Origin of the sequence: Calidifontimicrobium sp. SYSU G02091 (assembly GCF_022631395.1) — a bacterium.
GTDB lineage: Bacteria > Pseudomonadota > Gammaproteobacteria > Burkholderiales > Burkholderiaceae_C > Calidifontimicrobium > Calidifontimicrobium sediminis.
On sequence record NZ_JALBGB010000011.1, the window covers coordinates 1 to 101,788 of the forward strand.

General features: G+C 72.2%; 88 protein-coding genes and 1 tRNA gene. 32 read left to right on the forward strand and 57 right to left on the reverse strand.

The annotated features are described in order from the left end of the window. Positions 1-172 precede the first annotated feature (172 nt). On the forward strand, positions 173-646 hold the full coding sequence (locus tag MOJ79_RS08730) for a hypothetical protein (RefSeq protein ID WP_442863103.1): 474 nt from the start codon (positions 173-175) through the stop codon (positions 644-646). An 11-nt stretch (positions 647-657) separates the two neighbouring features. After that, positions 658-2,196, forward strand: coding sequence for a TniQ family protein (locus MOJ79_RS08735; protein ID WP_259374402.1), 1,539 nt, complete (start codon positions 658-660; stop codon positions 2,194-2,196). 645 nt (positions 2,197-2,841) lie between these two features. Here the strand turns inward: MOJ79_RS08735 and MOJ79_RS08740 are convergent. Together MOJ79_RS08740 and MOJ79_RS08745 are read right to left on the reverse strand one after the other, a co-directional pair. Next, complete coding sequence (locus MOJ79_RS08740) at positions 2,842-3,693, reverse strand: Gfo/Idh/MocA family oxidoreductase (protein ID WP_241923809.1); 852 nt, start codon at positions 3,691-3,693, stop codon at positions 2,842-2,844. Between the two features lie 58 nt (positions 3,694-3,751). Next, the gene (locus MOJ79_RS08745) at positions 3,752-5,080 is read right to left on the reverse strand and encodes a nicotinate phosphoribosyltransferase (RefSeq protein WP_241923810.1); all 1,329 of its coding nucleotides are present in this window, start codon (positions 5,078-5,080) and stop codon (positions 3,752-3,754) included. A 144-nt stretch (positions 5,081-5,224) separates the two neighbouring features. Here MOJ79_RS08745 and MOJ79_RS08750 point away from each other — a divergent pair, with 144 nt between their 5' ends. After that, positions 5,225-5,692: a YbhB/YbcL family Raf kinase inhibitor-like protein gene (locus MOJ79_RS08750; protein WP_241923811.1), complete on the forward strand. Its 468-nt coding sequence runs from the start codon at positions 5,225-5,227 to the stop codon at positions 5,690-5,692. Between the two features lie 13 nt (positions 5,693-5,705). Here the strand turns inward: MOJ79_RS08750 and MOJ79_RS08755 are convergent, their stop codons facing one another. From MOJ79_RS08755 to MOJ79_RS08770, 4 genes are all read right to left on the reverse strand, one after another. Then, a complete protein-coding gene (locus tag MOJ79_RS08755) occupies positions 5,706-6,815 on the reverse strand; it encodes a CapA family protein (RefSeq protein ID WP_241923812.1) in 1,110 nt (369 codons plus the stop codon). 9 nt (positions 6,816-6,824) lie between these two features. After that, positions 6,825-7,370: an HPF/RaiA family ribosome-associated protein gene (locus MOJ79_RS08760; protein ID WP_241923813.1), complete on the reverse strand. Its 546-nt coding sequence runs from the start codon at positions 7,368-7,370 to the stop codon at positions 6,825-6,827. Positions 7,371-7,449: 79 nt separating this feature from the next. Further along, positions 7,450-9,240 carry a DNA polymerase/3'-5' exonuclease PolX gene (gene polX, locus MOJ79_RS08765; RefSeq protein ID WP_241923814.1) on the reverse strand — a complete coding sequence of 597 codons (1,791 nt, stop codon included), beginning with the start codon at positions 9,238-9,240 and terminating at the stop codon, positions 7,450-7,452. After that, on the reverse strand, positions 9,237-9,836 hold the full coding sequence (locus MOJ79_RS08770) for an isochorismatase family protein (protein ID WP_241923815.1): 600 nt from the start codon (positions 9,834-9,836) through the stop codon (positions 9,237-9,239). The genes polX and MOJ79_RS08770 overlap by 4 nt, the downstream gene beginning before the upstream one ends. Before the next feature lie 128 nt (positions 9,837-9,964). On the opposite strand from MOJ79_RS08770, the gene MOJ79_RS08775 reads away from it, so the two are divergent. Then, positions 9,965-11,200 carry a class I SAM-dependent methyltransferase gene (locus MOJ79_RS08775; RefSeq protein ID WP_241923816.1) on the forward strand — a complete coding sequence of 412 codons (1,236 nt, stop codon included), beginning with the start codon at positions 9,965-9,967 and terminating at the stop codon, positions 11,198-11,200. Beyond that, the gene (locus MOJ79_RS08780; protein WP_241923817.1) at positions 11,187-12,536 is read left to right on the forward strand and encodes an FAD-binding oxidoreductase; all 1,350 of its coding nucleotides are present in this window, start codon (positions 11,187-11,189) and stop codon (positions 12,534-12,536) included. The genes MOJ79_RS08775 and MOJ79_RS08780 overlap by 14 nt, the downstream gene beginning before the upstream one ends. Positions 12,537-12,551: 15 nt before the next feature. Here the strand turns inward: MOJ79_RS08780 and purL are convergent, their stop codons facing one another. Further along, positions 12,552-16,538 (reverse strand): phosphoribosylformylglycinamidine synthase, encoded by a 3,987-nt coding sequence (gene purL, locus MOJ79_RS08785; RefSeq protein ID WP_241923818.1) that lies wholly within the window; start codon positions 16,536-16,538, stop codon positions 12,552-12,554. 104 nt (positions 16,539-16,642) lie between these two features. On the opposite strand from purL, the gene map reads away from it, so the two are divergent. From map to MOJ79_RS08810, 5 genes are all read left to right on the forward strand, one after another. Continuing rightward, a complete protein-coding gene (map, locus tag MOJ79_RS08790) occupies positions 16,643-17,464 on the forward strand; it encodes a type I methionyl aminopeptidase (RefSeq protein ID WP_241923819.1) in 822 nt (273 codons plus the stop codon). A 5-nt stretch (positions 17,465-17,469) separates the two neighbouring features. Continuing rightward, entirely contained in the window at positions 17,470-20,091 is a 2,622-nt protein-coding gene (locus tag MOJ79_RS08795) for a [protein-PII] uridylyltransferase (protein ID WP_241923874.1), read from the forward strand. 7 nt (positions 20,092-20,098) lie between these two features. Continuing rightward, complete coding sequence (gene mnmH, locus MOJ79_RS08800) at positions 20,099-21,181, forward strand: tRNA 2-selenouridine(34) synthase MnmH (RefSeq protein ID WP_241923820.1); 1,083 nt, start codon at positions 20,099-20,101, stop codon at positions 21,179-21,181. Positions 21,182-21,247: 66 nt separating this feature from the next. Beyond that, positions 21,248-22,033, forward strand: coding sequence for a DUF2189 domain-containing protein (locus MOJ79_RS08805; RefSeq protein WP_241923821.1), 786 nt, complete (start codon positions 21,248-21,250; stop codon positions 22,031-22,033). 6 nt (positions 22,034-22,039) lie between these two features. Beyond that, positions 22,040-22,258, forward strand: a complete 219-nt coding sequence (locus tag MOJ79_RS08810; RefSeq protein WP_119287229.1) for a DUF2788 domain-containing protein — start codon at positions 22,040-22,042, stop codon at positions 22,256-22,258. 114 nt (positions 22,259-22,372) lie between these two features. Here the strand turns inward: MOJ79_RS08810 and phbB are convergent, their stop codons facing one another. The 3 genes from phbB to phaC all read right to left on the reverse strand — a co-directional run bounded on the left by phbB (position 22,373) and on the right by phaC (position 26,116). Further along, on the reverse strand, positions 22,373-23,110 hold the full coding sequence (gene phbB, locus MOJ79_RS08815) for an acetoacetyl-CoA reductase (RefSeq protein ID WP_119355225.1): 738 nt from the start codon (positions 23,108-23,110) through the stop codon (positions 22,373-22,375). A 97-nt stretch (positions 23,111-23,207) separates the two neighbouring features. Next, the gene (locus tag MOJ79_RS08820; RefSeq protein ID WP_241923822.1) at positions 23,208-24,386 is read right to left on the reverse strand and encodes an acetyl-CoA C-acetyltransferase; all 1,179 of its coding nucleotides are present in this window, start codon (positions 24,384-24,386) and stop codon (positions 23,208-23,210) included. Between the two features lie 32 nt (positions 24,387-24,418). Next, positions 24,419-26,116 carry a class I poly(R)-hydroxyalkanoic acid synthase gene (gene phaC, locus MOJ79_RS08825; protein WP_442863104.1) on the reverse strand — a complete coding sequence of 566 codons (1,698 nt, stop codon included), beginning with the start codon at positions 26,114-26,116 and terminating at the stop codon, positions 24,419-24,421. Positions 26,117-26,272: 156 nt separating this feature from the next. Here phaC and MOJ79_RS08830 point away from each other — a divergent pair, with 156 nt between their 5' ends. Then, the gene (locus MOJ79_RS08830; protein ID WP_241923823.1) at positions 26,273-26,542 is read left to right on the forward strand and encodes a hypothetical protein; all 270 of its coding nucleotides are present in this window, start codon (positions 26,273-26,275) and stop codon (positions 26,540-26,542) included. Here MOJ79_RS08830 and pgeF read toward each other — a convergent pair. The 3 genes from pgeF to MOJ79_RS08845 form a co-directional block, all read right to left on the reverse strand. Beyond that, positions 26,468-27,193 carry a peptidoglycan editing factor PgeF gene (pgeF, locus tag MOJ79_RS08835; RefSeq protein ID WP_241923876.1) on the reverse strand — a complete coding sequence of 242 codons (726 nt, stop codon included), beginning with the start codon at positions 27,191-27,193 and terminating at the stop codon, positions 26,468-26,470. The two genes, MOJ79_RS08830 and pgeF, sit on opposite strands and share 75 nt — an antisense overlap. A gap of 221 nt (positions 27,194-27,414) precedes the next feature. Beyond that, the gene (gene maiA / locus MOJ79_RS08840) at positions 27,415-28,053 is read right to left on the reverse strand and encodes a maleylacetoacetate isomerase (protein ID WP_119287460.1); all 639 of its coding nucleotides are present in this window, start codon (positions 28,051-28,053) and stop codon (positions 27,415-27,417) included. 22 nt (positions 28,054-28,075) lie between these two features. Next, positions 28,076-28,780, reverse strand: coding sequence for a fumarylacetoacetate hydrolase family protein (locus MOJ79_RS08845; protein WP_241923824.1), 705 nt, complete (start codon positions 28,778-28,780; stop codon positions 28,076-28,078). A 98-nt stretch (positions 28,781-28,878) separates the two neighbouring features. Between MOJ79_RS08845 and MOJ79_RS08850 the strand changes: the two genes are divergently transcribed. Next, the gene (locus MOJ79_RS08850) at positions 28,879-29,436 is read left to right on the forward strand and encodes an NUDIX hydrolase (protein WP_119287215.1); all 558 of its coding nucleotides are present in this window, start codon (positions 28,879-28,881) and stop codon (positions 29,434-29,436) included. Here MOJ79_RS08850 and MOJ79_RS08855 read toward each other — a convergent pair. The 5 genes from MOJ79_RS08855 to aceE all read right to left on the reverse strand — a co-directional run bounded on the left by MOJ79_RS08855 (position 29,433) and on the right by aceE (position 38,822). Then, on the reverse strand, positions 29,433-31,382 hold the full coding sequence (locus MOJ79_RS08855; RefSeq protein ID WP_241923825.1) for an EAL domain-containing protein: 1,950 nt from the start codon (positions 31,380-31,382) through the stop codon (positions 29,433-29,435). The two genes, MOJ79_RS08850 and MOJ79_RS08855, sit on opposite strands and share 4 nt — an antisense overlap. Positions 31,383-31,558: 176 nt before the next feature. Beyond that, entirely contained in the window at positions 31,559-32,797 is a 1,239-nt protein-coding gene (locus MOJ79_RS08860; RefSeq protein ID WP_442863105.1) for a lytic murein transglycosylase, read from the reverse strand. Between the two features lie 24 nt (positions 32,798-32,821). Beyond that, on the reverse strand, positions 32,822-34,624 hold the full coding sequence (gene lpdA / locus MOJ79_RS08865) for a dihydrolipoyl dehydrogenase (protein WP_241923826.1): 1,803 nt from the start codon (positions 34,622-34,624) through the stop codon (positions 32,822-32,824). Positions 34,625-34,637: 13 nt separating this feature from the next. After that, positions 34,638-36,002 (reverse strand): dihydrolipoyllysine-residue acetyltransferase, encoded by a 1,365-nt coding sequence (gene aceF / locus MOJ79_RS08870; protein WP_241923827.1) that lies wholly within the window; start codon positions 36,000-36,002, stop codon positions 34,638-34,640. 93 nt (positions 36,003-36,095) lie between these two features. Then, positions 36,096-38,822, reverse strand: coding sequence for a pyruvate dehydrogenase (acetyl-transferring), homodimeric type (aceE, locus tag MOJ79_RS08875; RefSeq protein WP_241923828.1), 2,727 nt, complete (start codon positions 38,820-38,822; stop codon positions 36,096-36,098). Positions 38,823-38,998: 176 nt separating this feature from the next. Between aceE and MOJ79_RS08880 the strand changes: the two genes are divergently transcribed. The 5 genes from MOJ79_RS08880 to MOJ79_RS08900 all read left to right on the forward strand — a co-directional run bounded on the left by MOJ79_RS08880 (position 38,999) and on the right by MOJ79_RS08900 (position 45,815). Then, positions 38,999-41,563 carry a PAS domain-containing sensor histidine kinase gene (locus tag MOJ79_RS08880; protein ID WP_241923829.1) on the forward strand — a complete coding sequence of 855 codons (2,565 nt, stop codon included), beginning with the start codon at positions 38,999-39,001 and terminating at the stop codon, positions 41,561-41,563. After that, positions 41,560-42,183 carry a response regulator transcription factor gene (locus MOJ79_RS08885; RefSeq protein WP_119354712.1) on the forward strand — a complete coding sequence of 208 codons (624 nt, stop codon included), beginning with the start codon at positions 41,560-41,562 and terminating at the stop codon, positions 42,181-42,183. Before MOJ79_RS08880 ends, MOJ79_RS08885 begins: the two co-directional genes overlap by 4 nt. Before the next feature lie 73 nt (positions 42,184-42,256). After that, the gene (gene folD, locus MOJ79_RS08890) at positions 42,257-43,126 is read left to right on the forward strand and encodes a bifunctional methylenetetrahydrofolate dehydrogenase/methenyltetrahydrofolate cyclohydrolase FolD (RefSeq protein WP_241923830.1); all 870 of its coding nucleotides are present in this window, start codon (positions 42,257-42,259) and stop codon (positions 43,124-43,126) included. Further along, positions 43,123-45,144, forward strand: coding sequence for a M3 family metallopeptidase (locus tag MOJ79_RS08895; RefSeq protein WP_241923831.1), 2,022 nt, complete (start codon positions 43,123-43,125; stop codon positions 45,142-45,144). The genes folD and MOJ79_RS08895 overlap by 4 nt, the downstream gene beginning before the upstream one ends. Before the next feature lie 32 nt (positions 45,145-45,176). Beyond that, positions 45,177-45,815 carry a glutaredoxin family protein gene (locus MOJ79_RS08900; RefSeq protein ID WP_241923832.1) on the forward strand — a complete coding sequence of 213 codons (639 nt, stop codon included), beginning with the start codon at positions 45,177-45,179 and terminating at the stop codon, positions 45,813-45,815. Positions 45,816-45,832: 17 nt separating this feature from the next. Here MOJ79_RS08900 and MOJ79_RS08905 read toward each other — a convergent pair whose 3' ends face one another. Both MOJ79_RS08905 and MOJ79_RS08910 read right to left on the reverse strand, forming a co-directional pair. Next, positions 45,833-47,038, reverse strand: a complete 1,206-nt coding sequence (locus MOJ79_RS08905; RefSeq protein ID WP_241923833.1) for an MFS transporter — start codon at positions 47,036-47,038, stop codon at positions 45,833-45,835. Then, positions 47,031-48,581 carry a DNA recombination protein RmuC gene (locus MOJ79_RS08910; protein WP_241923878.1) on the reverse strand — a complete coding sequence of 517 codons (1,551 nt, stop codon included), beginning with the start codon at positions 48,579-48,581 and terminating at the stop codon, positions 47,031-47,033. Before MOJ79_RS08910 ends, MOJ79_RS08905 begins: the two co-directional genes overlap by 8 nt. 149 nt (positions 48,582-48,730) lie before the next feature. Here MOJ79_RS08910 and MOJ79_RS08915 point away from each other — a divergent pair, with 149 nt between their 5' ends. From MOJ79_RS08915 to MOJ79_RS08970, 12 genes are all read left to right on the forward strand, one after another. Then, positions 48,731-49,492: a LytTR family transcriptional regulator gene (locus tag MOJ79_RS08915; RefSeq protein WP_241923834.1), complete on the forward strand. Its 762-nt coding sequence runs from the start codon at positions 48,731-48,733 to the stop codon at positions 49,490-49,492. 239 nt (positions 49,493-49,731) lie between these two features. After that, positions 49,732-50,595: an FAD binding domain-containing protein gene (locus tag MOJ79_RS08920; protein ID WP_241923835.1), complete on the forward strand. Its 864-nt coding sequence runs from the start codon at positions 49,732-49,734 to the stop codon at positions 50,593-50,595. Positions 50,596-50,613: 18 nt separating this feature from the next. Beyond that, positions 50,614-51,105: a (2Fe-2S)-binding protein gene (locus MOJ79_RS08925; protein WP_119354706.1), complete on the forward strand. Its 492-nt coding sequence runs from the start codon at positions 50,614-50,616 to the stop codon at positions 51,103-51,105. Between the two features lie 19 nt (positions 51,106-51,124). After that, entirely contained in the window at positions 51,125-53,533 is a 2,409-nt protein-coding gene (locus tag MOJ79_RS08930) for an aerobic carbon-monoxide dehydrogenase large subunit (protein ID WP_241923836.1), read from the forward strand. Further along, positions 53,534-54,199 (forward strand): SRPBCC family protein, encoded by a 666-nt coding sequence (locus tag MOJ79_RS08935; RefSeq protein WP_241923837.1) that lies wholly within the window; start codon positions 53,534-53,536, stop codon positions 54,197-54,199. It abuts the gene before it with no gap. Positions 54,200-54,212: 13 nt separating this feature from the next. Beyond that, positions 54,213-55,109, forward strand: coding sequence for an AAA family ATPase (locus tag MOJ79_RS08940; protein ID WP_241923838.1), 897 nt, complete (start codon positions 54,213-54,215; stop codon positions 55,107-55,109). 16 nt (positions 55,110-55,125) lie between these two features. Continuing rightward, the gene (locus tag MOJ79_RS08945) at positions 55,126-56,298 is read left to right on the forward strand and encodes a VWA domain-containing protein (protein WP_241923839.1); all 1,173 of its coding nucleotides are present in this window, start codon (positions 55,126-55,128) and stop codon (positions 56,296-56,298) included. Positions 56,299-56,314: 16 nt separating this feature from the next. Then, positions 56,315-57,325, forward strand: a complete 1,011-nt coding sequence (locus MOJ79_RS08950) for an XdhC family protein (protein WP_241923840.1) — start codon at positions 56,315-56,317, stop codon at positions 57,323-57,325. A 4-nt stretch (positions 57,326-57,329) separates the two neighbouring features. Continuing rightward, positions 57,330-58,010: a nucleotidyltransferase family protein gene (locus MOJ79_RS08955; protein ID WP_119287171.1), complete on the forward strand. Its 681-nt coding sequence runs from the start codon at positions 57,330-57,332 to the stop codon at positions 58,008-58,010. Between the two features lie 7 nt (positions 58,011-58,017). Further along, positions 58,018-58,731: a putative 2OG-Fe(II) oxygenase gene (locus MOJ79_RS08960; RefSeq protein WP_241923841.1), complete on the forward strand. Its 714-nt coding sequence runs from the start codon at positions 58,018-58,020 to the stop codon at positions 58,729-58,731. Positions 58,732-58,738: 7 nt separating this feature from the next. Beyond that, positions 58,739-59,905, forward strand: coding sequence for a hypothetical protein (locus MOJ79_RS08965; protein WP_241923842.1), 1,167 nt, complete (start codon positions 58,739-58,741; stop codon positions 59,903-59,905). Then, positions 59,902-60,909, forward strand: coding sequence for an XdhC family protein (locus MOJ79_RS08970; protein WP_241923843.1), 1,008 nt, complete (start codon positions 59,902-59,904; stop codon positions 60,907-60,909). The genes MOJ79_RS08965 and MOJ79_RS08970 overlap by 4 nt, the downstream gene beginning before the upstream one ends. Before the next feature lie 67 nt (positions 60,910-60,976). Here the strand turns inward: MOJ79_RS08970 and MOJ79_RS08975 are convergent, their stop codons facing one another. The 18 genes from MOJ79_RS08975 to rpsB form a co-directional block, all read right to left on the reverse strand. Then, positions 60,977-62,392 (reverse strand): FAD-dependent oxidoreductase, encoded by a 1,416-nt coding sequence (locus MOJ79_RS08975; RefSeq protein ID WP_241923844.1) that lies wholly within the window; start codon positions 62,390-62,392, stop codon positions 60,977-60,979. 16 nt (positions 62,393-62,408) lie between these two features. Continuing rightward, positions 62,409-62,792 (reverse strand): c-type cytochrome, encoded by a 384-nt coding sequence (locus MOJ79_RS08980; protein ID WP_241923845.1) that lies wholly within the window; start codon positions 62,790-62,792, stop codon positions 62,409-62,411. 148 nt (positions 62,793-62,940) lie between these two features. Continuing rightward, positions 62,941-63,720, reverse strand: coding sequence for a TrmH family RNA methyltransferase (locus tag MOJ79_RS08985; protein ID WP_241923846.1), 780 nt, complete (start codon positions 63,718-63,720; stop codon positions 62,941-62,943). Beyond that, on the reverse strand, positions 63,717-64,409 hold the full coding sequence (gene rnhB, locus MOJ79_RS08990) for a ribonuclease HII (RefSeq protein WP_241923847.1): 693 nt from the start codon (positions 64,407-64,409) through the stop codon (positions 63,717-63,719). Before rnhB ends, MOJ79_RS08985 begins: the two co-directional genes overlap by 4 nt. Beyond that, entirely contained in the window at positions 64,381-65,493 is a 1,113-nt protein-coding gene (gene lpxB / locus MOJ79_RS08995) for a lipid-A-disaccharide synthase (RefSeq protein WP_241923879.1), read from the reverse strand. Before lpxB ends, rnhB begins: the two co-directional genes overlap by 29 nt. Before the next feature lie 37 nt (positions 65,494-65,530). Further along, positions 65,531-66,319 (reverse strand): acyl-ACP--UDP-N-acetylglucosamine O-acyltransferase, encoded by a 789-nt coding sequence (gene lpxA, locus MOJ79_RS09000; protein WP_241923848.1) that lies wholly within the window; start codon positions 66,317-66,319, stop codon positions 65,531-65,533. A gap of 7 nt (positions 66,320-66,326) precedes the next feature. Beyond that, positions 66,327-66,767 carry a 3-hydroxyacyl-ACP dehydratase FabZ gene (fabZ, locus tag MOJ79_RS09005; protein ID WP_119287152.1) on the reverse strand — a complete coding sequence of 147 codons (441 nt, stop codon included), beginning with the start codon at positions 66,765-66,767 and terminating at the stop codon, positions 66,327-66,329. Positions 66,768-66,800: 33 nt separating this feature from the next. Then, positions 66,801-67,823 carry a UDP-3-O-(3-hydroxymyristoyl)glucosamine N-acyltransferase gene (gene lpxD / locus MOJ79_RS09010; RefSeq protein WP_241923849.1) on the reverse strand — a complete coding sequence of 341 codons (1,023 nt, stop codon included), beginning with the start codon at positions 67,821-67,823 and terminating at the stop codon, positions 66,801-66,803. Continuing rightward, the gene (locus tag MOJ79_RS09015; protein ID WP_119354589.1) at positions 67,820-68,329 is read right to left on the reverse strand and encodes an OmpH family outer membrane protein; all 510 of its coding nucleotides are present in this window, start codon (positions 68,327-68,329) and stop codon (positions 67,820-67,822) included. The genes lpxD and MOJ79_RS09015 overlap by 4 nt, the downstream gene beginning before the upstream one ends. Beyond that, positions 68,329-70,632, reverse strand: coding sequence for an outer membrane protein assembly factor BamA (gene bamA / locus MOJ79_RS09020; protein WP_241923850.1), 2,304 nt, complete (start codon positions 70,630-70,632; stop codon positions 68,329-68,331). Before bamA ends, MOJ79_RS09015 begins: the two co-directional genes overlap by 1 nt. A gap of 15 nt (positions 70,633-70,647) precedes the next feature. Beyond that, positions 70,648-72,015, reverse strand: a complete 1,368-nt coding sequence (rseP, locus tag MOJ79_RS09025) for an RIP metalloprotease RseP (RefSeq protein ID WP_241923851.1) — start codon at positions 72,013-72,015, stop codon at positions 70,648-70,650. Continuing rightward, a complete protein-coding gene (gene ispC, locus MOJ79_RS09030) occupies positions 72,012-73,199 on the reverse strand; it encodes a 1-deoxy-D-xylulose-5-phosphate reductoisomerase (protein ID WP_241923852.1) in 1,188 nt (395 codons plus the stop codon). Before ispC ends, rseP begins: the two co-directional genes overlap by 4 nt. A gap of 37 nt (positions 73,200-73,236) precedes the next feature. Continuing rightward, a complete protein-coding gene (locus MOJ79_RS09035) occupies positions 73,237-74,079 on the reverse strand; it encodes a phosphatidate cytidylyltransferase (RefSeq protein ID WP_241923853.1) in 843 nt (280 codons plus the stop codon). Further along, the gene (uppS, locus tag MOJ79_RS09040) at positions 74,079-74,837 is read right to left on the reverse strand and encodes a polyprenyl diphosphate synthase (protein WP_336606318.1); all 759 of its coding nucleotides are present in this window, start codon (positions 74,835-74,837) and stop codon (positions 74,079-74,081) included. The genes MOJ79_RS09035 and uppS overlap by 1 nt, the downstream gene beginning before the upstream one ends. Before the next feature lie 14 nt (positions 74,838-74,851). Beyond that, entirely contained in the window at positions 74,852-75,415 is a 564-nt protein-coding gene (gene frr, locus MOJ79_RS09045) for a ribosome recycling factor (RefSeq protein ID WP_119287137.1), read from the reverse strand. Positions 75,416-75,428: 13 nt separating this feature from the next. Further along, positions 75,429-76,139 carry a UMP kinase gene (gene pyrH / locus MOJ79_RS09050; protein ID WP_119287135.1) on the reverse strand — a complete coding sequence of 237 codons (711 nt, stop codon included), beginning with the start codon at positions 76,137-76,139 and terminating at the stop codon, positions 75,429-75,431. Between the two features lie 60 nt (positions 76,140-76,199). After that, positions 76,200-77,096 (reverse strand): translation elongation factor Ts, encoded by an 897-nt coding sequence (gene tsf, locus MOJ79_RS09055; protein WP_241923854.1) that lies wholly within the window; start codon positions 77,094-77,096, stop codon positions 76,200-76,202. A 95-nt stretch (positions 77,097-77,191) separates the two neighbouring features. Continuing rightward, positions 77,192-77,935 carry a 30S ribosomal protein S2 gene (gene rpsB / locus MOJ79_RS09060; RefSeq protein WP_119287130.1) on the reverse strand — a complete coding sequence of 248 codons (744 nt, stop codon included), beginning with the start codon at positions 77,933-77,935 and terminating at the stop codon, positions 77,192-77,194. A 281-nt stretch (positions 77,936-78,216) separates the two neighbouring features. On the opposite strand from rpsB, the gene MOJ79_RS09065 reads away from it, so the two are divergent. Together MOJ79_RS09065 and MOJ79_RS09070 are read left to right on the forward strand one after the other, a co-directional pair. Continuing rightward, positions 78,217-79,548, forward strand: a complete 1,332-nt coding sequence (locus MOJ79_RS09065; RefSeq protein WP_241923855.1) for a D-amino acid dehydrogenase — start codon at positions 78,217-78,219, stop codon at positions 79,546-79,548. An 89-nt stretch (positions 79,549-79,637) separates the two neighbouring features. Further along, positions 79,638-81,128: an NAD(P)H-hydrate dehydratase gene (locus MOJ79_RS09070; RefSeq protein ID WP_241923856.1), complete on the forward strand. Its 1,491-nt coding sequence runs from the start codon at positions 79,638-79,640 to the stop codon at positions 81,126-81,128. Positions 81,129-81,163: 35 nt separating this feature from the next. Here MOJ79_RS09070 and rnr read toward each other — a convergent pair whose 3' ends face one another. Next, positions 81,164-83,371 carry a ribonuclease R gene (gene rnr / locus MOJ79_RS09075; protein ID WP_241923857.1) on the reverse strand — a complete coding sequence of 736 codons (2,208 nt, stop codon included), beginning with the start codon at positions 83,369-83,371 and terminating at the stop codon, positions 81,164-81,166. Between the two features lie 102 nt (positions 83,372-83,473). Between rnr and MOJ79_RS09080 the strand changes: the two genes are divergently transcribed. Further along, positions 83,474-83,558: transfer RNA gene (locus tag MOJ79_RS09080), tRNA-Leu, on the forward strand. Between the two features lie 40 nt (positions 83,559-83,598). On the opposite strand, the gene MOJ79_RS09085 is transcribed toward MOJ79_RS09080, so the two are convergent. The 18 genes from MOJ79_RS09085 to MOJ79_RS09170 form a co-directional block, all read right to left on the reverse strand. Continuing rightward, positions 83,599-84,120 (reverse strand): phosphoribosyltransferase, encoded by a 522-nt coding sequence (locus MOJ79_RS09085; RefSeq protein ID WP_241923858.1) that lies wholly within the window; start codon positions 84,118-84,120, stop codon positions 83,599-83,601. 21 nt (positions 84,121-84,141) lie between these two features. Further along, the gene (locus tag MOJ79_RS09090) at positions 84,142-85,485 is read right to left on the reverse strand and encodes an adenylosuccinate synthase (protein WP_119287119.1); all 1,344 of its coding nucleotides are present in this window, start codon (positions 85,483-85,485) and stop codon (positions 84,142-84,144) included. Positions 85,486-85,522: 37 nt separating this feature from the next. Then, the gene (locus MOJ79_RS09095; protein ID WP_241923859.1) at positions 85,523-86,686 is read right to left on the reverse strand and encodes an ATP phosphoribosyltransferase regulatory subunit; all 1,164 of its coding nucleotides are present in this window, start codon (positions 86,684-86,686) and stop codon (positions 85,523-85,525) included. Between the two features lie 82 nt (positions 86,687-86,768). Then, positions 86,769-86,957, reverse strand: a complete 189-nt coding sequence (locus MOJ79_RS09100; protein WP_241923860.1) for a DUF2065 family protein — start codon at positions 86,955-86,957, stop codon at positions 86,769-86,771. Between the two features lie 6 nt (positions 86,958-86,963). Then, positions 86,964-87,842: a protease modulator HflC gene (gene hflC / locus MOJ79_RS09105; RefSeq protein WP_119287112.1), complete on the reverse strand. Its 879-nt coding sequence runs from the start codon at positions 87,840-87,842 to the stop codon at positions 86,964-86,966. A gap of 19 nt (positions 87,843-87,861) precedes the next feature. Next, positions 87,862-89,181: an FtsH protease activity modulator HflK gene (gene hflK / locus MOJ79_RS09110; protein ID WP_241923861.1), complete on the reverse strand. Its 1,320-nt coding sequence runs from the start codon at positions 89,179-89,181 to the stop codon at positions 87,862-87,864. Positions 89,182-89,183: 2 nt separating this feature from the next. Next, complete coding sequence (gene hflX, locus MOJ79_RS09115) at positions 89,184-90,401, reverse strand: GTPase HflX (protein ID WP_241923862.1); 1,218 nt, start codon at positions 90,399-90,401, stop codon at positions 89,184-89,186. 37 nt (positions 90,402-90,438) lie between these two features. Then, positions 90,439-90,681: an RNA chaperone Hfq gene (hfq, locus tag MOJ79_RS09120; RefSeq protein ID WP_119287110.1), complete on the reverse strand. Its 243-nt coding sequence runs from the start codon at positions 90,679-90,681 to the stop codon at positions 90,439-90,441. Between the two features lie 88 nt (positions 90,682-90,769). Beyond that, positions 90,770-92,110: a ribosome biogenesis GTPase Der gene (gene der, locus MOJ79_RS09125; RefSeq protein WP_241923863.1), complete on the reverse strand. Its 1,341-nt coding sequence runs from the start codon at positions 92,108-92,110 to the stop codon at positions 90,770-90,772. Positions 92,111-92,129: 19 nt separating this feature from the next. Beyond that, the gene (bamB, locus tag MOJ79_RS09130) at positions 92,130-93,248 is read right to left on the reverse strand and encodes an outer membrane protein assembly factor BamB (protein ID WP_241923864.1); all 1,119 of its coding nucleotides are present in this window, start codon (positions 93,246-93,248) and stop codon (positions 92,130-92,132) included. Further along, positions 93,245-93,907: a YfgM family protein gene (locus MOJ79_RS09135; protein ID WP_241923865.1), complete on the reverse strand. Its 663-nt coding sequence runs from the start codon at positions 93,905-93,907 to the stop codon at positions 93,245-93,247. The genes bamB and MOJ79_RS09135 overlap by 4 nt, the downstream gene beginning before the upstream one ends. Before the next feature lie 25 nt (positions 93,908-93,932). Beyond that, positions 93,933-95,249 (reverse strand): histidine--tRNA ligase, encoded by a 1,317-nt coding sequence (gene hisS, locus MOJ79_RS09140; RefSeq protein ID WP_241923866.1) that lies wholly within the window; start codon positions 95,247-95,249, stop codon positions 93,933-93,935. Positions 95,250-95,325: 76 nt separating this feature from the next. Continuing rightward, on the reverse strand, positions 95,326-96,621 hold the full coding sequence (gene ispG / locus MOJ79_RS09145; protein ID WP_241923867.1) for a flavodoxin-dependent (E)-4-hydroxy-3-methylbut-2-enyl-diphosphate synthase: 1,296 nt from the start codon (positions 96,619-96,621) through the stop codon (positions 95,326-95,328). A 38-nt stretch (positions 96,622-96,659) separates the two neighbouring features. Then, entirely contained in the window at positions 96,660-97,547 is an 888-nt protein-coding gene (locus MOJ79_RS09150) for a helix-turn-helix domain-containing protein (RefSeq protein WP_241923868.1), read from the reverse strand. Next, the gene (pilW, locus tag MOJ79_RS09155) at positions 97,540-98,379 is read right to left on the reverse strand and encodes a type IV pilus biogenesis/stability protein PilW (protein ID WP_241923869.1); all 840 of its coding nucleotides are present in this window, start codon (positions 98,377-98,379) and stop codon (positions 97,540-97,542) included. The genes MOJ79_RS09150 and pilW overlap by 8 nt, the downstream gene beginning before the upstream one ends. Positions 98,380-98,455: 76 nt before the next feature. Further along, the gene (gene rlmN, locus MOJ79_RS09160) at positions 98,456-99,565 is read right to left on the reverse strand and encodes a 23S rRNA (adenine(2503)-C(2))-methyltransferase RlmN (RefSeq protein WP_241923870.1); all 1,110 of its coding nucleotides are present in this window, start codon (positions 99,563-99,565) and stop codon (positions 98,456-98,458) included. Between the two features lie 82 nt (positions 99,566-99,647). Continuing rightward, positions 99,648-100,073 carry a nucleoside-diphosphate kinase gene (gene ndk, locus MOJ79_RS09165; RefSeq protein WP_119354544.1) on the reverse strand — a complete coding sequence of 142 codons (426 nt, stop codon included), beginning with the start codon at positions 100,071-100,073 and terminating at the stop codon, positions 99,648-99,650. A gap of 84 nt (positions 100,074-100,157) precedes the next feature. Beyond that, the coding region (locus tag MOJ79_RS09170) for a pseudouridine synthase (protein ID WP_241923871.1) at positions 100,158-101,788 on the reverse strand (1,631 nt) is incomplete at its 5' end.

Below are 101,788 nucleotides of genomic sequence, written 5' to 3' on the forward strand. Positions count from 1 at the left end.
GTACCGCGCTCTCGTTGCCTTCGTCACTTCACGTTCTCCTTGCTTGGATTGAATCACTCAGCAAGGGATCCGGTTTTCGAGGGCAAGGTCAGTTTGCGGCTTCGCGTTCGACGAGTTGCACAACGCGTTTGCCGCCAAGAGCGAAGCGGAGCTGGTGCGGATGTCGCTGACCATGAAGACGCTCGTGAACTCCCTGTCCAAGCCGGTCATCGCGATGGGCATCAATGGGCTGGAGGACTCCCTGGACGGTCACCCTGAGCTGCGGCAGCGCTTCGAGCGTCGGGTGTTTCTGGAGGACCCACGGGTGACTTCACGCCAGGACGTGGAAGACATGCGTAAGCTGCTGCTGGCTATGAACCAGGTTCTGCCCTGTGAGCCGTCATGCGACCTTAGCTCACCGGACATGCTCCTGCGCCTGCTGCTGGCCTGCGAATGCCGCTTCGGCAGCGTCGTCAACATGGTCCGCAGTGCGTGCGAGCTGGGGGCAGCAGCTCGCCAAACGACGGTTAGTCTGGACAACTTCCGCGCGGCCTACCGAGAAGTCGCGCCGCGGGACAAGCGTCAGGACACGCACAACCCCTTCCTGATGTCCCGCGAGACTGTCGAGGCGCTGCTGTCGCAGATGCAGGCGCAGCGTGGCCGGTAGAGGGCTTCGTCATGAGGTCCGCTGCGGCCCACGGAGTGCCACGGCTGCTCATCCGTTTTCGCTTGATGCCGGACGAGTCGGTGGTCAGCTTCGTACAACGTCATGCCGAGGCGAATCGGGCTGCGTCCATGCGTCACATGTTGCAGCTCCTGGCGCAGGTGTCTGGAAAGACGCTTAACGATGTCCGAGACCTGGTGCACAGTCGGGCGGCCCTGCGCGCAGTGGAGTGGTTGACCGGCCTTGCGGACGGGGAGCTCGAGTCGCGCTACCTGGAGCGTCAATATCCGGCCTACTTGGTGTCCGAGCATCACGTCTGGGAATCGTCCGCGCGCATTGCACCGCGGCAGGCGGTTTGTCCTGCATGCCTCGAGGAGTCTGGCTATGCAAAGCTGAGCTGGGAGTTCGTCCAGGCGCCCGTCTGTGTCGCGCACGGTACCGCTCTGCTCGAACACTGTCCGTATTGCGCAGAGCCGTTGCGCCACACCCGCACGCGACTGAAGTGCTGCCAGCGTTGCGGCGCGAACCTGAGTAAAGCGCGAGCACATGGGGTGAGCGATGCGGCGCTCCAGGTGGCAAACCTCGTTCAGTCACCGTCCATGGTTCGGATGGGCGACGCCGACGCGACGGCGCCCATCGACCAGCTCGACCTGTCGAAGCTTCTACGGCTGTGCGTGCTTCCGGGACCCGGTTGCACCACATACCATGGGTTGACCGGTCCCCTTCATCACTTGCCTGTGGCCGACCGCATCATGGCCTTGGAAAGACTTGGGAGTGCCATGGTAGGTCCTCGCATCGACAGCTCCCGGCTGCGTTCCATCGTCGTCGAGCGCTGGCCTGGCGCAAACCTCCTGCCCGAAGAAGCGACGCGGGTTCTCATCATGGGCGCCGCCCAGATGGTTGAGATGGACGGCGAGGCCGCCGGTCTGCTGTGTTTCGGCGACTTGCGCAAGTGCCCGAAGAGTGCTGCCGAGCTCTACAACGGGAGGCCACCAAGGCTGGCGAATGTGAATGACGTGGCGCAGTTTCTGGGCGTGGACCTTCACGTGCTCAGCCAACTGAGCGCGCGTCACGGGCTCCATAAGGCCAGTCGGGGACAGGGCCACGACATGGACGAGGTGCTCGCCCTGCAGCGACACGTCGAGTCAGTATGCAAGCCGGAGATGCTCGACGGGGTTCTTGGCTGGCCCGGCCTAACGGCGTCGCTTGTGCACCTGAAACTGCTGACTGGTCTGGTCACCGAGGATGGAACTCTGCTCGGTGTCGAACCGGAGTCCTTCGGCATGCTGGTGTCCCGGATTCGGTCGGCAATGTCGTCTTCGACACCGCGGGACGCCCAGGCCGTACCACTCTCGGAAGGGGCCCGGTTTGGCATGGATGCGGCAGCCGTAGCATGGGCTGTCGCGCAAATTGCGGGTGGGAGCTTGGCGGCGTTCGATTGGCCGCCTCCGTGCCGCCTGTGCGACCTGATGGTAGACGTCGCACGACTCGAGCAGCTCTCCAACGGCGTGTCGAGCCCGACTTCTGCCTCTGCCTCCACCGCTACGGCTTAGCCGGCTGCTCCGAAGAGACGCATCACATGCAGACCTCTGACATGGGTCCCCGGCGACGGGGCCCGCGCAAGGCCTCGCTCAAGCCTGATTGAAAACGCAAACGCGCCGTGACGCCTGGCCCGTCTCGTCAACCGGCCGAGACCATTGACGCACGCTGCCCGGTTCAGGCCGCCAGGCTCAGACGAGCGTTAGGTTCTCGACACGACCCTGCTGCGTGGAACTGCACATTCGTGCCCACACGCAGTTTCGCAGCTTCACGGTTGCTGATAGCCAAGCCGACGACGTAGAGGTAGCTGCGCGCACCGCTCGCGTCAGATACGTAGCCGAATCGACCCTCGGGTCCTAGCAAGACGACCTTGCCAGTCTGCGGCCCGATGGCCGCAGGCTCCGTGTCCTGTTCCTCCACTTCGTCCCCGTCGCCTACCATGAGCCGTAGTCTACCGTCGACGGGTGACTTGTCGGCTGCCCGGCGCCGTCTACGGGTCCAAAAAATCCCCGGCCCAGCAAGCACTTAGAGCCGCTGCTGCAAGTTGCATTTTTTGTCTTGCAAAGCGGCGCCCGGTTGCATCGGTCAGCTTGCAACTCAAAATTTGGACCGCGCCAAGCTCTTGATTTTCCGAGACTCCCGTTGTCAGGGTCCTGAAGTCACCATAGCGCGTATCGGTGTGCGCCGTGCGGCAGGCCCCGTACCTGCCGCGCCGCGTCGAGCATCGCGCGCGCCGCGAAGTCGTGCAGGTCGAACCGCGCTTCGAGCAGCAGGCTCGCGTGGTGGCCGCTGGCGGCGGTGCCGAGCCGCTCGAGGACGACGCCTTGGTGCTCGCGGTCCTCGAGCGCACCGGCGTCGTCGACCGCGAACACCTGCGTCGGTACGCCGACGAACAGCGGATCGGCGGCGAGGCGCTCGCGCACCGCGTCGAGGCGCGCGCCGCGCTCGAGCTCGACGTAGACATAGCGCGTGCCGGCGACCTCGGCTTCGAGCGCCGCCCGCACGCCGTCGATCGCCGCCGCGGCCGCGCTGTGATGCAGCGCGGTGCCCGGGTGGCGCTGCTGCACCGTCTGGCCGCGCGGGATCATTCGCTCGAACGACGCGACGAAAGCCGACCACGCCCCCGGGTTCCAGCCGGCGCCGACGACGGCCGACGTGCGGTGCCGGCGCGCCGCGTCGTCGAGCACTTGGTGATGCCGCATCAGGGCGGCGCCGTCGAGCGCGGCGCACTCGACGACCGGCAGCCGCTGCTGCAACAGCGCGAGGGCGACATCGGTCGCATCGCCGGCGGGTACGCACACCAGCACAACGTCGACCGCCGGCAGTTCGCGCACGTGGCCGACGACGGCGGTGCGCTGCAGCCGCCCGGGCGCGTGCGCCGGGGCGTCGGCGCGGCGGACGATGCCGGCGAGCGCGAGCTCGGGGTCGTCGAGCAGCGCGAGCGCGCACGCGGTGCCGAGCCGGCCGAGGCCGACGACGGCGGCCTGCAGACGTGTCGCGGTTCCGGTCATCGCGTCGTGCGCCTTCATTGCGCGGGGCCCGCCCATCGCCGGAGTGTCACCGCCGGTCTCAGCGCGTGGCGGCGTCGACCGCGGCCGCGAGCGCATGCAAGCCGGCCGAGATCTCGACCGGATACGCGTCGGCCACCGGGTCGAGGCCGCGCAGCGGCTCGGGCAGCGCGCGCAGCTGCTCGGTGCAGCGCCTGCGGGCGTCGGCGAGCGTCGGCGCCGCGCCGACGCGCCGGCCGCCGCGCATCACCGGCTGCAGCAGCGGCTCGCCGTCGAGCGGCTCGCCTTCGAGCTGCACGCGGTCGGCGAGCATGCGGCCATGGGCGTCGAAACGGCGCACGACCTGCTTGACGCCGGGCCACGTCGCCTTGCCGGCCGAGCGCTTGCGCCGCGCGACGCCGGCGTAGACCTGCAGCTTGTAGACGGCGTCGAGCGACGGTGCGTCCGACGACGTGTCGAGCGCGGTGCCGATGCCGAAGCCGTCGATCGGCGCGCCCGCGGCGAGCAGCTCGGCGACGCGCCACTCGTCGAGGTTGCCGCTCGCGAAGATGCGCACGCCTCGCAGCCCCGCGGCGTCGAGCATCGCTCGCCCCGCCCTCGCCTGCGCCGCCATGTCGCCGCTGTCGAGGCGGATGCCGCCGATCTCGATGCCCTCGGCGGCCAGCCGCGGCGCGAGATCGATCACGCGCTGCACGCCCTGCAGCGGGTCGTAGGTGTCGACGAGCAGCGTCGGGCGCTGCGGGCGCGAGCGCGCGAACGCGACGAACGCGTCGGCCTCGCTCGCGTGTGCCTGCACGAACGAGTGCGCCATCGTGCCGAAGGCCGGGAGGCCATACCGGCGCGCCGCCTCGGCGGTCGCGGTGCCGTCGAAGCCGGCCAGGTAGGCCGCGCGCGCGGCGAACAGCGCCGCTTCGGCGCCGTGCGCGCGCCGCATGCCGAAGTCGATCAGCAGCTTGGCGGGCGCGGCCAGCACGACGCGCGCGGCCTTCGACGCGATCAGCGTCTGGAAGTGGACGAGGTTGAGCAGCCGCGACTCGACGAGCTGGGCCAGCGGCAGCGGCGCCGTCACGCGCAGGATCGGCTCGTCGGCAAAGAACACCGTGCCCTCGGGCATCGCGTGCACGTCGCCGGTGAAGCGCAGCGTGCGCAGGTGGTCGAGCAGCGCGGGCCTGAAGCCGCCCTGCCGCTCGACCCACGCGATCTCGTCGTCGGTGAAGGCCAGCGTCTCGAGGAACTGCAGCGCCTGCTCGAGCCCGGCGGCGACGAGGAAGTTGCGCTGCGCAGGCAGCTTGCGCACGAACAGCTCGAACGTTGCCTCTTGCTGCATGCCTTCGTCGAGGTAGGCCTGCAGCATCGTCAGCTGGTACAGGTCGGTCAGCAGGGCCGTCATCGGGCAAGCGGCGGGGCCGTCACACGCGGTCGATGCTATCCCGCTTTGCGCTGACGCAAAGCCGGCGCCGCGCGGCCGGGCATGCTGCGCCCCGGGGCGCCGGGCCACGGCGCCCGCGACGAGGTGCCACCCAGAGGGGCCACCATGCGACTGACCTCCCCCGCTTTCGAGCCGAATGGCCCGATTCCCGTGCGCCACACCGCCGACGGTGCCGACGTCGCGCCGGCGCTCGTGTTCCACGACGTGCCACCGGGCGCGCAGAGCCTGGCGCTGATCGTCGAAGACCCCGACGCGCCCGACCCGGCCGCGCCGGTCAAGCCGTGGGTGCACTGGGTGCTGTACGACCTGCCGCCCGACGCGACCGGCCTGCCCGAAGGCGGCACGCCGCTGCCGGCGGGCTCCCGCGAAGGCCTCAACGACTGGCACCGCCGCGGCTGGGACGGCCCGAGTCCGCCGGTCGGCCGCCACCGCTACGTGTTCCGGCTGCACGCGCTCGACGTGCGGCTGCCCGCGCTCGCCGCGCCGACCGCCGCGGCACTGCGCCACGCGATGCACGGCCACGTGCTCGCGACCGCCGAACTGGTCGGCACCTACGCGCGCCGCGCGCGCTGAACTCGCGCTCTCGTCAGGCCGGTGCGAGTGTCCAGCCGCCGTCGGCGCCGTGGCGCCAGCCGGCGGCGGCGTCGGGCTGCAGCAGCCGGCGCAGCGCGTCGACGGCATCGGCGTCGGCCGGCTGCAGGCGCAGCCGCCGGCGTTGCAGCGGCCACGCGTCGAGCCGCCGCAGCCGCCCCGAAGCCGTGTCGAGCCGCAGCCGCCACAGCAGCGCGACATCGTGGCGCCAGGGACCGCGGTCGCCGATGCCTTCGTAGTCGTTGATCAGGTCGCCGCAGCCGTGCAGGATCGCGTGGCCGGCGTACAGCTCGACCGGCAGCGGGTGGTGCGCCGAGTGGCCGTGCACGACGTCGGCCACCCCGATGTCGACGAGCCGGCGCGCGAAGTCGCGCTGCGCCTGCGGCACGGCCGGCACCCAGTTGCCGCCCCAGTGGATCGAGACGACGACGAGATCGCCCGCACGGCGGTGCCGCTGCACGCATTCGGCGACACGCTGCGCCGACGACGGCGAGAGGTCGGGCAAGCGGGCGACGCCGGCGCGGTGCCCGGCAGCGGCCCAGTCGGCGGGCACGCCGCTGTCGTCGGTCGCGAGGCCGAACACCAGCAGCCGGCGCCCGCTGCCGAGGTCGATCGCGGCCGGGCGCCACGCCGCGTCGGCGTCGGCCCCCGCCCCCACCGTCGCGATGCCGGCGGCGTGCAGCGCAGCGAGCGTCTCGCGCAGCGCGTCGCGGCCCCAGTCGAGCACGTGGTTGTTCGCGACCGTGCAGACGTCGACGTGCGCGGCCGTCAGCACGTCGACGTTGGCCGGGTGCATGCGGTAGTGAATGCCCTTGCGCGGCCACGGCGCGCCGCCGGCGGTGACGGCGGTCTCGAGGTTGACGACGCGCGCGTCGACGTCCGGCGCGAGGAACTGCGCGCGCGCGGCACCCCACGGCTCGTGCGGCGCCAGCGGCGCACCGACCGGGCCGTTCGCCGCCTCGGCGAGCCGCAGGTACTCGCGCGCGTCGTCGACGACCGGCTCGTACAGCTGCGGCGGCGCGTGGTGGCGCAATGCCTGATCGACGCCACGGCCCGTCATCACGTCGCCGGCGAGCAGCAGCGTGACGGTGCCGTCGGGCGTCATCGGCCCGGTTCAGGGGGTGTGGTGGCGCCCGAGGCTCACGCGCTTGGCCTGCAGGCCCTCGCCCGCCGGCTCGGCGACGAACTGCACCGCGGTGCCGACGTCGACGCGGTCGAAATGACCACCGGCGACGTTGTCGCGACTGAAGTAGTACTCCTCGCCGTCGGGCGTGCGGATGAAGCCGAAGCCGCCTTCGGCGTCGAGGCGCACGACTTCGCCGTGCAACTCGCGCGCGTGCTGCTTCTCGTCGCCGCGGCGCTGGTGCACGGCGTCCTGCAGCCGGCGCTTCATCGCGTCGAACGCGTCGCGCAGCGCGACGTAGACGTCCTCGTGCTGCACGCGGTCGACGACGAGCTCGCGCCCGGGCAGCGTCAGGTCGATGCGCACGCCGAACGGGTGGCCCTGGTGCTTGTGCTTCTGCTCGAGATCGATCACGACGCGGCAAGACACGACGTCGCCGCTGAGGTGCTCGAGGTGCGCGATCTTGTCGCGCACCGCCGTCTCGAGCGCGTCGGAGCGCTCGAGGCCGTGGAAGACGATCTGGGGCGGAACTTTCATCGCGGTCTCTCCTGTGCCAGTGCCACCCAGTCTGCCGCGGTGCGGGCGCCCGTGACCTGACATTCGTCAAGACCGGCGCTCAGCGCATCGTGCGCGCGAGCAGCGGCCGCAGCTGCGCGAGCGGCCGCGTGTTGAGCACGTCTGACGCCTCGAGCCAGCCGCGCCGTGCCTGCCCGACGCCGTGGCGCAGCGTGTCGAAGTCGGCCGTCGCGTGCGCGTCGGAGTCGATCGCGACGAGCACGCCCTCGTCCTTCGCGAGCCGGCACGCGGTGTCGTCGAGGTCGAGCCGCTGCGGCTGCGCGTTCAGCTCGACGAAGCAGCCGCGCTGCCTCGCGTGGCGCAGCACGCGCGGCAGGTCCAGCTCGACCGGCCCGCGCTCACCGAGCAGCCGCGCCGTCGGGTGCGCGAGGATCGTGAAGCAGCGCGCATCCATCGCGCGCAGCACGCGGTCGGTCTGCCTGTCGCGCGGCAGGTTCAGCCGCGAGTGCAGCGCGCCGACGACGAGGTCGAGCCGCTGCAGGATCTCGTCGGGCAGGTCGAGCCGCCCGTCGGCGAGGATGTCGACCTCGATCCCCTTGAGCAGCACGAGCCGCGCCTTCTGCGCGCGCAGCCTCTCGTTCAGGCGGTCGATGCGCCCGATCTGCGCCTCGAGCCGCTTCGCGTCGAGCCCGCGCGCCACCGCCAGGCGCGCCGAGTGGTCGGTGATCGCGAGGTACTCGAAGCCGCGCGCCTGCGCCGCGGCGGCCATCGCCTCGAGAGTGTCGCGGCCGTCGCTGTCGGTCGTGTGCACGTGCAGGTCGCCGCGCAGGTCGGCGAGCTCGACGAGCTTCGGCAGCCGAGCGGCCTGCGCCGCTTCGATCTCGCCGCGGTCCTCGCGCAGCTCGGGGGCGATGAACGGCAGGCCGACCGCGGCGTAGACCGAGGCCTCGGTGTCGCCGGCCACGCGCTCTTCGCCGCGGAACACGCCGTACTCGTTGATCTTCAGCCCGCGCGCCTGCGCGAGCCGGCGCAGCGCGATGTTGTGCGCCTTCGAGCCGGTGAAGTAGACGAGCGCAGCGCCAAACTCGGCCGCCGGCACGACGCGCAGGTCCACCTGCAGGCCGCTGGCGAGCACGACGCTCGCGCGCGTGCGGCCCTTCGCGAGCACCTGCCGCACCTGCGGCAGCGTCGTGAAGCGCTCCATCACGCCGCTGCGCCCGCGCACCGTCACGAGCAGGTCGAGGTCGCCGACGGTGTCGCGCCGCCGGCGCAGGCTGCCGGCGGGCACGACGCGCTCGACGCCCGGCACCGCGGCGAGTGCGGCGACGAGCGCGTCGGCGATGGGCTCGGCCAGCGCGATCGACACCCGCCCGGTGTCCGCCCGCGGGGCCGTGGCCGCCGGCGCGGCGAGCGCCTGCACGATCGCCTGCTCCGTCTTCGGCCCGAAGCCGGGGATCGCGCGGATGCGGCCGGCGCGTGCGGCGGCGGCGAGGTCGTCGACGGTGTGCACGCCGAGCTCGTGGTGCAGCGCACGCACGCGCTTCGGCCCGAGCCCGGGCACTTTCAGCAGCGCCGTGATGCCCGGCGGCAGCTCGCCGCGCAGCCGCTCGAGGAGCGCGCAGCGGCCGGTGCCGACGATCTCGGCGATCTTGCCTGCCAAATCGGCGCCGATGCCGGGCAGCGCGTCCAGATCGGCGCCCTGCGCGACCAGTTCGGCCAGCGGCCGGCCCAGGCCGCTGACGGTGCGTGACGCGTTGCGGTACGCGCGGATGCGAAACGGGTTCGCGTCCTCGACCTCGAGCAAGTCGGCGATCTCGTCGAACACCGCGGCGACCTCGGCGTTCGTCACCGCCGGCACGGCCGGCGGCGGGGCCGGCGTGCGGCGGGTCACGGCAGCACGTCGGCCGCGGCGACGACGACGGCGCCGCGCTGCTGCATCGCGGCCAGCGCGCGCTCGCCGTCGCCCGGCTGCACGTCGACCGCCGCGACGCCGTCGCGCAGCACGACGACGGCGTAGCCCAGCGCCAGCGCATCGAGCACGCTCGCCTGCACGCAGTAGTCGGTCGCCAGCCCGCAGACGATGAGGCGCCGCACGCCCAGCGCCTGCAGCCGCGCGTGCAAGTCGGTGCCGTCGAACGCCGAGTACGCGTCGCGCGCGGGCGTCGTCGCCTTCGAGATCACGACCGCGTCGGCAGGCAGCCGCAGCGCGGCGGGAAAGTCGGCGCCCGGCGTGCCGGCCACGCAGTGCGGCGGCCAAGGGCCGCCCTGCGCTTGGAACGAGCAGTGATCGGCCGGGTGCCAGTCGCGCGATGCGAACACCGGCAGCGCGAGCGCGGCGAAGCGCTGCAGCGCACGCCCGATGGCCGGCAGCACGGCATCGCCCGCCGGCACCGCCAGGCTGCCGCCGGGCAGGAAGTCGTTCTGCACGTCGACGACGAGCAGCGCGTCGCCGGCGCCAACAGCGGGTACGGGAGACGGAGACGTCATCGGTGTGCGCTCGCGGGGCGATGCCGCGAGCGTGCGCAAGGCCGGCCGCGCGCGCCTTGATGCAACGCAAGCCGCAAGCGCATCGTCGGTTGCCTACACTGCGTGCACCGCCACCGTCGGGAGAGCCCGTGCCGCTGTCGATCCAGGCCGTCGTCGATGCGCTGGGCGCGCACGCGCCCCATCCCTTCGCGGTCACGCTGCCCGACGGCGCGCGCCACGCGTGCGGCCACGGCGCGCCGGCGTTCACGCTGCACCTGCGCACCGAAGCCGCCGTGCTGGCCACGCTGGCGCGCGGCCACATCGGGCTGCTCGAGGCCTACTTCGACCGTGAGGTCGACGTCGACGGCAGCTTCCACGCCGCGATGGCGGTCGGGCTCGCGAGCGACCTGTCGCGCGGCACCAACCCGCTGCTCGGCGCCGAGAACCGCCTGCACGAGCTGCGCCACTCGAACCGCGACCCGGCGCAGGCCAAGGCCAACGCGCGCTTCCACTACGGCCTCGGCGAGGCGTTCTACCGCCTGTGGCTCGACGACCCGCTGAAGATGTACACCTGCGCCTACTGGCGCGAAGGCACCGCGACGCTCGAGGAGGCGCAGCGCAACAAGATCGACCACGTGATCCGCAAGATCCGCCTCGGCCCTGGCGAGCGCTACGTCGACATCGGCTGCGGCTTCGGCGGCTTCATGTTCCGCGCGTGGGAGACGGTGGGCGCGCTCGGCACCGGCGTCAACACGACGACGGAGCAGGTCGACTGGCTGCGCGCCGAGATCGCGCGCCGCGGTCTCGCCGACCGGCTCGCGGTGCGCGAGGCCGACTTCCGCGACGTCGACGGCCAATACGACAAGGTCGTCTCGATCGGCGTGCTCGAGCACGCCGGGCGCGACCAGCTCGCCGAGGTGATCCGCGCGCACGCCGACTTCCTCAAGCCCGGCGGGCTCGGGATGCTGCACTTCATCGGCCACGTCGGGCGCTACGACACCGAGCTGTTCATCCGCAAGCACGTCTTTCCCGGCGGGTGGATCCCGAGCCTCGCCGACGTGATCGTCGAGATGGAGCGCTGTGGCCTCGAGGTCGTCGACATCGAGAACCTGCGCCGCCACTACGCGCCGACGCTCGACGCGTGGGCCGAGCGCTTCGAGCGCCACTGGCCGCAGATCCAGGCGCTCGACCCGCAGCGTTTCGACGAGCGCTTCCGCCGCATCTGGCGCACCTACCTCGTCGGCTGCGCCGAGATGTTCCGCGCGCCCACCGGCTACACGCACCTGTGGCAGATCGTGTTCAGCAAGGGCAACGTCACGCGCGACAGCTACCCGATGAGCCGCGCGCACCTGTACCGCGACGACGCCGGCGATGGCGGCCGCTGACGACCATGCCGCGCGCCTGGACCGCCTGCGCGCGGTGCTCGCCGCCGCGCAGCCCTCGGCGCCGCTCGGGCTGGCCAAGCGCACGTCGAACCTGTTTCGCGACCGCACCGAGGGACGCAAGCAGCGGCTGGACCTCGGCGAGTTCCACCACGTGCTGCGCATCGACACCACGAGCGGGTGGGTCGACGTCGAGGGCCTGTGTACCTACGAGGCGCTGGCCGACGCGACGCTGGCGGTCGGCCAGATGCCGGCGGTGGTGCCGCAGCTCAAGACGATCACGATCGGCGGTGCCGCGGCCGGCGTCGGCATCGAGGCCACGTCGTTCCGCGAGGGCCTGGTGCACGACACGCTGCTCGAGATCGAGGTGCTGCTGCCCGGCGGCGACATCGTCGTCGCGACCCCCGACAACGAGCACCGCGACCTGTTCTACGGCTTCCCGAACTCGTACGGCACGCTCGGCTACGCGCTGCGGCTGAAGGCGCGCACGCGGCCGGTCAGGCGCTTCGTGCGCGTCGAGCACCGCCCGTTCGCCGACGCCGCGGCGTTCTTCGCCGCGCTCGACGCCGCGTGCGCCGACCCGGCGTCGGACTTCGTCGACGGCGTCGTCTTCGGCCGCGGCGACCACGTGCTCAGCGTCGGTCGCTTCGTCGACGACGCGCCGCACGCGAGCGACTACACGTTCGAGCGCATCTACTGGCGCTCGCTGAAGACGACGCCGGTCGATTACCTCACCGCGCGCGGCTACCTCTGGCGCTGGGACACCGACTGGTTCTGGTGCTCGAAGAACGTCGGCGCGCAGCACCCGCTGGTGCGCCGCCTGCTCGGGCGCGAACGGCTGAACTCGCGCACCTACACCAGGATCATGCGCTTCAACAGCCGCTTCGGCTTCACGCGCGCGTGGGCGCGGCTGCGCGGCGTGCACCCCGAGTCGGTGATCCAGGACGTCGACATTCCGCTGCCGCGCGCGGCCGAGTTCCTCGACTTCCTGCTCGCCGAGATCGGCATCGTCCCGGTGTGGGTCTGCCCGATCCGCCCGGCCGATCCGGCGCACACGTTCACGCTGTACCCGCTGACACCCGGCGTGCGCTACGTCAACTTCGGCTTCTGGGACGTCGTCAACGCGCGCGAGCCGCACCCGCCGGGGCACTTCAACCGCCTCGTCGAGCGCAAGGTGATCGAGCTCGGCGGCATCAAGTCGCTGTATTCCGAGAGCTACTTCCCGCGCGACGAGTTCGACCGCGCCTACGCGATGGAGCGCTACCGCGCGCTGAAGGCGCGCTACGACCCGCAGCACCGCGCGCTCGACCTGTACGACAAGGTCGTCGGCCGGCGCTGATGCGCGGCGCCGGCGTCAGCCCAGCGCCGCGCGCGCGTTGCGGAACATGCGCATCCACGGACTGAAGCCGTCGGCGCCGGCGGCCGACCAGCTCAGCTGGGCCTGGCGGAACACGCGCTCGGGGTGTGGCATCAGCGCGGTGAAGCGCCCGTCGGGCGTCGTCACCCCCGTCAGGCCGTCGGGGCTGCCGTTGGGGTTGTACGGGTAGACCTCGGTCGGCCGGCCGTGGTGGTCGACGAAGCGCAGCGCACGCGCGACGCGCTGCGCGTCGCCGCGCTGCGAGAAGTCGGCGCGGCCCTCGCCATGCGCGACCGCGATCGGCAGCCGGCTGCCGGCCATGCCGGTGAAGAAGACCGACGGGCTCGCGAGCACCTCGACGAGGCTCAGCCGCGCCTCGAACTGCTCGCTGGCGTTGCGCGTGAACTTGGGCCACGCGTCGGCGCCGGGGATGATCGGCGCGAGCGCGGCCATCATCTGGCAGCCGTTGCACACGCCGAGCGCGATCGTGTCGGGGCGCTGGAAGAACGCCGCGAACTGGTCGGCCAGCGCCGGGTTGAACAGGATCGAGCGCGCCCAGCCCTCGCCGGCGCCGAGCGTGTCGCCGTAGCTGAAGCCGCCGCAGGCGACGAAACCCTGAAACTGGTCGAGCCGCGCGCGACCGGCCTGCAGGTCGCTCATGTGCACGTCGAAGGTGTCGAAGCCGGCGGCGTGCATCGCATAGCTCATCTCGACCTGCGAGTTGACGCCCTGCTCGCGCAGGATCGCGATCTTCGGCCGCGCGAGGTGCACGAACGGCGCGGTGACGTCGTCGGCGGGGTCGAAGGTCAGGTGCACGTGCAGGCCGGGGTCGTCGGCGGCGCCGGCCAGCGTGTGTTCGCTGTCGGCGCAGGCGGGGTTGTCGCGCAGCCGCGCGATGCGCCAGCTGACCTCGTCCCACGTCTGATGCAGTTGGGTGAGCGGCGCCGAGAACACGCACTTCGTGTCGCGCCAGACCTCGACGACGCCGCGGTCGTTGGGCACGCCGATCACGTGCGTGAAGCGGCCGAGCCCGTGCGCGCGCAGCGTCGCGATCACGGCGTCGCGCTCGTCGCGGCGCACCTGCAGCACGGCGCCGAGCTCCTCGGCGAACAGCGCCTTGAGCGTCAGCTCGTTGCGCCGCTCGCTCACCTGGCTGGCCCAGTTCTTCGAGTCGCCGTACTCGGCGCGGCTGTCGCCGATGCCGTCGCCCTCGGTGACGAGCAGGTCGACGTTGAGGCTCACGCCGCGGTGCCCGGCGAAGGCCATCTCGCAGACGCACGCCCACAGCCCGCCGTCGCTGCGGTCGTGGTAGGCGAGCAGCTTGCCGCCGGCGCGCAGTTCGTTGACGGCGGCCACCAGCGCCTTCAGGCGCTGCGGGTCGTCGAGGTCGGGCACCTCGTCGCCGAAGCGGCCGAGCGTCTGCGCGAGGATCGAGCCGGCCAGGCGGTTGCGGCCGGCGCCGAGGTCGACGAGCAGCAGCACCGTCTCGCCCGGCTGCAGCTGCGGCGTCAGCGTGCCGCGCACGTCGGGCAGCGTCGCGAAGGCGCTGACGATCAGCGACACCGGCGCGACGACCTGGCACGGGCCGTCGGCGCCGTTCCACTTCGTGCGCATCGACAGGCTGTCCTTGCCGACCGGGATGCCGACGCCGAGCGCCGGGCACAGCTCCAGGCCGACCGCCTTCACGGTGTCGTACAGCGCCGCGTCCTCGCCGGGCTCGCCGCAGGCGGCCATCCAGTTGGCGCTGAGCTTGACGCGCGACAGTTCGATCGGCGCGGCGAGCAGGTTCGTGATCGCTTCGGCCACCGCCATGCGGCCCGACGCCGGTGCGTCGAGCGCCGCCAGCGGCGTGCGCTCGCCCATCGCCATCGCCTCGCCGCGGCAGCCGCTGAAGTCGGCCAGCGTGACGGCGCAGTCCGCCACCGGCACCTGCCACGGCCCCACCATCGGGTCGCGGTGGCTGAGCCCGCCCACCGTACGGTCGCCGATCGTGATCAGGAAACGCTTGCTCGCCACCGTCGGGTGGCGCAGCACGTCGAACGCGGCCTGCTCGAGCGTCACGCCGGTCAGGTCGAGCGCGGCCTCGGTGCGCACGACGCGCTCGACGATGCGGTGCATCTTCGGCGGCTTGCCGAACAGCACCTCCATCGGCATGTCGATCACGCGCTCGCCGCCCGCGCCGTCCTCGACGACGAGGTCACGCGCCTCGGTCGCGACGCCGACCACCGCGAACGGGCAGCGCTCGCGGGCGCACATCTGCTCGAACAGCGGCATCAGCGCCGGGTCGACGGCCAGGACGTAGCGCTCCTGGCTCTCGTTGCACCAGATCTCCTTCGGCGCCAGGCCGCTCTCTTCGAGCGGGACCTTGCGCAGGTCGAAGCGCGCGCCGCGGCCGGCGCCGTCGGCGAGCTCGGGGAACGCGTTGGACAGCCCCCCGGCACCGACGTCGTGGATCGCGAGGATGGGGTTGCGGTCGCCGAGCGCCCAGCAGTGGTTGATGACTTCCTGCGCGCGGCGCTGGATCTCGGGGTTGCCGCGCTGCACGCTGTCGAAGTCGAGCGCCGCGGTGTTGGTGCCGGCGGCCATCGAGCTCGCGGCACCGCCGCCCATGCCGATGCGCATCCCCGGCCCGCCGAGCTGCACGAGCAGCGTGCCGGCGGGAAACGCGACCTTGTGCGTCTGCGTCGCATCGATGCTGCCGACGCCGCCGGCGATCATGATCGGCTTGTGGTAGCCGCGCCGCACGCCGGCCACCGTCTGCTCGTAGACGCGGAAATACCCGGCGAGGTTGGGTCGGCCGAACTCGTTGTTGAACGCGGCGCTGCCCAGAGGCCCGTCGATCATGATCTGCAGCGCGCTGGCGATGTGCTCGGGCTTGCCGACGGGGTCGCGCTCCCACGGCTCGTCGGTGCCGGGCAGGTGCAGGTTCGACACCGAGAAGCCCGTCAGCCCCGCCTTCGGCCGTGCGCCGCGGCCGGTGGCGCCCTCGTCGCGGATCTCGCCGCCGGCGCCGGTGGCCGCGCCCGGGAACGGGCTGATCGCGGTCGGGTGGTTGTGCGTCTCGACCTTCATCAGCACGTGCGCGGTGACCTCGCGCGCGCCGTACCGCGGCGCGTTCGTGAAGCCCTCGGGCTGCCAGCGCACGACGGGGCCGCCCTCCATGATCGCGGCGTTGTCGCTGTAGGCCACGACGGTGCGCTGCGGGCTCGCCCGCTCGGTGTGGCGGATCATCGCGAACAGGCTGTGCGGCTGGCGCTGGCCGTCGATCGTGAAGTCGGCGTTGAAGATCTTGTGCCGGCAGTGCTCGCTGTTGGCCTGCGCGAACATCATCAGCTCGACGTCGCTCGGGTTGCGCCCGAGCCGGGTGAAGGCGTCGACGAGGTAGTCGACCTCGTCGTCGGACAGCGCGAGCCCGAACGCGGCGTTGGCTTCGAGCAGCGCCTCGCGGCCGTACGCGAGCACGTCGACGTGCGCCAGCGGCGGCGCCGGCTGCGGATCGAACAGGTGGCGCGCCGCGTCGCGCTCGAACGCGACGCTCTCCGTCATGCGGTCGTGCAGCAGCGCGGCGACGGCCTCGCGCTCGGTGGCCGACAGCGGCTTCGCACCGCCGGGCAGGCCGCCCTTGAGCGTCAGGTGGAACTCGGTCACGCGCTCGATGCGGTGCACCGGCAGGCCGCAGTTGTGCGCGATGTCGGTGGCCTTGCTCGCCCACGGCGAGACGGTGCCCAGCCGCGGCATCACGACGACGAGCTCGCCGTCGGCCGGGCCGGCATAGGGATCGCCGTAGGTCAGCAGCGCCTGCAGGCGGTCGCGTGTGGCGGCGTCGAGCGGTGCGTCGCTGGCGACCCAGTGCACGTGCCGCGCGGCGATGCCGGCGACGCGCGGCACCACCGCGGCGATGCGATCGAGCAGCGCGCGGGCGCGGAACGCGGACAGCGCTTGGCTGCCCTCGAAGTGCAACAGGTGCGGGGAAGGCGACGGCATCGGAACCCGGGGTCGAGGGCGGGGCGGAAACGGCCTGCCCGCGTGGAGGGTTGGCCGCGGCGAAGACCCGGGATTCTACGGGGGTGATGGGATAATCCCGGCCCATGACGATTCCGATCAAGACCGGCGCCGAAATCGACGCGATGCGCACCGCGTGCCGCCTCGCGTCCGAGGTGCTGGACCTGCTGACGCCGCATGTCAAGCCCGGCGTCACGACGCTCGAACTCGACCGCATCGCGCACGACCACATCGTGCACGTGCAAGGCGGCATCCCCGCGACGCTGGGCTACCAGCCGCCGGGCTATCCGCCGTACCCGGCGTCGCTGTGCACGTCGGTCAACCACCAGGTCTGCCACGGCATCCCGAACGACCGGCCGCTGAAGAACGGCGACATCGTCAACATCGACGTCACCGTCATCAAGGACGGCTGGCACGGCGACAACAGCCGCATGTACATCGTCGGCGAGGGCTCGATCGCCGCGAAGCGGCTGTGCCAGATCACCTACGAGGCGATGTGGAAGGGCATCGTCAAGGTGCGCCCGGGCGCGCGGCTCGGCGACATCGGCCACGCGATCCAGACCTACGCCGAGGCGGCAGGCTACTCCGTCGTGCGCGAGTTCTGCGGCCACGGCGTCGGGCGCAAGTTCCACGAGGAGCCGCAGGTGCTGCACTACGGCCAGCCCGGCACGCTCGAGGAGCTCAAGCCGGGCATGATCTTCACGATCGAGCCGATGATCAATGCCGGCCGGCGCGAGATCCGCGAGCTCGGCGATGGCTGGACGATCGTCACGAAGGACCGCTCGCTGTCGGCGCAGTGGGAGCACACCGTGCTCGTCACCGAGAGCGGCTACGAGGTGCTGACGGTATCGGCCGGCAGCCCGCCGCCGCCCGAGTTCGCGCGCGCGCCGCTGCCGGCCGCGGCGTGAGCGCGATGCCCGCCGCGCCGCTCGGCGCCGCCGCCAGCCTGGGCGAGCTGCGCCAGCGCTTCCGCGACGGCAAGACTGCACTGCTCGAGCAGTTCCGCGCCGCGCGCCCGACGGCGCCTGCCGCCACGCGGCTGCTGCGCGCGCTGGCACGCCACGTCGACGCGACGCTGGCGACGCTGTGGCAGCGCGCCGGCATGCCGCCCGGTGCGGCGCTGGTCGCGGTGGGCGGCTACGGACGCGGCGAGCTGTACCCCTACTCCGACGTCGACGTGCTCGTGCTGCTGCCCGACGCCGACGCGCAGCTGCGCCACGGCGAGGCGATCGAGGGCTTCATCACCGCGTGCTGGGACATCGGCCTGGAGATCGGCTCGTCGGTGCGCACGCTCGACGAGTGCCTCGCCGAGAGCGAGCGCGACGTGACGGTGCGCACCGCGCTGCTCGAGTCGCGCTACCTGTGTGGCGCGCGCCGTGCCTTCGACGCGTTCCGCCGCGCGCACGACGCGAGCATCGACGCGCGTGCGTTCCTGCGCGCGAAGACGCTCGAGATGCAGCAGCGCCACGTCAAGTACGAGGACACGCCGTACGCGCTCGAGCCCAACTGCAAGGAAAGCCCCGGCGGGCTGCGCGACCTGCAGGTCATCGTGTGGGTCGCGCGCGCCGCGGGCCTCGGGCGCAACTGGAGCGAGCTCGCCGCCAACGGGCTCGTCACGCCGTTCGAGGTCAAGCAGCTGCAACGCAACGAGGGGCTGCTCAAGCTGATCCGTGCGCGGCTGCACCTGGTGGCCGGGCGGCGCGAGGACCGCCTCGTGTTCGACCTGCAGACCGCGGTGGCGGCGAGCTTCGGCTTCGCGTCGACGCCGTCGCAGCGCGCCTCCGAGGTGCTGATGCGCCGCTACTACTGGGCCGCCAAGGCGGTGGCGCAGCTCAACCAGATCCTGATGCTCAACATCGAGGAGCGCATCAGCGGCAGCGAAGGCGCGCCGATGCGTCCGCTCGACGACGCGCGCTTCCTCGACCGCGGCGGCATGCTCGAGGTCGCCAGCGACGACCTGTACCGTCGCGACCCGCACGCGATCCTGCAGACCTTCCACGTGTTCCAGCGCACGCCGGGCATCAAGGGGCTGTCGGCGCGCACGCTGCGTGCGCTGTACAACGCGCGCGAGCAGATGGGCGCGTCGTTCCGCCGCGACCCCGTCAACCGCCGCACCTTCATGCAGATCCTGCAGCACCCGCACGGCGGGCAGACGCACGCACTGCGGCTGATGAACCAGACGAGCGTGCTCGGGCGCTACCTGTGGGTGTTCCGCCGCATCGTCGGCCAGATGCAGCACGACCTGTTCCACGTCTACACGGTGGACCAGCACATCCTGATGGTGCTGCGCAACGTGCGCCGCTTCTTCATCCCCGAGCACGCGCACGAGTACCCGTTCTGCTCGCAGCTCGCGCTGCAGTGGGACAAGCCGTGGCTGCTGTACATCGCGGCGCTGTTCCATGACGTCGCCAAGGGGCGCGGCGGCGACCACTCCGACCTCGGCGCGATGGAGGTGCGGCGCTTCTGCCGCCAGCACGGCGTCGGCGGCGACGACGCGAAGCTCGTCGAGTTCCTCGTGCAGCACCACCTGAGCATGTCGCGCATCGCGCAGAAGGAGGACCTGTCGGACCCCGAGGTCATCGCCGCGTTCGCAAGGCTCGTCGGCGACCCGCGGCGGCTCAATGCGCTGTACCTGCTGACGGTGGCCGACATCCGCGGCACGAGCCCGAAGGTGTGGAACGCCTGGAAGGGCAAGCTGCTCGAGGATCTGTACCGCCAGACGCTGCGTGCGCTCGGCGGCGCGAAGCCCAACATGGACGCCGAGATCGAAGCACGCAAGGCCGAGGCGCGCTCGATGCTCGCGCTCGCGTCGATGCTGCCCGACACCGAGCAGCCGCTGTGGCGCACGCTCGAGGTCAGCTACTTCGCGCGCCACGACGCGAGCGACATCGCGTGGCACGCCCGCGTGCTGTGGCGCCACGTCAACACGGCCGAGCCGGTCGTGCGCGCACGGCCGTGGGCGCTCGGCGAGGGGCTGCAGGTGCTGGTCTACGCGCCCGACCGGCCCGACCTGTTCGCGCGCATCTGCGGCTACTTCGACGGCGCCGGCTTCAACATCCAGGACGCCAAGATCCACACGACGCGCGCCGGCTACGCGCTCGACACGTTCCAGGTGATCCATCCGCAGATGGAGCCGCCGAACACGCCGAACTACCGCGACCTGACCGCGCTCGTCGAGACCGACCTCAAACGCGCGCTGCTCAGCGACGCGCCGTTGCCCGAGCCGAGCCGCGGACGCCTGTCACGTCGCGTGCGTTCGTTCCCGGTGACGCCGCGCGTGTCGCTGCGCCCCGACGAGCGCGCGCAGCGCTGGCTGCTGTCGATCAGCACGAGCGACCGCTCGGGGCTGCTGTACAGCATCGCGCGCGTGCTCGCGCGCCACCGCGTGAACCTGCAGCTGGCCAAGGTCACGACGCTGGGTGAGCGCGTCGAGGACACCTTCCTCGTCGACGGCCCCGAGCTGCAGCAGGCCAAGGCGCAGCTGCAGATCGAGAGCGAGCTGCTCGACGCCGTCGCGCCGCAGCCCGCGGGCTGATCGACGCATGGCGATCGCACTCGTCGAAGCGCGCGCCGTCGCCGACGGTGCGGCTGGCGTCGATGCCGTGATCGACGTGCGCTCGCCGGCCGAGTTCGCCGAGGACCACCTGCCGGGCGCGGTCAACTGGCCGGTGCTCGACGACCGCGAGCGGCGCGTCGTCGGCACGCTGTACAAGCAGGTCTCGCCGCACGAGGCTCGCAAGGTCGGCGCGGCGATGGTCGCGCGCCGCATCGCCGACCACCTCGAGCGCTGGGTCGCCGATTGGCCGCGCGACTGGCGACCGCTCGTGTACTGCTGGCGCGGCGGGCAGCGCTCGGGCTCGCTGGCCTGGTTCCTCGACCAGATCGGCTTTCGCACGCAGCAGCTCAGGGGCGGCTACAAGGCGTTCCGCAGCGTCGTGCGCGCCGACCTCGACCGGCTGCCCGTGGCGCTCTCGCTGCACGTGCTGACGGGGCGCACCGGCAGCGGCAAGACACGGCTGCTGCACGCGCTGCGTGCGGCCGGCGCGCAGGTGCTCGACCTCGAGGCGCTGGCGTGCCACCGCGGTTCGGTGCTCGGCGCCGTGCCCGGCGCGCCGCAGCCGAGCCAGAAGCGCTTCGAGACGCGACTGTGGCAGGCGCTGCGCAGCCTCGACCCGGCGCGGCCGGTGTTCGTCGAGAGCGAGAGCCGCAAGATCGGTGCGCTGCACCTGCCCGACGCGCTGATCGCGCGCATGCGCGAGCACGGCCGCTGCATCGAGGTCGAGCTGGCGCTCGATGGCCGCATCGCGCTGCTGCTCGAGGAGTACGCCTTCTTCACGCGCGACCCCGAGCAGTTCTGCCGGCGCCTGGCGGCGCTGGTGCCGCTTGCGGGCCACGCGAAGGTGCACCGCTGGCAGGCGCTGGCACGCGCGGGGCGCTGGGCCGAGACCTTCGCCGACCTGATGGAGCACCACTACGACCCGCTGTACGAGCGCTCGATGGCCCGCCACTTCGCAGGCCGTGCGGCCGCGCCGCGGCTCACGCTGCGCGGACACGACGCGCCGGCGCTCGCCGCGGCGGCGCGCGACGTGCTCGACCTCGTGGCGCGCGGCGACCGAGGCCGCTGAGCACGCCGTGGCGCTTGACATCGCTCAATCGCCGCGACGCGACGTCGTGGCAGGATCGCGGCCACGATGACGCGTGACGCCGCCCCCTCCACGCAGCCGCTGCCGATCCGCCCGATCACGCTGTCGTCGCCGTGGCGCTGGCTGTCGCGCGGGTGGGACGATTTCGCACGCTGTCCCGGCCCCGGCCTGATCCACGGCGCGGCGATAGCGATGTTCGGTGCCGCGCTGTTCGTGCTCGCGTACGACCGCTTCTGGCTGCTCGCCGGTGCCTTCAGCGGGTTCCTGCTGCTGGCACCGGTGCTCGCGACGGGCCTGTACGCGATCAGCCGCGGCCTCGAGCGCGGCGAGCGTGTCGACATGCGCACCGCGCTGCGCACGTGGCGGCCGCGCGACCGGCGCCTCGTCGTTTTCGGCGTGCTGCTGGCGGCGGCCGGCACCGGCTGGGTGCTGACGTCGGCGGCGCTGATCACCGTCTTCGCCGACGCGCCGGTGCGCAACCCGCGCGACTTCCTGCACGTCGTCGTGCTGGCGCCGAAGTCGCTGCTGTTCGAGGCCTGGCTCGTACTCGGTGGCGCGCTCGCGGCGCCGGTGTTCGCATCGAGCGTCGTCGCCATTCCGCTGCTGCTCGACCGGCCGGTGGGCATCTGGCGCGCGGTGCTGACGAGCTGGCGCGCCGTCGTCGAGCACCCGCTGCCGCTGGCGCTGTGGGCGGCGATCCTGATGACGATGACGGCGGTGGCGATCGCCGCCGGGATGGTCGGCCTGCTGGTGGCGGTGCCGTGGCTCGCGCACGCGAGCTGGCACGCCTACCGCGACCTCGTCGACACGACGTCGCTGCCCGAGTCGGCCTGAGGCGCCATGTTCGGATTCGACGAGGAGCAGATCGCCTGGTTCGGCCTGACGTTCGGCGTCACGGCCTTCATGCTGTACATGATCTTCATCGTGCTGCAGCTCGCGCGGGAGTCGAAAGCCGGCAAGTTCGGCACCTTCGTGCTGCTGCTCGTCCTCGGCTTCGGCCTGCTCGGCTTCGCTGCGAAGGGTCTGATCAAGTACTTCCTCGCCGGCATCGGCGAGTGAACGGCGCCCCAGAAGCAGAACGCCGGCGGATGCCGGCGTTCTCGTTTTTGGGCCAGCGCCCCCTCCCGTAGCGGGCAGGGGAGCCGTCGGGACACGCGCAGGCTGCGCCTGCGGTCATCCCATGTGCAGGCCGCCGTTGCAGCTGAAGTCGGCGCCCGTCGTGAAGCCCGAGTCGGGGCCGGCGAGCCAGGCGACGATCGAGCCGATCTCCTCGGGCGTGCCCAGCCGCTTGACCGGGATCTGCGCGATGATCTTCTCGAGGATCTCCGGCTTGATCGCGCGGACCATGTCGGTGCCGATGTAGCCGGGGCTCACGGTGTTGACCGTCACGCCCTTGGCCGCCACCTCCTGCGCCAGCGCCATCGTGAAGCCGTGCATCCCGGCCTTGGCGGCCGAATAGTTGGTCTGGCCGGCCTGGCCCTTCTCGCCGTTGACCGAGCTGATCTGGATGATCCGGCCCCAGCCCTTCTCGATCATGTCGGGCAGCACCTGCTTGGTCACGTTGAACATGCTGTTCAGGTTGGTGTCGATGACGGCCCTCCAGTCCTCGGGCGTCATCTTCAGGAACATGCGGTCGCGCGTGATGCCGGCGTTGTTGACCAGCACGTCGATCGGGCCGTGCTCGGCCTTGGCCTTCGCGAACGCCGCCACCGTCGAGTCCCAGTCGGCGACGTTGCCGACCGACGCGTAGAACGTGTAGCCCAGCGCCTTCTGCTCGTCGAGCCACTTCTGGTAGTCGCGGCTCGGCCCGCAGCCGGCGATCACCTTGAAGCCGTCGCGGGCCAGCCGCTGGCAGATCGCCGTGCCGATGCCGCCCATGCCGCCGGTCACGTAAGCCACTTTCTGTGTCATTGCTCGCTCCTTCGTCGTCGTTCGAACCGATGCCTCGAGGGTCCCGCTGGCCGCGAGCGCGGTCAAGCGGGTTGCCCCGCAGTGTGGCGGCTGCCCGTCAGCGCTCGACGGTCAGCGCCACGCCCATGCCGCCGCCGATGCACAGCGCGGCCAGCCCCCGCTTCGCGTCGCGGCGCTGCATCTCGTGCAGCAGCGTCACGAGGATGCGGCAGCCGCTCGCGCCGATCGGGTGGCCGATCGCGATCGCGCCGCCGTTGACGTTGACCTTGGCCGGATCGACCTCGAGCACCTTGTTGACCGCACAGGCCTGCGCGGCGAACGCCTCGTTGAGTTCGAACAAGTCGACGTCGCCGACGCTCCAGCCCGCGCGCGCGAGCGCCTTCTTCGACGCCGGCACCGGGCCCATGCCCATCGTGGCCGGGTCCAGCCCGCTGGTGGCGTAGCTGGCGATGCGCGCCAGCGGCTTCAGGCCGAGTGTGGCGGCCTTGGCCGCGCTCATCACGACGACCGCCGCAGCCCCGTCGTTGATCCCCGACGCGTTGCCCGCCGTCACGCTGCCGGCCTTGTCGAAGGCCGGACGCAGCCCGGCGAGCGCCTCGGCGCTGGTCTTCGTGTTGATGTACTCGTCGCTGGCGAAGACGATCGGCTCGCCCTTCTTCTGCGGGATCGTGACGCCGACGATCTCGTCGCGGAACTTGCCCGCTGCCTGCGCGGCGGCTGCCTTCTGCTGGCTGGCCAGTGCGAGCGCGTCCTGCATCTCGCGCGTGATGCCGTGCGCCTTCGCGACGTTCTCGGCCGTGATGCCCATGTGGACCTGGTTGTAGACGTCCCACAGGCCGTCGACGATCATCGAGTCGATCATCTTCCAGTCGCCCATGCGCTGGCCGTCGCGGCTGCCGAGCAGCACGTGCGGGCTCGCGGACATGTTCTCCTGGCCGCCGGCGACGACGATCTCGCTGTCGCCAGTGGCCACCGACTGCGCGGCGAGCATCACGGCCTTCAGCCCCGAGCCGCAGACGGCGTTGATCGTCAGCGCCGGCGTTTCCTTCGGCACGCCGGCCTTCATCATCGCCTGGCGCGCCGGGTTCTGGCCGGCGCCGGCGGCGAGCACCTGGCCCATGATCACTTCGCCGACCTGCGCGGGGTCCAGCTTCGCGCGCGCGATCGCCTCGCGCACGACGACCGCGCCGAGTTCGGTGGCCGGGATCTTGGCGAGCGTGCCGCCGAACTTGCCGACCGCGGTGCGCGCGGCCGAAACGATGACGATGTCGGTCATGGTGGGTCTCCGGTGATGGTGGGAACGGTGATTCAGGCCTTCTGCTTCACGTAGCGGCCGGGGGCGGGCTCGATGGCCTTGTAGCCGTGTCCGCCGTAGGTCTTCGGCGCCGGCACCAGCTTGCCGGCGTGCGGCCTGACCCACGCGGCCCAGTCGGGCCACCAGCTGCCGGGCACCTCCTTCGCGCCGGCGAGCCACTCGTGCGCCGACGCCGGCAGCGCATCGTTGACCCAGTGGCTGCGCTTGCCCTTGGCCGGCGGGTTGATGACGCCGGCGATGTGGCCGCTGGCGCCGAGCACGAAGCGCTTCTTGCCCTTGAGCAGCGCGGTGCTCTTGTAGGCCGACTCCCAAGGCACGATGTGGTCCTCGCGCGACGCGTAGATGAACACCGGCGCCTTGATCTTGCCGAGGTCGACCTTCTCGCCGCAGGTGGTCAACCGGCCGGGGATCTTCAGCTCGTCTTGCAGGTAAGTGTGACGCAGGTACCAGCAGTACATCGGGCCGGGCAGGTTGGTGCTGTCGCCGTTCCAGTACAGCAGGTCGAACGGCGGCGGTGACTCCCCCTTGAGGTAGTTGCCCACGACATAGTTCCACACCAGGTCGTTCGGACGCAGGAAGCTGAACGTCGTGGCCAGCTCGCGCCCCTTGAGCAGCTTCGGGCCGCCCGGTGCGTCGGGGCCGATCGTCATCTCGCGCAACTGCACCGACGCCTCGTCGACGAACACGTCGAGGATGCCGGTGTGGCTGAAGTCGAGCAGCGTCGTCAGCAGCGTCAGGCTCGACGCCGGCTGCTCGCCGCGCGCGGCGAGCACCGCCAGAGCCGTCGCGAGGATCGTGCCGCCGACGCAGAAGCCCAGCATGTCGAAGGCCTGCTGCCCGGTGATCGCCTGCACCGCACGGATCGCCGCGATCGGGCCCTCGTCGATGTAGTCGTCCCACGTCTTGTGCGCGAGCGATTCGTCGGGATTGCGCCAGCTGATCACGAAGGTGCGGTGGCCCTGCTCGACGGTGTAGCGGATGAACGAGTTGTCCGGCTGCAGGTCGAGGATGTAGTACTTGTTGATGCAAGGCGGCACGAACAGGAACGGCTTCTCGTGCACCTTGGCCGTCAGCGGCTTGTACTCGATGAGCTGGATCAGGTCGTTCTCGAACACGACCGCGCCCTCGGTCGTGGCCACATTGCGCCCGACCTCGAACACGCTGGTGTCGGTCTGCGACACATGACCCTGCTGCAGGTCCTTCAGCAGCATCTGCATGCCCTGCGCGATGCTCTGGCCCTGCGTCTCGAGCGCCTTGCGCAGCGCCTCGGGGTTGAGCGCGAGGAAGTTGCTCGGGCTCGCGGCGTCGATCCACTGCTGCACCGCGAAGCGCACGCGCTGGCGCGTCTTCTCGTCGCCCTCGAGCGACTCGGCCAGCTGCATCATCGTGCGCGCGTTGAGCAGGTACAGCTGCGCGAGGTAAGCCGCCGCCGGGTTGGCGGCCCAGTCCTCGCCGGCGAAGCGGCGGTCGGGCAGGGGCTGGCTCTTGTCGCCCGGTGCGGCCTGCAGCCGCTCGAGCGCCGAGTTCCAAAGGGTGGTAGCCTCTTTCAGGTAGTCGCCCTGCAGCTGCGCCAGGGCCTTGGGCGGCAGGCTCAGGCCCGAGAACGACTTCCAGGTCTCGGCCACGGCGGAGCCGAAGGCCTGCGCGGCGTCGCCTTGCGGCGTCGGGGTCGAAGGGGGGCGGGTCGGCACGGGGTCTCCTCGTTCGTCGGCGCCTGGCCACCGTCGGATGGCGCGGCGCACTCGCTCTGTCGTCACTTTGTACCCGCAGATGCTTACCGAAGCATGACCCGGGAAATCCCGAAGGGACACGCGCGCCGCCTGGCGCACGACGCGTGAAGGACCGTGATGTACCTGGTGCCGATCGCCTGGATGTACGTGGTGGGGATGGTGGTGCTGGCCGAAGCCCTCTCGGTCAACGGCACCGTGCTCGGCGCGCTGTTCACGCTCGTGTTCTGGGGCCTGCTGCCGCTGGCCGTCGTGATGTACGTGCTCGGCACCCCGGCGCGGCGCCGTGCTCGGCGGGAGGCGGCTGCCTCGCCGTCAGCCGCCGCGTCGCCAGACGGCGGCGGCATGGCGGCCGGTGACGCCGTCGCGGCGGAACGAAAAGAACCTTGAAGGCTCCTCGACGGTGCACGCGCCGGCGCCGTCGATCGACGTGACGCCGGCGGCGGTGAGCCGGTCGCGCGCCAGTGCGGCGAGGTCGGCCAGCCAGCGCGGGCGGCCGTCCGCGGGGCGGACGCCGGGCCGCGGCACGAAGCGCGGATGCGCCTGCGGCGCCAGCGGGTCGGCGCCGAACGCCTGCAGCACGTCGGCGCCGACCTCGAACTGCCGCGGGCCGATGCACGGTCCGAGCCACGCGCACACGTCGCGCGGCGCGCAGCCGGCCAGCGCGCAGACGCGCTCGAGCGTGCGCTCGACGACACCGGCGGCGAGCCCGCGCCAGCCGGCGTGCGCCGCGCCGACCGCGCGGCCGTGCGGCGCCGCGAACAGCACCGGCAGACAGTCGGCCACCTGCACGGCGCAGGCGACGCCGAAGCGGTCGGTCACGGCGCCGTCGGCCTCGGGCGGGTCGCCGACGGCGTCGTCGGCGGTCACGGTGACCACGCCGGCCCCGTGGACCTGACGCAGGTAGACGGGCCGCACGCCGAGCGCGCGTTCGAAGCGCCGCCGGTTCTCGGCGACGGCGGCCGGATCGTCGCCGACCGCGGTGCCGAGGTTCAGCGTGTCCCACGGCGCGCGGCTGACGCCGCCGGCGCGCGTCGTCATCAGCGCGCCGACGCCGTCGACGTCCCAGGCGGGCACGAGCACGTCACCCAGCACAGGGTCGATGTGAAAGGTCGCCACCTCAGGCGTGCGCACCGCCAGGGCGGCCCCGACGGCCGGTGCTGCACGACGCCGCCAGCGGCGGCCGCGGATGGGGTTGCCCCGCTGCGCGGACGCCGTGCCCTCGCGACGGCGCGCCGCGGGCGCTGCCGTGCTCGGGCGCGTCAGCGCGCATCCGGGCACGCCGACGGCTGCGTCTTCGCGAACGCGTCGAGCGTCATGCAGTGCTCGAAGATGCGCATCACGGTCGGCACGTGGTCGAGCCGGCACTCGAAGCGCAGCGCGTTGTGGATCTGCGGCACCAGCGTGATGTCGGCCAGCGTCGGCGTGTCGCCGTGGCAGAAGCGCCCGGTGGCCGGACGGTCGGCCAGTTGCCGCTCGATCGCGGCCAGCCCGGTCTCGACCCAGTGGCGGTACCAGCGGTTCTTGTCGTCCTCGCTGACCTTCAGGTCGTGGACGAGGTAGCGCAGCACGCGCAGGTTGTTCAGCGGGTGGATCTCGCACGCGACGTCGAGCGCGAGCGCGCGCACGCGCGCGCGACCCAGCGGGTCCTGGGGCAGGAGCGGCGGCTCGGGGTGCGTCTCGTCGAGGTATTCGATGATCGCCAGCGACTGCGTCAGCAGCCGGTCGCCGTCCTTGAGCAACGGCACCAGCCGCGACGCCGAGACCGCGGCGTACGACTCGGCCATCTGCTCGTTGGCCGGCAGGTTGACGGCGACGTAGTCGTACTCGAGGCCCTTGAGCGCGAGCGCGATGCGCACGCGGTACGACGCCGACGAACGGAAGTAGTTGTACAGCTGCATCGGCATACCCGCCCTCCCCGCCTCAGCGCACCGCCACGCGCAGCGTGCCGAGGCCCTCGATCGCCGCTTCCATCACGTCGCCGCGCACGACGGCGCCGACGCCCGCCGGCGTGCCGGTGTAGATCAGGTCGCCGGGTGCCAGCGCCCAAGCGCGGCTGATCGCGGCGATCGTCTCGTCGACGTTCCAGATCAGGTCGCCGAGGTCGCCGCGCTGGCGCGGCTGGCCATTGACCGACAGCGTGATCGCACCGTGCGTCAGCGTGCCGGTGACCGCCTTCGGGTGGATCGGCCCGATCGGCGCCGACTGCTCGAACGCCTTGCCGATTTCCCACGGCCGGCCCTGCTTCTTCATCTCGGCCTGCAGGTCGCGCCGCGTCATGTCCAGGCCGATCGCGTAGCCGTAGACGTGCTCGCCGGCCTGCTCGGGCGCGATGTCACGGCCGCCGCGGCCGATCGCGACGACGAGCTCGACCTCGTGGTGCAGGTCCGCCGTCAGCCCGGGGTAGTCGATCGCGCCGGTCTCGCCGGCGGGCACGACGACGATCGCATCGGCCGGCTTCATGAAGAAGAACGGCGGCTCGCGCCCGCTGTGCCCCATCTCCTTCGCGTGCTCGGCGTAGTTGCGGCCGGCGCAGTAGATGCGGTGCACGGGAAACGCGCCGCCGCCGGCCACCGGCACGAGCACGGATGGCACGGCGGGTACGACGAGAGGGGCGGTGGCGGACATCGCGGGCTCCTGGAACAGGCGCCGGATGATGCCATGCAGCGGCGCGTCCGCCGTCCCTGAGGGCCGCTGGGCGCGTGGGTGCACGCTACACTGGTGCGATGCTGCACCGCAGCCAGATCAAGCACTGTCGCGCCTGCGGCACCGCGGTCGAGCACGTCGTGCCGGCCGACGACAACCGACCGCGCGCGGTGTGCCCGGCGTGCGGCACGGTCCACTACGAGAACCCGCTGAACGTCGTCGGCACGGTGCCGGTGTGGGGCGGCGACCAGGTGCTGCTGTGCCGGCGCAACATCGAGCCGCGCAAGGGGCTGTGGACGCTGCCGGCCGGCTTCCTCGAGCTCGGCGAGACGACGGCCGAAGGCGCGCTGCGCGAGACGGTCGAGGAAGCCGGTGCCGAGATCGACCTCGGTCCGCTGTTCACGGTGCTCAACGTGACCCGCGCGGGGCAGGTGCACTTCTTCTACCTGGCGACGCTGCGCCACACGCGCTTCGCGCCCGGCCCCGAGACGATCGAGGCGCAGCTGTTCCGCGAGCACGAGGTGCCGTGGGACGAGATCGCCTTCCGCACCGTGCGCGCGACGCTGCAGCGCTTCTTCGCCGACCGCCGCCGCGGGCGCTTCGGCGAGCACGGCGTGCACTGCGAGGATATCGCTTAGCCGGCCGAAGGCGCCGCGACGGCAGCCGCCGCCGGTGCGGCGGGTGCGTGCGCCCAAGCCCCGCCGACACCGTCGAGCCCGAGGTCGAACAGCACGGCGGCGTCGCGTGCGTCGGCCACGCCCTCGGCGAAGACGCGCAGCGACAGCGGACGCAGCAGCGCCACCGTCGCCCGCACGACGTGGCGCGCGACCTCGCTCGACGCCACGCCCGCGCACAGCGACGCGTCGAGCTTCACGTGGTCGACGCCCAGCTCGTACAGCCGCTCGATGCGCGTGAGCCGCAGGCCCGCGTGCGCGAGGCCGACGCGAACGCCCAGCGGCCGCACCAGCTGTGCGAATCGCTGGAGCAGCTCGAACTGCTCGACCGCCATGCGCTCGGGCACGTCGAGCCACAGACGGCCCGCCGGGGGCGGCCGCTCGCGCAGGCGGTGCTGCACGCGCATCGCGAACCCGCCGTCGGCGAGCGACGCGGCGCCGACGTGCACCGCGCGCGGCCGCGCGTCGCCGGCGATGGCCTCGAGCGCGAGCGTGATCGCACACAGGTCGGCCTCGGGCACGCGCTCGCTGCGCTGCGCCAGCGGCAGCCAGTGGGATGCCGGCTCGAAGGGTCCGCCAGCGCGCAACTGCAGCCGCAGCGGGCACTCGACGTGGACGACGCGGCGCTGCGCGTCGAGCACCGGCTGCGCGCCCAGCTGCACACGGCGCTGCGCGAGCGCCTCGGAGATCGCCTCGAACCAGTGGTGTTCGCCGCCATGCCGCGCGGAGTCGGCGGCGACGACGTGGATGCCGAACGGGCCGTCGGCCTCGGCGCGTGCCAGCGCCAGGTCGGCGGCGGCGAGCAGCTCGCCCAGCGCCCGCGTGTGCGCGAACTCGACCGCGCCGACGTGCACGTGCACGTGCCGGCCGATGCCAGCCAGCGCCGACGCGAGCGCGCCGGCGATCGACTCGGCGGTCTCGGCGGCCATCCCCGGCGCCGGCAGCAGCAGCGCGAAGTCGGCGCCGTTGAGCCGCGCCGCGAGGCAGTCGCCGACGCGCGCCGGATAGGCCTGCACCAGTTCGGCGACGACGCGCACCGCGCGGTCGGCGCTCTCGCGGCCGAGCGTGCGGTTCAGGCCGGCCAGGTCGGCGAGCCGCACGATCACGAGGCTGCCGCTCGCGGGGCCGTCTTCGCGCCCGAGCAGCGCGTGGACCTGCTCGACGAAGGCCGCACGGTGCAGCAGCCCGGTGTCGGCATCGCAGGTGGCCTGACGCCGCAGCGCGTCGATCTGCGCCGCCTGCGCCTCGAACAGCGCGCGCGTGCGCTGCGCGGCCGCGTTGAGCGACTCGGCGACCGCTCGCAGCTCGGGATGCGCCGGCACGTCGACCTGCACGCGCTGTCCGAGCGCGAGCTGTGTGGCCTGCTCGTGCAGCTGCCGCCAGGGTCGGCCGAGCCGCCACACGACGACGCCGGCCAAAGCCAGCGCCGCCAGCGCGACCGCGACCGAGGCCGCCAGCATCGCGCGCGCCGTGTGCCACAGCGCGTCGTGCGCCGCTGCCGTCGCGGCGACTTCCAGCGTGGCCACCGTCACGCCGTCGTGCCGCACCGCGGCGACGCCGGCCGCCGGCTCGATGTCCCAGATGCGCACCCACCAGGCGGGCGCCGACGCTGGCCGGGCCGGCGTGTTGCGCTCGGCCGCCGGTGCGGTGTCCCCGCGCGTCAGTCGCACCCGCAGCGTGCCATCGGCGGGCGCGGCGGCCGCGAGCGCAGCGTCGAGCCGGCGCGTGTCGCCGCCGACCGCCGACAGGGCAGCGGCCAGCACCTCGGCGGCGGCCTGGTGGGTTGCCTGCCGGTCGGACTCGATGCGGTCGCGCACGGCCGCCACGTGGAGCATCCAGGCGGCTGCGACCGCGAGCGCGACGCTGGCGGCACAGACGAAGGCAACGCGCCGCGTCAGCGAGGCGGCCATGGTGTCGACGCCCCGCGTGCGCGGGCGCCGCGCGAGCGCAGGCGGGCGCAGGCGCTGGCGAACGGGCGATGGAGGCAGGAGGTGGCCACGGTGCGCGGAAGACGCACGCCGGACGCGGCGCCGTCGCCACGGTCATCGGCCGCGGACGCGCCGACTTGAGGCGCCCGCCGGCAAGTTCAGGGCCGGCGCAGCGCCTCGAGCAGCCGCTGCCCTGCGCGACCGCTGACCTCGTGGCCGAGGCGCTGCTGCTCGGCGCGGATCGCGGCGCGGCTCTTGTCGCCGAGCATGCCGTCGATCGGGCCGATGTCGTGACCCCGCGCCGCGAGCAGCGCCTGCAGTTCGCGCCGTTCGGCGCGCGACAGACCGGGGTCGTCGGTCGGCCACGGCCGCACGATGGGGCCGCCACCGCGCAGCCGGTCCGCCAGGTGCGCGATCGCGAGCGCGTAGCTCTCGGCCGCGTTGTAGCCGAACAGCGCGTCGAAGTTGCGCAGCACGAGGAACGCCGGGCCGTCGGCGCCGGCCGGCGTCAGCAACCCGGCCGGCGTCGATGCCGGCAGCCCGCCCGCGTCGAGCGCCGTGCCGTCGGCGCGGCGCAGCCCCTGCGCGGCCCAATGCGCGAGCGGCCGCTTGACGCGGCGCCCCTCGCCGCGCAGGTCCAAGCCCGGCGGCAGTCGCACCTCGAAGCCCCACGGCTCGCCGCGGCGCCAGCCGGCGCGCTGCAGGAACTGCGCCGTCGACGCGAGCGCGTCGGGGATGCTCGCGACGAGGTCGCGCCGGCCGTCGCCGTCGAAGTCGACCGCCAGCCGCTCGTAGGTACTGGGCATGAACTGCGTGTGGCCGAACGCGCCGGCCCACGAACCGACGAGCTGCTCGGGCCGCAAGTCGCCGGCCTGCACGATGCGCAGCGTCGCGAACAGCTCGCCGCGGAAGTAGCGCTGCCGTCGCCCCTCGCAGCTCAGCGTCGCCAGCGACTGCACCAGCGGGAAGCTGCCGAAGCTGCGTCCGTAATCGCTCTCGACGCCCCACACCGCGACGACGGTCTGCGCGTCGACGCCGAAGCGGCGCTCGACTGCGGCGAGCGTTTCGGCGTGCGCGGTGAGTGCAAGCCGCCCGTCGGCGATGCGCTCGTCGTCGACGAGCGCGGCGAGGTAGTCCCAGATCGGCAGGCGGAACTCCGGCTGGAAATCCAGTCGCGCGAGCACGCTGCGGTCGGGCTGCAGGCCGGCGGTGTGCCGCTGCCACGTCTCGCGCTCGACGCCGGCGGCCTGCGCGTCGGACTGCAGTGCGGCCAGGCAGCGTGCGAAGTCGGCGTCGGCGCGGGCCGACGCGGTGACGACGGCCAGCGCCAGCACGGCGCACCGCATCGCCAGCCACCGGCGGCGGCGCGGCACCGGCGGCGTCACGGAACGACCCATGCCGTGAGCGTAGACGCCCGCCGCTCAGCGCCGCGGCGGCGGCAAGTCGGTGCACGAGCCGTGCGCCGCCTCGGCGGCCATGCCGATCGACTCGCCGAGCGTCGGGTGCGGGTGGATCGTCTTGCCGATGTCGATTTCGTCGGCGCCCATCTCGATCGCGAGCGCCACCTCGCCGATCATGTCGCCCGCATGCGTGCCGACGATGCCGCCGCCGACGATGCGGTGCGTCTGCGCGTCGAACAGCAGCTTCGTGAAGCCCTCGTCGCGGCCGTTGGCGATCGCGCGGCCCGACGCGGTCCACGGGAACAGGCCCTTCTGGACCGCGATGCCCTTGGCCTTGGCCTCGTCCTCGGTGAGACCCACCCACGCGACCTCGGGGTCCGTGTAGGCCACGCTCGGGATCACGCGCGCGTCGAAGCGTGCCTTCGCGAGCCTGTCGTCGCCGAGCTGGACGCCGGCGGCCACCTCCGCCGCGACGTGCCCCTCGTGCACCGCCTTGTGCGCGAGCATCGGCTGGCCGACGATGTCGCCGATCGCGAAGATGTGCGCAACGTTGGTGCGCATCTGCGCGTCCACCGGGATGAAGCCGCGCTCGCTGACCGCGATGCCGGCCTTGTCGGCGCCGATCTTCCTGCCGTTCGGGCTGCGGCCGACCGCCTGCAGCACGAGGTCGTACAGCTGCGGCTCCTTCGGTGCACCCTCGCCCTCGAACGTCACGCGGATGCCGTCGGCCGTTGCCTCGGCGCCGACCGTCTTCGTCTTCAGCATCACGTGGTCGAAGCGGCGCGCGTTCATCTTCTGCCAGACCTTGACGAGGTCGCGGTCGGCGCCCTGCATCAGGCCGTCGAGCATCTCGACGACGTCGAGCCGCGCGCCGAGCGTCGAGTACACCGTGCCCATCTCGAGGCCGATGATGCCGCCGCCGACGATCAGCATGCGCTTCGGGATCTGGCGCAGCTGCAGCGCGCCGGTGGAGTCGACGATGCGGGGGTCGTCGGGCAGGAACGGCAGCCGCACCGCCTGCGAGCCGGCGGCGACGATGCACTGCCGGAACTTGACGGTGATCGTCTTGCCGGTCTTGTCCTGCCCGTCGCCGGTCGTTTCCTCGACGCGCACGTGGTGCGGGTCGACGAAGGCGCCGTAGCCGCGCACGATCGTCACCTTGCGCATCTTGGCCATCGCCGCGAGCCCGCCGGTGAGCTTGGAGACGACCTTGTTCTTGTGCGCGAGCAGCCTGGCCGCATCGATGGTCGGCGCACCGTACGAGATGCCGAGGTCGGCGAAGTGCGCGACCTCGTCCATCACCGCGGCGACGTGCAGCAGCGCCTTGCTCGGGATGCAGCCGACGTTCAGGCACACGCCGCCGAGCGTCGGGTAGCGCTCGACGAGCACGACCTTCAGGCCGAGGTCGGCGGCGCGGAACGCCGCCGAATAGCCGCCGGGCCCGGCGCCGAGCACGAGCAGATCGCACTCCAGATCAGCGCCGCCGCCGTAGCTGGCGGCCACCGGCGCCGGGGTAGGCGCCGCAGCGGGCGCCGGTGCGGGCGCGGGCGCTGCGGCCGCCGGTAACGGCGCTTCGGCCGCGGCGCCGGCCGCGTCCAGCAGCAGGATCACCGAGCCTTCGCTGACCTTGTCGCCGAGCGCGACCTTCATCTCCTTGACGACGCCGGCTGCCGACGACGGGATCTCCATCGACGCCTTGTCGCTTTCCACCGTGATCAGGCTCTGCTCGGCCTTGACCGTGTCGCCGGGCTTGACGAGCACCTCGATCACCGCGACGTCCTTGAAGTCGCCGATGTCGGGCACTTTCACTTCAATCGTGGCCATCGTGCGCTCCCGCTCACAGCGCGATGCGGCGGAAGTCCGCCAGCAGCGACGCGAAGTACACGTTGAAGCGTGCGGCGGCGGCGCCGTCGATCACGCGGTGGTCCCAGCTCAGCGACAGCGGCAGCATCAGGCGCGGCACGAACTGCTTGCCGTCCCACTTCGGCTCCCAGCTGCTGCGGCACACGCCCATGATCGCGACCTCGGGCGCGTTGATGATCGGCGTGAAGTAGCGCCCGCCGATGCCGCCGAGCGAGCTGATGCTGAAGCAGCCGCCGCTCATCTCGGCCGGCGAGAGCTTGCCGTCGCGCGCCTTCTTCGCCAGCTCGCTCATCTCCAGGCTGATCTGCAGGATGCCCTTCTTGTCGGCGTCCTTGATCACCGGCACGACGAGACCGTTCGGCGTGTCGGCGGCAAAACCGATGTGGTAGTACTTCTTCAGCACCAGCTGGTCACCGTCCAGGCTGGCGTTGAACTCGGGGAACTTCTTCAGTGCCGCGACCGCCGCCTTGATCATGAACGCGAGCATCGTGACCTTGATGCCGTCCTTCTCGTGCTCCTTGTTGAGCTGGACGCGGAACGCCTCGAGGTCGGTGATGTCGGCGTCGTCGTGGTTCGTGACGTGCGGGATCAGCACCCAGTTGCGGTGCAGGTTCGCGCCGCTGATCTTCTTGATGCGCGACAGGTCCTTGCGCTCGACCTCGCCGAACTTCGCGAAGTCGACCTGCGGCCACGGCAGCAGCCCGGGCAGCGCACCCGCGGCGGCCGCCGGCGTCGCGGCCTGCGCCTTCTTCGCGGCTGCCGCGGTCTGCACGTCGCCCGCCATCACGCGCTTGACGAACGCGTGCACGTCGTCGTGCGTGATGCGGCCCTTCGGCCCGGTGGCCGGCACCTCGTCGAGCGGCACACCGAGCTCGCGCGCGAGCTTGCGCACCGACGGCGACGCGTGCGGCAGCCTGCCCGCCGGCGCGGCCGGCTCGGGTGCCGGCGGCGGCACGGTGGCCGGTGCGGCCGCCACGGCGGGTGCGGGGACGGGCGCCGCGGCCGCCGTAGCCGCGGGCACGGGCGCAGGGGCCGGCGCTGGTGCGGCCGCGGCTGCCGCCGCAGGCGCGGGTGCCGGTGCCGCCACCCCCGCCTCGGCCCCCGCCGCGTCGAGCAGCAGGATCACCGAGCCTTCGCTGACCTTGTCGCCGAGCGCGACCTTCATCTCCTTGACGACGCCGGCCGCCGACGACGGGATCTCCATCGACGCCTTGTCGCTTTCCACCGTGATCAGGCTCTGCTCGGCCTTGACCGTGTCGCCGGGCTTGACGAGCACCTCGATCACCGCGACGTCCTTGAAGTCGCCGATGTCGGGTACTTTCACTTCGACCAATGCCATGGGCTTGTCTCCGGGCTTGGGGCGCGCCGGCGGTCGCCGGCCGCATCGCCGTCGCGACGCGGACCGGGCTGCCGGGCGCGCCGTGCGACGCGCTTACGCGTACAGGGGGTTGATCTTGTCGGCGTCGATGCCGTAGGTGCGGATCGCTTCGGCGACCTTGGCCGCCGGCAGCACGCCGTCGTCGGCGAGTGCCTTCAGTGCCGCGACGACGATGTAGTGACGATCGACCTCGAAGTGCGCGCGCAGGCGGTGGCGGAAGTCGCTGCGCCCGAAGCCGTCGGTGCCGAGCACGCGGTAGCTGCGGCCCTTCGGGATGAAGGCGCGGATCTGCTCGGCGTAGTTCTTCATGTAGTCGGTCGACGCGACGACCGGCCCGGCGTGCGGCTCGAGCTGCTGCGTCACGAACGGCACGCGCGGCGTCTCGGTCGGATGCAGCAGGTTCCAGCGCTCGCAGTCCTGGCCGTCGCGCGTCAGTTCGTTGAAGCTCGGGCAGCTCCAGACGTTGGCCGCCACGCCCCAGTCGCGCTCGAGCAGTTCCTTCGCGAAGATCGACTCGCGCAGGATCGCGCCGCTGCCCAGCAGGTTCACGCGCGGTGCATCCTTGCCTTTGGCCTGCCCTTCGGCGAACAGGTACATGCCCTTGATGATCTGCGCCTCGGTGCCCGGCTTCAGACCCGGCATCGCGTAGTTCTCGTTGAGCAGCGTGACGTAGAAGAACACGTTGTCCTGCTTCTCGACCATGCGCTTGAGGCCGTGGTGCAGGATCACGCCGACCTCGTGCGCGAAGGTCGGGTCGTAGCTGACGCAGTTCGGGATCGTGCTGGCGAGGATGTGGCTGTGGCCGTCCTCGTGCTGCAGGCCCTCGCCGTTGAGCGTCGTGCGCCCGGAGGTGCCGCCGAGCAGGAAGCCGCGCGCCTGCATGTCGCCCGCGGCCCACGCGAGGTCGCCGACGCGCTGCAGCCCGAACATCGAGTAGAAGATGTAGAAGGGCACCATGATGCGGTTGTTCGTCGAGTACGACGTCGCCGCGGCGATCCAGCTCGACATGCCGCCCGCCTCGTTGATGCCCTCCTGCAGGATCTGCCCGGCCTTGTCCTCGCGGTAGTACATGACCTGGTCCTTGTCGACCGGCGTGTACTTCTGTCCTTCCGGGTTGTAGATGCCGACCTGGCGGAACAGCCCCTCCATGCCGAACGTGCGCGCCTCGTCGACGAGGATCGGCACGACGCGCGGGCCCAGCGCCTGGTCGCGCAGCAGCTGCGTCAGGAAGCGCACGTAGGCCTGCGTCGTCGAGATCTCGCGGCCCTCGGCGGTGGGCTCGAGCACGGCCTTGAACGTCTCGAGCGAAGGCACCGTGAACTGCTCGTCGCTCCTCGTGCGGCGCTTGGGCAGGTAGCCGCCGAGCGCCTTGCGCCGCTCGTGCAGGTACTTCATCTCCGGCGTGTCGTCGGCCGGCTTGTAGAACGGGATCTTCCGCAGCTCGCTGTCGGGGATCGGGATGTTGAAGCGGTCGCGCATGTAGCGGATGTCGTCGTCCGACAGCTTCTTCGTCTGGTGCGCGGTGTTCTTGCCCTCCCCGGCCTTGCCCATGCCGTAGCCCTTGACCGTCTTGACGAGGATCACGGTCGGCTGGCCGACGTGGCTGTTCGCCTTGTGGAACGCGGCGTAGACCTTGTTCGCGTCGTGGCCGCCGCGGCGCAGGTTCCAGATGTCTTCGTCGCTCATCTTCGCGACGAGCTCGAGCAGGCGCGGGTCGCGGCCGAAGAAGTGCTTGCGCACGAACGCGCCGTCGTTGGCCTTGAACGCCTGGTAGTCGCCGTCGAGCGTCTCCATCATCACGCGGCGCAGCGCGCCCGTCTTGTCGCGCGCGAGCAGCGGATCCCAGTTGCTGCCCCACAGCAGCTTGATGACGTTCCAGCCGGCGCCGCGGAAGTCGCCCTCGAGCTCCTGGATGATCTTGCCGTTGCCGCGCACCGGGCCGTCGAGGCGCTGCAGGTTGCAGTTGATGACGAAGATCAGGTTGTCGAGCTTCTCGCGCGCGGCCAGACCGATCGCGCCCAGGCTCTCGGGCTCGTCCATCTCGCCGTCGCCGCAGAAGACCCAGACCTTGCGCCGGCTCGTGTCGGCGATGCCGCGCGCGTGCAGGTACTTCAGGAAGCGCGCCTGGTAGATCGCCATGATCGGCCCGAGCCCCATCGAGACGGTCGGGAACTGCCAGAACTCGGGCATCAGCTTCGGGTGCGGGTAGCTCGACAGCCCCTTGCCGCCGACTTCCTGACGGAAGTGCAGCAGCTGCTCCTCGGTGAGCCGCCCCTCCATGAAGGCGCGCGCGTAGATGCCGGGTGCCGAATGGCCCTGGATGTAGATCAGGTCGCCGCCGTGCGTGCCGCCGGCGTCGGTGTCGTCGGCGTGCCAGAAGTGGTTGAAGCCGGCGGCGAACATGTGCGCCAGGCTCTGGAACGAACTGATGTGGCCGCCGAGCTCGCTGCCGTCAGGCGACTCGAGGCGGTTGGCCTTGACGACCATCGCCATCGCGTTCCAGCGCATGTAGGCGCGCAGCCGGCCTTCGAGCTCGAGGTTGCCGGGGCTGCGCTCCTCGTCCTCGGGCTCGATCGTGTTGACGTAACCCGTCGTGGCCGAGAACGGACGGTCGATGCCGTGCTGCCGTGCCTCCTCGAGCAGCTGCTCGAGCAGGAAGTGCGCGCGGTCGCGGCCCTCGGCTTCGATCAGCGCGTCGAGCGCGTCGAGCCATTCGCGCGTCTCCTGCGCGTCGGGGTCGTTGGCGGCAAGGGGGAGGATGTTCTGGGGCTGGGCCGACATGCGTGTCTCCTTCGTGGGGCCGTGGGGGCCGGTCGCGGCGCGGTGGATTCTGGCACAAGGTGGCCGATATTCCAAATTGTGCGAGATTATTGCATATTACGAAATTGTGCCGTGGTCCAAGCCCTCGCGGCGGGCTGGCCGAGCGGGGGAGCGACCGCGCCGCCCATAATCGCCGGATGCTGTCGACCGACGCACGCGATCCGACACGCCCACTGTCGCGAACCCGACGCCTGATCGGACGCTGGTGGAAGCGCCAGTCGCCCGTGCGCCAGGACCGCTTCGCGACGCTCGGCCCGCTGGTGTCGGTCCTGCTGTTCCTCGCCGCGATCATCTCCGCGTTCTGGTACCTGCGCCACGAGGAATTCGCGCGCGAGACGCAAGCCGTCAAGCGCGACACCGAGATCGCACAGCAGCAGCTGCGCCTGCGGCTCGTCGAGAACCGGGACCTGCTCGTTCGCTTCGCGCGCGACCTCGTCGCGCGCGAGCCGGGACGCGAGGAGTTCGCCGCGCAGGCGCTCGCGATCGGCAGCGAACGCCCGGAGATCGCGTACCTGCTGTGGCTCGGGCCCGACCGTCAGCGCATTGCCGCCTGGGCGGCGACGCCGTTCCACTACGAGCCCAACCCGCAAGGCGAGGCACCCGGGCTCGACGTCGACGGCACGAGCGGCGACTCGGCGCCGGCACGCGCCTTCGCGGCTGCCCTCGCGCAGCGCCAGCCGGTGTATTCCACGGCGTTCAACGACATCACCGGCGCACCGGTGTTCCAGATCCACGTGCCGCTGATGCAGCGCGGCCGCGTGGTCGGGGTGCTGGTGGCGCAGTACACGATCGACGTGCTGCTGCGGCTGGCGGTGCCCCACGAAATCGTGCATCGCCACGCGATGTCGGTGCTGGATGCGGCCACCGGCCGCGAGCTGGTGGGCACCGTCACCGGCATGCCCGGCGAGCCCCCCCGGCGCGCCGAAATCGTCTACGAGCTGCCGCTGACGCCGGTGTCCGAGTACCTGCGGCTGCGCGGCCAAGGCTCGCGCACCTCGGCCGGGCTCGTCAGCAACACGCTGTTCTGGATGGTCGTGCTGCTGTCGGCGCTGACGGTGTGGATGCTGTTCGGCAGCTGGCGCCACATGCGCCGGCGCACGCAGATCCAGGACGCGCTCGTCGCCGAGACGAATTTCCGTCGCGCGATGGAAAACTCGATGCTCACCGGCATGCGCGCGATGGACCTCGAGGGCCGCATCACCTACGTGAACCCCGCGTTCTGCGCGATGACGGGCTTTTCCGAGACCGAGCTGATCGGCCGCATGCCGCCGTTCCCGTACTGGCCGCCCGACCGCATCGAGGAGAACACGCGCCTGCTGCGCCAGGAGATGGCCGGCCGCAGCCCGGCCGGCGGCATCGAGGTCAAGGTGATGCGCAAGGACGGCACCGTGTTCGACGCGCGCATGTACGTCTCGCCGCTGGTCGACGCGCACGGCGAACAGACCGGCTGGATGACCTCGATCACCAACATCACCGAGGCCAAGCGCATCCGCGACCAGCTCTCGGCGTCGCACGAGCGCTTCACGACGGTGCTCGAGGGGCTCGACGCGGCGGTGTCGGTGCTGTCGGTGCAGCAAAGCGAGCTGCTGTTCGCCAACCGCTCGTATCGCATGTGGTTCGGCGCCGACGCGCGCGGCCACGCGCTGCTGGCCGGCACGCAGTTCCGCCTGCCGGAGCCGCACGGCGACGACGAGGACGGCTTCGCCGGGATCCCGACGCAGGAATTCACCGACAGCGGTTCCGACCCGCGCGAGGTCTTCGTCGAGGCGCTGGGCAAGTGGTTCGACGTGCGCTCGCGCTACCTGCAGTGGACCGACGGCCGTCTGGCGCAGATGCTGATCGCCACCGACATCACGGCCCGCCGCCGCGCCGAGGAGCTCGCGCAGCAGCAGGCGCAGAAGGCCGAGGTCACGAGCCGGCTGGTGACGATGGGCGAGATGGCCTCGTCGGTCGCGCACGAGCTGAACCAGCCGCTGACCGCGATCACAAACTACTGCAACGGCATGGTCTCGCGCGTGAAGGCGGGCACGATCAGCAACGAGGACCTGATCGCCGCGCTCGAGAAGACGGCGCACCAGGCGCGCCGCGCGGGCCAGATCATCCACCGCATCCGGGCCTTCGTGAAGCGCAGCGAGCCGCAGCGCCAGAGCGCGCAGGCGCGCTCGATCGTCGACAACGTCGTCGAGCTCGCGGGCATCGAACTGCGCCGCCGGCGTGTGCAGCTGCAGACCTACGTCGCGCAGCACCTGCCGGCGCTGATGGTCGACCCGATCCTGATCGAACAGGTGCTGCTGAACCTGCTGAAGAACGCCGCCGAGGCGATCGACCTCGCGCAGCTGCCGCCGTCGCGCCGCCACATCGAGCTGCGCGTGGTGCCGCGGCACACGCCCGAGGACGGCGGCGGCGTCGAGTTCAGCGTCACCGACAGCGGCCCAGGGATGAAGCCCGAGGTGCTCGCGCGCATGTACGAGGCGTTCTACTCGACGAAGGCCGACGGGCTGGGCATCGGGCTCGGGCTGTGCCGCTCGATCGTCGAGTCGCACCGCGGCCGGCTGCGGGCGCAGAACCTCTACAATGGCGAGGCGGTCGTCGGCTGCCGCTTCTCGTTCACGCTGCCGGTCGACCTGGGGGCCCGCGCCGATGAGGCGCCGCCCGCGCCCCCCGAGATGCAACGCACCGCGGACTCCGCCACCCTCCCATGAGCCTGATTCCCAAGAAGGGCACCGTCTACGTCGTCGACGACGACGAGGCGGTGCGCGATTCGCTGCAGTGGCTGCTCGAAGGCAAGGACTACCGCGTCAAGTGCTTCGACTCGGCCGAGTCGTTCCTCTCGCGCTTCGACCCGCGCGAGGTCGCGTGCCTGATCGCCGACATCCGCATGGACGGCATGAGCGGGCTGGAGCTGCAGGACCGCCTGATCGAGCGCAAGAGCCCGCTGCCGATCGTCTTCATCACCGGCCACGGCGACGTGCCGATGGCGGTGACGACGATGAAGAAGGGCGCGATGGACTTCATCGAGAAGCCGTTCAAGGAAGACGAGTTGCTCGCCCTCGTCGAGCGCATGCTCGAGCAGGCGCGCACCGCGTTCAGCCAGCACCAGGAGCAGGCCAGCCGCGACGCGCTGCTGTCGCGCCTGACGACGCGCGAGTCGCAGGTGCTCGAGCGCATCGTCGCCGGCCGGCTGAACAAGCAGATCGCCGACGACTTGGGCATCAGCATCAAGACGGTCGAGGCGCACCGCGCCAACATCATGGAAAAGCTCAACGCCAACACCGTCGCCGACCTGCTCAAGATCGCCCTCGGCGCGCACAGCAAGGTCTGAACGCGTCGCCGACCCGCTGCCCCGAGGCCGCTGCCCCCAGCGGCCTCGTTCGTTTCTGACGAGGACCCCACCGATGACCGCCCGCCTGATCGACGGCAACGCCCTGTCCCGCCACCTGCGCGCCGAGGTCGCGCGCCGCGCCGCCGCGCTCACGGCGCGCGGCGTCACGCCGGGGCTCGCCGTGATCCTCGTCGGCGACGACCCGGCCTCGGCCGTTTACGTGCGCAACAAGGTCAAGGCCTGCCACGACACCGGCATCCGCTCGGTGCAGGAGACCTACCCGGCGAGCCTGACGCAGTCCGAGCTGCTCGCTCGCATCGCTGCGCTGAACGCCGATCCGGCGATCCACGGCATCCTCGTGCAGATGCCGCTGCCGCGCCACCTCGACGCGCAGGCCGTCATCGAGGCGATCGACCCGGCGAAGGACGTCGACGGCTTCTCGACCGCCAGCGCCGGCGAGCTGATGACCGGCCTGCCCGGCCTGCGCCCCGCGACGCCGGCCGGCTGCATGAAGCTGATCGAGAGCACCGGCATCGACCTGCGCGGCAAGCACGCCGTCGTCGTCGGGCGCAGCAACACGGTGGGCAAGCCGATGGCGCTGCTGCTGCTGCAGGCGAACGCCACCGTGACGGTGTGCCACAGCGCGACGCCCGACCTCGGCGCCTTCACGCGCCAGGCCGACGTCGTCGTCGTCGCCGTCGGGCGCCGCCACACGCTGCGCGGCGACATGGTCAAGCACGGTGCCGTCGTGATCGACGTCGGCATCAACCGCGACGAGCACGGCAAGCTGTGCGGCGACGTCGACTTCGCCGCGGTGTCGCAGGTCGCCGGCGCGATCACCCCGGTGCCCGGCGGGGTCGGGCCGATGACGATCACAATGCTGCTGGTCAACACCCTCGACGCGGCCGAACGCGCCGCCGGCGCGGCCGCCACGACGCCATGACCAATCCGCTGCTCGACACCGCGGGGCTGCCCCGCTTCGCCGACATCCGCCCCGAGCACGTCACGCCGGCACTCGACGTGCTGCTCGCCGACGCGCGCGCCGCGCTCGAGCGCGCCGTCGGCCCGGAGGTGCCGGCCGACTACGACGCGATGTCGGCCGTGCTCGACGTCGCCACCGAGCGCCTCGGCCGTGCCTGGGGTGCCGTCAACCACCTGAACCACGTCGCCGACACGCCCGAGCTGCGTGCCGCCTACAACGAGAACCTGCCGCGCGTCACCGAGTTCTACACCGCGCTCGGCGCCGACGAGCGGCTCTATGCGAAGTACAAGGCGATCGCCGCGAGCCCGGCCGCGGCCACGCTCAGCCCGGCGCGGCGGCGCGCCCTCGACAACGCGCTGCGCGACTTCGTGCTCTCGGGCGCCGAGCTCAGCGGCGCAGCCAAGGAGCGCTTCCGCCAGATCCAGGAGCGCCTGGCCGAGCTGTCGCAGGCCTACTCCGAACACGTGCTCGACGCGACCGACCGCTACGCGCTGTACGTGCCCGCGTCGCGGCTCGACGGCGTGCCCGACGACGTGCGCGACGCCGCGCGCGAAGCCGCACAGGCCGAGGGCCGCGACGGGTGCAAGCTCACGCTGCGCGCGCCGTGCTACTGGCCGGTGATGCAGTACGGCACCGACCGCGCGCTGCGCGAGACGCTGCACCGCGCCTACGCGACGCGCGCCAGCGAGCTCGGCGACCCCGCGCTCGACAACACCGCCGTGATGCGCGAGCTGCTCGAGCTGCGGCGCGAGGAGGCGCAGCTGCTCGGCCACCCGACGTACGCGCACCTGTCGCTGGTGCCGAAGATGGCCGACAGCCCCGAGCAGGTGCTCGGCTTCCTGCGCGACCTCGCACGGCGCGCGCGGCCGTACGCCGAGCGCGACCTCGCCGAGCTGCGCGAGTTCGCCGCGCGCGAGCTCGGCATCGCCGAGCTGCAGCCGTGGGACCTGGCCTACGCCAGCGAGCGGCTCAAGCAGGCGCGCTACGCGTTCAGCGACCAGGAGGTGCGGCAGTACCTGACCGAGCCGCGCGTGCTCGACGGGCTGTTCCGCATCGTCGAGACCGTGTTCGAGGTCGAGATCCGCCCCGACACCGCGCCGCCGGCGTGGCACCCGAGCGTGCGCTTCTACCGCCTCGAGCGCGGCGGCGAGCTGCTCGCGCAGTTCTACCTCGACCCGTACGCCCGGCCGGGCAAGCGTGCCGGCGCGTGGATGGACGACGCACGCGGGCGCTGGAAGCGTCCCGACACGGGGCTGCAGACGCCGGTGGCGCACCTGGTGTGCAACTTCGCGCCGCCGGTGGGCGACAAGCCCGCGCTGCTGACGCATGACGACGTCACGACGCTGTTCCACGAGTTCGGCCACGGGCTGCACCACATGCTCACGCGCGTCGACGAGCTCGGCGTGGCCGGCATCAGCGGCGTCGAGTGGGACGCGGTCGAGCTGCCCAGCCAGTTCATGGAGAACTTCTGCTGGGAGTGGGACGTGATCAAGCGCCTGAGCGCGCACGTCGACACCGGCGAGGCGCTGCCGCGCGCGCTGTTCGACAAGATGCTGGCGGCGAAGAACTTCCAGAGCGGGCTGCAGATGCTGCGCCAGGTCGAGTTCGCGCTGTTCGACATGCGCATCCACCTCGAGCCCGACGCGGCCCGTCGCATCGCCGCGATCGCCGAGGAGGTGCGCGACGAGGTCTCGGTCGTGCCGCGCGCCGACTACAACCGCTTCGCGCACTCGTTCTCGCACATCTTCGCCGGCGGCTATGCCGCCGGTTACTACAGTTACAAGTGGGCCGAGGTGCTCAGCGCCGATGCCTGGAGTGCGTTCGAGGAGCGCGGCATCTTCGACCGCGACACCGGACGGCGCTACCGGCGCGAGATCCTCGAAGTCGGCGGCAGCCGCAAGGCGATCGACAGCTTCCGCGCCTTTCGCGGGCGCGAACCCTCGATCGACGCGTTGCTGCGCCACCAAGGTATGGCTTGAGCCGGCTGCGCGCGCTGCGGTAGATTGCGCCCATGCGCATGCCCCGCCGTCGCCCGTCGCCCGCACCCGTCGCGCTGCTGCTCGCCCTCGCCGCGCTGCCGGCCGCCGCACAGGGGCTGTACAAGATCGTCGCCCCCGACGGCACCGTCACCTACACCGATCGCCCGCCACCGGCCGGCAGTGCACGCATCCAGGCGCTCGGCCGCAGCGGCGCGCCGAGCGCATCGAGCGGGGTGGCGACACTGCCCGCCGGGCTGCGCGAAGCGGTCGCGCGGTTTCCCGTCGTGCTGTACACGGTGCCCAACTGCGCCCCGTGCGAGCGCGGCCGCGAACTGCTGCGCGCGCGCGGCATCCCCTACGAGGAGCGCCTGGCCGATCCCAACAGCGATCGCGAGGCCTGGCTGCGCGCCGTCGGCAGCATGGAAGCTCCCGGCCTGACGGTGGGCGCGCAGCTGCTGCGCGGCTTCAATGCCGACGAATGGCAGTCCACGCTCGACCTCGCCGGCTACCCGCGCACGTCGCGGCTGCCGCCGAACCACCCGCCGCCGGCCGTGGTCCCGCTGGTGGCCCGCCGCACGCTGCCCGAGCCGGTGCCCACCGGCGAAGCGCCCGCCGAACTGCCGCCGCAGCCGACGGTGCCGCTGCCGGGCGGCGGCGGCATCCGCTTCTGAACGCTCTCGCCAGCGTGTCAGCCTGACGCGGCGGCGCGGCGCAGATCGCGCGCCCCACGGCTGCCGGCCGCCGTCGCGGCGGCCATGACCCAGAACGGCAGCGCCGCGCCGAGCGCCGCGCCGACAAACCCGAACAGCAGCGGCATCATCGTGCTCGCGGCGTTGATCGACATCGAACGCAGCGCGATCGCCTCGCCATGGCGCGCCTCGGGCGTGAGCTGGTGCAGCAGCGACATGATCATCGGCTGCACGATGCCCAGCGTGACGCCGAGCAGCAGCGCGCACGCACCCATGGCCCACGGCGACGTCGCCAGCGGATACAGCGCGAACACGGCCGCGGTGCCCAGCATCGACGCGCGCACGACGGTGACTTCGCGCAGCCGGTGCGCGAGCAGCGGTAGCAGCAGCCGCACGCCGCTGACCGACAGCGTGAAGCCGCCGAGGATCAGGCCGATCGTCGAGGCGCTGAAGCCGAGCTGGTGGCCCAGCACCGGCACCGCGAAGGCGTGCACGTCCCAGCAGCTCGACAGAACCCAGTTGACGAGCAGCAGCCGCCGCATGCCCGGTGCACGCAGCAGGTCCCAGCTCGTGCGCCCCGGCGGCCGCGGCGCGCGCGCCGGCTGCGGCGCGCGCGGCACATGCCGCGTGCACCACCCGCTGACCAGCGGCAGCGCCGCGAGCAGTCCGTAGGCCGCCCCGAAGCCGCCGAGGTCGATCGCGAAGCCCGCCAGCACCGGCCCGACCACGTTGGCCAGCGACGGCGCGAGGCCGACCCAGCTGAACACCCGCACGCGCTCGACGCCGTCGCGCGCCTGCTGGCCCACGAGGCGCTGCAGCGTGATCATGCCGATGTTCGCGCCGGCGCCGGCGCAGCTCGCCGCGGCGCACAGCAGCGCGAAGTGCGGCCAGCCGACGAGCCCCGTCGAGGCCACCGCGAGCACCGTGGCGGCCGCGGTCAGCGTCACCGCCAGGTGGGCCGGGCGGTGGTAGCCGTGGCGGTCGGCGAGCCGTCCGGCCGCCAGCGCGATCGCGACCGGCGCCGCCGCGAACAGCGCCAGCAGCACGCCGACTGCCGCCGCGCTGTAGCCCTCGCGCAGCGCCTGCAGCGGTGCGGCCATGCGCAGGCCCGCCATCGTCGCGTGCACGCCGATCTGCGCGCCGATCAGCGCCAGCAGCACGCGCGGCGGCAGCCCCGGCGCCGTGGCCGCCGGCGGCTCAGGCATGGGGGGCGTCGTCGGCGCCGCGCTCGCCGGCCGAGGTGCCGAGCAGCTGCTGCGCCTGCGCCTCGGGCAGCGCCTCGACGGTCTTGAGCTGGCGCGCCATCACGCGCGTGCGCACCTCGGCGGCGTCGATCGTCGCGCTCGCCTCGTCGAGCTTCTTCTTCGTCTTCGCGAGCACGTCGCCGAACTTGGCGAACTCGGTCTTTACGGCACCGAGCACCTGCCAGACCTCGGCGCTGCGCTTTTCCAGCGCCAGCGTGCGGAACCCCATCTGCAGGCTCGACAGCGTCGCCAGCAGCGTCGTCGGGCCCGCCAGCGTCACGCGCTGCTCGCGCTGCAGCGACTCGACCAGCCCGGGGCGGCGCAGCGCCTCGGCGTACAGGCCCTCGGTGGGCACGAACAGGATCGCGAAGTCGGTCGTGTGCGGCGCGGCGACGTACTTCTCGCGGATCGTCTTCGCCTCCAGCCGCAGCCGCGCCTCGATCGCCTTCGACGCGGCGTCGACGCCGGCGGCATCGGCGCGCTCGTGCGCGTCGAGCAGGCGCTCGTAGTCCTCGCGCGGGAACTTGGCGTCGATCGGCAGCCACAGCGGGCGGCCGTCGTCGCGCCGCCCCGGCAGCTTGATCGCGAACTCGACGCGCGCACCGCTGCCGGGCACGGTCTCGACGTTGGCGGCGTACTGATCCGGCGCCATCACCTGCTCGAGCAGCGCGCCGAGCTGCACCTCGCCGAACACGCCGCGCGTCTTCACGTTGGTCAGCACGCGGTTGAGCGATCCGACGTCGCGCGCCAGCGACTGCATCTCGCCGAGCCCCTGGTGGACGAGCTCGAGCCGCTCGGCGACCTGGCGGAAGCTCTCGCCCAGGCGCTGCTCGAGCGTGGCGTGCAGCTTCTCGTCGACGGTGGCGCGCATCTGCTCGAGCTTGGCCTCGTTGCCCTGCTGCAGCGCCTGCAGCCGGCCCTCGACGGTCTGCCGCATGTCGGCCAGCCGCCGTTCGTTCGATTCGGCGAGCGCGCGCAGCTGCTCGGCCAGCGTGTCGCCCAGGCGCTGCAGCGCCTGCGCCTGCTGCTCGGACATGCGCTGCAGCGCCTGCGCCTGCTGTTCCGCCACCCGCTGCAGCGTTTGCGACTGCTGCTCGGCCTGCCGCGCGAGCGCGGCGTCCTGCGCGTCGCGCGCGGCCTGGCTCTGCTGCGCGAGCGCCTGCGTCGCGCCGTGCAGCGCGTCGGCCACCTGCTGCTGCATCGCGGCCAGCTGCGTGCGCAGCGTGTCGATCTGCTCGTTTTGCGTGCGCGCGACGTCGCCCGACTGCGCGAGCAGCGTCTGCTGGAACAGCGCGAGCGTGCCGGCCAGCTCCTGCCGTGACGTGCGCGCGCTGTCGGCCACCTCGCCGCGCAGTTCGCGCGCGAGCTGCTGTGCGTCGTCGGCGGCGGCGCGCCGCAGCGTTTCGCCCAACGCCCGCAGCGCGGCGTCGTCGCCGCGGCGCCACGCCAGCCACGCGACGACGACCAGCGTGACCGCCGCGAGCGCGAGCAGCGCCCAGCCCATCCATCCGTCGACCGTGATCATCGGACGATTGTCTCAGCCGCGCTGTCGGGGTCAGCGCCCGCGCACGCCGTGCGGCTGCGTGGTTCAATCGCGGCACGCGTCGCGCCCGGCCGATCGCCGGGCGGTCGCTTCGGCGTGGAGACCGACCGATGGACCTCAAGGGGCACGCGGTATCGCCCTTGTACCTGCTCGAGCGCTTCGACGTCGGCATCGTGCACCTCGATGCCGAGCGCCGCGTGCTCGGCATGAACGACTTCGCGCGCCGGGTGCTGCCGGTCGACGAGAAGCAGCCTTTCGACCGCCTCGTGCTGTCGTTCCACCCCGAGCGCTCGCAGCCCAAGGTCGAGTTCCTGCTCGACCAGGCCGCGCAGTGCCCGGTCGCGAACCCGCCGCCGATGACGATGATCATCAACATCCCGGAGCGGGTGCTGCTGATCAAGGTCACGCGCATCGCCGACGGCGCCGGCCGGCCCAGCGGCTACGTGCTCGTGTTCTACGACATCACCGAGCTCGTCAGCAGCGACGACGGCGCGCGCGCGGCGACGGCACGCCGGCGGCTGCAGAAGATCCCCACCGTCGTGCAGCAGCGCATCGTGCTCGTCGATGCCGACGACGTGCTGTGCATCCACTCCGACGGCCACTACACGCACGTGTGCACGGTGCAGGGGCGGCATTTCTGCAACCTCAACATCGGCGACCTCGAGGCGCGCCTCGACCCCGAGCAGTTCATGCGCGTGCACCGCGGCCACATCGTGAACCTGCGCGCCGTGCGGCAGCTGCGCCGCGAGGACGGCCGCCTGCTGATCGAGATGCACCCCGAGATGCCGCCGATCCCGGTGTCGCGCAGCAGCGCGAGCGCGCTGCTCGAGCGACTCGGCGTGCCGGTCGGCGCGGCCGGCCGCCCCGTCTGAGCGCGGGTTTTCCCTCACCTGGGACTTTCCCGCATCGCTGGACCGGCCAGTGCCCCGCCACCGCACTTCGTGCGCGGCGCGCGCGTTTGGTGCACGCGCAGCCGCCGTTCGTGCACGAGCGCCCTTCGTCCCCGCACGCTGCGCGTTTCGGGGCGTCGCAGAAGAATCCTCGCCGTCCAGGACAGACCCGGTCAGCGCACACCGCCGGCCCCGGACCGCGAGCCCACCAGGAGACACGCATGATCCCTCCCGCCTTCGACTACCACGCCCCGAAGAGCGTCGGCGAAGCCATCGCCCTGCTCGGCCAGTACGGCAGCGACGCCAAGATCCTCGCCGGCGGCCACAGCCTGCTGCCGATGATGAAGCTGCGCTTCGCGCAGCCGGCACACCTGATCGACATCAACCGCATCGCCGAGCTGCGCGGCATCTGCGAAGACGGCGCCGACGTCGTGATCGGCGCGATGACAGTCGAGAACGACCTCATCGCGAGCCCGATCCTGCGCGCCAAGGTGCCGCTGCTGGCCGAGGCGCCGAAGCTCATCGCCGACCCGCAGGTGCGCAACCGCGGCACGATCGGCGGCGACATCGCGCACGGCGATCCTGGCAACGACCATCCGGCGCTGGCGATCGCCGTCGACGCGACCTTCGTCCTCGAGGGCCCGAACGGCCGGCGCACCGTCAAGGCCGACGGCTTCTTCCACGGCACCTACATGACCGACCTCGCCGAAGACGAGATCCTGGTCGCGATCCGCGTGCCGGCGTTCGCCACCGGCACCGGCTGGGCCTACGAGAAGCTCAAGCGCAAGACGGGCGACTGGGCCACCGCCGGTGCCGCCGTCGTGATGCGCATCGACGCCGGCCGCGTGACGCACTGCCGCATCGCGCTGACCAACGTCGCGCCGATGGCGCTGCGCGCCACCGACGCCGAGCGTGCATTGCTGGGCCAGCCGCTGACCGACGCGAGCGTCGCGGCGGCCGCGCAGGCGGCGATGGCGATCTGCGACCCCGCCGAGGACCTGCGCGGCGACCGCGAGTACAAGACCGCGATGGCCGGCGAGATGGTCAAGCGCGCGATCCGCGCCGCCGCGGCGCGCTGCCAATAACGACACCGGAGACACCGCATGGCCAAGAAACTGATCACCGTCACCGTCAACGGCCGCAAGCACGAAAAGGCGGTCGAGCCGCGCATGCTGCTCGTGCACTTCCTGCGCGAGGAGCTGAACCTGACCGGCGCGCACATCGGCTGCGAGACGAGCCACTGCGGCGCGTGCACCGTCGACGTCGACGGGCGCAGCGTCAAGGGCTGCACGCACCTGGCGGTGCAGTGCGACGGCTCCGAGGTGCTGACCGTCGAGGGCCTCGCGCAAGGCGGCGTGCTGCACGCGGTGCAGGAGGGCTTCTACAAGGAGCACGGCCTGCAGTGCGGCTTTTGCACCCCCGGCATGCTGATGCGCGCCTACCGCTTCCTGCAGGAGAACCCGAACCCGACGGAAGAAGAGATCCGCATGGGCATGAGCGGCAACCTGTGCCGCTGCACCGGCTACCAGAACATCGTCAAGGCGGTGCAGTACGCGGCGAAGAAGCTGCGCGAGCAAGCCGCCGCTACCGCCTGAGGCCCGAGGAGACCGCACGATGAACGCACCGATGACCGCCGCCGAGCGCACCGTCGCGCTGCAGGGCATGGGCGAGGCCCGCCTGCGCAAGGAAGACGCCCGCTTCATCCAGGGCAAGGGCCACTACGTCGACGACATCAAGCTGCCCGGGATGCTGCACATGGACATCGTGCGCAGCCCGCTGGCGCACGCGCGCATCAAGCGCATCGACAAGTCCGAGGCGCTGAAGGTGCCCGGTGTCGTCGCCGTGCTGACCGCCGAGGACCTCAAGCCGCTGAAGCTGCACTGGATGCCCACGCTCGCCGGCGACGTCGCCGCCGTGCTCGCCGACGGCAAGGTGCACTTCCAGATGCAGGAAGTCGCCGTCGTGATCGCCGAGGACCGCTATGCGGCGGCCGACGGCGTCGAGGCGGTGCAGGTCGAGTACGAGGAACTGCCCGTCGTCGTCGACCCGTACGAGGCGCTCAAGCCCGACGCCCCCGTGCTGCGCGAGGACCTGGCCGGCAAGACCAGCGGCGCACACGGCCCGCGCGAGCACCACAACCACATCTTCACGTGGACCGCTGGCGACAAGGACGCCGCCGACGCCGCGTTCGCGAACGCGCCGGTGACGGTGTCGCAGCACATGTACTACCCGCGCGTGCACCCCTGCCCGCTCGAGACCTGCGGCTGCGTCGCGAGCTTCGACCCCGTCAAGGGCGAGCTGACGACGTGGATGACGAGCCAGGCGCCGCACGTCGTGCGCACCGTCGTCAGCCTGCTGTCGGGCATCCCCGAGAGCAAGGTGCGCATCGTCAGCCCCGACATCGGCGGCGGCTTCGGCAACAAGGTCGGCGTCTACCCCGGCTACGTCTGCGCGATCGTCGCATCGATCGTGCTCGGCAAGCCGGTCAAGTGGGTCGAGGACCGCATCGAGAACATCTCGACGACGGCGTTCGCCCGCGACTACCACATGGACGGCGAACTGGCCGCTGACGCCTCCGGCAAGATCCTCGGGCTGCGCGTCAACGTCGTCGCCGACCACGGCGCCTTCGACGCCTGCGCCGACCCGACCAAGTTCCCCGCCGGGCTGTTCCACATCTGCACCGGCAGCTACGACATCCCGGCCGCGTACTGCAGCGTCAAGGGCGTCTACACCAACAAGGCGCCGGGCGGCGTCGCGTACCGCTGCTCGTTCCGCGTCACCGAGGCGGTGTACCTGATCGAGCGCATGGTCGACGTGCTCGCGCAGAAGCTCGGCATCGACAAGGCCGAGATCCGCGCGAAGAACTTCATCCGCAAGGAGCAGTTCCCGTACAAGAGCGCGTTCGGCTTCGAGTACGACAGCGGCGACTACCACACGGCGCTGCAGAAGGTGCTCGACGCGGTCGACTACAAGGCCTTGCGCGCCGAGCAGGCGGCCAAGCGCGCCGACCCGAACTGCCCGACGCTGATGGGCATCGGCCTCGTGACCTTCACCGAGGTGGTGGGCGCGGGGCCGAGCAAGATGTGCGACATCCTCGGCGTGGGCATGTTCGACAGCTGCGAGATCCGCGTCCACCCCACCGGCAGCGCGATCGCGCGCATGGGCACGATCACGCAGGGCCAGGGCCACCAGACCACGTACGCGCAGATCATCGCCACCGAACTCGGCATCCCCAGCGAGGTGATCCAGGTCGAGGAAGGCGACACCAGTACCGCCCCCTACGGCCTGGGCACCTACGGCAGCCGCAGCACGCCGGTGGCCGGCGCCGCGATCGCGATGGCGGCACGCAAGATCCACGCGAAGGCGCGCAAGATCGCCGCGCACCTGCTCGAAGTCGGCGAGAACGACCTCGACTGGGAGATCGACCGCTTCAAGGTCAAGGGCGACGACAGCCGCTTCAAGACGATGAAGGACATCGCGTGGGCAGCGTACAACAACGTGCCGCCCGGCATGGAGATGGGGCTCGAGGCGGTGCACTACTACGACCCGCCGAACTTCACCTACCCGTTCGGCATCTACCTGTGCGTCGTCGACATCGACCGCGCCACCGGTGAGACCAAGGTGCGGCGCTTCTACGCGCTCGACGACTGCGGCACGCGCATCAACCCGATGATCATCGAAGGCCAGATCCACGGCGGGCTGACCGAGGGCTTCGCGGTCGCGATGGGCCAGCAGATGCCGTTCGACGCGCAGGGCAACCTGCTGGGCAACACGCTGATGGACTACTTCCTGCCCACCGCCGTCGAGACGCCGAAGTGGGAGACCGACCACACCGTCACGCCGAGCCCGCACCACCCGATCGGCGCCAAGGGCGTGGCCGAGAGCCCGCACGTCGGCTCGATCCCGACCTTCACCGCGGCGGTCGTCGACGCGTTCGCGCACCTGGGCGTCACGCACATGGACATGCCGCACAACGCGTACCGCGTGTGGAAGCAACTCAAGGCCTGCGGAGTCGCCCTGTAAATGGAAGTCAAGCTCGACAAACGCTACCCGCTCGACGTCGACGCCGCGCGTGCGTGGCAGGTGCTGCGCGACGTGCACGCGGTGGCCGGCTGCATGCCCGGCGCCGCGATCACCGAGCAGGTCGACGCGACGCACTACAAGGGCACGGTCAAGGTCAAGGTCGGGCCGACGACGGCCGCGTTCGCCGGCGACATCGAGGTGCGCGAGGTGGCCGACGAGGCGATGCGCGTCGTGCTGTTCGGCAAGGGTGCCGACCGCGGCGGCTCGTCGGCGTCGATGGAGCTCACCGCCCACGTCGAGCCGGTGGCCGGCGACGCGTCGAGGTCGGAACTCGTCGGCCAGGCCGACGTGATCGTCAACGGCAAGTTCGCGCAGTTCGGCGGCCGCATGATGGTGCAGGTCTCCGACATGATCCTCGCGCAGTTCGCCGACAACTTCCGCGCGACGGCGGCGGCGCTGCCCGCGCCAGCGGCGGCACCGACCGCGCCGGCCACGGCCGCCGAGGGTGCCGCGCCGATGGCCGCCGCCGCGGCCGAACCCGCCGCCGCGCAGGCCGCCGCACCCGCCGCGCCGCCGAAGCTCAACAAGGACCTGAACGCCTTCGCAATCGCGTGGATGCTGGTCAAGAACTGGTTCGCCGGCCTGTTCGGCAAGCGCGCCACCTGAGACGGCCCGACGCATGACCGACGCCGAGCTGCGCGAACGCCTGCACCGCGCCGGCTACATCGCCGACGAGGCGCTGGCCACGACACTGTGGCTCGCCGGCGAGCTGCAGCGCCCGCTGCTGCTCGAGGGCGACGCCGGCGTCGGCAAGACGGCGCTGGCCTCGGCGCTCGCGCACGCGCTCGACCGGCGCCTCGTGCGGCTGCAGTGCCACGAGGGGCTGGACCTCGCGCAGGCCGCGTACGAGTGGAACTACGGCCGGCAGCTGCTCGCGATCCGGCTGCACGAAGCCGACGCCGAGAAGCCGCGCGAGGCCGACCTGTTCGGCCGCGACTACCTGCTCGAGCGCCCGCTGCTGCAGGCGATCGCCAGCGAGCAGCCGTGCGTGCTGCTGATCGACGAGGTCGACCGCGCCGACGAGGCCTTCGAGGCCTTCCTGCTCGAGGTGCTGGCCGACTGGCAGATCACGGTGCCCGAGCTCGGCACGATCCGCGCACGGCACGTGCCGCTCGCGATCCTGACCAGCAACGGCACGCGCGAGCTGTCGGATGCGCTGCGCCGCCGCTGCCTGTACCACTGGCTCGACTATCCGACGCTGGCGCGCGAGATCGCGATCGTGCGCGCGACGCTGCCGCAGGCCGAGTCCGCGCTCGTCGAGCAGGCCGTGGCCTTCGTACAGACGCTGCGCCGCGAAGACCTCGGCAAGACCCCCGGCGTGGCCGAGACGCTCGACTGGATCCGCGCGCTGCACCGGCTCGAGTTCAAGGCGCTGCCCGACGACCCGGCGCAGTGGCTCGGCACGCTCGGCTGCCTGCTCAAGACGCGCGAGGACCGCTTCCAGCTCGGTGCCGACGAGGTGCGCCGCATCGCCGAAGGCCGGCGGCGCGGCGTCGCCGAGAACGCGTCGGTCTGACGCACGGACGCTGCACATGGCCCCGGGCGCCCTCGCCTCGATCGCCGGCTTCGCGGCGCTGCTGCGCGACCACGGCCTGAACGTCGGCGTCGCCGAGCAGCAGGCGATGGTGCGCGCCGCGCTCGCGGTGCCGCTCGAACGCGCCGCGCGCCCCGGCGCCGGGCTGGACGCCGCGTGGCGCGCGATCGCGTGCCACGACGCGCGCGACTGGCGACGCTGGCCCGAGCTGTTCGAGCGCTACTGGCACCCCGAGCGGCTGAAGGGCAGCGTCAAGGTCAGCGGTCAGACGCGCCCGTCGCGCGACCTGCGCCAGGTCGTGCAGGCGCTGCACGATGAACTCGGTGCGAGCGCGCCGCCGCGCGGCGACGGCGCGGCGATGGCCGACACCGCGCTCGACGCAGTGGTGGCCTTTGCCGACGACGCACCGGGCCTGTCGCGCGCGCAAGGCGGTGCCAGCCGCACCGAGGCGCTGCACGACCGCGGCTTCGCGCAGTGGCTGCCGCAGGACCTCGCGACGCTGCAGCGGCTCGCCGAGCGCATCGCGCAGCGGCTGCGCCGGCAGGTCACCCGGCGCTGGCGCGACGACGCGCGCGGCCGCCGGCTCGACGTGCGGCGCACGCTGCGCGCGAGTCTGGCCACCGGTGGCGTGCCGCTGGCCCCGGCGTGGCGCACGCCGCGGCGCGAGCGCCCGCGGCTGTTCGTGCTCGTCGACGTCAGCCGCTCGATGGAGACGCACGCGCAGCTGTTCCTGCGCATCGCACGCGCCTTCGTCCACGCCGCCGACGCGCGCGTGTTCGTGTTCCACACGCGGCTCGCCGAGGTCACGCCGCTGCTGCAGCGCGACTCGGGCGCGGTGCAGGAGAAGGTCAACGCCGTGACGGCGGGGTTCGGCGGCGGCACGCGCATCGCGACGAGCCTGAACGACTTCGCGCGCGTGCACGCGCGCGCGCAGCTCGGCCGGCGCGCGCGGGTGTGGATCCTGTCCGACGGCTTCGACGCCGACCCCCCGCCGCGGCTGCGCGACGAGTTGCTGCGGCTGCGCGCCGGCGGCGCGAGCGTCGCGTGGTTTCACCCGTCGGCGCGGCCGCCGGCGTCGCAGGCGGTCGAACACGCGCGGGACCTGATCGGCCGCTTCGTGCGCCTGGCCACGCTGCGCGACCTCGAACAGGCCGCGGCCGTGCTGCATTGACGTGAAGGAGATTGCGATGAGCGCCCTCGCCCACGACGTGATCGCCGCCGCGCAGCGGCTGCAGCAGCAGGGCCAGCCGTACGCGCTGGTCAGCGTGCTGCGCGTGCAGCCGCCGGCGTCGGCGCGCCCCGGCGACAAGGCCGTCGTCACCGCCGACGGCATCTCGTGCGGCTGGATCGGCGGCGGCTGCGCGCAGCCGGCGGTGCTGAAGACGGTGCGCCAGGCGCTGGCCGACGGCCGCGCGCGGATGATCCGTATTGCACCGACCGACGAGAGTGCGACGCGCGAACTCGGCGACGTGCTCGAGTTCGGCATGGCGTGCCACTCGGGCGGCACGATCGAGCTGTTCGTCGACCCGGTGCTGCCGCGCGCGACGCTCGTCGTCGTCGGCGACTCGCCGGTGGCCGCGGCGCTGGCCGCGCTGGCACCTCGCGTGGGCTTCGACGTGCGCGTCGTCGCGCACGGCGCCGACGCCGCGCGCTTCCCCGACGCGGCCGAAGTGATCGGCGACGACAGCGCCGAGGCGCTCGCCGCGCGCATCGCGCCCGGCGCGTTCGTCGTCGTCGCGACGCAGGGCCGGCGCGACGTGCCCGGGCTGCGTGCGGCGCTGGCGCTCGGTGCGCGCGGCGTGTGGTTCGTCGCCAGCGCGAAGAAGGCGCAGGTGCTGCGCACATCGCTGATCGAGTCCGGCGCCGACCCGCAGGCGGTGGCCGCGATCGTCGCACCGGCCGGCCAGCCGATCGGCGCGCAGACGCCGGAGGAGATCGCGCTGTCGGTGCTCGCGGCCGTCGTCGCGGCGCGCCGCGGCGCCGGCGTCGACGCGCGCCCGGCCGGCGAGGCCGTCACCGCGCCGGCGGCGAGCGACGCGCCCCGCGCCAAGGTGTCGGCGGCCGCCGCGGCCGCCCGCGCGCGCCTGGCCGCCCGCGCCGAAGCGTCTGCGGACGGCACGGCGGGCGACGGCGGGTCGTGCTGCGGCGGCGACGCGCCGGTGTCGGCGACGCCTCCGTCGTCGTGCTGCGGGAGCTGACGCGATGGGCTGCATCCTCAAGGGCGGTGGCGGGCTGTACAGCCGGCTGGTGGTCGGTGCCGTCGTGCTCGCGGCGGGCGCCGGCTCGCGGCTCGGCGGGCGGCCCAAGTGCCTGCTCGAACTCGGCGGCGTGCCGCTGATCCGGCGCACGCTGATCGCGCTGTCGGGCGCCGGCGTCGACGAGGTCGTCGTCGTGCTCGGCCACCACGCCGACGTCGTCGAACCGGTCGTCGCGCCGTTTCCGGTCACGCTCGTGCGCAACCCCGACCCCGACGCGGGGCAGGTGTCGTCGCAGCGCGTCGGGCTCGCGGCACTCACGGGCAAGCTCGACGCGGTGCTCGTCGCGCTGGCCGACCAGCCGCTGCTCAACGCGCAGGACATCACGGCGCTGATCGGCGCGTACAAGAAGCGGCCGGCGGGCACCTCGGTCGTCTTCCCGCAGGTCGGCGGCGAGCCGGGCAATCCGGTGATCTTCAGCGCCGACGTGCGCGACCAGATCCTCGCCGGCGACGCCCATGTCGGCTGCCGGCAGTGGCGCGGCGCGCACCCCGAGGCCGTCGCGCCGTTCGTCACCGACAACCGCCGCTTCAAGGTCGACGTCGACACGCCCGAGGACCTCGAGCGCTTCGAGCGCGAGACCGGCCACGCGCTGCGCTGGCCCGCCGGACTCGTCGCGCCGGCCTGAAGCGGCGATGGCGCTCGGACCCGGCTTCCACGCGCTGTGGCCCACGCCGCTGGGCGTGCACCGCTACGCCGAGGCCGACGCGCTGAACCCGCTGCTCGTGCGCGTGTTCGGCGCGCTGCGCGCGACGCAGTCTCACGCGCGCGGCGAGACGCCCGGCGCCTTCTTCGCCAGCGACGACGACCTGCTCCGGCGCGTGCAGCTGCCCGAGTGGCAGCGCTTCGTGCGCTTCGTCGTCGAGAGCCTGCGCGACACCGTCACGCGCGCCAACGCCGCGGCGTGGCCGCCGTCGTGGGCCGAACGCGGTGTCGATCTGCAGCTGCGCGTCGAAGGCATGTGGTTCCAGGTCGCCAACGGCGGTGCGTTCCACGACGTGCACACGCACGGCAACGCGTCGTGGTCGGGCGTCTACTGCGTGCAGGTCGACGCGCCCGACGTGCGGCGCGCGCATCCGGTGTACGGGGTGGCCAATGGCGTCACGCGCTTCTACGGCCCGCCGTTCGCGCACCTCGGCGGCGCGCACGTCGACCTCGGCAACGCCTACCTGCAGCCGCCGCACGTCGACGTCGAGCCGGTGCCGGGGCAACTGGTGCTGTTCCCCGCGTGGCTCGCGCACCAGGCGCTGCCGTACGCGGGCACGCTCGACCGGGTGATCGTCTCGTTCAACGCCAGCGTCCACGCCGCGGGCGGCAGCGACCGCCTGCACGGCTACGCCGGTGCCTGAGCCGACGATGAACGCGCTGCCCGCCCTCGAGCACCGCGCGGCCTGCGCGCTGGCCGCGCGCACGCTGGCGTGGACGCTGCTGTTCGGCGGCTGGCTCGCGCTCGGCGCGCTCGGGTTGCGCCACGCGCCGGTGGCGACCGGGGCGCTGGCGCCGGTCGCGCTGTGGCTGCTCGCGATCGGTGTCGCGGTGCGCGTGAGTGCGGCGTGGTCACCGTCGCCGCGCGCGCTGCGCGTCGTGCTCGTCGGCAGCGCGGCGCTGGCCGCGGCGTGCTTGGCCGCACTGGCGCACGGCGCGCCGCAGGCGCTGTGGCCGGCGGCCGTCGCGTGGGGGTCGTTGATCGTCGCGGCGTCGCGCGTCGTGCGCGGCTGGCGCCGCCAGCCCGGCCCGCGCCTGGCCCCGCCTGTCGTGCCGGCCGCGCTCGGTGCGCTGGTTGCCTGGCTCCTGGCTGGGGACCCGGCGGCGGTCGCGGCGCACCCCGCCGCAGCGGCAGCCGCGCTGGCCGTCAGTGGCGTCACGCTGGCGGTGCTGGTGCCTTCGCCGCACGGTGAACCGCGCGGCCGCGCGCCGGGCTGCCGCAGCGGCCTGTTCGACTGCGCGCTCGCGTGGCCGACGCTGGCGCAGTGGCGCGTGCCGGCGCACTGGCCATGGCTCGCGGCTGCGCTCGCGATGCTGCCGATGATGGCGTCGCTGCCGCTGCTGGCCGAGGGCTGTGCGCGCGCCGGCTGGAGCCCGCAGGCCGTGACGGGGCTGCACCTGCTGGCGATGCTGGCGCCCGCCGCCGTCGCGGCGCTGCGTGCGCGCGCACTCGTGCAGTCCGCCCGCGCGTTCGTGGCCGGCCTGCTGATCGCCGGCGGCGTCGCCGCGCTCACCGTGCCCGCCAGCGACGGCACGATGGTCGCGATGCTGCTGCACGCGGCCGCGTGGGGCATTGCGTGGTCGGCGGCGATGGCGCCGGCGACCGACCGCACACGGCTGCCCGCGGCACACGGTGGCGCGTGCGCCTCGGCGCTGGCCAGCGCCGCCGTCGTGCTCGCGCTGGGTGTGGCCGTCGCCGCCAGCGGGTGGGCGGCGTGGCGTGCCCTTCACGCCGCGCTCGGTGCGATCGCGGCGCTCGGCGTGGCCGCCGCGTGGCTGCGGCGGCATCCACCGGTTTTCGAGGAGTTGCGAGGATGAACAGCATCGACGTCGACGTGATCCGCACCGCGCTCGACTGGCTCGACCGCGGCCACCGCGTCACGCTGGGCACCGTGGTGCGCACGTGGGGCTCGGCGCCGCGCCCGCCCGGGTCGCTGATGATCATCCGCGACGACGGCCAGGTCGCCGGCTCGGTGTCGGGCGGCTGCATCGAGGACGACCTGATCGGCCGCGTCGCGCGCGGCGAGCTCGCGAGCCGGCTGCCGCAGGTCACGACCTACGGCGCCAGCGCCGAGGAGGCGCAGCGCTTCGGGCTGCCGTGCGGCGGCACGGTGCAGGTCGTGCTCGAGCCGCTCGCGGTGGCGTCGCAGCTGCGCGAACTGCTGGTGGCGATCGAATCGCACCGGCTCGTCGCGCGCCGGCTCGACCTCGCCACCGGCGTCGTGACGCTCGGCCCCGCGCAGGCCGGCGACACGGTGCGCTTCGACGGCCGCACGCTCGTGACGGTGCACGGCCCGCGGATGCGGCTGCTGATCGTCGGCGGCGGGCAGCTCGCGCGCTACCTGGCCGGCATGGCGGTGATGCTCGACTACCGCGTGACGGTGTGCGAACCGCGCGAGGAGTACCACGAGGGGTGGACCGCGCTGGACGGCGTCACGCTGTCGACGCAGATGCCCGACGACCTGGTGCTCGCGATGAACCTCGACGCCAACAGCGCGGTGGTGGCCGTCACGCACGACCCGAAGCTCGACGACCTGGCGCTGATGGAGGCGCTGCGCACGCCGGCGTTCTACGTCGGCGCGCTCGGCTCGAAGCGCAACAACGACGCGCGCCGGCAGCGGCTGCGCGAGCACTTCGGGCTGGCCGACGACGAACTCGCGCGGCTGCGCGGTCCAGTGGGGCTGAACCTGGGCGCGCTGACGCCCCCCGAGATCGCGCTGGCGATCGTCGCCGAGATGACGGCGCGGCGGCGCGGCGCGAACGTCGACGGGCCGCTCGCCGACTGGAGCGGCTCGACGACCGAGTGCCGCACGCGCGCCTGAGCCGCCGCACGCGTGCCCGCGGCGCCCCGAGGGCGCACCGCGGCGGCAGCGCGCCCGCGAGCCGCTGTCAGCCGGCCGTGTCGGCCATCAGCGTCTTGAACCAGACGCCCATGTCCTGGAAGTTGCCGCTGCTGATGACGGCCGACTCGGTCGCGGTCGCCGGTGCGCCGTTGATCGTCGTGCGCCCGCCGCCCGCAGCGATCTTCATGCGGCGGTCGAGCGGGTCGTACTGGTAGACCGCCGTCAGCCACGACGCGGTGCCCGCCGTGACCGGCGAATAGCACGCCGAATTGGCCACCGGGGCCGGGTCCGGCCCCTGACCGAGGAAGGCGCGCACGATCGCGTCGGCACAGATCTTGGCTTCCTGGTTCGCAACGTGGCCGGCCTTGGGCATGCCCGTCACGGCGGCGTCGCCGAGCACGTGGATGCCGCTGCCCGGCAGCGCCGTCGTTTCGTAGCTCAGCACGTCGACGCCGGCCCAGCGGCCGTCGGGACCGTTGTTGAGCCCCGCGCGCGCCATCCAGCCGTCGCCGGCGCTGCCGGCGGCGCGGTGCGGCGGAATCGGGTTGACGACGCGCGCGGCGATCGTGCGCGTCAACCCGAGCGCATCGACGTAGCGCACGACACCCGAGGCCGCGTCGATCTCGATGCCGAAAGCGCCGGGCACGTAGTCGATCACGCCGGCGTGGATCTGGTTGAACGCCGTCTCGAAGGTGTGCCGCTCGGCCTGGATCGCGAGGTTCTCGTCGAGCACGACGACGCGGCAGTTTGGCCCCTTGGCCGTCTTCAGGTAGTCGGCGACGAGGCACGCGCGCTCGTACGGCCCCGGCGGGCAGCGGTACGGTGCCTTCGGGATCGTCATCACGAACGTGTCGCCGTTGCTCATCGCGGCGATGCGCTGGCGCAGCAGCGTCGTCTGCGGCCCGGCACGCCACGCGTGCGGCGTGCGGGTGTCGTAGTCGGTCTGCGTGAGGCCGTAGGCGTCGTCGAAGCTCACGCCCGGCGCGAGCACGAGGCGCTCGTAGCCGAGCCGGCTGCCGTCCGACAGCGTCACCTCGTGCGCCGCGGCGTCGATCGCGACGAGGCTGGCGGCCTTGCGCAGCACGCCGTAGCGGCTCGTCAGCGCGTCGCGCTTGAACTGCAGCGACGCGACCGTGCGGCTGCCGTTGAGCACGAGGTTGCTCATGATGTTCGACGTGTAGACGGCATCGGGGTCGACGAGCGTGACCTGCACGCCGGGGCCGCCCCACAGCCGCAGGTACTTCGCCGCCGTCATGCCGGCCATGCCGCCACCGACGACGACGACCCGCTTGCCGGTGATGCCGGTGTTGGCGAGCGCGATCGTCGTGCTGCCACTGCTGCTGCTCTTCTTGTCGTCGGCGCGACCGGCGAGCGGCCAGGCGCTGGCCGCGAGCGTCGCCGCGCCGAGCGCCACGATCTGGCGGCGGCTCAGGGCCGCCGCGACGGGTTGCTTGTTGTCCATCGGGTCCTCCGCGGCGTCACTGTTGCAGGTACGTGATGATCTGGCGCAGCTGCTCGGGCGTGTACCCCTGCGCGTGCGCGGCCATGATGTTCGAGCCGGCGGGTTTGCCCGCGAACTCGAGCACCTCCTTGGCTTCGCTGCCGCGGATCTTGTCGAAGCCCCCCAGGCCCAGCGTGCCGTGACACTGGAAACAATTCGACGCCAGCAGGCGTCCCTCGGTCGAGGCGGGTTGCGTCATCGCCGTGGCGGTCCTCGATGCCGCGGGAGCGGCCTGTGCGCTGTCGGCGTCGACGGCCACCGCGGCCTCGCCACCACCTCCGCCGCCGCAGGCGACGAGCACGAGGGCGGTGGCGCTGGCAAGCCAGGCGCGGCGACGGTATCGGTCAAGGGTGTTGGGCATGGATCCTCCTGGTCTTCGTTGGCGCGACTCTCGCGCCTTCGCAGCATCGCGCTGCCGGATGAGGGAATCCTTAACGCGGTGCCGCCGATGCGTAACCGACGCGTGACAGACGTGTGCGTGCGCTGCGGCCGACGCCGGCCGCCGCGGCTCAGCCGAGCGCGCGCGCGCGCAGCGACTCGTACAGGCAGATCGCCGCGGCCGCCGCGACGTTGAGCGACTCCTCGCCGCCGGGCTGCGGGATGCGCAGCGCCATGGCTGCGCGCGCCAGCAGCGCCGGCTGCACGCCCTGCCCTTCGTGGCCGAACACCCACGCGCACGGCCACGGCAGCGCCGCTCCCGGCAGCGCGACGCCGTCGTGCGAACTCGTCGCCAGCAGCGGCACGCGCAACGCCTCCAGCGTGTGCGGCGGCTGTGCGTCGAGCAGACGCAGCGCGAAGTGCGCGCCCATCGCGGCGCGCAGCACCTTCGGCGTCCACAGGCCGGCGGTGCCGGCGAGCGCGACGATCTGCACGAAACCCAGCGCTGCCGCGCTGCGCAGGATCGAGCCGACGTTGCCCGCATCCTGCACGCGGTCGAGCACGACGGTGGGCGCGTCGGGTTGCAGCGCTGGGGGAACCGGCAGGTCGAGTACGAAGCCCAGCGGCGCCGGCGATTCGAGCGTGCTCAGACCCTTCCACAGGGCGTCGTCGACGACGTGCACGCGCGCGGCCGCACGCGCGAGCGCGGCCCAGGCCGGCTCGCGCGCAGCGCTTGCGCTCAGCACCGCGGCGCGCGGCCGCACGCCGCGCGCCAGCGCCGCGCGGCACAGGTGCTCGCCCTCGAGCCAGACCGCGCCGAGCTTGCGCGTCGCGGCGGGCTCGCGCGCCAGCCGCCGCAGCTTGACGAGCAGCGGGTTGTCGCGCGACGTGATGACGACGGGTTCGCTCATGTCGTCGCGCCGTCGCCGCCCGCGAGCGCGAGCAGCGGGCCGCCGCACACGGCGCGCACCGGCGCGAAACTGCGCCGGTGCACCGGCGACGCACCGTGCGCACGCAGTGCCGCCAGATGCTCGGGCGTCGGGTAGCCCTTGTGCACCGCAAAGCCGTACTGCGGGTGCGCCGCGTCGAGGGCCAGGCACAGCCGGTCGCGGTGCACCTTGGCGAGGATTGACGCCGCCGAGATCGCGGCCACCGTCGCGTCGCCCTTGACCACCGCCTGCGCCGGCATCGCCAGCGCCGGCGTGCGGTTGCCGTCGACAAGCACGCGCCGTGGCAGCAGCCGCAGCCCCTGCACGGCGCGCTGCATCGCGAGCAGCGTCGCGTTGAGGATATTCAGCCGGTCGATCTCGTCAACGCTGGCCTCGGCGATGCAGCACGCCAGCGCCTTCGCGCGGATTTCGTCGAACAGGCGCTCGCGCGTCACCGGCCCGAGGCGCTTGGAGTCGGCCAGCCCGGCGATCGGCTGCAGTTCGTCGAGGATCACGGCGGCGGCGACGACGGGGCCGGCAAGCGGCCCGCGCCCCGCCTCGTCGACGCCGGCCACCAGGTCGAGGCAGTCCTGCCGCGCGAGCAGCGCGCGCCAGCGGCGCGGCAGCGTCGCCGCGCGCCGTTCAGCAGCCGAGGAGCGTCGCGATGGCATCGGTGGCCGCGCGCGCGGTGTCGCGCCGCAGTTGCAGGTGCAAGTCGGTGAAGCGCGCGTGCAGCGCCTGCACGCGCGCCGCGTCGTCGAGCCAGCGGCCGACTTCGTGCGCGAGCGCGGCGGGTGCGGCTGCGCGCTGCAGCAGTTCGGGCACGACGAAGTCCTGGCTGAGGATGTTCGGCAGCGCGACCCAGGGCTGGTAGCGCATGCGACTCATGATCTGCCAGCTCAGCTCGTTCATGTGGTAGGCGACGACCATCGGCCGCTTGAACAGCGCCGCCTCGAGCGTCGCGGTGCCGCTGGCGATCAGCGTGACGTCACAGGCGGCCAGCGCCTCGTGCGAGCGGCCGTCGAGCAGCATCACCGGCACGTCGTGGCGGGCCACCATCGCCTGCAGTCGCTCGCGCTGCCCGGGCGCGGCCGGCAGCACGAAGCGCAGGTGCGGGCGCTGCCGGTGCAGCCGCGCCGCCGCGGCGAGGAAGCGCGGGCCCAGGTGCGTGACCTCGCCGGTGCGGCTGCCGGGCAGCAGTGCGACGACGGTGTCGGTCTCGGCGAGCCCGAGCGCCGCGCGCGCCGCGGCGCGCGGCGGCTCGAGCGGGATCACGTCGGCCAGCGGGTGGCCGACGTAGGTCGCCGCGACGCCGTGGCGCGCAAGCAGCGCCGGCTCGAACGGGAACAGGCACAGCACGTGGTCGGCGCTGGCGGCGATCTTCGCGGCGCGGCCGCCGCGCCAGGCCCAGATCGACGGGCAGACGAAGTGCACGGTGCGGATGCCGCCCGCCTTCAGGCGCGCCTCGAGGCCGAGGTTGAAGTCGGGCGCGTCGACGCCGACGAACAGGTCGGGCCGCTCGGCGAGCAGCCGGTCGCCGAGCGCACGCCGGATCGCCGACAGCGCGCGGTAGTGGCGCAGCGCCTCCACATAGCCGTGCACCGCGAGCCGCTCGCTCGGCCACCAGGCGTCGAAGCCCTGTGCGGCCATTTGCGGCCCGCCGATGCCGGCGGCGCGCAGGTTCGGCCAGCGGGCCCTCAGCGCCGCCAGCAGATGCGACGCGAGCAGGTCGCCCGAGGCCTCGCCGGCGACCATGCCGAGCCGGGGCGACGCGGTCGCCGTCACAGGACGCTCAGCGCGCGATGCCGCGCGTCGCGCGCGCGAGGAAGTCCAGCATCAGTGCGACGTCGTCGGCCGCCGCGGGCACCTCGGTGGCGAGCGCGGCGATGCGCTCGCGCGCCTGTTCGAGCGTCAGCGCCTGCCGGTACAGCAGCCGGTGCATCTGCTTGACGACGCCGATGCGCTCGGGGCCGAAGCCGCGCCGGCGCAGGCCCTCGGCGTTGAAGCCACGCACCGCGAGCGGGTTGCCGTCGACGAGCATGAACGGCGGCACGTCCTGCGACACCGCGCTGCCGAAGCCGACCATCACGTGCGCGCCGATCTTGCAGAACTGGTGCACGCCGGTCAGGCCGCCGACGATGGCCCAGTCGCCGACGTGCACGTGGCCCGCGAGCGTCGCATTGTTGGCCAGGATCGTGTGGCTGCCGACCTGGCAGTCGTGCGCCAGGTGCACGTAGGCCATGACCCAGTTGTCGTCGCCCAGCCGCGTGACGCCCGCGTCCTGCGCGGTGCCGACGTTGAAGGTGCAGAACTCGCGGATCGTGTTGCCGTCGCCGATCACGAGTTCGGTCGGCTCGCCGGCGTACTTCTTGTCCTGCGGTGCCGCGCCGAGCGAGCAGAACTGGAAGATGCGGTTGCCGCGGCCGATCGTCGTGCGGCCCTCGATCACGCAATGCGGCCCGACGGTGGTGTCGGCACCGATGCGCACGTGCGGGCCGATCAGCGTGTAGGCACCGACCTCGACCGACGCGTCGAGCTCGGCGTGCGGATCGACGATCGCGGTGGGGTGGATGCGCGCCACGCCGCACTCACTCCGAGCGGCGCACCGTGCACATCAGCTCGGCCTCGACGGCCACCTCGTCGCCGACGCGCGCCTGCGCCGCGTACTTGAAGATGCCCTGGCGCGCGCGCAGCAGCGTCACGTCGAGCAGGAGCTGGTCGCCGGGCTCGACGACGCGCTTGAAGCGCGCACCGTCGATGCCGGCGAAGTAGAACAGCGTCTTCTCGTCGACGACGATGCCGGCACTGTCGAACGACAGCAGCGCGCTGGCCTGCGCGAGCGCCTCGAGCATCAGCACACCGGGCATCACCGGCCGCGACGGGAAGTGGCCGACGAAGTACGGCTCGTTGATCGAGACGTTCTTCAGCGCGAGCAGCCGCTTGCCATGCTCGACCTCGAGCACGCGGTCGACCATCACGAACGGATAGCGGTGCGGCAGTCTCTTGAGGATCTCGTGGATGTCCATCATGGTGGTGGGCCGGCAGTGTGTCGCGACGCGGCGTCAGCCGGTCTTCTTCTCGAGCTCACGCACGCGCTCGCGCAGCCGGTGCAGCTGCCGCAGCGTCGCCGCGTTCTTCTCCCAGGACGCATTGTCGTCGAGCGGAAACACGCCGGTGTAGTGACCCGGCTGGCGGATCGAGCGGCTGACGAAACTGCCGGCCGAGACGTGCACGTGGTCGGCGATCTCGAGGTGGCCGGCAATCATCGCCGCGCCGCCGATCGTGCAGTGCGCACCGATCGTCGCGCTGCCGGCGATGCCGACACAGCCGGCCATCGCAGTGTGCGCGCCGATGCGCACGTTGTGCGCGATCTGGATCAGGTTGTCGAGCTTGACGCCGTCCTCGATGACGGTGTCGTCGAGCGCGCCGCGGTCGATGCAGGTGTTGGCGCCGATCTCGACGTCGTCGCCGATGCGCACCGCGCCGAGCTGCTCGATCTTCTCCCACCGCCCTTCGTGGGGCGCGAAGCCGAAGCCGTCGCCACCGATGACCGCGCCGGGCTGCACGATGCAGCGTGCGCCGAGGCGGCAGCCCTCGCCGACGACGACCCGCGGCGCGAGCCGCGTGCCCTCGCCGATGACCGCGCCGGCCCCGACGTGGCACTGCGCGCCGACGACCGCGCCCGCCTCGACGCGTGCGCCGCGCCCGACGAAGGCCAGCGCGCCGACCGACGCGTCGGGGTGCACCTGGGCACCCTCTTCGACGACGGCGGTCGGATGCACGCCCGCCGCAGCCGGCACGCGCGTGCGCCGAGCCCACCACTGCGTCAGGCGCGCGAAGTACAGGTAAGGATCGGCGGTGGCGATCGTCGCGGTGCGTGCCTCGCCACGCACTTCGGGGCTGACGATCACGCAGCCGGCCTGCGTCGAGGCGAGCTGCGCGCGGTAGCGCGGGTTCGCAAGGAAGCTCAGCGTCGAGCGATCGGCGCTGGCCAGCGGGCCGATGCGCGTCACGCACTGCTGCGGATCGCCGGTCAGCTCGCCGCCGAGCGCGGCGACGATCTCACCCAGCGTCGCCGCGGTCACTTGCCGTTGTTCAGCGCGTCGATCACGCGCCGGGTGATGTCGACGCGCGGGCCGGCGAACACGACCTCCTGCAGGATGAGGTCGTACTTCTCCTGGTCGAAGATCTGCTTGACGGCGCGGTTGGCACGGTCGAGCACCTGCGCCAGCTCCTCGTTCTTGCGCTGCGCGAGATCCTCCTGGAACTCGCGGCGCTTGCGCTGGAACTCGCGATCCTGCTCGACGAGTTCACGCTGGCGGCGGTTGCGCTCGCTCTCGGCCAGCGTCGGCGCATCACGGTCGAGGCGCTCGGAGGCCGCCTTGAGCTTGGCGGCCATGTCGGCGAGGTCCTTCTCGCGCTTGCTGAACTCGGCTTCGAGCTTGGCCTGCGCGGCCTTCGCGGGCTGCGAGTCGCGCAGCACGCGCTGCAGGTCGACGTAGCCGATCTTGAGCTCCTGCGCCTGCGCGAACGCGCCGGCGGCCAGCAGCACGACCGCGGCCAGCACCGACTTCCACTGCCTCGTGTCCATCAAAACGCGGTCCCGATCTGGAATTGGAAGTTCTGAATTGTATCGTTGCGCTCTTTGCGCACCGGCACACCGTAGCTCAGCTTCAGCGGGCCGACCGGTGACAGCCAGCTCAGGCCGACACCGACCGACGCGCGCAGCGACGACAGCTCGATCTTCTCGTCCTCGCCCCAGACGTTGCCGGCGTCGACGAAGCCGAACAGCCGCAGCGTCTTGTCCGCACCCGAGCCGGGCATCGGCGTGTAGAACTCGGCATTCAGGTTCAGCCGCTTCGGTCCGCCGGTGTAGGTGCCGGTGACGTCGACCGGACCGAGCGAGCCCTGCTCGAAGCCGCGCACCGACCCGAGGCCGCCGCCGTAGTAGTTCTTGAAGAACGGGTACGCGCGGTCGTCGAGCGAGACCCCGTAGCCCAGTTCGGCATTCAGCCCGAGTGTGTTGCGCGGGCCGAGCGCGAAGTACTGCTGAGCCTGCAGGTTCACGCGTGCGTAGCGCGTGTCGCCGGCCGCGCCCCACTCGAGGTTGACGCGCGTGTAGCGGCCGGTGGTCGGGATCAGCGCGCTGTCGCGGCCGTCGCGTGCCCAGCCCACCGTCAGCGGGATCGTCAGGCTGGTGTCGCCGTAGGCCTCGCGGTACAGGTACCAGCTGTTCGGCAGCGACGTGCCGCCGCGGATCTGCGTGCTCTCGACCCCGACACCGAAGAAGACGGTGTCGGACTCGGAGAACGGCACGCCGAAGCGGATCGAGCCGCCCGTCGTGACCAGGCTGTACGAGCTGCTCGAGGCGCTCGTCGGACGCGAGGTGCGGTAGAACACGTCGAACGCGCGCGACACCCCGTCGGCCGTGAAGTACGGGTTGACGCTCGACAACACGAAGTTGCGGTTGAAGCGGCTCGTGTTGACCTCGAAGCCGAGGTAGTTGCCGGTGCCGAAGATGTTCTCCTGCTTGATCGACGCCGTCAGCGACAGCTTGTCGGCGCTCGAATAGCCGGCACCCAGCATCAGGTTGCCGGTGGGCTTTTCGACGACCTTGACCGTCAGGTCGACCTGGTCGGGTGCGCCGGGCACCTCCTCGGTGTCGACGCTGACCTCGGTGAAGAAGCCGAGCCGGTCGACGCGGTCGCGCGAGAGCTTGATGCGCGCCCCGTCGTACCACGCCGACTCGAACTGGCGGAACTCGCGGCGGATCACCTCGTCGCGCGTGCGCAGGTTGCCCGCGACGTTGATGCGGCGCACGTAGACGCGCTGCTGCGGCTGCGCGACAAAGACGACGACGACACGGCCCGTGTTGCGGTCGATCTCGGGGCGTGGCTCGATGCGCGCGAACGCGTAGCCGTACAGGCCGAAGCGCTCGGCAAAGAGGCGCTGCGTGTCGGCGACGTCCTGCGCACGGTAGGGCTGCCCGGGCGTGACGCGCACGAGCGACTTGAACTCGTCGTCCTTGCCGAGATAGTCGCCCTCGAGCCGCACGCCGGTGACGAAGAACTGCTGCCCCTCGCGGATCGAGATCGTGATCGAGATGTCGGTCTTGTCGGGCGAGATCGTGACCTGCGTCGACTCGACCGCGAAGTCGAGGTAGCCGCGGTTGGTGTAGTACGCGCGCAGCGTCTCGAGGTCGGCGTTGAGCTTGGCGCGCGAGTAGCGGTCGCTCTTGGTGTACCAGGTCAGCCAGCCACCGGTGGTCTGCTCGAACAGGCCCAGCAGCGTGCGCTCGGGGAACACGGTGTTGCCGACGATGCGGATCTCGCGGATGCGCGCCGCGCCACCCTCGACGACGTTGAACGTGACGTTGACACGGTTGCGCTCGACCGGCGTGACCGTCGTGACGACCTCGGCCGCGTACAGGCTGCGCGAGAGGTACTGGCGCTTGATCTCCTGCTCGGCGCGGTCGACGAGCGAGCGGTCGAACGGCAGCCCTTCGCCGATACCGGCATCGCGCAGCGCACGGGTGATGACGTCGGTCTCGAACTCCTTCATGCCGACGAAGCGCACGCTCGAGATCAGCGGCCGCTCCTCGACGACGACGACGACGACGTCACCGTCGATCTCGAGCCGCACGTCGCTGAACAGGCCGGTGGCGAACAGCGCGCGCAGCGCCGCGGCCCCCTTGGCGTCGTCGTAGGTGTCGCCGACACGAAACGGCAGCGACGCGAACACGGTGCCGGGGTCGGTGCGCTGCAGGCCCTCGACGCGGATGTCCTTCAGCACGAACGGGTCGACGGCCCACGCGGGCGCGACGGCAGAGGCGGCCACCAGCGCGACACAGGCAGCCACCGGGCGCAGCACGCCCATCGGAATCGGAAAAGGCATCGGGCAGAAGGGAAGTCAGTGCAGGCCGAGCAAGCGGGCCACGTCGTTGGACAACGCGAGCGCCATCATCAGCAGCAGGATCAGTGCGCCGGCACGCTGCAGCCGCTCGAGCCAGGCCTCGGAGACCGGACGCCCGGTCACGCCCTCGTAGAAATAATACATGAGGTGCCCGCCATCGAGCATCGGCAGCGGCAGCAGGTTGAGCACGCCCAGGCTGACGCTGACGAGCGCGAGGAAACCAAGGTAGTACGCCAGACCCTGCGTCACCGACTGCCCGGCGTAGTCGGCGATCGTCAGCGGGCCCGACAGGTTCTTCAGCGACGCCTCGCCGATCAGCATGTTGCCGAGCATCTTCAGCGTCAGCGTCGAGACCTCCCAGGTCCGCGTGACGCCCTCGGCGATGCCCTCGAGCGGGCCGTAGCGCACCTTGACCATCTGCGGCGGCGGGCCGATGTAGGCGTCGATGCGGCCGGCCGCCGGCTTCGCCTCGGTGGCCACGCGCGGCGTGACCGTCAGTTCGATCACGCGGCCCGCGCGCTCGACCTCCCACGTCATCGGCACCGGCTGACCGTCGCGCACGGCCGCGACGATGCGCTCGCGCAGTGCCGCCGCGTCGGCGATCGCGACGCCGTCGACACGCAGCACGCGGTCGCCCGGCTGCAGCCCTGCGCGTGCCGCCGGGCCGCCGGGGCGCACTTCGCCCATCGTCGCCTCGCTGAACGCCGTGCCCAGGCCGATGCGGCGCATCAGCGTCGCGTCGACCTCGCGCGCACCGAGGCCGGCCAGTTCGAGCCGCAGCACGCGCATGCCGCGGCCGTCGCGATCGGTCACACGCAACTGCAGGTCGCGACCGCTCAGCGTGGCCTGCGTGACCTGCCAGCGCAAGTCGGTCAGCGAGCGCACCGGGGACCATGCCTCACCATCGGGCGACCATTCGACGACCCAGTCGCCGGCACGCAGCCCGGCGCGCTCGGCGACGCTGCCCGCCGGTGGCGTCGCCAGCACGGCTTTCGGCTCGTCGACGCCGATCCAGTGCGCGCCGGCGTACAGCACGACGGCGAGCACGAGGTTGGCCGCGGGCCCGGCCGCCACGATGAACGCGCGCTGCGCGAGCGGCTTGCGGTTGAACGCGAGGTCGCGCTCGTGGGGGGCCACCGGCCCCTCGCGTTCGTCGAGCATGCGCACGTAGCCGCCGAGCGGCAGCGCGCTGACGACGAACTCGGTGCTGTCGGGGGTGCGCTGGCGTCGCCACAGCACATGGCCGAAGCCGACCGAGAAGCGCAGCACCTTGACCCCGCAGGCGCGCGCCGCGCGGTAGTGGCCCCACTCGTGGATCACGATCAGGATGCCCAGCGTCAGCAGGAACGCGAGCACGGTCGTCATCGCGCGCGCTCCTGCACCTTCTGCCGCGCCGCGCTGCGCGCACGCGCGTCGAGCGCCAGCACGTCGTCGAGTCCGGGCCGGGCCGGCAGGTCCGGCAGCACGCGCGCGACGACGTCGGCATTGATGCGGTGGATGTCGGTAAACGCGATCGTGCCGGCGAGGAAGGCGGCCACCGCCTCCTCGTTGGCCGCGTTGAGCACCGCGGTGCTGCCCTCGGGGCCGCGCAGCGCGTCCCATGCGAGAAACAGCGACGGAAAGCGCCGCGCGTCGGGCGCCTCGAACGTCAGCGCACCGAGGCGCGTGAAGTCGAGCGGGTCGGCGCCGCACTCGATGCGCTCGGGGTGCGCCAGCCCCACGGCGATCGGCACGCGCATGTCGGGCGTGCCCAGCTGCGCGAGCACCGAGCGGTCGCGGCAGACGACCATCGAGTGGACGATGCTCTGCGGGTGGATGACGACGCGCACCTGCTCGGGCGCGAGGCCGAACAGCCAGCGTGCTTCGATGACCTCGAGCGCCTTGTTCATCATCGTCGCCGAGTCGACCGAAATCTTGCGCCCCATGACCCAGTTCGGGTGCGCGCAGGCTTCGTCGGGGGTCACGTCGGCGAGGCTGTCCGGGTCGCGCGCGCGGAACGGACCGCCCGAGGCGGTGAGCACGATGTGGTCGATCGTCTCGGGCCAGCGGCGGCGGTCCTCGGGCAGGCACTGGAAGATCGCCGAGTGCTCGCTGTCGATCGGCAGCAGCGTCGCGCCGCCGGAGCGGACCGCGTCCATGAACATCGCGCCGCCGACGACGAGCGCCTCCTTGTTGGCCAGCAGCAGGCGCTTGCCGGCGCGCGCAGCGGCCAGGCACGACGGCAGCCCGGCCGCGCCGACGATCGCGGCCATCACGGCGTCGACTTCGGGGTGCGCCGCCAGCTCGCACAGCGCGCGCGCGCCCACGTGCACCTCGGTGGCGACGCCGTGCGCACGCAGTGCCTCGCGCAGGCGCGCCGCGCCGGCGTCGTCGGCGACCACGGCATGGCGGGGACGGAAGCGAACGCACTGCTGCGCGAGGTCGTCGATGCGCGACTGCGCGCTGAGCGCGAACACCTCGTAGCGCTGCGGATGGCGCGCGACGACGTCGAGCGTGCTGCGCCCGATCGAGCCGGTCGCCCCGAGGATGCACAACCGTTGCGGGTTCATCGCGCGCAGTATCGGTCAGTGCCGGTGGCGCGGCGCCTCACGCGCGCACCAGCCCCAGCCCGGCGAGGGCGATCGGGAACACCGGCAGCAGCGCGTCGACGCGGTCGAGGACGCCGCCGTGTCCGGGCAGCAGCCCGCTGCTGTCCTTCGCACCGGCCGCGCGCTTGACGAGCGATTCGACCAAGTCGCCGACGACGCTCATCGCCGTGAGCACGGCGCTGCCAACGACGACGGCGGCGACGCCACCGGCATCGTGCAGCCGCGTGTACAGGCTGGGCGCGAGCTGCAGGTGGCGATCCAGCCACAGCCAGCCGAACGCCAGCAGCAGCACGCCGGCGACCCCGCTGTAGACGCCTTCCCAGCTCTTGCCGGGGCTGATCGTCGGTGCCAGCTTGCGGCGACCGAACGCACGTCCGCCGAAATAGGCCGCGACGTCGGCGACCCACACCAGGCACAGCACCGACAGCACGAAGTTCAGCCCCACGGCGCGAGACTGCGCCAGCGCGAGCCATGCGAGCCACACGGCGGACACGCCCAACGCCCACCGCAGCCCGCGCGGCAGGTGCGGCCAGCCGGTGGGTCCGGCGCGCAGCGCGAGCGTGCCCCCGACGATCCACAGCAGCGCGCCGAGCAGCCACAGCGCGGTTGGCGCCTTCTCGGTCCAGCCGAGGGACGCCGCCGCACCGCAGGCGGCCGCCACCGCCACGCCGCTGGCCAGCGCCAGGGCGCCGCCGACGCCGTTCAGGCGCGCCCACTCCCAGCCGGCCGCAGCGATCAGCAGCAGCGTCAGCGCCGCGAACGGCAGCGGATCGTCGGCCAGCAGGGCCGGCACGAGCAGCGCGAGCAGCACCACCGCGGTGACGATGCGCTGCTTGAGCATCAGGCGTTGGCGACCAGCTCGGAAGGCTCGGGTTGGACCATGCCGAAGCGCCGCTCACGCCGGGCGTACTCGCGCAGCGCCGCGTCGAGATCGTCGGCGTCGAACTCGGGCCACAGCCGCTCGCTGAAGTACAGCTCGGCATAGGCCGCCTGCCACAGCAGGAAGTTGCTCAGCCGCATCTCGCCGCCGGTGCGGATGAACAGGTCGGGGTCGGGCGCGTGGCTGAGCGCCATGTGGCGCGCGATCGTCGCCTCGTCGATGTGCGCGGGGTCGATGCCGGCGGCCGCGATGCGGCGGCAGGCCTGCACGACGTCCCAGCGCCCGCCGTAGTTGAACGCCACCGTCAGCGTGATGCGCCGGTTGTGCGCGGTCTGCGCCTCGGCGCGGTCGATCGCCTCGCGCACCTTGTCCGACACGTTGCTGCGGTCGCCGACGACGCGCACGCGAACCCCCTCGCACTGCAGGTCGGCGAGATGGTTCTGCACCGTGAACAGCACCAGGTTCATCAGCCCGGCGACCTCCTCGTCGGGACGCTTCCAGTTCTCCGACGAGAAGGCGAACACGGTCAGGAACTCGATGCCGCGCTCGGCCGCCGCACGCACGACGCGCACCATCGTGTCGACGCCGGCCTTGTGGCCGAAGACGCGCGGCAGGTGACGGCGGCGCGCGTAGCGTCCGTTGCCGTCCATCACGATCGCCACGTGCCGCGGCACGCGCGCCAGCGCGGCGTTGGCGGGAGCAGTGCTGAGATCGGTCACGACGGCAGCGCGTCTCAGACCGCCATGATCTCGGCTTCCTTGCCGGCGATCAGCTTGTCGATCTCGGCGACCATGCGATCGGTCAGCCGCTGCATCTCGTCGAGCAGGCGGCGCTCCTCGTCCTCGCTGATCGCCTTGTCCTTCAGCAGCTTCTTGGCGTGCTCGTTGGCATCGCGGCGCAGGTTGCGCACCGCCACCTTCGCCTCCTCGCCGGCGTGACGCGCGACCTTGGTGAGTTCGCGGCGGCGCTCCTCCGTCAGCGGGGGCATCGGCACGCGCAGCAGGTCGCCCTGCGACGACGGGTTCAGCCCGAGGTCGCTCTCGCGGATCGCCTTCTCGATCTTCGCGCCCATGCCCTTCTCCCAGGGCTGCACGCTGATCGTGCGGGCGTCGAGCAGGCTGACGTTGGCGACCTGGCTGATCGGCACCATCGAGCCGTAGTACTCGACGTGCACCTGGTCGAGCAGTCCCGGGTGGGCGCGACCGGTGCGGATCTTCTGCAGCTCGGCGCGCAGTGCGTCGAGCGACTTGGCCATCTTCTGCTCGGCCGTCTTGCGGATTTCGGCGGGGGTGGTCATCGAAGCACTCTCGTCACACGTGCACCAGCGTGCCCTCGTCCTCGCCGAGCACGACGCGCCTGAGCGCGCCCGGCTTGAAGATCGAGAACACCTTGATCGGCAGTTTCTGGTCGCGGCACAGCGCGAAGGCCGTGGCATCCATCACTTGCAGGTTGCGCACGATCGCCTCGTCGAAGGTGATGCGCGCGTAGCGCGTCGCGGCTGGGTCCTTGGCCGGGTCGGCGGTGTAGACGCCGTCGACCTTCGTCGCCTTGAGCACGATTTCGGCGCCGATCTCGGCACCACGCAGCGCCGCAGCGGTGTCGGTCGTGAAGAAGGGGTTGCCGGTGCCGGCGGCGAAGACGACGACCTTGCCCTCCTCGAGGTACTGCAGCGCCTTCGGCCGCACGTAGGGCTCGACGACCTGTTCGATCGCGATCGCGCTCATCACGCGCGCCGTCATGCCCTCCTGGCGCATTGTGTCGGCGAGCGCCAGCGAGTTCATGACGGTGGCGAGCATGCCCATGTAGTCGGCGGTCGCGCGGTCCATGCCGACCGAGCCGCCGGCCACGCCGCGGAAGATGTTGCCGCCGCCGATCACGACGGCGACCTCGCAGCCCAGCCGCGTGACGTCCTGCACCTCGCGCACGATGCGCACGATCGTCGCGCGGTTGATGCCATAGGCATCGTCGCCCATCAGGGCCTCGCCCGACAACTTCAGCAGGATGCGCTTGTACGCCGCCATCGACCGGGTTCCCTGAGTCACGCCGCCCGCTAGTGTAGGGCGGCGCGCCTCACCGCTGGCTTACTGGCCCTTGGCCGCAGCGACCTGCGCCGCGACTTCGGCCGCGAAATCGTCGGTCCTCTTCTCGATGCCCTCGCCGACGACGTACAGCGTGAAGCCCTTGACCGTCGTCTTCTTGTCCTTGAGCATCTGCCCGACGGTCTGCTTGCCGTCGGCGGCCTTGACGAAGACCTGGTCGAGCAGCGAGACCTCCTTCAGGAACTTCTGCACCGCGCCTTCGACCATCTTGGCGACGATCTCGGCGGGCTTGCCCGACTCGGCGGCCTTCTCGGTGGCGATGCGGCGCTCCCTGTCGACGAGATCGGCCGGCACGTCGGCCGCCGACAGCGCCGCCGGCTTCATCGCCGCGACGTGCATCGCGACGTCCTTGGCCGCGACGTCGTCGCCGTCGAACTCGACGATCACGCCGATGCGCGTGCCGTGCAGGTAGTGCGCGAGCTTGCCGCCACCGGCGTAGCGCTTGAAGCGCCGGATCGTCATGTTCTCGCCGATCTTGCCGATCAGGCCCTTGCGCACGTCTTCGACCGTCGGGCCGAAGCCGTCCTGCGCGAGCGGCAGCGCCGCGAGCGCAGCCACGTCGGCCGGTGCGTGCTGCGCGACGAGATCGGCGCAGGCCTTCGCGAACGCGAGGAACGACTCGTTCTTCGAGACGAAGTCGGTCTCGCAGTTGACCTCGACCAGTGCGCCGGTCGTGCCGGCCACCGACGCGGCGACGACGCCCTCGGCCGTGACTCGCGAGGCGGCCTTGCCGGCCTTGTTGCCGAGCTTGACGCGCAGGATCTCCTCGGCGCGGGCCATGTCGCCGTCGGCCTCGGTCAGCGCCTTCTTGCACTCCATCATCGGCGCGTCGGTCTTGGCGCGCAGTTCGGCGACCATGCTTGCAGTGATTGCGGGCATTGCCAGTGACTCCCTAGTAAAAGCAGGCCGCGGGCCCGCGGGCCCGCGGCATCGGTGTACCGTGCGGCCGCACGGGGCGCGCGCCCCGTGCGGCGTCAGGCGTCTTCGCTGACCTCGACGAACTCGTCGCCGCCGGCGACGGCCTGCACGACCTCGGCGGTCGCCTGCGCCTTGCCCTCGAGGACGGCGTCGGCCACGGCGCGCGCATACAGCGCGACCGCCTTGGCCGAGTCGTCGTTGCCCGGGATCACGTAGTCGATGCCCTCGGGCGAATGGTTGGTGTCGACGACCGCCACCACCGGGATGCCGAGCTTCTTCGCCTCGGCCACCGCGATCTTGTGGTAGCCGACGTCGATGACGAACAGCGCGTCGGGCAGCGCGTTCATGTCCTGGATGCCGCCGATGTCCTTGAGCAGCTTGTCGAGCTCGCGCTGGAACAGCAGGCTTTCCTTCTTCGTCATCTGCTCGGTGCCGGCCTCGGCCTGGGCCTGCATGTCCTTGAGCTTCTTCAGCGACCCCTTGACGGTCTTGAAGTTGGTCAGCATGCCGCCGAGCCAGCGCTGGTCGACGTAGGGCATCCCGCAGCGCTGCGCTTCCTGCGCGATCACGTCGCGCGCCTGGCGCTTGGTGCCCACCATCAGGATCGTGCCCCGGCGCGCGGCGAGCTGGCGCACGAACTTCAACGCTTCCTCGAACAGAGGCTGCGTCTTCTCGAGGTTGATGATGTGGATCTTGTTGCGATGGCCATAGATGTAGGGGGCCATCTTGGGGTTCCAGAAGCGCGTCTGGTGTCCGAAATGGACACCCGCTTCCAGCATTTCACGCATGCTGACGTTCATTGGGGGCTCCGAAGGTTGGGTCTAGAATCCGACGCTGATCGCAACCTCTGGTTACCTTCGTAACGCGGGCTGCGACACCTGTCGGTCGCCGGATTCGCGAGTCGTCGCCTGCACGGCACCGACGCGGCGGCGGTCCTCGGCGGACCCCCTCACGCCACAGCACGACGCTGCGCAGACAAACTTGTGAAGTATAGCACTCCGGCTTGGCCCGCCTGCGGCCGCGACACTCCGACCGTCCCCGCCGCCGCCCATTGGGCTTCGACCGCGACGCGGAGACGCTGATGCGCGTGGCCGTGATCGGCGCCGGCATCGTCGGCGTCACGACGGCGTACGAGCTCGCCCGCGACGGCCACGAGGTCGCCGTGTTCGAGCGCCGCACCAGCGTCGCCAGCGAGGGCAGCTTCGCCAACGCCGGCGTCGTCGCGCCCGGCTACGTCGCCCCGTGGGCGGCGCCCGGCATGCCGGCCAAAGTCCTGCGTCACCTCTTCGGCCGCCACGCGGCGGTGCGTTTCGCTGGCTGGCCCGACGCCGCCCTCGCCCGCTGGCTGTGGCGGTGGTGGCGCGAGTGCGCGCCCGCGCGTTACGCGGTCAACCGCGCCCGGCTGCACCGGCTGGCCGCCTACAGCCGTGAACGACTCGACGCGCTGACCGACGAACTCGGGCTCGACTACGAGCGTGCACGCGGCTACCTCGTGCTGCTGCGCACGCCGCGCGACGTCGAGCGTGCGCAGCCCGGTCTCGCCCTGCTGCGCGAGGTCGGCGCCCGCCACGAGTGCCTCGATGCCGCCGGCTGCCGGCGCATCGAGCCCGGCTTGAATGGCGACACGCCGCTGGCGGGCGGCATCCACCTGCCCGACGACGGCGTCGGCAACTGCCGCCAGTTCGCGCACGCCGTCAAGCAGGTCGCGCAGCGCCGTGGCGTGCAGTGGCATTTCGGCTGCGAGGTGCTGGCCGTGACGCCCGGCGCGCGCCCGCAGCTGACGCTGCGACGCGTTGCGCCGCAAGACGGCGTCGCCGCACCGCCGCATGCGCTCGACTTCGACGCCGTCGTGCTGTGCTCGGCGCTGGGCACGCTGCCGTTGCTGCGACCGCACGGCGCCCGACTGCCGATGGCGCCCGTCTACGGCTACTCGATCACGGCGCCGTTGCGTGACCTCGATGCGCAGGCGCTGGGCGCCCCGCGTGCGGCGCTGATGGACGAGACGTTCAAGGTGGCGATCAGCCGCCTCGGGCAGCGCGTGCGGGTGGCCGGCGGCGCAGAGCTCGGCGGCAGCCTCGAGCGGCTGCGCCCGCAGCCTTTCGCGACGCTGCACAAGGTGCTCGACGACTGGTTCCCCGGTGCCGCGCAGACCGCGCAGGCCCAACGCTGGAAAGGCGCACGACCGATGATGCCCGACGGCGCGCCGCTGCTCGGCGCGAGCGGCCTGCCCGGCGTGTGGCTCAATGCCGGCCACGGCTCGAGCGGCTGGGCGCTGGCGTGCGGCAGTGCGCGCGTCGTTGCCGACCTGATCGCCGGGCGCGAATGCGCGATCGACACCGACGGGCTCGGCCTGACGCGCTACCGGGCCGCCGCGCGTGCTGCCGTCGCCGCAGCGGCCCAGCCGGCGGCTTGAGTCGCCGCTGAACCGCCGGCTGCCACGCGCGCAGCGTCGGCGCGTGTCTCGCCTTGTGCGGGCGCTGCCCCTCCGGTAGCCTGCCGTCCATGCTCAGATTGATCGACGCCGATCCCGCCTCGCGGCCGCTGTTCGACACCGCCGCGACACGCCGCATCGAGCGCGCCGCCCTGGCGCGCGTGCCACCAGGCACCCTCGTGCGCCGCGCCGGACTCGCGGTGGCCAAGCTCGCGCTGGCGCTGCAGCCGCACGCACGGCGCGTGTGGATCATGGCCGGCCCCGGCAACAACGGCGCCGACGGGCTGGAAGCCGCCGCACGGCTGCAGGCCGCCGGGTTGCAGGCGCACGTGCACCTCGTGGCCGAGCGCGCGCGCCTCGGGCCGGACGCTGGCGAGGCACTCGCGCGCGCGCTCGCCGCCGGCGCCGACGTCACCGACGGTGCGCCGGCCGAGCCGCCGGCGTGCGACCTCGCGATCGACGCGCTGCTGGGCCTCGGCCTGTCGCGCGCGCCCGGGGGTGCGCTCGCGCAGGCGATTGCCGCGTTCAACCGCGTCGCGGCACCGCGGCTGGCCGTCGACCTGCCCTCGGGCCTCGACGCCGACCGCGGCGTCGCGCCCGGTGCAGCCGTCGTCGCGACCGACACCGTGACGATGCTGACGCTCAAGCCGGGGCTGTTCACGGCGCACGGACGCGACCTCGCCGGTCGCGTCTGGCTCGCCGACCTCGACGAGCCCGACGTCGCCGAGCCCCCCTCCGCCTGGCTCACGGGCGACGACGGGCCCGCACCACCGCGCCGCCACGCGCAGCACAAGGGCAGCTTCGGCGACGTCGTCGTCGTCGGCGGTGCAGCGGGCATGGTCGGCGCCGCGTGGCTCGCGGCACGCGCCGCGCTCGCCGCTGGCGCCGGGCGGGTCTACGTCAGCCTGCTCGATGCGACGGCGCCGCAATGGCATGCGGCGCACCCCGAGCTGATGGGCCGTGAGCGCGTGTGGACCGAGCACGTGCCGCTGCTGCGCACAGCCACCGTCGTCTGTGGCTGCGGCGGCGGGGACGCCGTGCGCGCCGCGCTGCCGACGCTGCTGGGCGCGGCGCCGCGGCTCGTGCTCGACGCCGACGCGCTCAACGCGATCGCCGCCGACGCGTCGCTGCGCTCGCTGCTGCGCGCGCGCCGCGACCGCGGCGCGGCCACGGTGCTGACCCCGCATCCGCTCGAAGCCGGGCGCCTGCTCGGCCGCAGCGCGGCCGACGTGCAGGCCGACCGGCTCGCCGCGGCCCAGGCGCTCGCCGACGCCGAGGGGGCCGTCGTCGTGCTCAAGGGATCGGGCACCGTGACGGCCGCGCCGGCGTGCCCGCCGTGGGTCAACCGCAGCGGCAACGCGGCGCTGGCCACCGCCGGCACCGGCGACGTGCTCGCCGGCTGGCTCGGTGGCCGCTGGGCCGCGCAGGGTGCGCCCGACCTCTTGGCCCTGCAGCGACAGTGCGCCGATGTCGTCGCGCGCCACGGTCGTGCTGCCGACCGCCACGGCAGCGCGACGGTGCTGCGTGCCGGGATGCTGGTCGAGGCGATGCTCGACGCCTGAGGGCTTGCTGCCGCGTCGCGGCGACGCGCGAGCGCTTAGCGGCGCTTGCGCGCCGCGGTCGACCGGCCGCCGCGACCCTTCGCGGAACCGGCCGCAGCACCGCCAGCGCCCTTGGCCCGCGTGCCCGCGCGGGCGCTGCGCGCGCCGGCGCGCGCGGCGCGGTCGCGCTCGCGCACCTCGTGCAGCGCCTGCACGGCGCCGCGCTCGGACGCCACGCGCCCGCGCGCGAGCAAGCGCTCGTCCTCGCCTTCGCGCACGAGGCGGAAGTCGATCTTGCGCCCGTCGAGGTCGACGCGGCTGACTTGCACGCGCACCCGCGTGCCCACGCCGTAGCGGATGCCGGTGCGCTCACCGCGCAGCTCTTGGCGCGCCTCGTCGAAGCGGAAGTACTCGCCGCCGAGTTCGGTGATGTGGACCAGCCCGTCGACATACAGCGCGTCGAGCGTGACGAACAGTCCGAAGCTGGTCACCGCACTGACGGTGCCCGAGAACTCCTCGCCCAGGCGGTCGCGCATGTAGCGGCACTTGAGCCACGCCTCGACGTCGCGCGAGGCCTCGTCGGCGCGGCGCTCGTTGGCGCTGCAGTGCACGCCGACGGCCTCCCAGCGTTCGGCCTCCTGCGTCGACGCCTTCGGCGCCTTGCCACCGCGGCGCAGCTTGGGCGCGTCTTCGACGACGCCGGTCGACAGGTGGTAGCGCTTGCCGTGCAGCAGCGCCTTGAGCACGCGGTGGATCAGCAGGTCCGGGTAGCGCCGGATCGGGCTCGTGAAGTGCGTGTAGGCCTCGTACGCCAGCCCGAAGTGGCTGCCCTTGATGCCGCTGTAGATCGCCTGCTGCATCGAGCGCAGCAGCATCGTGTGGATCTGCGCGGCGTCGGGACGGTCGCGCGTGGCGGCGGCGATCGCCTGGAACTCGCCCGGCGTCGGCTCCTCGCTCAGCCCCAGACCGATGCCCAGCGCGCGCAGGTAGTTCTGCAGCGTCGCGCGCTTCTCGGGCGTCGGCCCCTCGTGGACGCGGTACAGCGACGGGTGCTCGGCGCGCGCGATGAAGTCGGCCGCGCACACGTTGGCGGCGAGCATCGCCTCCTCGATCAGCCGGTGCGCCTCGGTGCGCACGCGCGGCACGATCTTCTCGATGCGGCCGTTGTCGTCGCAGACGATCTGCGTCTCGGTGGTCTCGAAGTCGACCGCGCCGCGCTTGGCGCGGTGCTTGAGCAGCGCGCGGTACACCTCGTGCAGGTGCAGCAGGTGCGGCACCAGCGCCTCGCGGCGCGCCGCCTCCGGGCCCTTGGTGTTGGCGAGGATCGCCGCGACCTCGGTGTAGGTCAGCCGCGCGTGCGAGCAGATCACGGCCGGGTAGAACTGGTACGCGGTGATCTCGCCGGCCGTGTCGACCAGCATGTCGCACACCATCGCCAGCCGGTCCTCGTGCGGATTGAGCGAGCACAGGCCGTTGCTGAGCTTTTCCGGCAGCATCGGGATCACGCGGCGCGGGAAGTACACCGACGTCGCGCGCTCGTAGGCGTCGCGGTCCAGCGGCTCGCCGGGCTTGACGTAGTGACTCACGTCGGCGATGGCCACGACGAGCCGCCAGCCGTTGAACGCGCTCTTGCCGCGCCCGCTCTTGTGCGGTTCGCAGTAGACGGCGTCGTCGAAGTCGCGTGCGTCCTCGCCGTCGATCGTCACCAGCGGCACGTCGGTGAGGTCGATGCGGTGGCGGCGGTCGATGGGGCGGATCTTGTCGGGCAGCGCCGCGGCCTGCGCGATCGCCTCGGGCGAGAAGCGGTGCGGCACTTCGTACTTGCGCACCGCGATCTCGATCTCCATGCCGGGGTCGTCGATGTCGCCGAGCACCTCGGTCACGCGCCCCACGGGCTGCGAGAACATCGACGGCGGCTCGGTCAGCTCGACCGCCACCACCTGCCCGGGCTGCGCGTTGGCGATCGCGTTCTTCGGGATCAGGATGTCCTGGCCGTAGCGACGATCCTCGGGCGCGACGACCCACACGCCGCCTTCGTGCAGCAGGCGCCCGATGATCGGCGCCTTGCGGCGCTCGACGATGTCGAGCACGCGCCCCTCGGGGCGGCCCTTGCGGTCGTAGCGCACGATGCGCACGCGCACGCGGTCGCGGTGCAGCACGGCGCGCATCTCCTGCGGGCTCAGGTACACGTCGGGCCCATCGTCGCGCACGACGAAGCCGTGGCCATCACGGTGGCCCTGCACGATGCCCTCGACTTCGCTCATCAGCGCGGCACCCGGGGCCAGGGTGCTCGTGGTTGGATCTTTTTTGATGCTAAACTTTCGTTCTCTTGATGCCGCGCAGCCTCGCGCAGCGACGGCGTCGATGCCCAGGTGGCGGAATTGGTAGACGCACTAGTTTCAGGTACTAGCGCTTAACGGCGTGGAGGTTCGAGTCCTCTCCTGGGCACCACACACGACACACGAGGCCGGCTCTGCCGGCCTCTTGCGTTTCAGATCTCGTACTTCTTCGCCAGGCCCTCGGGCCTGAGGTGATCGTACTCCTCGAACGGCTGGTGGATCCACGGACTCGTGGGCAGCAGCTCGACGTAGTAGTCGGGGGTGTAGCTCGACACCCCCTTGACCCAGATGACGGCCGAGCGCAGCTCGGCGATGGCCGGCATGCCGCGCAGACGCTCGACGACCGCGCGCAGCGTGACGCCCGAGTCGGCGAGGTCGTCGACGAGCAGCACGCGCCCGGCCAGCTCGCCCTTGGGCAGCGTGATGTACTTCGCCATGTCGAGCCGCCCCTGGATCGTGCCGCCTTCGGCACGGTACGAACTCGTCGACATGATCGCCAGCGGCTTGTCGAACACGCGCGACAGCACGTCACCGGGGCGCATGCCGCCGCGCGCGAGGCACAGGATCTGGTCGAACTCCCAGCCCGACGCATGCACCTTGAGCGCCAAGCGCTCGATGAGCATGTGGTACTCGTCCCACGAGACGTAGAGGTGCTTGCCGTCGTCGGTCAACATCTGGGGGTCTCCTGCGCTTGTTCAAGCCTGATACGGGTGGCGCAGCACGATCGTGTGCTCGCGGTCGGGCCCGGTCGAGACCATGTCGACGGGCGCGCCGATGAACTCCTGCACGCGCTCGAGGTAGCGGCGCGCGTTGACCGGCAGCCGCTCCCACTGCGTGATCCCTGCGGTCGACTCGCTCCAGCCCGGCAGCGTCTCGTACACCGGCCGGCACGCCGCGATGTCGTCGGCGTCGAGTGGCAGGATGTCGATGCGGCGGCCGTGCAGCTCGTAGCCGACGCCGACGCGGATCTCGGGCAGCCCGTCGAGCACGTCGAGCTTGGTAATGCACAGCCCCGAGACGCCGTTGATGACGATGCTGCGCTTGAGCGCCGCCGCGTCGAGCCAGCCGCAACGGCGCGCACGACCGGTGACGGTGCCGCGCTCGGCGCCGACCGTGCTCAGGTGATGACCCACGCTGCCCGGCTCGTCGATCGGCAGCTCGGTCGGAAACGGCCCCGAGCCGACGCGCGTCGTGTAGGCCTTCGTGATGCCGAGGACGTAGTGCAGCATCCCCGGGCCGACGCCCGAGCCCGCCGCGGCGTTGCCGGCGACGCAGTTGCTCGACGTCACGTAAGGATAGGTGCCATGGTCGATGTCGAGCAGCGTGCCCTGCGCGCCCTCGAACAGGATGTTGCGCCCCGCCAGGTGCGCCTGGTGGATCAGGTAGCCGACGTCGGCCATCATCGGCTTGAGCTGCTCGGCCACGCGCATCGCGTGGTCGTAGATCGGGGCGAACTCGAGCGGGCGGCTCTTCAGGTAGCCGGCAAGCGCGACGTTGTGCAGCTCGAGCAGCTCGCGCAGGCGGGCCGCGAAGCGCTCGGGGTGTTTCAGGTCCTGCACGCGCAGCGCGCGGCGCGCGACCTTGTCCTCGTAGGCCGGACCGATCCCCTTGCCGGTGGTGCCGATCTTGCCGCTGCCGCTGGTCTCGCGCAGCGCCTCGCGCGCGCGGTCGAGCTCGACGTGGAACGGCAGGATCAGCGGGCACGACTCGCTCAGGTACAGCCGCGAGCGCACCTCGAGCCCGATGCCCTCGAGGCGCTCGATCTCGCCGAGCAGGTGCGTCGGATCGACGACGACGCCGTTGCCGATGTAGCACGCGACGCCGTCGCGCATGATGCCGCTGGGGATCAGCTGCAGCGCCGTCTTGACGCCCTTGATGACCAGCGTGTGCCCGGCGTTGTGGCCGCCCTGGAAGCGCACGACGCCGTGCGCGTGGTCGGTGAGCCAGTCGACGACCTTGCCCTTGCCCTCGTCGCCCCACTGGGTGCCCACCACCACCACGTTGCGCCCGCGCAGGGGCGCTGCTGTCTGTGACGTCATCGTTCGTCCGGAAATCGTGCCCACTGCCGCCGCGCCGTCACAGCGCGCGCAGCACCCATTGCCCGCCGACCTCGACCAGTTCGCGGTCGCAGTCGAATTCGTCGACCTCGTGCTCGTGCCCGGGCAGGATGCACAGCACGGTCTCGCCGAGCGAGCGCAGCTTGCGCACCGCCTGGCGCAGTCGCTCGTCGCTGCTCCAGGGTGCGCGGATCGCCCCGCGCACGGGCGCGGGCGGTGCGAGCAGCGCGAGCGGCTTCAGGTCGAGGCTGAAGCCCACCGCCGGGCGGTTGCGCCCGAACACGGCGCCGACCTCGTCGTAGCGCCCGCCGCGCACGAGCGCGTCGCTCGAGCCGCTGGCGTAGACCGCGAAGCGCATGCCGCTGTAGTACGCGTAGCCGCTCATGTCGCCGAGGTCGAAGCCCACGCGCACCTGCGGGTGCATGCGCTGCAGCTCGGCGGCCAGGCGCTCGAGATCGTCGAGCGCCGCGTCGATCAGCGCGCGCCGCGGCAGCCGCTCGCGCGCCTGCGCGAGCACCTCCGGCCCGCCGTACAGCGCCAGCAGCGCGTGCAGCGCGGCGCGCCCTTCGGCCGGCACGAGCACGGCGAGCGCATCGAGCGCCGCCGGATCCTTGGCCGACAGCGCGTCGACGATGGCCTCGAGCTGCGTCGCATCGAGCGGTGCGCCGGCCAGCACGCCGCGCACGATGCGCGCGTCGCCGAGGTCGAGCACCGGCTGTTCGACGCCCGCCGCGCGCAGTCCGTCGAGCGCGAGTTCGATGACCTCGAGGTCGGCCTCGAGCCCGGCGTGGCCGTAGATCTCGGCGCCGAACTGCAGCGGCTCGCGCGTCGCGTGCATGCCGGCCGGGCGCGTGTGCAGCACCGGCCCGCAGTAGCACAGGCGCGCGACGCCCTGGCGGTTGAGCAGGTGCGCGTCGATGCGCGCGACCTGCGGCGTGGTGTCGGCGCGCACGCCCAGCGTGCGGCCGCTGAGCTGGTCGATCAGCTTGAAGGTGCGCAGGTCCAGCGCGTGGCCGGTGCCCGACAGCAGCGACTCGAGGTGCTCGAGCAGCGGCGGGATCACGAGCTCGAAGCCGTAGCCGCGCGCCAGGTCGAGCAGCGATCGGCGCAGGTCCTCGATGTGTCGCGCCTGCGCGGGCAGCACATCGGCGATGTGCTCGGGCAGCAACCAGGCAGACGTCATCGCAGGGGTGGCGTGTGAAAACGGCATTGTACGGGCCGCACTGCACGGCCTCGGCCTGCGCGCAGCCGCGGGCGGGACGCCGTCAGTGCAGGAACAACAGCGCGAGGACGACGCCGAGCAGCATGCTGCTCAGCCCGAGGAAGCGGATCTGCCCGTCGGTCATGCGCACCGCGCGTTCGAACACCTGCCGCCACAGCGCCGGGCTGAGGAACGGCAGCAGGCCCTCGAACACCAGCATCAGCGCGAACGCGCCGAGCAGGACGTCGCCCACGGCGCGTCAGCGCCCGGCGGGCGCCGCACCGCGCATCGCGCGGAAGAAGTCGCTGCCCGGGTCGACGACCATCAGGTCGTTCTTGCTCTGGAAGCTCGCGCGATAAGCCTCGAGGCTGCGGTAGAACTGCGCGAACTGCGGGTCGCGTCCGAACGCCTCGGCGTACAGCGCGGACGCGCGCGCGTCACCCTCGCCCTTGATCTTCTGCGCGTCGCGGAACGCCTCGGCGAGGATCACCTCGCGCTGGCGGTCGGCGTCGGCGCGGATCTTCTCGCCCTCGGCGGCGCCGGTCGAGCGCAGCTCGTTGGCCACGCGCTTGCGCTCCGACTCCATGCGGCGGTAGACGGCGTCGGTGATGTCGGCGACGAAGTCGACGCGCTTGACGCGCACGTCGACGATCTCGATGCCGAAGTTCTGCGACACCTCGGTGAGGCGGTCGCGCACGCCTTGCATCACGCGCTCGCGGTCGGTCGCGAGCACGCCGGTGACGGTCTGGCGCGTGATTTCCTCGTTGAAGGCGGCCTGCACCACCGGCGTCAGGCGCACGTCGAGATTGCGCATGTCGGTGCCGCTGTTGCGGATGAACTGGCGCGGGTCGCTGATGCGCCACTTGACCATCCAGTCGACGAGCACGCTCTTCTTCTCGGCGGTGAAGATCGGCCGCGGGTCGGTGTTGTCCAGCGTCTGGATGCGCTTGTCGAGGAAGACCACGTTCTGGAACGGCGGCGGCAGCTTCCAGTTCAGCCCGGGCTCGGTGATGACGGTCTTGATCTCGCCCAGCGCATAGACGGCGGCGATCTGGCGCTGGTCGACGACGAACAGCGTCGACGACAGCACCATCAGCAGCACGAGCAGTGCGGCGGCGATGGCTCCGATTCGGTTCATGTCGCGGGTCCTCGGGTCGTCAGCGGATGTCGCGCTCGCGGCCACGGCCGTCGCGCGCGCGCGCGTCCTGCGTGACGGCGGCGGCCGCGGCCGGCGCCGTGGGCACGTCGGTGCGCGGTGCCGCGGCGGGCGCGGGTGCCGACGCCGACTGCCGCATCAGCTGGTCGAGCGGCAGGTACAGCAGGTTGGAGCCGTTGCGGCTGTCGACCAGCACCTTGGTGACGTTGGAGTACACCGACTGCATCGTCTCCAGGTACAGGCGGTCGCGCGTGACGGCCGGCGCGCGCTGGTACTCGGCGAGCACCGAGCGGAAGCGCTGCGCGTCACCCTCGGCGGTGGCGATCACGCGCGCCTTGTACGCCTCGGCTTCCTCGCGCAGGCGTGCGGCGGTACCCTGCGCCTTCGGGATCACGTCGCTCGCGTAGGCCTCGCCTTCGTTGCGGAAGCGGTCGCGGTCGGCGCCGGCGCGCACGGCGTCGTTGAACGCCGCCTGCACCTGCTCGGGCACCTGCACGTTCTGGATGTTGACGTTGGTGATCACGATGCCGGCCTTCAGGCGGTCGAGCTGGCCCTGGATCGAGCGCACGAGGTCGGCAGCGATCGCGTCGCGGGCGGCATACAGCACCGAGTCGACCTGGCTGCGGCCGACGATCTCGCGCACCGCCGACTCGGCGGCGAGCACGACGGCCTCGTCGGGGTTGCGGTTCTCGAACAGGTACGCGCGCGAGTCGCTCAGGCGGTACTGCACCGTGAAGCGGATGTCGACGATGTTCTCGTCCTGCGTCAGCATCGACGAATCGCGCAGCCCGGTGGCCTGCAGCACCGTGTTGCGGCCGATGTCGACCGAGCGCAGCTGCGTGAACGGCACCGTCTCGTGCGCCTGGAACGGGTACGGCAGCCGCCACTGGATGCCGGCGTCGACGGTGGCGGTGTAACGCCCGAACGTCGTCACGACCGCCTGCTGGCCTTCCTGCACGATGTACACACCGCTGCCGAGCCAGATCAGCGCGACGACGCCGACGATCAGGCCGACGCCGATGCCCGCGCTCTTCATGTCGGGCGGCTGGAAGCCGGGGCCACCGCCCTGCCCGCCGCCGTCACCGCCGCCGAAGCCCTCGCGGCGCGGCCCCTTCTTGCCGCCGAACAGGTTCGACAGCTTGCTGTTGAAGTCTTTCCACAGTTCGTCGAGGTCGGGCGGGCCGTCGTTGCGCCCGTTGTTGAGCACCAGCGTGTCGCGGCGCCGGCCGCGCAGCACCGCGCGCCCGAGCGCGCGTGCGGCGGCCGCGACGGCGCGCAGGCGAAGGGCGAGCGGCTCGCGGTCGAAGGCAGAGGAATGCATGGTCATGCTTGCATCGGGGAAGGCGAAACCGGAACCGCGCGCACCGCGTCGACGGGCGCAGACGACGACGCCGAGGCGGCCGCGAGGCGCGCCATCAGACGGCGCAGCTCGGGCAGCCCGGTGCCGTCGAGGGCGCTGACGAACACACGCGGCGTGCGCTGCCCGCCGGCGCGCTCGACCGTGTCGACGAGCTCGCGCGGCCGGCGCGAGGGCTCGAGCCGGTCGACCTTGTTGAACACCAGCACCTGCGGGATGTCGTGCGCGCCGATCTCGGCCAGCACGCGCTCGACCTCGGCGATCTGCTCGTCGCGCGTCGGGCTGGCGGCATCGACGACGTGCAGCAGCAAGTCGGCGTCGACCGCCTCCTGCAGCGTGGCCTGGAACGCCTCGACGAGCTTGTGCGGCAGGTCGCGGATGAAGCCCACGGTGTCCGACAGCGACACCGAGCGGCCCGGCTCGCCGTCGGCCGGCGGCAGGTACAGCGAGCGCACCGTCGGGTCGAGCGTCGCGAACAGCTGGTCGGCGGCGTAGGTGCGCGCCTTCACGAGCGCGTTGAACAGCGTCGACTTGCCCGCGTTGGTGTAGCCCACCAGCGCGATGCGGAACGTGCCGCTGCGCTCGCGCGCGCGGCGCTGCGTCTGGCGCTGGCGCTTGACGCGGTCCAGCCGCGTCTTCACGCTGCGGATGCGCTCGCCGATCATGCGGCGGTCGAGCTCGATCTGCGTCTCGCCCGGGCCGCCGCGCGTGCCGATGCCGCCACGCTGGCGCTCCAGGTGGCTCCAGCGGCGCACGAGCCGCGTCGACAGGTACTGCAGACGCGCGAGCTCGACCTGCAGCTTGCCTTCGTGGCTCTTCGCGCGCTCGGCGAAGATCTCGAGAATCAGCGCCGTGCGGTCCGACACCGGCACGCCGAGGTGCCGCTCGAGGTTGCGCTGCTGCACCGGCGACAGCGCCTGGTCGAAGATCACGCCCTGCGCGCCGTGCTGCTGCACCAGCGCCTTGATCTCGTCGGCCTTGCCGCTGCCGACGAACAGCGCCGCGTCGGGCGCCTTGCGCCGCGCGAACACGCGCGCGACGACTTCGTCGCCGGCCGATTCGGCGAGCTGGGCGAGTTCGTCGAGCGTCGGGTCGAACGACGAGCCGGGGCCGAGGTCGACGCCGACCAGCACCACGCGGGCGGCGCCCGGCGCCGGTGCGGTCGACAGTTCTGCGGTGGTCAAGGTGTGCGTGCGGCGCAAAGCGGACGGCAAAGGCCGGTCAGGACGCCTCGCCGGCGTCCTGGGCGTGGAAATTCACGGCGCGGCCGGGCACCACGGTGGAGATCGCGTGCTTGTAGACCATCTGCGTGACGGTGTTGCGCAGCAGGACCACGTATTGGTCGAACGACTCGATGTGGCCCTGCAGCTTGATGCCGTTGACGAGGTAGATCGACACCGGCACGTGTTCCTTGCGCAGGAGGTTCAGGAACGGGTCTTGTAGTAGCTGCCCTTTGTTGCTCACGATATTCTCCGTGTTGGATGCCGAGGATCGCGGCACGTTAACACAGCGCCGCCGCGGCCGAGACGCGCCGGCGCGATCACCGCGTCGGTTAAGTGTCGCGCTCGACGAAAGGGTTCCGCGCCGAGCGCAGTTCGATGCGCAGCGGCGTGCCGACGAGCTGGAAATGCTCGCGGATGCGGCCCTCGAGGTACCGCTTGTAGGCGTCGGTGACGTGTTCCAGCGCGGTGCCGTGGATCACGACGATCGGCGGGTTCATGCCGCCCTGGTGCGCGTAGCGCAGCTTGGGCCGGAACGCGCCGGCGCGCTTGGGCGCCTGGTGCGCGACGGCGTCGAGGACCAGGCGCGTGAGCACCGGCGTGGGCAGCTTGCGCGTGGCCGACGCGTAGGCCTCGCCGATCGCCTTCCACAGCGGCCCGAGCCCCTGGCGCTTGAGCGCCGAGATGTGCACGCGCGGCGCGTAGCGCAGGAACGCCAGCCGCTGCTCGAGCGAGCGCTCGAACTGCTCGCGCTGGTAGCGGTCGGCGGCGTCCCACTTGTTGACGGCGATCACGACCGCCCGGCCGGCGTCGAGGATGTAACCGGCGATGTGCGCGTCCTGCTCGCCCACACCCTGCGTCGCGTCGAGCAGCAGCACGACGACGTGCGCGTCGGCGATCGCCTGCAGCGTCTTGACGACGGAAAACTTCTCGACCGCCTCGAACACGCGCCCCTTGCGGCGCAGCCCGGCGGTGTCGATCAGTTCGTAGCGGCGCCCGCCGCGTTCGAGCGGCACGCGGATCGCGTCGCGCGTCGTGCCCGGCTGGTCGAACGCGACCAGCCGCTCCTCGCCGAGCCAGGCGTTGATCAGCGTGCTCTTGCCGACGTTGGGGCGCCCCGCCACCGCCAGGCGGATCGGCCGCTCGCCCTCGTCGCCCTCTTCAGCTTCGTGCGCGGGTGGCGGCAGCACCTCGAGCACCGCCTCCATCAGGCTGCGGATGCCCTGCCCGTGCGCCGCCGAGATCGGGTGCGGCTCGCCGATGCCCAGCTCGTGGAATTCGGCCAGGCGCGGCGAGTCGGACATCCCCTCGGCCTTGTTGACCGCCAGCAGCACCCGCTTGCCGGCCTGGCGCAGATAGCGCGCGATGTCGTGATCCTGCGCCGACAGCCCGGCGCGCAGGTCGACGACGAAGATCACGGCGTCGGCCTCCGCGACCGCCTGCATCGTCTGCCGCGCCATCGCCGCGACGATGCCGGTGGGCTTCTGCGGCTCGAAGCCGCCGGTGTCGACGACGATCAGCTCGCGGCCGCCGAACTTGGCGTCGCCGTAGTGGCGGTCGCGCGTGAGCCCCGGCAGGTCGGCGACGATCGCGTCGCGCGTGCCGGTCAGCCGGTTGAACAACGTCGACTTGCCGACATTGGCGCGGCCGACGAGCGCGACGACGGGCTTCATCGCCCTGCTCCGCGCCCCGTCACGACGGCCGGAACGCGAACAGCCCGCCGCGGCGCGTGACGACGAGAACGGTGCTGCCCGACACCACCGGCGTGCCCACCACGGCAGAGCCGTCGGTGGCCAGTCGCAGCAGCGGCTCGCCGGTGGCGGCGGCCAGCCAGTGCAGGTAGCCCTCGGCGTCGCCGAACATCACCGTCGGGCCGAGCGCGATCGGCCCGCTGAGCCCGCGGTACAGGAAGCGCGGCGACGACCACAGCACCTCGCCGGTGGCCGTGTTCCACGCCGTGATGCGGTCGCTGCCGTCGGCCGCGAAGACACGCTGCGCGTCGCCGCCGACCGCCTGCGTGCCGCCCACCGGGCGGCTCCACACCTGCGTGACGCGCTCGGCGTCGATGCAGCCCACCGCGTGCTGGAATGCGCGCGCGCAAAACACCTGGCCCACCCGCAGCGGCGGGCCGACGAGGTCGGCCAGACGCTCGACCTCGTTGGTGCCGCGTGGCGTCGCCAGCGGCACCTCCCAGCGCACGGTGCCACGCAGCGGGTCGACGCCGGCCAGCCGCGCGCCCTGGCCGACGAGCAGCGTGTCGCCGAACGCGGCGACGACGCCCGCCTGCGCCAGCGTCAGCGCCTCGCCCGGGCGCTGCAGCCGCCACAGGCGGCGGCCGTCGAGCGCGTCGAACGCATGCACGGTGCGGTCGACGCTCATCACGAACACGCGCTCGCCGGCCACCAGCGGCGGCGTCGCCACGCGCGCGGGCACGCGCTGGCGCCACGCGACGCGCGCGCCGTCGAGCACGACGACCTCGTTGTCGCGTGTGACGACGGCAGCGAAGCGGCCGTCGCTGCCGACCCCGGCGGTGATCGGCGCGCCCACCGCCGTGCGCCACAGCACGCGGCCGTCGTCGGCGGCCAGCGAGAGCACGCTGCCGTCACCCGAGGCAACGACGAAGCGGTCGCCGACGACGGCCGGCGCGAGCGGGAAATCGACCTCGCCGACGCGCTGGCTCCACACCTGGCGGCCAGTGATTTTGGCGGCGAGCGGCTCGAGCCGCGTCGGGGGCGGCCGCGACGTCGACGAGCACGCGGCGACGAACAGCGCCGCCGCCAGCGCCGCCACGGCCGCGGGGCGACGCGTCATCGCGCGGCTCCGTCGGCCGCCGGCGCGGCGCCGAGTGCGGTCAGCTTGGCCTCGACGAGCTGGCGGTACTCGACGCTGGCGTCCATCGCGCGCCACGCGGCCTGGTACGCCGCCTTGGCGTCGTCGCGGCGGCCGAGCGCCATCAGCGCGTCGCCGCGGCGGTCGGCCACCAGCGCCGCGAACGCGGCGTCCTTGACGGTGTCGAGCAGTTTCAGCGCCTCGTCGGGCTTGCCGTCGTCGAGCAGCACACCGGCCAGCCGCAGCCGTGCGATCGCGCGGTACTCGTCCTCGGCGGCGTGGTCGGCCACCCATTGCAGCGCGGCACGACCGGCGTCGCGCTGCTGCTGTTCGAACTGCACGCGTGCGGCCAGCAGGCCGCCCTTTTCCGCATACGCGGTGGACGCGTAGCGCTGCTTGAGGTCGTCGAACACGCGCGCGACGCGCGCCGCGTCACCGGCGTGTGCCGCGCGCTCGAGTTCGTCGAACATCGCCGCGGCCTTCATCGACTGACCGCGCTGGTACCAGGTCCAGCCGTTCCAGCCGGCGTACGAACCCAGCGCCACCATCAGCGTCCAGGTGATCAGGTTGCCGTACCGCTTCCAGAACGCCTTCAGCGCGTCGAGCTGTTCCTGCTCCTGCAGGTCGAGGGGAGTCGCCATGTCGGTGGAAAGGGACGCAGCCGGGTCAAAGCGACGGATTATCGTCGAGGAGCTCGTGCGCCCACTGCGCCACCCGTGCCAGCGGGCGCGTGACCTGCGCGCCGGTGGCCTCGCCGGGGCGGGCACGCAGCGGCTTGAGCCCGACCTCGCCGCGGGCGAGTTCCTCGTCGCCGAACACAAGTGCCCACGTCGCGCCGCTCGCGTCGGCACGCCGGAACTGCGCTTTCATGCTGCCGAAGCCGTCCTTGCCGCCGGCGTGCATCAGCACCGACACCCCGGCGGCGCGCAGCGCCTCGAGCACCGGCAAGGCCTGCGCGAGCACGGCCGGCGACGGCAGCACCGCGAAAGCGCGCGGCGGCACGGGCGCCGGCGCGACGCCGGCCTCGGCCAGCAGCAGCAGCAGCCGCTCGACGCCCAGCGCCCAGCCCACCGCGGGCGCCGGCTTGCCGCCGAGCTGCTCGATCAGCGGGTCGTAGCGCCCGCCACCGCACACCGTGCCCTGGGCGCCGAGGCGCTCGGTGATCCACTCGAACACGGTCAGGTTGTAGTAGTCCATCCCGCGCACCAGCCGCGGGTTGACGCGGTACTCGAGACCCGCGGCGTCGAGCACGCGCCGCAGGCCATCGAAGTGCGCGCGCGACTCGTCGCCGAGATACTCGATCAGCTTCGGCGCCGCCTCGATCAGCGGCTGCATCGCCGGGTTCTTGCTGTCGAGGATGCGCAGCGGGTTGGTGTGCAGCCGCCGGCGCGAGTCGTCGTCGAGCAGGTCGTGGTGCGCCTCGAAGTGCGCGACGAGCGCGGCGCGGTGCGCGCGCCGCTCGTGTGGCTGGCCCAGGCTGTTGATCTCCAGCCGCAGGTCGCGCCCCTCGACGAGGCCGAGCTCGCGCCACAGCGCGCGGCACATCAGGATCAGCTCGGCGTCGACGTCGGGCCCCGGGAAGCCGAGCGCCTCGGCGCCGATCTGGTGGAACTGGCGGTAGCGGCCCTTCTGCGGGCGCTCGTGGCGAAACATCGGTCCCATGTAGTACAGCCGCTTGCCGCCGTCGTGCAGCAGCGAGTGCTCGATCGCCGCGCGCACGACGCCGGCGGTGTTCTCGGGCCGCAGCGACAGCTGGTCTCCGTTCATCGCGTCGACGAACGAGTACATCTCCTTCTCGACGATGTCGGTCACCTCGCCGAGCCCGCGCACGAACAGCGCGGTCGGCTCGACGAGCGGCGTGCGGATGTTCTGGTAGCCGTAGCGCGCCATCAGGTCGCACAGCGTGCGCTCGAGCCACTCCCAGCGCGCCGAGTCGGGCGGCAGGATGTCGTTCATGCCCTTGACGGCTTGCAGCTTGTCCATGGTCTCGGGTGCGAAAAGGGGATTCGTCGCGGGACCGCGGCCCCGCGCGCTGGCGCCAGGCCCGGGCAGCGGCCGTTCAGGCCGCCGACGAATGGGGCGCGCCGAAGCGGCGCTCGATGTAGTCCTCGACGATCTTCTGGAACTCGGTGGCGATGCCCTCGCCGCGCAGCGTCATCGCCTTGTGGCCGTCGATGAACACCGGCGCGGCCGGCGCCTCGCCGGTGCCGGGCAGGCTGATGCCGATGTCGGCGTGCTTGCTCTCGCCCGGGCCGTTGACGATGCAGCCCATCACGGCAACTTTCATCGTCTCGACGCCGGGGTACTTCGACTTCCACACCGGCATCTGCGCGCGCAGGTAGTCGTCGATCTGCTTGGCCAGCTCCTGGAACGTCGTGCTCGTCGTGCGCCCGCAGCCCGGGCAGGCGGTCACGCTCGGGTTGAACGTGCGCAGGCCGAGGGCCTGCAGGATCTCGAGCGCGACGACGACTTCCTGGGTGCGCGCCTCGCCCGGCTGCGGCGTCAGGCTCACGCGGATCGTGTCGCCGATGCCCTCTTGCAGCAGCACCGCCAGCGCCGCCGCCGACGCGACGGTGCCCTTGGTGCCCATCCCGGCCTCGGTCAGCCCGAGGTGCAGCGCGTAATCGCACCGGCGCGCGAGCGCACGGTAGACGCTGATGAGGTCCTGCACGCCGCTGACCTTGCAGCTGATGACGATGTGGTCGGGATTCAGTCCAAGCTCGCGCGCGTACGCCGCCGACGACAGCGCCGACTGCACGAGCGCCCGGTACATCACCTGCCGCGCGTCCCACGGCTCGGGACGTCTCGCGTTGTCGTCCATCAGCTGCGCGAGCAGCTCCTGGTCGAGGCTGCCCCAGTTGACGCCGATGCGCACGACCTTGTCGTACTTCATCGCCGCCTCGACCATCATCGCGAACTGGCGGTCGCGCTTGTCGCCCTTGCCGACGTTGCCGGGGTTGATGCGGTACTTGCTCAGCGCCTGCGCCATCGCCGGGAAATCGGCGAGCAGGCGGTGGCCGTTGTAATGGAAGTCGCCGACCAGCGGCACGTCGATGCCCATGCGGTCGAGCTGGTCGCGGATGTGCGGCACCGCCGCCGCCGCCTCGGGCGTGTTGACCGTGATGCGCACCAGCTCGGAGCCGGCCTGCGCGAGCTCCTTGACCTGGATCGCCGTCTCGATGACGTCGACGGTGTCGGTGTTGGTCATCGACTGCACGCGCACCGGCGCGTCGCCGCCGATCGTCACGACGCGGTCGCCCCACACCACGCGCGCCTGGCGCGAGCGGCGCGGCGCCGGCTGCGCGGCCTCGATCGGGCCGTCGTCGGGGGCGGGTTCGCTGTGCGGTCGGGTCATGGCGTCACTCGGGTCAGGCCGCGTCGGGGCGCTCGGATTCACTCGAGGCTGATCCGCGCCACGTTGTCGCGCGTGCGCGGCGCGAGGTCGACCGCCTGCCCGCGAAACGTCACCGTCGTGCCCGTCACGTTGCCGATTGTCGCGCGCAGCGGCAAGGCCCCGTTCACGCCGACGGCTTCGCCCGCCTGCAGCGTGCGCGACAGCAGCACGTTGCCGTCGCGGTCACGCACCTCGACCCACGACGCCTCGCTGGCGCGCAACAGCAGCGTGTCGGGCGCCGCCGCCGCGGGCGGTGTCGCGGCAGCCGGGGACGGGGCGGGTGCGGCGTGCGGCAGCGGCGCGGCGGACACGGGCTCGGCAGGCGCCGGCGCGGGCGCCTCGGACGCGGCCGGCTCGGCGGGCAGCGCCGGCTGCGCCGCCGGCGCCACCGGCTCGACGGCGGGCGGCGGCTCGACGCGCACGGTCTCGGCAGCCTCGCGCACCGTCGGCCCGAACAGGTTCTGTGGCAGCAGGTAGACGACGGCCGCGGCGAGCAGCACGATCGCCGGCGCCCAGAAGATCGGCCGGTTGACGAGCATCAGCTCGCCGCCGTCGTCGCGGCCGGGCCGGTCGCGAAACGGCGCATTCAGCCCGCTGGCGACCTGTTCGAGCCGCGCGGCACCGTTCGGTCGCGGCAGCAGAGCGAGCACCGGTGCGGCGTCGATCTTCAGCGCACGGCACACCGTCTGCGCGAGCGCGCGCGCGAACGCGGGGTCGGGCAGCTCGTCGTAGCGGTCCGCCTCGAGCGCCTCGAGCTTGCGCGGCGCGACCTTGATCGTCGTCGCGAGCACCGCGATGTGCAGGCCCTGCCGCTCCCGCGCCGCACGCAGCAGCGCCCCGGCCGTCGAAGCCGCGGGCGGCGTCGGCTCGGCAGCGACCTCAGTCATCGAAGCGCCGGCTCTCGAGCGCCGCCGCTTCGGGCGACTGCGGGAAGCGGCCGCGCAGTTGCCGCCCGTAGTCGGCCACGCCGGTGGCGTTGCCCAACTTGTGTTCGATGCGCGCGGCCAGCCACAGCGTCTGCGCGTTGACCTGCTCGGGCACCGCGTTGACGCGCCCGATGTAGAAGCGCGCGCGTTCGTACTGTCCCAGGCGCAGCAGCACCTCGGCGAGGTTGAAGCCGGTGGCGGGGTTGGACGGGTCGAGCTCGTACGAGCGCGCCAGCGTGCGCTCGGCGAGCTCGTAGCGCCCCTCGCGCGCCTGGCACACGCCGCGCGCGAGCAGCGTGCGCGTGACGCCGCGGTAGTTCGGCAGCTCGAGCGCGCGCGCGAACATCGCGTCGGCTTCGGCGTAGCGACGCTGCTGGCACATCACCCACGCCCAGTTGTGCATCGTCTCGCCGTCGCGCGGCGCGAGCTCGAGCGCGCGGCGAAAGCTCTCCTCGGCGAGCCGCATGTCGCCGAGGCTGGCGTAGACGAGGCCGCGCAGGTTGAAGGCGTCGGCGAAGTCGGGCTTGGCCGCCAGCGCCTGCTTGATCTCGTCGAGCGCCGTCTCGGTCTGGCCGCGGGCGAAGTAGTTGCTGGCCAGCTCGACGCGCACGCGCGCGCGGCGCTCGGCGTCGGTGAGGTCGGAGGCGGTGCGCACCTCGGAGGCGCCACCCGCACCGTCGGTCGTCGCGCAGCCGGCGCCGAGCCCGACGGCCAGCGCGGCGATCGTCAGGGCGGCCCACGCCGCGGCAGCGCGGGCGCGGCGGGTCGGCTGCGGGCGGGCGATGGCGGGCATGGGGCTGCGGGCTCCTGGCAGGCGGGGCGTCGGGCTCGTGCCGCGGGGGACCTTCGCGCGCGTGCGCATCAGGGCATCAGGGGTTGGCTGCCGCGGCCGGGGCGCGCAGCGGCGCGCGCACCAGCCGCAGGTGCACCCGGGTGCGGTCCTGCACCTCGCCGGCGAGCTGGCCGCAGGCCGCGTCGATGTCGTCGCCGCGCGTCTTGCGCACCGTCGTCACGATGCCGGCGTCCTGCAGCACGCGAGCGAACGCGGCGACGCGCTCGCGCGGCGAGCGCTTCAGCCCCGACGCGGGGAACGGGTTGAACGGGATCAGGTTGAACTTGCACGGCACGTGGCCCTTGACGAGGCGCACCAGCTCCCGCGCGTGCGCGTCGCTGTCGTTGACGCCGTCGAGCATGCAGTACTCGAAAGTCACGAAGTCGCGCGGCGCGCGCTCGAGGTAGCGCACGCAGGCATCGAGCAGCGCGTCGATGCCGTCCTTGCGGTTGAGCGGCACCAGCGCGCTGCGCAGCGCGTCGTTGGGCGCGTGCAGCGACACCGCCAGCGCCACCGGGCAATCCTCGCGCAGGCGGTCGATCATCGCGACCATGCCCGAGGTCGAGACCGTCACGCGCCGGCGCGACAGGCCGTAGCCGTGGTCGTCGAGCATGACCTTGAGCGCCGGCACCAGCGCCGCGTAGTTCTGCAGCGGCTCGCCCATGCCCATCATCACGACGTTGTCGATCACGCGCTCGCCGCCGGGCTGGCGCAGCCGGTGCTCGGCGAACCAAAGCTGCGCGACGATCTCGCCGGTGGACAGGTTGCGGCTGAAGCCCTGGTGACCGGTGCTGCAGAAGCGGCAGCCGACCGCGCAGCCGGCCTGCGACGACACGCACAATGTGCCGCGGTCGTCCTCGGGGATGTAGACGGTCTCGACGGCGTTGCCGCCGCCGACGTCGAACAACCACTTGACGGTGCCGTCGGCGCTGCGGTGCTCGCTGATCAGCGGCAGCCCGCGCACTTCGGCGACCCCGGCGAGCTTGCCGCGCAGCGACTTCGCGAGGTCCAACATGCGATCGAAGTCGGACTCGCCCTTCTGGTGGATCCAGCGAAACAGCTGGACCGCGCGGAAGCGCTTCTCGCCCAGGCTCTCGCAGTACGCCGCCAGCGCGTCGAGGTCGAAGTCGAGCAGGTTGACCGTCATGTCAGCGCGCGCCGATGGCGCCCCGGCGTGCCGCACGCCCGGCCGCGGGCCGCGAGCGAAGCGGGCACGGGCGCGTCATGACTCAGCGGCTGTAGATGTTCATCGCCGGGAAGAAGAACGCCACCTCGACGGCGGCGGTCTCCGGCGCGTCGGAGCCGTGCACCGCGTTGGCGTCGATGCTGTCGGCGAAGTCGGCGCGGATCGTGCCCTTGGCGGCCTTCTTCGGGTCGGTGGCGCCCATCAGCTCGCGGTTCTTCGCGATCGCGTTCTCGCCCTCGAGCACCTGCACCATCACCGGCCCCGAGGTCATGAAGCTGACGAGGTCGTTGAAGAACGGGCGCGACTTGTGCACCGCATAGAACGCCTCGGCCTCGGCGCGCGACAGGTGCAGCATCTTCGCAGCGACGATCTTCAAGCCGGCGGCTTCGAAACGCGCGTAAATCTGGCCGATCACGTTCTTCGCGACGGCGTCGGGCTTGATGATCGACAGGGTGCGCTCGATGGCCATGACTTTATTCTCCTGAATCAAGAACTTGGCAAAGTTTTGTATTGTAGTCGCGAGCGCCCGCCAAGCGCTCGGGCGCGCCGCGCTTCAGCGCCCGCCGCGGCGGCCGCCGCCGCGCCCCGAGCGGGTCTTGCGCTGCAGCGCATCGGCGCCGATGTAGCCGACCGAGGTCTGCATCGGGTCGGGCTGGCGCGGCGTCGTACCCCCGCCCTTGCCCTTCGCGGCGCCCTTGCCGCCTGCCTTCACCCCACCGCGGCGGGCACCGAGCAGCGGCCGCTCCTTCTGGACGAAGCGCTTGTCGTAGGTCTGCTGCAGCGGGTTCGGGATCGGGCCGTCGTCGTCGAGTTCGCGCCGCGGGGCCCGTTCGCGCTGCAGCGCGCGCTTGTCGTAGGTCTGCTGCAGCGGGTTGGGGATCGGGCCGTCCTCGTCGATCTCGCGCCGCGGGGCGCGCTCGCGCTGCAGCGCGCGCTTGTCGTAGGTCTGCTGCAGCGGACTGGGGATCGGCCCGCCCTCGAAGCGGTCGGCGGCTTCACTGCCCTCGGCGCCACGCCCGCCGCGACCCCGGCGGCGTCGACGCGACGTGCGCCCGCTGCCTTCGCCGTCGGCCGCGCGCGCCGCCGCCGGCTGCGCGGCACGGCGGATCGCCTTGACGTCGGCTTCGCCGAGCTCGACCCACGCGCCACGCTTGAGCCCGCGCGGCAGCACGACGGTGCCGTAGCGGATGCGGATCAGCCGGCTGACGGTCAGGCCGACGGCGTCGAACAGCCGCCGCACCTCGCGGTGGCGGCCTTCGGTGATCACGACGCGGTACCAGTGGTTGGCCCCTTCGCCGCCACCGTCGACGATCGACTCGAACTTGGCGGGCTGGCCGTCGATCTCGACGCCCTCGAGCAGCCGCCGGCGCGCCTCGTCGTCGAGCAGGCCGAGCACGCGCACCGCGTACTCGCGCTCGACGCCGAAGCGCGGGTGCATCAGCTGGTTGGCCAGCTCGCCCGAATTGGTGAACAGCAGCAGGCCCTCGGTGTTGATGTCCAGCCGCCCGACCGACTGCCACTTGCCCTGGTGCAGCTTCGGCAGCCGGCGGAACACCGTCGGGCGCTGCTGCGGGTCGTCGTGCGTGACGATCTCGCCGGCGGGCTTGTGGTAGGCGAGCACGCGCGGCGGTGGCGGCGCGATGCGCAGCTTGATCGGCTTGCCGTTGACCTTGACCTGGTCGCCCCAGCTGATGCGCTGGCCCGTGTGCGCCGGCTCGCCGTTGACGGTGATGCGCCCCTCGAGGATCAGCTGCTCCATGTCGCGCCGCGAGCCGATGCCCGCCTGCGCGAGCACCTTGTGCAGCTTCGGCGCATCGGGCTCGGGGGCCAGCACGCGTTTGGTCGGCGCGGGCTCGACGGTCTCGGTGTCGGCGGGCGGCTCGGCGTCGAACGCGCCGGACACGACGGCGCCGAACACCGCATCGGGGTCGGCCCGCTCGGCGAGGACGGTCTCGACGGGCGGCGCTTCGGTGACGGCCTCGCCGGCCGCTTCGCCGCCGCCCGTCGCCGCTGCGGCAGTGCCGTCGCGCCGCCCGCGCCCACGCCGGCCGCGACGGCGGTTGCGCCCGCTGCGCGCCGGACGCGCCTGCGAGGCGTCGCCTTCGCCCGCAGCGCCCGCCGCAGCCTCACCGGCGTCGGCGGGGGCCGCGGCGTCTGCACCAGCAGCGACGGCCCCACCCTCGC

Bases quoted from the DNA above. Each gene is read 5' to 3' on its own strand.
- MOJ79_RS08730 (WP_442863103.1), top strand. From the start codon at position 173: ATGAAGACGCTCGTGAACTCCCTGTCCAAGCCGGTCATCGCGATGGGC.
- MOJ79_RS08735 (WP_259374402.1), top strand. From the start codon at position 658: ATGAGGTCCGCTGCGGCCCACGGAGTGCCACGGCTGCTCATCCGTTTT.
- MOJ79_RS08740 (WP_241923809.1), bottom strand. From the start codon at position 3,693: ATGACCGGAACCGCGACACGTCTGCAGGCCGCCGTCGTCGGCCTCGGC.
- MOJ79_RS08745 (WP_241923810.1), bottom strand. From the start codon at position 5,080: ATGACGGCCCTGCTGACCGACCTGTACCAGCTGACGATGCTGCAGGCC.
- MOJ79_RS08750 (WP_241923811.1), top strand. From the start codon at position 5,225: ATGCGACTGACCTCCCCCGCTTTCGAGCCGAATGGCCCGATTCCCGTG.
- MOJ79_RS08755 (WP_241923812.1), bottom strand. From the start codon at position 6,815: ATGACGCCCGACGGCACCGTCACGCTGCTGCTCGCCGGCGACGTGATG.
- MOJ79_RS08760 (WP_241923813.1), bottom strand. From the start codon at position 7,370: ATGAAAGTTCCGCCCCAGATCGTCTTCCACGGCCTCGAGCGCTCCGAC.
- MOJ79_RS08770 (WP_241923815.1), bottom strand. From the start codon at position 9,836: ATGACGTCTCCGTCTCCCGTACCCGCTGTTGGCGCCGGCGACGCGCTG.
- MOJ79_RS08780 (WP_241923817.1), top strand. From the start codon at position 11,187: ATGGCGGCCGCTGACGACCATGCCGCGCGCCTGGACCGCCTGCGCGCG.
- purL (WP_241923818.1), bottom strand. From the start codon at position 16,538: ATGCCGTCGCCTTCCCCGCACCTGTTGCACTTCGAGGGCAGCCAAGCG.
- map (WP_241923819.1), top strand. From the start codon at position 16,643: ATGACGATTCCGATCAAGACCGGCGCCGAAATCGACGCGATGCGCACC.
- MOJ79_RS08795 (WP_241923874.1), top strand. From the start codon at position 17,470: ATGCCCGCCGCGCCGCTCGGCGCCGCCGCCAGCCTGGGCGAGCTGCGC.
- mnmH (WP_241923820.1), top strand. From the start codon at position 20,099: ATGGCGATCGCACTCGTCGAAGCGCGCGCCGTCGCCGACGGTGCGGCT.
- MOJ79_RS08805 (WP_241923821.1), top strand. From the start codon at position 21,248: ATGACGCGTGACGCCGCCCCCTCCACGCAGCCGCTGCCGATCCGCCCG.
- MOJ79_RS08810 (WP_119287229.1), top strand. From the start codon at position 22,040: ATGTTCGGATTCGACGAGGAGCAGATCGCCTGGTTCGGCCTGACGTTC.
- phbB (WP_119355225.1), bottom strand. From the start codon at position 23,110: ATGACACAGAAAGTGGCTTACGTGACCGGCGGCATGGGCGGCATCGGC.
- MOJ79_RS08820 (WP_241923822.1), bottom strand. From the start codon at position 24,386: ATGACCGACATCGTCATCGTTTCGGCCGCGCGCACCGCGGTCGGCAAG.
- MOJ79_RS08830 (WP_241923823.1), top strand. From the start codon at position 26,273: ATGTACCTGGTGCCGATCGCCTGGATGTACGTGGTGGGGATGGTGGTG.
- pgeF (WP_241923876.1), bottom strand. From the start codon at position 27,193: ATGACGACGCGCGCCGGCGGCGTCAGCCGCGCGCCGTGGGACACGCTG.
- maiA (WP_119287460.1), bottom strand. From the start codon at position 28,053: ATGCAGCTGTACAACTACTTCCGTTCGTCGGCGTCGTACCGCGTGCGC.
- MOJ79_RS08845 (WP_241923824.1), bottom strand. From the start codon at position 28,780: ATGTCCGCCACCGCCCCTCTCGTCGTACCCGCCGTGCCATCCGTGCTC.
- MOJ79_RS08850 (WP_119287215.1), top strand. From the start codon at position 28,879: ATGCTGCACCGCAGCCAGATCAAGCACTGTCGCGCCTGCGGCACCGCG.
- MOJ79_RS08855 (WP_241923825.1), bottom strand. From the start codon at position 31,382: ATGGCCGCCTCGCTGACGCGGCGCGTTGCCTTCGTCTGTGCCGCCAGC.
- MOJ79_RS08860 (WP_442863105.1), bottom strand. From the start codon at position 32,797: ATGGGTCGTTCCGTGACGCCGCCGGTGCCGCGCCGCCGCCGGTGGCTG.
- lpdA (WP_241923826.1), bottom strand. From the start codon at position 34,624: ATGGCCACGATTGAAGTGAAAGTGCCCGACATCGGCGACTTCAAGGAC.
- aceF (WP_241923827.1), bottom strand. From the start codon at position 36,002: ATGGCATTGGTCGAAGTGAAAGTACCCGACATCGGCGACTTCAAGGAC.
- aceE (WP_241923828.1), bottom strand. From the start codon at position 38,822: ATGTCGGCCCAGCCCCAGAACATCCTCCCCCTTGCCGCCAACGACCCC.
- MOJ79_RS08880 (WP_241923829.1), top strand. From the start codon at position 38,999: ATGCTGTCGACCGACGCACGCGATCCGACACGCCCACTGTCGCGAACC.
- MOJ79_RS08885 (WP_119354712.1), top strand. From the start codon at position 41,560: ATGAGCCTGATTCCCAAGAAGGGCACCGTCTACGTCGTCGACGACGAC.
- folD (WP_241923830.1), top strand. From the start codon at position 42,257: ATGACCGCCCGCCTGATCGACGGCAACGCCCTGTCCCGCCACCTGCGC.
- MOJ79_RS08895 (WP_241923831.1), top strand. From the start codon at position 43,123: ATGACCAATCCGCTGCTCGACACCGCGGGGCTGCCCCGCTTCGCCGAC.
- MOJ79_RS08900 (WP_241923832.1), top strand. From the start codon at position 45,177: ATGCGCATGCCCCGCCGTCGCCCGTCGCCCGCACCCGTCGCGCTGCTG.
- MOJ79_RS08905 (WP_241923833.1), bottom strand. From the start codon at position 47,038: ATGCCTGAGCCGCCGGCGGCCACGGCGCCGGGGCTGCCGCCGCGCGTG.
- MOJ79_RS08910 (WP_241923878.1), bottom strand. From the start codon at position 48,581: ATGGGCTGGGCGCTGCTCGCGCTCGCGGCGGTCACGCTGGTCGTCGTC.
- MOJ79_RS08915 (WP_241923834.1), top strand. From the start codon at position 48,731: ATGGACCTCAAGGGGCACGCGGTATCGCCCTTGTACCTGCTCGAGCGC.
- MOJ79_RS08920 (WP_241923835.1), top strand. From the start codon at position 49,732: ATGATCCCTCCCGCCTTCGACTACCACGCCCCGAAGAGCGTCGGCGAA.
- MOJ79_RS08925 (WP_119354706.1), top strand. From the start codon at position 50,614: ATGGCCAAGAAACTGATCACCGTCACCGTCAACGGCCGCAAGCACGAA.
- MOJ79_RS08930 (WP_241923836.1), top strand. From the start codon at position 51,125: ATGAACGCACCGATGACCGCCGCCGAGCGCACCGTCGCGCTGCAGGGC.
- MOJ79_RS08935 (WP_241923837.1), top strand. From the start codon at position 53,534: ATGGAAGTCAAGCTCGACAAACGCTACCCGCTCGACGTCGACGCCGCG.
- MOJ79_RS08940 (WP_241923838.1), top strand. From the start codon at position 54,213: ATGACCGACGCCGAGCTGCGCGAACGCCTGCACCGCGCCGGCTACATC.
- MOJ79_RS08945 (WP_241923839.1), top strand. From the start codon at position 55,126: ATGGCCCCGGGCGCCCTCGCCTCGATCGCCGGCTTCGCGGCGCTGCTG.
- MOJ79_RS08950 (WP_241923840.1), top strand. From the start codon at position 56,315: ATGAGCGCCCTCGCCCACGACGTGATCGCCGCCGCGCAGCGGCTGCAG.
- MOJ79_RS08955 (WP_119287171.1), top strand. From the start codon at position 57,330: ATGGGCTGCATCCTCAAGGGCGGTGGCGGGCTGTACAGCCGGCTGGTG.
- MOJ79_RS08960 (WP_241923841.1), top strand. From the start codon at position 58,018: ATGGCGCTCGGACCCGGCTTCCACGCGCTGTGGCCCACGCCGCTGGGC.
- MOJ79_RS08965 (WP_241923842.1), top strand. From the start codon at position 58,739: ATGAACGCGCTGCCCGCCCTCGAGCACCGCGCGGCCTGCGCGCTGGCC.
- MOJ79_RS08970 (WP_241923843.1), top strand. From the start codon at position 59,902: ATGAACAGCATCGACGTCGACGTGATCCGCACCGCGCTCGACTGGCTC.
- MOJ79_RS08975 (WP_241923844.1), bottom strand. From the start codon at position 62,392: ATGGACAACAAGCAACCCGTCGCGGCGGCCCTGAGCCGCCGCCAGATC.
- MOJ79_RS08980 (WP_241923845.1), bottom strand. From the start codon at position 62,792: ATGCCCAACACCCTTGACCGATACCGTCGCCGCGCCTGGCTTGCCAGC.
- MOJ79_RS08985 (WP_241923846.1), bottom strand. From the start codon at position 63,720: ATGAGCGAACCCGTCGTCATCACGTCGCGCGACAACCCGCTGCTCGTC.
- rnhB (WP_241923847.1), bottom strand. From the start codon at position 64,409: ATGCCATCGCGACGCTCCTCGGCTGCTGAACGGCGCGCGGCGACGCTG.
- lpxB (WP_241923879.1), bottom strand. From the start codon at position 65,493: ATGGTCGCCGGCGAGGCCTCGGGCGACCTGCTCGCGTCGCATCTGCTG.
- fabZ (WP_119287152.1), bottom strand. From the start codon at position 66,767: ATGATGGACATCCACGAGATCCTCAAGAGACTGCCGCACCGCTATCCG.
- MOJ79_RS09015 (WP_119354589.1), bottom strand. From the start codon at position 68,329: ATGGACACGAGGCAGTGGAAGTCGGTGCTGGCCGCGGTCGTGCTGCTG.
- bamA (WP_241923850.1), bottom strand. From the start codon at position 70,632: ATGCCTTTTCCGATTCCGATGGGCGTGCTGCGCCCGGTGGCTGCCTGT.
- rseP (WP_241923851.1), bottom strand. From the start codon at position 72,015: ATGACGACCGTGCTCGCGTTCCTGCTGACGCTGGGCATCCTGATCGTG.
- ispC (WP_241923852.1), bottom strand. From the start codon at position 73,199: ATGAACCCGCAACGGTTGTGCATCCTCGGGGCGACCGGCTCGATCGGG.
- MOJ79_RS09035 (WP_241923853.1), bottom strand. From the start codon at position 74,079: ATGCTCAAGCAGCGCATCGTCACCGCGGTGGTGCTGCTCGCGCTGCTC.
- frr (WP_119287137.1), bottom strand. From the start codon at position 75,415: ATGACCACCCCCGCCGAAATCCGCAAGACGGCCGAGCAGAAGATGGCC.
- pyrH (WP_119287135.1), bottom strand. From the start codon at position 76,139: ATGGCGGCGTACAAGCGCATCCTGCTGAAGTTGTCGGGCGAGGCCCTG.
- tsf (WP_241923854.1), bottom strand. From the start codon at position 77,096: ATGCCCGCAATCACTGCAAGCATGGTCGCCGAACTGCGCGCCAAGACC.
- rpsB (WP_119287130.1), bottom strand. From the start codon at position 77,935: ATGAACGTCAGCATGCGTGAAATGCTGGAAGCGGGTGTCCATTTCGGA.
- MOJ79_RS09065 (WP_241923855.1), top strand. From the start codon at position 78,217: ATGCGCGTGGCCGTGATCGGCGCCGGCATCGTCGGCGTCACGACGGCG.
- MOJ79_RS09070 (WP_241923856.1), top strand. From the start codon at position 79,638: ATGCTCAGATTGATCGACGCCGATCCCGCCTCGCGGCCGCTGTTCGAC.
- rnr (WP_241923857.1), bottom strand. From the start codon at position 83,371: ATGAGCGAAGTCGAGGGCATCGTGCAGGGCCACCGTGATGGCCACGGC.
- MOJ79_RS09085 (WP_241923858.1), bottom strand. From the start codon at position 84,120: ATGTTGACCGACGACGGCAAGCACCTCTACGTCTCGTGGGACGAGTAC.
- MOJ79_RS09090 (WP_119287119.1), bottom strand. From the start codon at position 85,485: ATGACGTCACAGACAGCAGCGCCCCTGCGCGGGCGCAACGTGGTGGTG.
- MOJ79_RS09095 (WP_241923859.1), bottom strand. From the start codon at position 86,686: ATGACGTCTGCCTGGTTGCTGCCCGAGCACATCGCCGATGTGCTGCCC.
- hflC (WP_119287112.1), bottom strand. From the start codon at position 87,842: ATGAACCGAATCGGAGCCATCGCCGCCGCACTGCTCGTGCTGCTGATG.
- hflK (WP_241923861.1), bottom strand. From the start codon at position 89,181: ATGCATTCCTCTGCCTTCGACCGCGAGCCGCTCGCCCTTCGCCTGCGC.
- der (WP_241923863.1), bottom strand. From the start codon at position 92,110: ATGAAGCCCGTCGTCGCGCTCGTCGGCCGCGCCAATGTCGGCAAGTCG.
- bamB (WP_241923864.1), bottom strand. From the start codon at position 93,248: ATGACGCGTCGCCCCGCGGCCGTGGCGGCGCTGGCGGCGGCGCTGTTC.
- MOJ79_RS09135 (WP_241923865.1), bottom strand. From the start codon at position 93,907: ATGGCGACTCCCCTCGACCTGCAGGAGCAGGAACAGCTCGACGCGCTG.
- hisS (WP_241923866.1), bottom strand. From the start codon at position 95,249: ATGGACAAGCTGCAAGCCGTCAAGGGCATGAACGACATCCTGCCGCCC.
- ispG (WP_241923867.1), bottom strand. From the start codon at position 96,621: ATGACCCGACCGCACAGCGAACCCGCCCCCGACGACGGCCCGATCGAG.
- MOJ79_RS09150 (WP_241923868.1), bottom strand. From the start codon at position 97,547: ATGACTGAGGTCGCTGCCGAGCCGACGCCGCCCGCGGCTTCGACGGCC.
- pilW (WP_241923869.1), bottom strand. From the start codon at position 98,379: ATGCCCGCCATCGCCCGCCCGCAGCCGACCCGCCGCGCCCGCGCTGCC.
- rlmN (WP_241923870.1), bottom strand. From the start codon at position 99,565: ATGACGGTCAACCTGCTCGACTTCGACCTCGACGCGCTGGCGGCGTAC.
- ndk (WP_119354544.1), bottom strand. From the start codon at position 100,073: ATGGCCATCGAGCGCACCCTGTCGATCATCAAGCCCGACGCCGTCGCG.